The 114051-nt window shown below is 62.5% G+C and carries 107 protein-coding genes, 3 tRNA genes and 3 pseudogenes (1 of these 113 only partly in view); 76 read left to right on the top strand and 37 right to left on the bottom strand.

Features of this window, described 5'->3' with window-relative positions; all coding sequences use genetic code 11:
• The 22 genes and pseudogenes from PWM43_RS07005 to PWM43_RS06900 all read left to right on the top strand — a co-directional run.
• A protein-coding gene (locus PWM43_RS07005) for a DUF736 domain-containing protein (RefSeq protein WP_018308129.1) crosses the window boundary here: on the top strand, positions 1-91 show its 3' portion. Its footprint begins 236 nt before the window's first position; the window shows 91 of its 327 coding nt (coding positions 237-327); its start codon lies off the left edge, out of view; the stop codon is at positions 89-91.
• A gap of 340 nt (positions 92-431) precedes the next feature.
• Positions 432-584: a hypothetical protein gene (locus PWM43_RS07000; protein WP_010518334.1), complete on the top strand. Its 153-nt coding sequence runs from the start codon at positions 432-434 to the stop codon at positions 582-584.
• A 180-nt stretch (positions 585-764) separates the two neighbouring features.
• On the top strand, positions 765-1049 hold the full coding sequence (locus PWM43_RS06995; RefSeq protein WP_018308128.1) for a helix-turn-helix domain-containing protein: 285 nt from the start codon (positions 765-767) through the stop codon (positions 1047-1049).
• A 130-nt stretch (positions 1050-1179) separates the two neighbouring features.
• Entirely contained in the window at positions 1180-1443 is a 264-nt protein-coding gene (locus PWM43_RS06990) for a DNA -binding domain-containing protein (protein WP_010518332.1), read from the top strand.
• 138 nt (positions 1444-1581) lie between these two features.
• Positions 1582-1800: a transcriptional regulator domain-containing protein gene (locus PWM43_RS06985; protein ID WP_010518331.1), complete on the top strand. Its 219-nt coding sequence runs from the start codon at positions 1582-1584 to the stop codon at positions 1798-1800.
• Between the two features lie 19 nt (positions 1801-1819).
• Positions 1820-2368: a DUF2285 domain-containing protein gene (locus PWM43_RS06980; RefSeq protein WP_018308127.1), complete on the top strand. Its 549-nt coding sequence runs from the start codon at positions 1820-1822 to the stop codon at positions 2366-2368.
• Positions 2369-2590: 222 nt separating this feature from the next.
• Positions 2591-2842 carry a helix-turn-helix transcriptional regulator gene (locus PWM43_RS06975; protein WP_010668883.1) on the top strand — a complete coding sequence of 84 codons (252 nt, stop codon included), beginning with the start codon at positions 2591-2593 and terminating at the stop codon, positions 2840-2842.
• Entirely contained in the window at positions 2839-3930 is a 1092-nt protein-coding gene (locus tag PWM43_RS06970) for a replication initiator protein A (protein ID WP_018308126.1), read from the top strand. The genes PWM43_RS06975 and PWM43_RS06970 overlap by 4 nt, the downstream gene beginning before the upstream one ends.
• On the top strand, positions 3927-4565 hold the full coding sequence (gene parA, locus PWM43_RS06965; protein WP_018308125.1) for a ParA family partition ATPase: 639 nt from the start codon (positions 3927-3929) through the stop codon (positions 4563-4565). Before PWM43_RS06970 ends, parA begins: the two co-directional genes overlap by 4 nt.
• Complete coding sequence (locus PWM43_RS06960; protein WP_018308124.1) at positions 4562-5305, top strand: DNA-methyltransferase; 744 nt, start codon at positions 4562-4564, stop codon at positions 5303-5305. The genes parA and PWM43_RS06960 overlap by 4 nt, the downstream gene beginning before the upstream one ends.
• A complete protein-coding gene (locus PWM43_RS06955; RefSeq protein WP_018308123.1) occupies positions 5302-5544 on the top strand; it encodes a ribbon-helix-helix protein in 243 nt (80 codons plus the stop codon). Before PWM43_RS06960 ends, PWM43_RS06955 begins: the two co-directional genes overlap by 4 nt.
• Complete coding sequence (locus tag PWM43_RS06950; protein WP_023979783.1) at positions 5541-6041, top strand: DUF2840 domain-containing protein; 501 nt, start codon at positions 5541-5543, stop codon at positions 6039-6041. Before PWM43_RS06955 ends, PWM43_RS06950 begins: the two co-directional genes overlap by 4 nt.
• On the top strand, positions 6038-6595 hold the full coding sequence (locus PWM43_RS06945) for a S26 family signal peptidase (protein WP_023979784.1): 558 nt from the start codon (positions 6038-6040) through the stop codon (positions 6593-6595). The genes PWM43_RS06950 and PWM43_RS06945 overlap by 4 nt, the downstream gene beginning before the upstream one ends.
• Position 6596: 1 nt before the next feature.
• Entirely contained in the window at positions 6597-6935 is a 339-nt protein-coding gene (locus PWM43_RS06940; RefSeq protein WP_023979785.1) for a DUF736 domain-containing protein, read from the top strand.
• A gap of 4 nt (positions 6936-6939) precedes the next feature.
• Positions 6940-7611 (top strand): lytic transglycosylase domain-containing protein, encoded by a 672-nt coding sequence (locus PWM43_RS06935; protein ID WP_023979786.1) that lies wholly within the window; start codon positions 6940-6942, stop codon positions 7609-7611.
• Positions 7612-7905: 294 nt separating this feature from the next.
• Entirely contained in the window at positions 7906-9645 is a 1740-nt protein-coding gene (locus PWM43_RS06930; RefSeq protein WP_029604265.1) for a relaxase/mobilization nuclease domain-containing protein, read from the top strand.
• A gap of 242 nt (positions 9646-9887) precedes the next feature.
• Positions 9888-10229 (top strand): ArsR/SmtB family transcription factor, encoded by a 342-nt coding sequence (locus tag PWM43_RS06925; RefSeq protein ID WP_018308121.1) that lies wholly within the window; start codon positions 9888-9890, stop codon positions 10227-10229.
• Between the two features lie 8 nt (positions 10230-10237).
• Positions 10238-10528: pseudogene (locus PWM43_RS15495) on the top strand (arsenate reductase ArsC); the annotation flags it as partial.
• 189 nt (positions 10529-10717) lie between these two features.
• Complete coding sequence (gene arsC / locus PWM43_RS06915) at positions 10718-11155, top strand: arsenate reductase (glutaredoxin) (protein WP_029604264.1); 438 nt, start codon at positions 10718-10720, stop codon at positions 11153-11155.
• Positions 11155-12450, top strand: coding sequence for an arsenic transporter (locus PWM43_RS06910; RefSeq protein ID WP_018308119.1), 1296 nt, complete (start codon positions 11155-11157; stop codon positions 12448-12450). The genes arsC and PWM43_RS06910 overlap by 1 nt, the downstream gene beginning before the upstream one ends.
• Positions 12451-12471: 21 nt before the next feature.
• A complete protein-coding gene (gene arsH, locus PWM43_RS06905; protein ID WP_018308118.1) occupies positions 12472-13170 on the top strand; it encodes an arsenical resistance protein ArsH in 699 nt (232 codons plus the stop codon).
• Between the two features lie 8 nt (positions 13171-13178).
• A pseudogene (locus PWM43_RS06900) lies at positions 13179-13876 on the top strand (NAD(P)-binding domain-containing protein).
• Positions 13877-13967: 91 nt separating this feature from the next.
• Here PWM43_RS06900 and PWM43_RS06895 read toward each other — a convergent pair.
• The 6 genes from PWM43_RS06895 to PWM43_RS06870 form a co-directional block, all read right to left on the bottom strand.
• Positions 13968-17087 carry an efflux RND transporter permease subunit gene (locus tag PWM43_RS06895; protein WP_173576636.1) on the bottom strand — a complete coding sequence of 1040 codons (3120 nt, stop codon included), beginning with the start codon at positions 17085-17087 and terminating at the stop codon, positions 13968-13970.
• Positions 17084-18454, bottom strand: a complete 1371-nt coding sequence (locus PWM43_RS06890) for an efflux RND transporter periplasmic adaptor subunit (RefSeq protein WP_231367964.1) — start codon at positions 18452-18454, stop codon at positions 17084-17086. Before PWM43_RS06890 ends, PWM43_RS06895 begins: the two co-directional genes overlap by 4 nt.
• Positions 18455-18456: 2 nt before the next feature.
• Positions 18457-19713 (bottom strand): TolC family protein, encoded by a 1257-nt coding sequence (locus PWM43_RS06885; protein ID WP_173576637.1) that lies wholly within the window; start codon positions 19711-19713, stop codon positions 18457-18459.
• A 1-nt stretch (position 19714) separates the two neighbouring features.
• On the bottom strand, positions 19715-20125 hold the full coding sequence (locus tag PWM43_RS06880; RefSeq protein WP_010667677.1) for a FixH family protein: 411 nt from the start codon (positions 20123-20125) through the stop codon (positions 19715-19717).
• 137 nt (positions 20126-20262) lie between these two features.
• Entirely contained in the window at positions 20263-20649 is a 387-nt protein-coding gene (locus PWM43_RS06875; RefSeq protein WP_173581638.1) for a hypothetical protein, read from the bottom strand.
• Positions 20650-20745: 96 nt separating this feature from the next.
• Entirely contained in the window at positions 20746-21009 is a 264-nt protein-coding gene (locus PWM43_RS06870) for an SHOCT domain-containing protein (RefSeq protein ID WP_242011316.1), read from the bottom strand.
• Positions 21010-21024: 15 nt separating this feature from the next.
• Here PWM43_RS06870 and PWM43_RS06865 point away from each other — a divergent pair, with 15 nt between their 5' ends.
• Positions 21025-21204 (top strand): MerR family DNA-binding protein, encoded by a 180-nt coding sequence (locus PWM43_RS06865; RefSeq protein ID WP_010667674.1) that lies wholly within the window; start codon positions 21025-21027, stop codon positions 21202-21204.
• Here PWM43_RS06865 and PWM43_RS06860 read toward each other — a convergent pair.
• From PWM43_RS06860 to PWM43_RS06850, 3 genes are all read right to left on the bottom strand, one after another.
• A complete protein-coding gene (locus PWM43_RS06860) occupies positions 21198-22247 on the bottom strand; it encodes a DMT family transporter (RefSeq protein WP_010667673.1) in 1050 nt (349 codons plus the stop codon). The two genes, PWM43_RS06865 and PWM43_RS06860, sit on opposite strands and share 7 nt — an antisense overlap.
• A 211-nt stretch (positions 22248-22458) precedes the next feature.
• Positions 22459-22683, bottom strand: coding sequence for a GDCCVxC domain-containing (seleno)protein (locus PWM43_RS06855; RefSeq protein WP_035979039.1), 225 nt, complete (start codon positions 22681-22683; stop codon positions 22459-22461).
• Entirely contained in the window at positions 22680-23105 is a 426-nt protein-coding gene (locus PWM43_RS06850; protein WP_231367962.1) for a hypothetical protein, read from the bottom strand. Before PWM43_RS06850 ends, PWM43_RS06855 begins: the two co-directional genes overlap by 4 nt.
• A 76-nt stretch (positions 23106-23181) precedes the next feature.
• On the opposite strand from PWM43_RS06850, the gene PWM43_RS06845 reads away from it, so the two are divergent.
• Positions 23182-23604: a MerR family transcriptional regulator gene (locus tag PWM43_RS06845; RefSeq protein ID WP_018308113.1), complete on the top strand. Its 423-nt coding sequence runs from the start codon at positions 23182-23184 to the stop codon at positions 23602-23604.
• Between the two features lie 67 nt (positions 23605-23671).
• Here the strand turns inward: PWM43_RS06845 and PWM43_RS06840 are convergent, their stop codons facing one another.
• Both PWM43_RS06840 and PWM43_RS06835 read right to left on the bottom strand, forming a co-directional pair.
• Positions 23672-24028, bottom strand: a complete 357-nt coding sequence (locus tag PWM43_RS06840) for a hypothetical protein (RefSeq protein WP_023979792.1) — start codon at positions 24026-24028, stop codon at positions 23672-23674.
• The gene (locus PWM43_RS06835; protein WP_010667495.1) at positions 24025-24402 is read right to left on the bottom strand and encodes a hypothetical protein; all 378 of its coding nucleotides are present in this window, start codon (positions 24400-24402) and stop codon (positions 24025-24027) included. Before PWM43_RS06835 ends, PWM43_RS06840 begins: the two co-directional genes overlap by 4 nt.
• A 106-nt stretch (positions 24403-24508) precedes the next feature.
• On the opposite strand from PWM43_RS06835, the gene PWM43_RS06830 reads away from it, so the two are divergent.
• Together PWM43_RS06830 and PWM43_RS06825 are read left to right on the top strand one after the other, a co-directional pair.
• The gene (locus tag PWM43_RS06830) at positions 24509-24958 is read left to right on the top strand and encodes a MerR family transcriptional regulator (RefSeq protein ID WP_010667496.1); all 450 of its coding nucleotides are present in this window, start codon (positions 24509-24511) and stop codon (positions 24956-24958) included.
• Between the two features lie 61 nt (positions 24959-25019).
• Entirely contained in the window at positions 25020-25625 is a 606-nt protein-coding gene (locus PWM43_RS06825; RefSeq protein WP_010667497.1) for a cation transporter, read from the top strand.
• 10 nt (positions 25626-25635) lie between these two features.
• Here the strand turns inward: PWM43_RS06825 and PWM43_RS06820 are convergent, their stop codons facing one another.
• The 3 genes from PWM43_RS06820 to PWM43_RS06805 all read right to left on the bottom strand — a co-directional run bounded on the left by PWM43_RS06820 (position 25636) and on the right by PWM43_RS06805 (position 27743).
• Positions 25636-25968, bottom strand: a complete 333-nt coding sequence (locus PWM43_RS06820; RefSeq protein ID WP_010667498.1) for a YnfA family protein — start codon at positions 25966-25968, stop codon at positions 25636-25638.
• Positions 25969-26322: 354 nt separating this feature from the next.
• Positions 26323-27249 carry a cation diffusion facilitator family transporter gene (locus PWM43_RS06810; RefSeq protein WP_018308112.1) on the bottom strand — a complete coding sequence of 309 codons (927 nt, stop codon included), beginning with the start codon at positions 27247-27249 and terminating at the stop codon, positions 26323-26325.
• A 50-nt stretch (positions 27250-27299) separates the two neighbouring features.
• Positions 27300-27743: a MerR family transcriptional regulator gene (locus PWM43_RS06805; RefSeq protein ID WP_023979795.1), complete on the bottom strand. Its 444-nt coding sequence runs from the start codon at positions 27741-27743 to the stop codon at positions 27300-27302.
• Positions 27744-27818: 75 nt separating this feature from the next.
• Between PWM43_RS06805 and PWM43_RS06800 the strand changes: the two genes are divergently transcribed.
• The 16 genes from PWM43_RS06800 (at position 27819) to PWM43_RS06725 (ending at position 48727) form a co-directional block, all read left to right on the top strand.
• Positions 27819-29978 carry a heavy metal translocating P-type ATPase gene (locus PWM43_RS06800; protein WP_010666083.1) on the top strand — a complete coding sequence of 720 codons (2160 nt, stop codon included), beginning with the start codon at positions 27819-27821 and terminating at the stop codon, positions 29976-29978.
• A 78-nt stretch (positions 29979-30056) separates the two neighbouring features.
• The gene (locus PWM43_RS06795) at positions 30057-31271 is read left to right on the top strand and encodes a TolC family protein (RefSeq protein ID WP_023979796.1); all 1215 of its coding nucleotides are present in this window, start codon (positions 30057-30059) and stop codon (positions 31269-31271) included.
• Positions 31268-32431, top strand: a complete 1164-nt coding sequence (locus PWM43_RS06790; RefSeq protein ID WP_031241571.1) for an efflux RND transporter periplasmic adaptor subunit — start codon at positions 31268-31270, stop codon at positions 32429-32431. Before PWM43_RS06795 ends, PWM43_RS06790 begins: the two co-directional genes overlap by 4 nt.
• 2 nt (positions 32432-32433) lie before the next feature.
• Positions 32434-35490 (top strand): efflux RND transporter permease subunit, encoded by a 3057-nt coding sequence (locus PWM43_RS06785; protein ID WP_173576638.1) that lies wholly within the window; start codon positions 32434-32436, stop codon positions 35488-35490.
• Positions 35491-36760: 1270 nt separating this feature from the next.
• Positions 36761-38752, top strand: coding sequence for a conjugal transfer protein TraG (locus PWM43_RS06780; protein WP_010666656.1), 1992 nt, complete (start codon positions 36761-36763; stop codon positions 38750-38752).
• A 7-nt stretch (positions 38753-38759) separates the two neighbouring features.
• Positions 38760-39206, top strand: a complete 447-nt coding sequence (locus tag PWM43_RS06775) for a hypothetical protein (protein WP_026200111.1) — start codon at positions 38760-38762, stop codon at positions 39204-39206.
• 194 nt (positions 39207-39400) lie between these two features.
• Entirely contained in the window at positions 39401-40324 is a 924-nt protein-coding gene (gene trbB / locus PWM43_RS06770) for a P-type conjugative transfer ATPase TrbB (RefSeq protein ID WP_018308109.1), read from the top strand.
• Positions 40325-40326: 2 nt separating this feature from the next.
• Positions 40327-40659 (top strand): TrbC/VirB2 family protein, encoded by a 333-nt coding sequence (locus PWM43_RS06765; protein WP_018308108.1) that lies wholly within the window; start codon positions 40327-40329, stop codon positions 40657-40659.
• Positions 40659-40934: a VirB3 family type IV secretion system protein gene (locus PWM43_RS06760; RefSeq protein ID WP_010667264.1), complete on the top strand. Its 276-nt coding sequence runs from the start codon at positions 40659-40661 to the stop codon at positions 40932-40934. The genes PWM43_RS06765 and PWM43_RS06760 overlap by 1 nt, the downstream gene beginning before the upstream one ends.
• Before the next feature lie 13 nt (positions 40935-40947).
• Positions 40948-43380, top strand: coding sequence for a conjugal transfer protein TrbE (gene trbE / locus PWM43_RS06755; RefSeq protein WP_289841813.1), 2433 nt, complete (start codon positions 40948-40950; stop codon positions 43378-43380).
• Complete coding sequence (gene trbJ, locus PWM43_RS06750) at positions 43377-44147, top strand: P-type conjugative transfer protein TrbJ (RefSeq protein ID WP_010667262.1); 771 nt, start codon at positions 43377-43379, stop codon at positions 44145-44147. Before trbE ends, trbJ begins: the two co-directional genes overlap by 4 nt.
• A 3-nt stretch (positions 44148-44150) precedes the next feature.
• Positions 44151-45590 carry a P-type conjugative transfer protein TrbL gene (gene trbL, locus PWM43_RS06745; protein ID WP_018308107.1) on the top strand — a complete coding sequence of 480 codons (1440 nt, stop codon included), beginning with the start codon at positions 44151-44153 and terminating at the stop codon, positions 45588-45590.
• The gene (gene trbF / locus PWM43_RS06740) at positions 45590-46273 is read left to right on the top strand and encodes a conjugal transfer protein TrbF (protein WP_018308106.1); all 684 of its coding nucleotides are present in this window, start codon (positions 45590-45592) and stop codon (positions 46271-46273) included. The genes trbL and trbF overlap by 1 nt, the downstream gene beginning before the upstream one ends.
• Entirely contained in the window at positions 46270-47271 is a 1002-nt protein-coding gene (trbG, locus tag PWM43_RS06735) for a P-type conjugative transfer protein TrbG (RefSeq protein WP_018308105.1), read from the top strand. The genes trbF and trbG overlap by 4 nt, the downstream gene beginning before the upstream one ends.
• A complete protein-coding gene (locus PWM43_RS06730) occupies positions 47268-48470 on the top strand; it encodes a TrbI/VirB10 family protein (RefSeq protein WP_010667184.1) in 1203 nt (400 codons plus the stop codon). Before trbG ends, PWM43_RS06730 begins: the two co-directional genes overlap by 4 nt.
• Positions 48467-48727: a DUF2274 domain-containing protein gene (locus PWM43_RS06725; protein ID WP_010667185.1), complete on the top strand. Its 261-nt coding sequence runs from the start codon at positions 48467-48469 to the stop codon at positions 48725-48727. The genes PWM43_RS06730 and PWM43_RS06725 overlap by 4 nt, the downstream gene beginning before the upstream one ends.
• On the opposite strand, the gene PWM43_RS06720 is transcribed toward PWM43_RS06725, so the two are convergent.
• Complete coding sequence (locus PWM43_RS06720; RefSeq protein ID WP_010667186.1) at positions 48690-49616, bottom strand: LysR family transcriptional regulator; 927 nt, start codon at positions 49614-49616, stop codon at positions 48690-48692. The genes PWM43_RS06725 and PWM43_RS06720 overlap by 38 nt on opposite strands.
• A 214-nt stretch (positions 49617-49830) precedes the next feature.
• Here PWM43_RS06720 and PWM43_RS06715 point away from each other — a divergent pair, with 214 nt between their 5' ends.
• Positions 49831-50400: a hypothetical protein gene (locus tag PWM43_RS06715; RefSeq protein WP_010667187.1), complete on the top strand. Its 570-nt coding sequence runs from the start codon at positions 49831-49833 to the stop codon at positions 50398-50400.
• A gap of 244 nt (positions 50401-50644) precedes the next feature.
• On the opposite strand, the gene PWM43_RS06710 is transcribed toward PWM43_RS06715, so the two are convergent.
• Complete coding sequence (locus PWM43_RS06710) at positions 50645-52063, bottom strand: site-specific integrase (protein ID WP_023979804.1); 1419 nt, start codon at positions 52061-52063, stop codon at positions 50645-50647.
• Positions 52064-52597: 534 nt separating this feature from the next.
• Positions 52598-52687 (bottom strand) — tRNA-Ser (locus PWM43_RS06705).
• 378 nt (positions 52688-53065) lie between these two features.
• Here PWM43_RS06705 and PWM43_RS06700 point away from each other — a divergent pair.
• From PWM43_RS06700 to PWM43_RS06630, 15 genes are all read left to right on the top strand, one after another.
• Positions 53066-53572 (top strand): Spy/CpxP family protein refolding chaperone, encoded by a 507-nt coding sequence (locus PWM43_RS06700; protein WP_289841812.1) that lies wholly within the window; start codon positions 53066-53068, stop codon positions 53570-53572.
• A gap of 137 nt (positions 53573-53709) precedes the next feature.
• Positions 53710-55119, top strand: coding sequence for a signal recognition particle protein (ffh, locus tag PWM43_RS06695; RefSeq protein ID WP_289841811.1), 1410 nt, complete (start codon positions 53710-53712; stop codon positions 55117-55119).
• A 45-nt stretch (positions 55120-55164) separates the two neighbouring features.
• Complete coding sequence (gene rpsP / locus PWM43_RS06690) at positions 55165-55506, top strand: 30S ribosomal protein S16 (protein ID WP_289841810.1); 342 nt, start codon at positions 55165-55167, stop codon at positions 55504-55506.
• A gap of 29 nt (positions 55507-55535) precedes the next feature.
• On the top strand, positions 55536-56093 hold the full coding sequence (gene rimM, locus PWM43_RS06685; RefSeq protein WP_289841809.1) for a ribosome maturation factor RimM: 558 nt from the start codon (positions 55536-55538) through the stop codon (positions 56091-56093).
• Positions 56090-56803, top strand: a complete 714-nt coding sequence (gene trmD / locus PWM43_RS06680; protein WP_289841808.1) for a tRNA (guanosine(37)-N1)-methyltransferase TrmD — start codon at positions 56090-56092, stop codon at positions 56801-56803. The genes rimM and trmD overlap by 4 nt, the downstream gene beginning before the upstream one ends.
• Positions 56804-56827: 24 nt before the next feature.
• Positions 56828-57202: a 50S ribosomal protein L19 gene (gene rplS, locus PWM43_RS06675; RefSeq protein ID WP_289841807.1), complete on the top strand. Its 375-nt coding sequence runs from the start codon at positions 56828-56830 to the stop codon at positions 57200-57202.
• Positions 57203-57229: 27 nt separating this feature from the next.
• On the top strand, positions 57230-58651 hold the full coding sequence (leuC, locus tag PWM43_RS06670) for a 3-isopropylmalate dehydratase large subunit (protein ID WP_289841806.1): 1422 nt from the start codon (positions 57230-57232) through the stop codon (positions 58649-58651).
• Positions 58651-59283 (top strand): 3-isopropylmalate dehydratase small subunit, encoded by a 633-nt coding sequence (gene leuD, locus PWM43_RS06665; RefSeq protein ID WP_289841805.1) that lies wholly within the window; start codon positions 58651-58653, stop codon positions 59281-59283. Before leuC ends, leuD begins: the two co-directional genes overlap by 1 nt.
• The gene (leuB, locus tag PWM43_RS06660) at positions 59280-60392 is read left to right on the top strand and encodes a 3-isopropylmalate dehydrogenase (protein WP_289841804.1); all 1113 of its coding nucleotides are present in this window, start codon (positions 59280-59282) and stop codon (positions 60390-60392) included. Before leuD ends, leuB begins: the two co-directional genes overlap by 4 nt.
• Positions 60393-60458: 66 nt before the next feature.
• Positions 60459-60542 (top strand) — tRNA-Leu (locus tag PWM43_RS06655).
• 79 nt (positions 60543-60621) lie between these two features.
• On the top strand, positions 60622-61794 hold the full coding sequence (locus PWM43_RS06650) for a phosphoserine transaminase (protein WP_289841803.1): 1173 nt from the start codon (positions 60622-60624) through the stop codon (positions 61792-61794).
• Positions 61791-62933: an ATP phosphoribosyltransferase regulatory subunit gene (locus tag PWM43_RS06645; protein WP_289841802.1), complete on the top strand. Its 1143-nt coding sequence runs from the start codon at positions 61791-61793 to the stop codon at positions 62931-62933. The genes PWM43_RS06650 and PWM43_RS06645 overlap by 4 nt, the downstream gene beginning before the upstream one ends.
• A 12-nt stretch (positions 62934-62945) precedes the next feature.
• Positions 62946-64235, top strand: coding sequence for an adenylosuccinate synthase (locus PWM43_RS06640; protein WP_289841801.1), 1290 nt, complete (start codon positions 62946-62948; stop codon positions 64233-64235).
• A gap of 49 nt (positions 64236-64284) precedes the next feature.
• Positions 64285-66261, top strand: a complete 1977-nt coding sequence (locus PWM43_RS06635; protein WP_289841800.1) for a serine/threonine-protein kinase — start codon at positions 64285-64287, stop codon at positions 66259-66261.
• Entirely contained in the window at positions 66261-66743 is a 483-nt protein-coding gene (locus PWM43_RS06630; protein WP_289841799.1) for a hypothetical protein, read from the top strand. The genes PWM43_RS06635 and PWM43_RS06630 overlap by 1 nt, the downstream gene beginning before the upstream one ends.
• A gap of 41 nt (positions 66744-66784) precedes the next feature.
• On the opposite strand, the gene rpoH is transcribed toward PWM43_RS06630, so the two are convergent.
• Positions 66785-67693: an RNA polymerase sigma factor RpoH gene (gene rpoH / locus PWM43_RS06625; RefSeq protein ID WP_289841798.1), complete on the bottom strand. Its 909-nt coding sequence runs from the start codon at positions 67691-67693 to the stop codon at positions 66785-66787.
• A 252-nt stretch (positions 67694-67945) separates the two neighbouring features.
• Complete coding sequence (locus PWM43_RS06620) at positions 67946-68932, bottom strand: RluA family pseudouridine synthase (RefSeq protein ID WP_289842030.1); 987 nt, start codon at positions 68930-68932, stop codon at positions 67946-67948.
• A 46-nt stretch (positions 68933-68978) separates the two neighbouring features.
• Between PWM43_RS06620 and PWM43_RS06615 the strand changes: the two genes are divergently transcribed.
• Positions 68979-69395: a hypothetical protein gene (locus PWM43_RS06615; protein ID WP_289841797.1), complete on the top strand. Its 417-nt coding sequence runs from the start codon at positions 68979-68981 to the stop codon at positions 69393-69395.
• Here PWM43_RS06615 and PWM43_RS06610 read toward each other — a convergent pair.
• On the bottom strand, positions 69385-69681 hold the full coding sequence (locus tag PWM43_RS06610; protein ID WP_289841796.1) for an ArsR/SmtB family transcription factor: 297 nt from the start codon (positions 69679-69681) through the stop codon (positions 69385-69387). The two genes, PWM43_RS06615 and PWM43_RS06610, sit on opposite strands and share 11 nt — an antisense overlap.
• A 124-nt stretch (positions 69682-69805) precedes the next feature.
• Here PWM43_RS06610 and PWM43_RS06605 point away from each other — a divergent pair, with 124 nt between their 5' ends.
• A complete protein-coding gene (locus PWM43_RS06605; RefSeq protein ID WP_289841795.1) occupies positions 69806-70888 on the top strand; it encodes an alkene reductase in 1083 nt (360 codons plus the stop codon).
• Positions 70889-70956: 68 nt separating this feature from the next.
• Here PWM43_RS06605 and metH read toward each other — a convergent pair whose 3' ends face one another.
• Positions 70957-74463: a methionine synthase gene (metH, locus tag PWM43_RS06600; protein ID WP_289841794.1), complete on the bottom strand. Its 3507-nt coding sequence runs from the start codon at positions 74461-74463 to the stop codon at positions 70957-70959.
• 181 nt (positions 74464-74644) lie between these two features.
• Between metH and PWM43_RS06595 the strand changes: the two genes are divergently transcribed.
• The 7 genes from PWM43_RS06595 (at position 74645) to PWM43_RS06565 (ending at position 86266) form a co-directional block, all read left to right on the top strand.
• On the top strand, positions 74645-75067 hold the full coding sequence (locus PWM43_RS06595) for a hypothetical protein (protein ID WP_289841793.1): 423 nt from the start codon (positions 74645-74647) through the stop codon (positions 75065-75067).
• A gap of 169 nt (positions 75068-75236) precedes the next feature.
• Positions 75237-77459 (top strand): peptidase domain-containing ABC transporter, encoded by a 2223-nt coding sequence (locus PWM43_RS06590; RefSeq protein WP_394356049.1) that lies wholly within the window; start codon positions 75237-75239, stop codon positions 77457-77459.
• Positions 77456-78946 (top strand): HlyD family type I secretion periplasmic adaptor subunit, encoded by a 1491-nt coding sequence (locus PWM43_RS06585; protein WP_289841792.1) that lies wholly within the window; start codon positions 77456-77458, stop codon positions 78944-78946. The genes PWM43_RS06590 and PWM43_RS06585 overlap by 4 nt, the downstream gene beginning before the upstream one ends.
• A gap of 23 nt (positions 78947-78969) precedes the next feature.
• Positions 78970-80739: a tetratricopeptide repeat protein gene (locus PWM43_RS06580; RefSeq protein ID WP_289841791.1), complete on the top strand. Its 1770-nt coding sequence runs from the start codon at positions 78970-78972 to the stop codon at positions 80737-80739.
• Positions 80729-83686, top strand: coding sequence for a glycosyltransferase (locus PWM43_RS06575; RefSeq protein WP_289841790.1), 2958 nt, complete (start codon positions 80729-80731; stop codon positions 83684-83686). Before PWM43_RS06580 ends, PWM43_RS06575 begins: the two co-directional genes overlap by 11 nt.
• A gap of 127 nt (positions 83687-83813) precedes the next feature.
• On the top strand, positions 83814-84869 hold the full coding sequence (locus tag PWM43_RS06570; RefSeq protein WP_289841789.1) for a hypothetical protein: 1056 nt from the start codon (positions 83814-83816) through the stop codon (positions 84867-84869).
• A 176-nt stretch (positions 84870-85045) separates the two neighbouring features.
• A complete protein-coding gene (locus PWM43_RS06565; RefSeq protein WP_289841788.1) occupies positions 85046-86266 on the top strand; it encodes a glycosyltransferase family 4 protein in 1221 nt (406 codons plus the stop codon).
• A 133-nt stretch (positions 86267-86399) separates the two neighbouring features.
• Here PWM43_RS06565 and PWM43_RS06560 read toward each other — a convergent pair whose 3' ends face one another.
• From PWM43_RS06560 to PWM43_RS06540, 5 genes are all read right to left on the bottom strand, one after another.
• On the bottom strand, positions 86400-87872 hold the full coding sequence (locus PWM43_RS06560; RefSeq protein WP_289841787.1) for a carbohydrate porin: 1473 nt from the start codon (positions 87870-87872) through the stop codon (positions 86400-86402).
• Positions 87873-88089: 217 nt separating this feature from the next.
• Positions 88090-88611 (bottom strand): inorganic diphosphatase, encoded by a 522-nt coding sequence (gene ppa / locus PWM43_RS06555; RefSeq protein WP_289841786.1) that lies wholly within the window; start codon positions 88609-88611, stop codon positions 88090-88092.
• Positions 88612-88717: 106 nt separating this feature from the next.
• On the bottom strand, positions 88718-89002 hold the full coding sequence (locus PWM43_RS06550; protein ID WP_289841785.1) for a SelT/SelW/SelH family protein: 285 nt from the start codon (positions 89000-89002) through the stop codon (positions 88718-88720).
• A gap of 119 nt (positions 89003-89121) precedes the next feature.
• Complete coding sequence (locus tag PWM43_RS06545) at positions 89122-89505, bottom strand: alcohol dehydrogenase (RefSeq protein ID WP_289841784.1); 384 nt, start codon at positions 89503-89505, stop codon at positions 89122-89124.
• 170 nt (positions 89506-89675) lie between these two features.
• Positions 89676-91850: an FUSC family protein gene (locus PWM43_RS06540; protein WP_289841783.1), complete on the bottom strand. Its 2175-nt coding sequence runs from the start codon at positions 91848-91850 to the stop codon at positions 89676-89678.
• 172 nt (positions 91851-92022) lie between these two features.
• Between PWM43_RS06540 and PWM43_RS06535 the strand changes: the two genes are divergently transcribed.
• From PWM43_RS06535 to PWM43_RS06525, 3 genes are all read left to right on the top strand, one after another.
• Positions 92023-92096 (top strand) — tRNA-Ile (locus tag PWM43_RS06535).
• Between the two features lie 66 nt (positions 92097-92162).
• Positions 92163-93842: an energy-dependent translational throttle protein EttA gene (gene ettA, locus PWM43_RS06530; RefSeq protein ID WP_289841782.1), complete on the top strand. Its 1680-nt coding sequence runs from the start codon at positions 92163-92165 to the stop codon at positions 93840-93842.
• A 15-nt stretch (positions 93843-93857) separates the two neighbouring features.
• Entirely contained in the window at positions 93858-94364 is a 507-nt protein-coding gene (locus tag PWM43_RS06525) for a GNAT family N-acetyltransferase (RefSeq protein WP_289841781.1), read from the top strand.
• Positions 94365-94412: 48 nt separating this feature from the next.
• On the opposite strand, the gene PWM43_RS06520 is transcribed toward PWM43_RS06525, so the two are convergent.
• The 5 genes from PWM43_RS06520 to PWM43_RS06500 form a co-directional block, all read right to left on the bottom strand.
• A complete protein-coding gene (locus PWM43_RS06520) occupies positions 94413-95042 on the bottom strand; it encodes an MlaC/ttg2D family ABC transporter substrate-binding protein (RefSeq protein ID WP_289841780.1) in 630 nt (209 codons plus the stop codon).
• 11 nt (positions 95043-95053) lie between these two features.
• Positions 95054-95911: an MlaA family lipoprotein gene (locus PWM43_RS06515; RefSeq protein WP_289841779.1), complete on the bottom strand. Its 858-nt coding sequence runs from the start codon at positions 95909-95911 to the stop codon at positions 95054-95056.
• Between the two features lie 356 nt (positions 95912-96267).
• Positions 96268-97095, bottom strand: coding sequence for a TerB family tellurite resistance protein (locus tag PWM43_RS06510; protein WP_289841778.1), 828 nt, complete (start codon positions 97093-97095; stop codon positions 96268-96270).
• Positions 97096-97172: 77 nt separating this feature from the next.
• Positions 97173-97595 (bottom strand): hypothetical protein, encoded by a 423-nt coding sequence (locus PWM43_RS06505; RefSeq protein WP_289841777.1) that lies wholly within the window; start codon positions 97593-97595, stop codon positions 97173-97175.
• A complete protein-coding gene (locus PWM43_RS06500) occupies positions 97592-98833 on the bottom strand; it encodes an MFS transporter (protein WP_289841776.1) in 1242 nt (413 codons plus the stop codon). The genes PWM43_RS06505 and PWM43_RS06500 overlap by 4 nt, the downstream gene beginning before the upstream one ends.
• An 85-nt stretch (positions 98834-98918) precedes the next feature.
• Here PWM43_RS06500 and tsaE point away from each other — a divergent pair, with 85 nt between their 5' ends.
• The 3 genes from tsaE to addA are packed head-to-tail and all read left to right on the top strand — an operon-like array spanning position 98919 to position 105927.
• Complete coding sequence (gene tsaE / locus PWM43_RS06495; protein ID WP_289841775.1) at positions 98919-99404, top strand: tRNA (adenosine(37)-N6)-threonylcarbamoyltransferase complex ATPase subunit type 1 TsaE; 486 nt, start codon at positions 98919-98921, stop codon at positions 99402-99404.
• Complete coding sequence (gene addB / locus PWM43_RS06490; RefSeq protein WP_289841774.1) at positions 99401-102397, top strand: double-strand break repair protein AddB; 2997 nt, start codon at positions 99401-99403, stop codon at positions 102395-102397. Before tsaE ends, addB begins: the two co-directional genes overlap by 4 nt.
• On the top strand, positions 102394-105927 hold the full coding sequence (addA, locus tag PWM43_RS06485; protein ID WP_289841773.1) for a double-strand break repair helicase AddA: 3534 nt from the start codon (positions 102394-102396) through the stop codon (positions 105925-105927). The genes addB and addA overlap by 4 nt, the downstream gene beginning before the upstream one ends.
• Positions 105928-106033: 106 nt before the next feature.
• On the opposite strand, the gene PWM43_RS06480 is transcribed toward addA, so the two are convergent.
• Both PWM43_RS06480 and PWM43_RS06475 read right to left on the bottom strand, forming a co-directional pair.
• Positions 106034-106450 (bottom strand): hypothetical protein, encoded by a 417-nt coding sequence (locus tag PWM43_RS06480; RefSeq protein ID WP_289841772.1) that lies wholly within the window; start codon positions 106448-106450, stop codon positions 106034-106036.
• Positions 106447-107343: a VOC family protein gene (locus tag PWM43_RS06475; RefSeq protein ID WP_289841771.1), complete on the bottom strand. Its 897-nt coding sequence runs from the start codon at positions 107341-107343 to the stop codon at positions 106447-106449. The genes PWM43_RS06480 and PWM43_RS06475 overlap by 4 nt, the downstream gene beginning before the upstream one ends.
• 176 nt (positions 107344-107519) lie before the next feature.
• Between PWM43_RS06475 and trxA the strand changes: the two genes are divergently transcribed.
• Positions 107520-107846, top strand: a complete 327-nt coding sequence (gene trxA / locus PWM43_RS06470) for a thioredoxin TrxA (RefSeq protein ID WP_289841770.1) — start codon at positions 107520-107522, stop codon at positions 107844-107846.
• A 435-nt stretch (positions 107847-108281) separates the two neighbouring features.
• Positions 108282-109061, top strand: coding sequence for an acetoin reductase (locus tag PWM43_RS06465; protein ID WP_289841769.1), 780 nt, complete (start codon positions 108282-108284; stop codon positions 109059-109061).
• Positions 109062-109116: 55 nt separating this feature from the next.
• On the opposite strand, the gene PWM43_RS06460 is transcribed toward PWM43_RS06465, so the two are convergent.
• From PWM43_RS06460 to rlmN, 4 genes are all read right to left on the bottom strand, one after another.
• Positions 109117-109590 (bottom strand): c-type cytochrome, encoded by a 474-nt coding sequence (locus PWM43_RS06460; RefSeq protein ID WP_289841768.1) that lies wholly within the window; start codon positions 109588-109590, stop codon positions 109117-109119.
• Entirely contained in the window at positions 109587-110081 is a 495-nt protein-coding gene (locus PWM43_RS06455; protein WP_289841767.1) for an FKBP-type peptidyl-prolyl cis-trans isomerase, read from the bottom strand. Before PWM43_RS06455 ends, PWM43_RS06460 begins: the two co-directional genes overlap by 4 nt.
• 89 nt (positions 110082-110170) lie before the next feature.
• Entirely contained in the window at positions 110171-111400 is a 1230-nt protein-coding gene (locus PWM43_RS06450) for an argininosuccinate synthase (protein ID WP_289841766.1), read from the bottom strand.
• Between the two features lie 90 nt (positions 111401-111490).
• Complete coding sequence (rlmN, locus tag PWM43_RS06445) at positions 111491-112729, bottom strand: 23S rRNA (adenine(2503)-C(2))-methyltransferase RlmN (RefSeq protein WP_289841765.1); 1239 nt, start codon at positions 112727-112729, stop codon at positions 111491-111493.
• A gap of 807 nt (positions 112730-113536) precedes the next feature.
• Here rlmN and PWM43_RS15420 point away from each other — a divergent pair.
• Positions 113537-113962, top strand: a pseudogene (locus PWM43_RS15420) (hypothetical protein); the annotation flags it as partial.
• Positions 113963-114051 lie beyond the last annotated feature (89 nt).

Below are 114051 nucleotides of genomic sequence, written 5' to 3'. Positions count from 1 at the left end.
CCCGATCTTCGCCAACCTCTTCGATGACGAGGACGGCGAGGGCTACAGCCTGATCTGGTCCCGCCCCAACGGCCGCCGCAACGGCGACTGAGGTGCCAGCGATCCCCCGCCCGGCCGGTCCGGGTGGGGCCTTCGCATGACCGATCGCGAACCGGCGGGTGGGCGCACCAGTCGCGCCGCGCCCAATCTGCCAATGTGTGGGCAAGAAAGGGGAACAGGGCTTCCCTCAGCCTTCCCATTGTACCATGCCCGGCGTGAACCGCCTCAAGGACGCGCGGTCCCCCCAATTTTGCCCGGCGCACCCTACGGGCACACCAGACAAAATCGGCTCCCCCGCGCGCCGCTGGGGCGGTCGCCTGCGGCGATCCTTGACCCGATTCACGCGCGCATGAGGCGACGGCCTGTCTTCGAAAAACGAAAGGAGCAGGACGATGACCACGCTACACGACCAGATCCAGATGCTGCGCGCCGAACTGACCAGCTTTCACCTCAGCCGTCGTGAGCGGGCCAAAATCGAGCGTGAACTGAACCAGGTATGCGCGCAATTCGCAGCAAAATGCCACGACGGGGAGGCCTCCGCGTAAGCGGGGGTCTTTTCGTCTGGTCGCCCGTACCGACGGCGGACCCCACTGACGGTCCTATCAGAAGCAGGACGCCGGTGTTTCCTCACTATCCAACTGAAAGAACGATATTGAATCTCCATTATACGACTATTATAGTCGTATTTCTGGTGTGCATGCCCTGCATGTCGGATGTGATCATGGATGATCACTGGCCGACAGGTAAGGGCGGCACGGGCACTCCTGAACTGGACACAGGAACGGCTCGCTGAAAAAGCCCTCGTAGCATTGACCGCGCTCAAGCGCCTTGAATCCGAGCGTGGCCTTGGTGTCCATGAGGGCACGATCGACCAGGTCCGCCGCGCGCTGGAAGCAGCGGGCATCCTGTTCATCGAGTCCGGGCAAGGGCGTGGTGTCATGTTTCTTCACGAGACTTCCGATCCACAGACGCGACAGGATGCGGGCCGTCGCAGACGCGCGCCGTCCTGATCGGCCTGGCCGCGCAGCCTTCCCACTCGGCCCCGCGTTGTTTTTTGCGTCAGCGCGGAACCGTCGAACGGTCGTCATTCCACGAATTTGTTATCGAACCGATCCAACAGCGCTATCACGAGGGATCGTCATGACCCACCCATCCTTCCAGGATCACCCGCCTCTGACGGCGCGTGTGAACGCCTATGACGAGCAGCATCTCGACCTTTATCTCCGCCTCCTGATCGCCGACGAGGAAGGTGCCGACTGGCGCGAAGTCGTTGCGGTGCTGTTCAAAATCGATCCTGTCTGTGAACCCGTGCGCGCCAGGGCTGTTTACGACAACCATCTTGCACGGGCGCGCTGGATGACCAAAGCCGGCTACCGGCATTTGCTGGAGCCGCGCCTGCAATAGCCGGGCTTCGCCGGCCCACGCGCTGGTCCCCCACGGCACTCTCCCCAATAGAAAATCAGGGTCTATGCGCTCGCGGTTCCGATCCGGCTAATTGAGGCTGCCCCCTTGCCGTATGAGGGGCCAGACAGGGAGGTCACCATGCCGACATCCTTCTGGCGTTCACAGGAAATACGCGACCGTATCAGCACTCTGGACCGTTCCGGTTTCGCCGTCGAGTTCCTGCGCCGCAACGCGACGTACCGTCGCGAGTATGCCCGCCTGCAACGACGCATCGCCCGCCGGGCAACGGACGCCGCCGCAGAGCGCGCGGCGTTCGCCGAACGCTGGGGGTTGGGCTTTTGTCCATGCTCCCGATGAACCCGCCCGCCGCGGCCGCATGGTCTGGAGGCCCGAGGTCTCCCCGGCCACGCTGATTCTCACGCCGGCACCCTCGGGTTTCGCGACGGTGACCCCGATCGAACCCGCCATGCTGGGGAATATCCTGGCCCGTCACGACGATGCGGATGGCGGGTGGCTTACGATCGGCGACGCGGTTGGCGATCTCTTTCTTCGGCTTCTGGACCCTTCGGCCTTGCAACGCCCCGCCGTGCTGCTGCCGCTGGACGCTGCCGGCGAGCTTCGTCTCGATGTGGCGTTGCGCTTTTTCCGGCATCTGCGTGGCAGCCGCGTTGCCCTGCTTCCACGCGCGCTCCAGCTCACGCCGCTCCAGCGTGCGCGGCAGATTCAGCTTCTGATCGCCTTCGACATTCAGGAAATTGGTGGCGGCCCACGTGAGGTCGCCATAGCCGCCGGCCGTTCATGGCAGGCGATTTTACCTTCCATCGAGTGGAAGAACACTGCGGCGCGGCGCTTTGCGGATCGCCTGATTCAGGACGCAGAGAACCGGGTAAACGGCGGTTACCTGGATTTCTTACACGGCAAATAGCATCAGCCGTTTTTCGCTCTCCTGCGCTGTTTCCCTCCATTTTTTCGACGCTGGCCTGCGCCCGGCTGCGCACGGTAACTCTTGCGCGCGTCATGGTCCGCCGAAGGTGGACACTGAGTCTGAAAAATCTTCGTCCACCCCCAACGCCTGCTTTCTTCGCCACCGTCATCCCGATCCGCCGCGACTTCGCCGCGACGCTTCAAAACCGGACGGAGGCATATCATGCTCAACAGACCCACGCCCTCACCGGCGCGCTATCTGCGCACCCATGAGGCTGCGCAAATTCTCGGACTTTCGCCGCGCACACTGGAAAAATATCGCTGCCACGGTACAGGACCGACGTTCCGCAAGCTTGGTGGTCGCGTCGTCTATCTGATCGATGACCTCGACGTATGGGCAGCCGCCGGTGCGTGCAAATCCACCTCCGACCCGAATTATGACGCGGCGCGTGCCGCCGGGCATGACCCACGATGAATGCCGCGCCGGGTATTCCGCGTTCCAGGCGCGCAAGCGAACGCAACAGGCTCGACCCGTTCGTGGTCTCCGGCGGGGATGCCAGCCCGCGCGATCAGCGCGACCTGATGGAGCGACCGTTCTTCTCGCTCGCGAAGACAAAGCGCACGGTGCCGATCTTCTATGAAGCCGGTGACGTCCGTGTCGAAGTCTTCGGCATGCCCGACCATGGCATGGCGACGATCTGGGACGCCGATGTGCTGATCTGGGCCGCCAGCCAGATCGTCGAGGCGGAAAATCTTGGTCTTACGACATCGCGCTTCCTGCGCTTCACGCCCTATCAGCTTCTGAGCAGTATCGGGCGTCAGACGGGAGCGCGGGATTATGGGCTACTCAAGGCGGCACTGACCCGGCTCCAGTCCACCGTGGTCGCCACTACGATCCGCAACGGCCAGAACTGGCGCCGTCAGCAGTTCTCCTGGATCACCGAATGGGAGATCTGTGCCAGCCAGACGGGCCGCGCCGCTGGTGTCGAGATCGTCATTCCCGAATGGTTCTATCGCGGCGTGATCGACCGCTCGCTCGTGCTTGCCATCGACCCGGCCTATTTCCGCCTCACCGGCGGCATCGAACGCTGGCTCTATCGCATCGCCCGCAAGCATGCTGGCCGCCAGCGTGCGGGCTGGACCTTCGAGATCGCCCATCTGCATGCGAAATCCGGCAGCCTGGTGCGTGTCTCGGATTTCGCCATCCAGATCCGGCATATCGCCGCCCGCCAGTCGTTGCCCGGCTATCGCCTGGGCATCGAGCGCGACGGCGCGCGCGAATTGCTCCGCATCCTGCCGGCCGACTTATCCACAATTCCTGTGGATAACCATGTGAATGGTATCGGGATTTCACACGCAACCCTTATCGGGACATCACACGCAGGACTATCGGGACTTCGCACGCACGAATCGCAGCTAAGTCTTTGGCCTGAAACGGCGATTCCGGCCCTTAACTTATCTAACTTAGAATCTAACTCTTATGTTGATGGGGCGGGCCGCCTTGCGGATAACGGCCCTGGTCCCTCCGTTTCCGGCCCAAAAGCACGCGGAGACGGGCCATGATCGTGGCCCTCCTCAACCAGAAGGGCGGCGTCGGCAAGACGACGCTGGCGCTGCATCTCGCGGGCCAATGGGCTCGGGAAGGCCGGCGCGTGACGGTCATCGATGCCGACCCGCAGGGCTCGGCGCTGGACTGGTCGGCGCAGCGCGCACGGGAGGGACTGCCCCGCCTGTTCGGCGTGATCGGCCTGGCGCGCGACACGCTGCATCACGAGGCGCCGGAACTGGCTCAGGGGGTGGATCACGTCGTCATCGACGGTCCGCCTCGGGTGGCGGCGCTGCTGCGCTCCGCCCTGCTGGCGGCCGATCTGGTGCTGATCCCGGTGCAGCCTTCGCCGTTCGACGGCTGGGCCTCGGCCGAAATGCTGCGGCTGCTGGCGGAAGCGCGGCTCTTCCGTCCCGGTCTGCTGGCCCGTTTCGTGCTGAACCGCTGCGCCGCGCGCACGGTGATCGCCCGCGAAACCCGGCTGGCGCTGGTGGGGCATGAGCCGGCGGCGCTGGCAGCGCGGATCGGCCAGCGGGTCGCGTTCGCCGACATGGCGCGCACCGGCCGCTTGGTCTGCGACTTGCGCCCGCAGGGGATTGCCGCCCGCGAAATCGCCGCACTGACAGCCGAGATTGGGGGGCTGGTGTCATGACCCTGCTGACCGGCGACAGCGCGCTCCTGATGCCCTGGCACGGCCCCTACGACATGATCCTGGTCGATCCCCCCTATGGCGATACGTCGCTCGCATGGGACCGGCGCATAGCGGATTGGCCCGGCAAGGCGCTCGCTGCCCTGAAACCCAGCGGCTCGCTCTGGGTTTTCGGCTCCCTGCGGAGTTTCCTTGCATCCAACGCGGCATTTCGGAATGCGGGCTGGAAATATGCCCAGGAACTGGTCTGGGAGAAGCAGAACGGTTCCAGCTTCCATGCCGATCGGTTCCGGCGCGTGCATGAACTGATCGTCCAGTTCTATCGCGACGATACGCCCTGGCGCGCCGTCTACAACGTGGTTCCGACCACGTCCGACGCACGGGCACGCACGGTACGACGGAAACACCGGCCGCCCCACATGGGTCGGATCGATGCCGGTCGTTACGTCAGCGAGGACGGTGGCCCGCGCCTGATGCGCTCCGTGATTCCGGTCCGTAATACGCATGGCCGGGCCATCCACCCGACCGAGAAGCCGGTGGCGTTGCTGGAGATCCTGATCCGCACGAGCTGCCCACCGGGTGGCCTGGTGGGCGACTGGTTCGCCGGCTCGGGGGCTGCTGGCGTCGCCTGTCGGCTCGCCGGTCGGCGCTATGTCGGCTGCGAGATCGATCCTGTCATGGCGCAGAAAGCGCGCGACCGTATCGCGTCCGTGCTGCCGCTCGGCGAGGGAATATCGCCATGACAGAGCGTCGCACGCTACCCGGCTTCGCGTCGCGCCCCGCCGACCCGGAACGCTGGGTCAAGGCGCCGGACAAGCCTGCGGCTGCCAACCACTTCACCGCCCGGCTGACCATCGACGTCACGCCGGCGCTGCGCGCCCGCATCAAGGTCGCGGCGTTCCAGCGCGGCATGACCGTCGCCGACATGCTGCGCGCGCTGCTCGCCCGTGAGTTCCCTGACAATCCCGGAGACGTGCCATGAACGGACGATTTTCTACGCCGCCGCATCGCCGCGCGGCGTCGCTGACCCATGTCGAACTGACCTGGATCGAGAAGCGTATCGAGCACTGGTTGCGCTTCGGCCACCGCGTTGACGAACAGATCCTTGATGGTCGCCGCCGCATTTCCAGTTTCGCGCCGGGCAGCATCTTCGCCTTCGTCCGCTGGGCGTCGAACGATCTGGGAGCCACGGTCTCCCGCGTGGACATCGTGCGGGCGGTGGAAGCAGGAAGTCCATTCCAGACTCTGCCATTTGTGCGTCCCGGTGGCGAAATCCTCCTGCGTGTCGATAGCTGGCCGAGGGTCGAGCGCGTGCTTCGGGCGATCGACGCTGTTGACGCGCTGGGCATCGACCCGGCGGATGCCGCGCCCGATTACTGGCGGCATCTCCACCATCGCATCACTGCCGGACATGAGCCCCGCAGCTACACGCGCGAGCAGCACGCAGCCTGGCTCAAGCGGCGGCAGGTGACGTCATGACCCGGCGTGGCTGGTTCTTCGCCACCTATTTCGCGGTGCTCGGTGTGGGCGTTTCGCTGGCCCTGCATCCTATGCCCCGGCTGATCTGGAACGAAACGGCGAGCGTGCCCGTCGGGCTTTATCGGCTGCACACGGACCCTGCGCCGCATGTCGGCGATCTGGCCGCTGTCCGTCTGCCCGAGCGCGAGGCGATGCTGCTGGCGACGCGCGGCTACCTCCCTCTCGGTGTGCCCCTGCTCAAACCTGTAGCGGCCATCGCAGGGCAGTTCGTGTGCCGTACCGGACAACGCATCACCATCGACGGAAAATTCGCTGGCGACGCGCGATCCGTCGATCATCGTGGTCGCCCGCTGCCCGTCTGGCGGGGTTGCCAACACCTCGATCCCGGCCAGGTCTTCGTCATGAATCCGGCCGAGCCACGCAGTCTCGATGGCCGATATTTTGGCGCGCTGCCCCTCTCCACCGTCATCGGCCGAGCCACTCCGGTCTGGCTTCCATCCGGGAGCGGCCAGGCCGTCGCCTTATCCTCCAATCCATCCGCGAAAGGACACTAAGATGGCACAGATCGGTCTTTTCACCCGCACCAAAACCGGCTTTGCCGGGCGTATTCGCACCCTTACCGTGACGCAGGATCTTATCCTCATTCCGGCCGATTTTTCCGACGCCGAACATGCACCGGATTATCGCATCCATCTCACCGATGCCGACGGTCCGGAGGTCGGCGCAGGCTGGAAACGCACCGGCGAGAGGGCCGGTGAATACGTCGCCGTAGCACTCGACGATCCCGCCTTCACGCAGCCCATCCGGGCCAATCTCTTCCGCACCGCCGACGACCGCGCGGTCTGGGTGCTGAACTGGACGCGCCCGTCAAAGCGCGCCGAAAGAGGAGATTGAGACGATGCGACCCGCGTTCTTCCTCGCTGTCGGCATCACCGCGATCGGCGTATTAGCTGCTGCCGACCAGACACGGGCGGCGTCGGTTTCGACACTCGCCGACACCGATTCTTTTGCTGCCCAAATCGCTGAGGCAGTCCGCCGTTTCGACGTTCCTACCACCTGGATACGGGCGGTGATGCGTGCTGAAAGCGGCGGTGATACCAGTGCGATTTCGTCGAAAGGCGCGCTCGGCCTCATGCAGATCATGCCCGCGACCTGGGCCGACCTGCGTGTCCGCTATGGGCTGGGAAGTGATCCATTCGATGTGCATGACAACATTCTCGCGGGTGCCGCGTATCTGCGCGAGATGCACGATCGCTACGGATCACCGGGGTTTCTCGCAGCCTATAATGCCGGACCGGGACGCTACGAGGACTTCCGCGATCGGCAACGTCCGCTGCCGCCCGAAACCCTCGCCTATGTCGCCGGTCTTCTGCCTCTTCTCGGCCAGAACGGTGACGCAATACCGCTTCCGGCGGCGCGTCCCGATCCCCTGGCCTGGAGACGCGCGCCGATCTTTTTCGCACGCGCGAACGATGCGTCTGCCAACATCACCGCACGCGATCTGTTGCCTATTGCACCGCACTCCGCTGGCCTGTTCGTGACGGTTTCTGACAGGGAGTCGGCACCATGACCATGCCGAATCCGCCTCTCCTTACCGCCCATTCGCAGCCGGTCGCAGGTCAGCGCATAATCGTGGTCCGGCGTGGTCCAGCGTTTCTCATGACGGATCGTAGCAGGGATCAGGGACCGCACTGGGTCTGGGCAAAGGAGAGGCGAGATAAAAGGGCGCACATTGCGCCTCGGTTGGGGTGTTGGTTTTCCAGCGTTTTTTCCTTTCCTACACAATGTTTCTCCCTCTCCGCCAATGTTTGCCGACCCTACTTTTCCTTGTTGCACCTGTCTTTTTCGCACATTGGGGGCGCCAATGGCCCGCGAGAATGATTTCCAGCCCCGTCTGGGCCGCATCCGCTCGCCCCGCGCCCAGCGGCTCAAGCCCTTCGTCGCCCAGGCCCTCGCCTCGGCCCAGCGTGCCGGAGGCGGTGGCTTCCGATCGGGCCGCAGCGGCGGCGGTTCCCGCTCGTCCTTCGGGCGTGGCCGCGTCGCAGCAGCCAGGGCCAATCGTCTGCTGACCAGCCGTGTCCGCCGCGTGACCGTCAAGGCCCGTGTCGTGCGCCACAGCGGGCGCAAGGCGCCGCTCGCCGCCCATCTGCGTTACCTGCGCCGGGAAGGGGTGACGAAGGACGGCGAGAAGGCGCGGCTCTTCGGTCCTGGCATCGACGATGCCGACCCGAAGGCGTTCGCCGAGCGCTGCGAGGATGATCGCCACCATTTCCGTTTCATCATCTCACCCGAGGACGCGCCCGACATGGCCGACCTCAAGGGCTATGCCCGCGAACTGGTCGGGCAGATGGAAAAAGACCTCGGCACGAAGCTGGACTGGGTGGGGGTGGATCACTGGAACACCCAGCATCCCCATGTCCACATCCTCGTGCGGGGCGTAGCCGAGGATGGCAGCGACCTCGTGATCTCCCGCGATTATATCCGGGAGGGCCTGCGCGCCCGTGCCCAGGATCTGGTGACGCAGGAACTCGGGCTACGCAATGACGTCGAAATCCATCGTGCCCTCGAACGCCAGGTCGGCGCCGAGCACTGGACCCAGCTCGACCGGCAACTCGCCCGCGATGCGGGCCGCAACGGCATCATCGACATGGCGCCAGCGCCGGATCGGCAGCCTGATCCGTTCGAGGCCCTGAAGGTCGGGCGCCTGCGCCACCTGGAGGGGCTCGGTCTCGCCCATCAGGTCGGTCAGGGACAATGGATGCTGGATGAATCCGCCGAGGCGACGCTCCGCGAGTTCGGGGAGCGCGGCGACATCATCAAGCGTATCCACCGCTCGCTGACGGAGCGCGGGATCGAGCGGAGCACATCGAGCTACGTCCTGGCGGGTGAAAGCCTCGACGTTCCTGTCGTCGGCAGGCTGGTCGATCGGGGGCTGGACGACGAGCTGAAAGGCACGGCCTACGCCGTCATCGACGGCGTGGATGGCCGCACGCATCATATCCGTTTTCCCGATCTCGACGCGACCGGTGATGGCAGCATGGGGTCGGTCGTGGAGCTTCGCGCCTTCGATGACAGGAAGGGGCAGCGTCGCGTGGCGCTGGCCGTCCGTTCCGACCTGTCGATCGAGGATCAGGTGACGGCGCGCGGGGCTACCTGGCTCGACCGGCAGGCAGTGGCGCGCGACCCTGTTGCATTGGGGCAGGCGGGGTTCGGTGCCGAAGTGCATGAGGCGATGGAGCGGCGGACCGAGCAACTGATTGAGCAGGGTCTTGCCGAACGCCGGACGCAGGGGGTGATCCTGGCGCGCAACCTGATCGGGAAACTCAGGGACCGCGAGCTTCACGAAGTGGGAGAGCGGCTCGCCGCTGAGACGGGCCGGACGTTCAGTCAGTCGGCATCGGGCGAGTATGTCACCGGCACGTATCGGCAACGCATGGCCCTGGCCTCCGGCCGCTATGCGATGATCGATGACGGCCTCCAGTTCCAGCTCGTGCCATGGACGCCGTCGCTGGAGAAGCAGCGGGGCCAGCACGTCTCCGGCGTCGCACGCGACGATGGCGGGATCGACTGGAGCTTCACCCGGAACCGGGGGCTCGGGCTATAGTCGTCGTGGCGATAAGGACAGTTAAATTCCCCTGGATTGAAGATAGACCCGCCGAGGGAAAGGAAGTTGCCGACGCTCGGTTCGTCAGTGGATATAGAGAATGATGAACGACCGACACGGCCAATATGTCGGGAAAGCAGCCAATCGGAAATCGGCAATGACACTGCACAATCCGGCGACAGGAACGGCCCATCGGGCGAAAGGGAATTGACAATATTCTATATATCCACGAGTAAGGATATATGGATACCGAATCGACCCTGTTGGCCCTGAGCGCACTGTCGCAATCCACGCGGTTGGAGATATTCCGCCTGCTGGTGCGCCATGAACCGAACGGGCTGCCGGCCGGAGACGTCGCGCGGCATCTCGATGTCCCGCAGAACACGATCTCGGCCCACCTCGCCACTCTGACCCGTGCCGGCCTGCTGACCTCGCAGCGCCATAGCCGTGTGATTGTCTATCGTGCCTGCCTACCGCGCCTGCGGGAACTGATGCTGTTTCTCGTCAAGGACTGCTGCGGGCAAAGCCCTGAACTTTGTGAGCCACTGGTTGCAGAACTGTCGTCCTGCTGCCCATCCGAGTGAACCCCCCAATGACCGATCGCGTCTTCAATGTGTTGTTTCTGTGTACGGGTAATTCCGCACGTTCGATTTTGGCCGAGAGCATCCTTCGCAAGGATGGTGCTGGCCATTTCAGGGTCTTCTCCGCCGGTAGCCATCCCAAGGGGCAGGTCAATCCTCTCGCCTTGAAAGTGCTGGCGAGCTTCGACTACCCGACCGAGGGACTGCGTTCCAAGCCCTGGGATGAGTTTGCTGTTGCGAACGCTCCCGTTATGGATTTCGTTTTTACCGTCTGCGATGACGCTGCTGGAGAAGTCTGTCCGGTATGGCCGGGGAAACCCATCACGGCCCATTGGGGCATTCCCGATCCGAGTAATGTTTCGGGAACCGATGCCGACCGGGAGCGAGCGTTCGTCTCGGCGTTCAAGGGTCTGAAGAATCGTATTTCCCTGCTTGTCGCATTGCCGCTGGCCAAGCTTGAGACTGCCAGTTTGGTGACGAAATTGCGCGACATTGGCACCGAGCCAACTGGCGTCACAATCTATCATAACCCGAATTGCGGCACATCGCGCAATACGCTTGCCCTGATCCGAAATGCGGGGATCGAGCCAACCATCATCGAATATCTCAAAACACCGCCATCGCGCGCCGAACTGGTCAGTCTGATCACGCGCATGGGGATCTCGGTTCGCGATCTCCTGCGGCGCAAGGGCACGCCCTATGATGAGCTTGGCCTCGATAATCCGGCCCTGAGCGATGACGACCTAATCGACGCCATGATGGCGCATCCAATCCTGATCAACCGGCCCATCGTCGTCACCCCGCTGGGTGCGGCACTCTGCCGTCCGTCCGAGGCAGTTCTGGACATCCTGCCCAACCCGCAGCGAGGCGCTTTCGTCAAAGAAGACGGCGAGAAGATCGTCGATGAATCCGGCAAGCGGATCGTCTGATGCTGGCGCTTCTGATTTTCGTTGTCACGCTCGTTTTTGTCATCTGGCAGCCTCGGGGGCTGGGCATCGGCTGGAGCGCAATGGCAGGTGCCGCCGTGGCCCTGGCGGCTGGTGTGATCCACTGGCACGACATTCCTGTCGTGTGGCACATCGTCTGGGACGCGACCTTCACCTTCATCGCGCTGATCGTCATCTCGCTGTTGCTGGATGAGGCCGGATTCTTCCATTGGGCCGCCCTGCACGTCGTGCGCTGGGGCAAAGGGCGAGGCCGTACGCTGTTCCCGCTGATCGTGGTGCTGGGAGCGGCCATTGCGGCTGTGTTCGCCAATGACGGCGCGGCCCTGCTGCTGACGCCCATCGTCATCGCCATCCTCACGCAGCTTCGCCTCAGTCCTGCTGCGGCGCTGGCCTTTATTATCGCCACTGGCTTCGTCGCGGATACCACCAGCCTGCCGCTCGTCATCTCCAACCTGGTGAACATCGTCAGCGCCAATTTCTTTGGCATTGCGTTCGATCGCTATGCCGCGATCATGGTCCCTGTCGATCTGGTAGCACTTGGTGCAACGCTGGCCGTCTTGTGGCTGTGGTACCGGCGGCAGGTGCCTGCGACCTATCCCGTCGCCGAACTGCCCGCACCTGCCACGGCCATTCGTGACCCCCATGTGTTCCGGGCGGCATTTCCGCTACTGGCCCTCGTACTGGCGGCCTATTTCCTGACCGCGCCGTTTCATATCCCGGTCTGTGTCGTAGCCTGCCTGGCCGCCGGAACCCTGTTGCTCGTCGCCGGGTATGGCCGGGTGATCCCTGTTCGCAAGGTGCTGCGGGGTGCCCCGTGGCAGATCGTGATCTTCTCCCTGGGCATGTATCTGGTGGTCTACGGGCTGCGCAATGCCGGGCTGACTGACTACCTTGCGACCGCACTGGTCTGGCTCGGTCATCAAGGGACGTTCACGGCCACCATCGGCACCGGCTTTCTGGCGGCTGTTCTGTCGTCCATCATGAACAATATGCCGAGTGTGCTGGTCGGGGCGCTGGCGATCCAGCAGGCTCACGACATCACGCCGCTGACACGCGACCTGATGATCTATGCCAACGTCATCGGCTGCGACCTCGGGCCAAAATTCACGCCGATTGGTAGTCTCGCAACACTGCTGTGGCTGCATGTGCTGGCATCCAAGAACCATCGGGTCACATGGGGGCAGTATATGAAAGTTGGACTGGCGATTACGCCGCCCGTCCTGCTGGCAACACTCGCGGCGCTGGCCCTGTGGCTGCCCCTGATCAGCCACCCGTAATACAAGAAAGGACCGATATATATGACCGCTCCTGACCTGCCAGCCCTGCACCCCGAATATCTTGAACGGGTCGATCTCGCGCGGCTCGAACCGCAACCGCGTGTGGACCATCCGCCGCGTATCCTGCTGCTCTACGGCTCTTTGCGTCCCCGATCCTTCAGTCGGTTGCTGGTGCTTGAGGCGGAACGCATCCTGAAGGTGCTGGGGGCCGAGACACGGGTGTTCGACCCGACCGGCCTGCCGATAGCGGATTCCGTGCCTGCCACGCATCCGAAAGTGCAGGAACTGCGGGAACTGTCGATCTGGTCGGAAGGCCAGGTCTGGTGCAGCCCCGAACGGCACGGCAACATAACCGCTGTGTTCAAAAACCAGATCGACTGGTTGCCATTGTCCGAAGGCTCGATCCGTCCGACGCAGGGCCGCACGCTGGCGGTCATGCAGGTCTCAGGCGGATCGCAAAGCTTCAATTCCGTCAATGCCCTGCGGGTTCTGGGCCGATGGATGCGGATGTTCACCATCCCCAACCAGTCCAGCGTGCCAATGGCCTATACGCAGTTCGGTGACGATGACCGCATGAAGCCGTCCCCCCTCTATGACCGGATGGTAGATGTCATGGAGGAACTGATGAAGTTCACATGGCTGCTGCGCGACCGGGCCGACTACCTCGTGGACCGCTATAGCGAACGGAAGACGGAATTCCGTCTCCCGGAAAGCCTGTGAGCCGGGCAATGGGCGAGCAGTTCGATGTCGTGATCGTGGGGGGCGGTCAGGCGGCCCTCGCCGCGTCGTATTTTCTACGACGGACCGGACTGCGTTACGTCATTCTCGATAACGGGACCCAGGCAGGTGGTGCATGGGTGCATGGCTGGGACTCCCTGCATCTGTTCTCGCCCGCGTCCTACAGTTCTCTCCCCGGCTGGCCGATGCCCGACACGCCGGATGGCAGCTACCCCACCCGCGACGAGGTGCTTGACTATCTGCACCGCTACGAAGCGCGCTATGCGCCGCCGATCCACCGCCCCGTAATGGTCGGACGTGTGGAACGCACTGACCAGAAATTCCTGAATGTCAGCACCAGCGTGGGTGATTTCCTAAGCCGCGCGGTCATCGGCGCCACCGGCACATGGTCTGCGCCCTTCATCCCCGATTATCCGGGCCGCGAATTGTTTGCCAGAACGCAAATCCACTCCTCCCATTCCGACCCGCGCTCTCCGCATTTGCGCCGCTCGACGTGATCGAGCCGGACGGGCTGATCCGCGTTAACGGGCAGCAGGCCATCAGGGAGCCACGTCTCTGGCTGCTGGGTTATGGCTCCTGGTGCGGCCCCGCATGCGCCACCCTGCTGGGGGCGGGCCGTGTCGCGAGATCCATGGTCCGGCAACTGGCGGCCTGGCTTGCGTCGCCAACACAGGATGTCCGTTTGTAGAAAACTTGAAGGTCTTCATTCTATGATCAGGATGAGGGCGGAAGACGGCATGGAGATAATGCCCTATTATATGCCGACACGTCTGCCATGTTTACCCACGCGACAGCAGCCATCCCTTCACGAGAGCATAGAGCGCCGGAATAACCAGCAGGGTCAGCACGGTCGACGAGACCATGCCGCCCACCATGGGGGCCGCGATCCGGCGCATGACCTCGGACCCGGTGCCGGCGCTCCACAGGATGGGCACAAGGCCCGCCATGATCGCCGTGACCGTCATCATTTTCGGCCGCACGCGCTCCACCGCGCCGTGCATGATCGCAGCCCTCAAGTCCGCGCGCGTCAGTGCGCGCCCTTCGGCCTGGGCCCTGCCGCTGACGTCTGCCAAGGCATTGTCGAGATAGATCAGCATGATCACGCCCGTCTCGGACGCGACACCCGCGAGGGCGATGAACCCCACCACGACAGCGACACTGACATTGTAGCCCAACCACCAGGTCAGCCAGATCCCACCGACCAGCGCAAACGGCACCGACAGCAGCACGATCAGCGTCTCCGTGATCCGTCCGAAATTGAGATAGAGCAGCACGAAGATCAGAACCAGCGTTGCCGGCACGACCAGCTTCAGCCGCGCCATGGCGTGCTGCATATATTCAAACTGGCCGCTCCACGCGACGCGGTATCCCTGCGGGAGCGTAACCCGCTCGCGCACGGCGCGGGCCGCGTCGTTGACGTAGCCGCCGATATCGCGTCCGTTCAGGTCCACATAGACATAGGCGACAAGCTGGGCATCCTCGGTGCGGATCGAGGGCGGTCCCCCGGTGAGACGGATCACCGCCACCTGCCCCAGCGGGATCATCGCCCCGCCCGGCGTCGGCAGCAGCACCTGTTCGGCGATCGCCTGCGGGTCATCGCGCAGGTCACGCGGGTAGCGGACGCTCACGCCGTAACGCTCGCGCCCTTCCACGGTCGTCGTGACCGTCTGGCCGCCGAGCGCCGTGGCCACCACCTGCATCACATCGTCGACCGACAGGCCATAGCGCGCGATCGCGTTCCGGTCGGGTATAATCTCCAGATAGTGGCCACCCTCCAGGCGCTCGGCAAACGCACTGGTGGTTCCGGGAATGGTGCGCACGACCTGCTCGACCTGTTCCGCAATTCTGGCGAGCTGTCCCAGATCCGGCCCGAACACCTTCACCCCCACCGGGGTACGAATCCCCGTGGCGAGCATGTCGATGCGGGCGCGGATCGGCTGCGTCCACGCGTTGCTCACCCCCGGCAGGTCAAGCGCCCGGTTCATGTCGGCCTTCAGTTGGTCCGGGGTCATGCCGGCCGGCCATTCGCTTTGCGGCTTGAGAGTGATCACCGTCTCGAACATTTCCGTGGGCGCCGGATCGGTGGCCGTCGCCGCGCGCCCGGCCTTGCCGAACACCGACTGGACCTCGGGAAAGCTCTTGATGATGCGGTCCTGACCCTGCAGCAGCTCGACCGCCTTGGTGACCGAGAGACCTGGCGGCGTGACCGGCATGTAGAGCCATGTCCCCTCGTTCAGATCGGGCATGAACTCGCTGCCCAGATGGGCCGCCGGATAGATCGTACCGGCGCCAATCCCGATCGCAAGGAGGACGAGCAGGACCGGTCCCCGCAGCACGACGCGGATTACGGGACGATAGAGCGCGATCAGCACGCGATTGATCGGATTACGCGCTTCGGGAAGGATGCGGCCGCGCACGAAGGCCAGCATCAGGACCGGCACCAGCGTCACCGCGAGCAGCGCGCCGCCCGCCATGGAAAAGGTCTTTGTGTATGCGAGCGGCTTGAACAATCGTCCTTCCTGCCCCTCCAGGGCGAACACCGGCAGGAAGGACACGGTGATGATCAGCAGGCTGAAGAACAGCGACGGCCCGACCTCGTTCGCCGCCGCCAGCAGCGCCGGGCCACGCGCTTCACCGGGCGCCAGCCGCTCCACGTGCTTGTGCGCATTTTCGATCATCACGATCGCCGCATCCACCATCGCCCCGAGCGCGATGGCGATGCCGCCCAGACTCATGATGTTCGACCCGACACCGATCATGTGCATGGCCAGGAAAGCGAACAGGACGCCGACAGGCAGGGTCACGATCGCGACCAGCGCACTGCGGACGTGCAGCAGGAAGACGACGCAGACGAAGGAGACGATGAGACTCTCCTCGATCAGCGTGTGCCGGAGCGTGGCGATGGCACGCAGGATCAGGGCCGAGCGATCATAGACCGGCACAATGGAAACGCCCGGCGGCAGGCTAGGCAGCAGCTCGGCGATCCGCTGCCTGACGCTCCGGATCGTCGTCAAGGCATCCGCTCCGTCGCGCTTGACGACGATGCCGCCGACCGCCTCTCCCACACCGTCCAGTTCCGCGATGCCGCGCCGCTCGTCGGGGCCGAGTTCGACGCGCGCGACGTCTCCCACCGTGACTGGCGTTCCGACGGCGTCGACCTTCAGCACGATCCGCTCCAGATCGCGGACATCGCGCACATAGCCCCGACCGCGCACCATATATTCCGTTTCGGTCAGCTCGATGGTGCGACCGCCGACATCCTGATTGCCCTGCCGCACCGCATCGCCCACGCGCGACAGCGGGATACCGTAGGCCTGGAGCTTCCGGGGATCGACGACGATCTGATATTGCCGTTCGAACCCGCCAATGGCGGCCACCTCGGCGACGCCGGACGCCTTGGTCAATTGAAAGCGGATCACCCAATCCTGCAGGCTGCGCAATTCCGCCAGCGTGCGCTGTTTACCCTGGACGACATATTCGTAGACCCAGCCGACACCGGTTGCATCCGGCCCCAGCGACGGCGTGACACCCGCGGGCAGGCGCTTCTGCGCGAAATTGAGATATTCCAGCACGCGCGAACGCGCCCAGTAGAGATCGGTACCGTCGTCGAAGACGACGTAGACGAACGACGTGCCGAACGTCGAAAAACCGCGCACCACTTTCGAATGCGGCACGGCCAGCAACGCCGTGGTCAAGGGATAGGTGACCTGATCCTCGACGACCTGCGGCGCCTGGCCGGGATAGTCGGTATAGACGATCACCTGCGTGTCCGAGAGATCGGGAATGGCATCGAGCGGCGTGTTCATCACCGCCCAGACACCAGCCCCCACGAGGAACAACGTTGCCAGTATCACCAGCAGCGGGTTACGCGCCGACACCGCAATGATTCTGGCAATCATCGACCGGCACTCCCTGCCCGGGCAGGCTTGCTGTCCGGCACGGTAAAGGCCTGTAGGGCGGCGCGCAGATTACTTTCGGAATCGATCAGAAAGTTGGCGCCGACCACCACGCTTTCCCCCGCCTTCAGGCCATCCAGGATCTGAGCCTCGTCATTGCCACGCGCGCCGACGCGCACCGAACGGGGTGCAAAACGGCCCTCCCCCGTTTCGACCAGCACAACCTGACGGGTGCCGCTGTCGATAACCGACGAGGACGGCACGACCAGCACCGGCCCCGCCATGGACGCAGGGACATCGATCGCGATATCGGCATACATGCCTGCCCGCAGCACACTATCCGCATTCGGCAACACGATCCGGATACGTCCGGTTCGCGTCTCGGTGGAGACGCTCGGATAGAGGAAATCGACGGTTCCGTCGAAGCGACGACCGGGAAAGGCGACAAGGCTGGCGTGCGCCTGCTGACCGACCCGCACCGCGCCCAGATCCTGCTCCTGCACTTCGGCAATCAGCCAGATCGGTGCGGTCGCCGCCGTCCGGTACAGCGGTTGGTCCGGCCCGACGCGCGCGCCCTCCACCGCCATCTTTTCGGTCACGACCCCGTCCGCCGGCGCAACGACCGGGATGTGCCGCACGGCATGCCGGGTGCGTCGCAGCCGCGCGATTTCGGTCTCAGGCGCCCCAAGAGAGCGCAGGCGCTCCAGCGCGGCCGTTGCCATAGCCGGGTCCAAACTGGTGGCAATCAGATATTCCTGCTCGGATGCAACCAGATCCGGCGCGTAGATTTCGGCCATGACCTGGCCACGCCAGACAGGATCGCCTGTGGCAGCGATATCGAGATGCTCGACCCAGCCGCCGACCCTGCTTGTCACCAAGGCGATGCGCCGTTCATCGAACTGGGCAATGCCGGTGGCATGCACGCTGCGGTTCAGCACCGGCTGCACTGCGGCAACGGAAGTCCGCACGCCGAGGATCTGCAAACGACCGGGCGGCACAAAAACCGTTCCCGCATCCCGGATCTCGTTCTCATAGACAGGGAGGTACGCCATCCCCATGGCATCTTTCTTCGGCACCGGCGAAGTGTCGGGCAGCCCCATGGGATTGCGATAAAATAGCACCCGGCCACGATCCGCCGACCGGGCCGAGGGACCGGAGGATCGCGAGGACGCGGCACCAGACCCCTGTGACCCGTCAGCATAGACCGGAACATAATCCCGACCCTCCGACGTCTTCTTCGGATTGGCGGAATAGGCGGGCTTGCCGTCCGGATCCTGGTAATAGAGTGGCGTTCGGTCAGTCGCCGTCGCCGGTCCTGGCGTAGCGGTCGAAAGCGGGAGCAACGCCAGGACCAGGGACAGAAGACGCACCTTCACAGATCACCCCCGATCAGGCGCTCGATGGTGGCCAGTTCCGTCTGTTCGTCGGTCTCGGTCCGGAGAAGCTCCAGCTCGGTGTCGTGCATCTGATGTTCCGCCGCGATCGCTGCCGCGAGATCGCCATGCCCCTGGCTGTAGCTGGCCAGCGTCGTCCGCGAGAGCGCGTCCGCCTGCGGCATACGCTGGCGACGGAGGAGGCTCTCCACATCGCGCGCCGCCTTGAGGCGGGCCAAGGCTTCGGCCAAGGCTGCCTGGATGGTCGCCATCGTTCCGTCGCGACGGCGCTCGGCGGCATCAAGGCGCGCGGTCTGCGCGTCTTCGTCGGCGCGCTTGGCACCGAACTGCACGGGGATGCTCAGCGAGACCATGGCGCTGAACCCCGTCGGGGCATTGGTCTGCACGACCGGGCCGCCGCCGACCGTCACATCGGGATACCAGGCCCGCTCGGCCAGCCGTCTCCGGCTTTCCGCCTCGTCGATTGCCGCGCTGTTCGCATGGACGGCGCCATTCCCGCTGCGCGCCCGGTCGAGCAAGCTCTCCACGCGCGGCAGAACCGCTGGGATCGGACGTAGCCGCATGGGCTCGGCCAATGGGGCGCCCGGGGGGCGGGCCAGCAGCGCATTCAGTTGGGCGGCGGCGGACTCTCGCTCGGCCTCCAGCCGGCTCGCCTCGATGACGGTGTTCGTCTCCTCCTCCTGGGCCTGGATCACGCCCGATTGGGCACCGTCGCCCTGGCCGTAGCGCACCATGGTCGCCTGCCGCATCTTGCGGGCGAGCGTCTGGATCTGCCGGTTGACCACCAGCGCGCGGGTAAAAGCGTAATAGCGCGCGAAGGCAATTTTGATCTGCGCGTCGAGTTCGTCCTGGGCGGCCCGCTCCCGGCCGCGCGCCGCGTCCACCTCGGACAGCGCCGCACGATGACGCAGATCCCGCTTTCCCCCGAGCGGGAAAGTTTGCGAGATCGTGATGAAGTTCATGCTGAACAGGCCGCCGGAGTGATAATTCTGGTAATTCTCCGTCAGCACCGGATCGTCCAGCGCACCGGCCGCTTCCGCCTGGGCCGCAGCGGCGGTCGTATCGAGTCCGGCGGCCCGCACCGCGGGGTTCAGGCGCTCGCCGAGCGCGAGCAGGCTCTCTACGGTGGCACCCGGCGGCCCTTCAGCCGCACGAGCAGCCCCGGATGAAACGATAAGAGCAGCCGCAGCCAGGAGCAGGCGCCCCGCCGCGTCACGGTTCCGCCGGGTTGCCATGCTATTTCTCCAGCGTGACAACAACGGAACCGCGCACCGTCTCGGTTTCACCCTGCACCTTGGCCGCGAGCGTGATCGCCCACGGGCCGGGAGCACCGGCATCGAGGTCGATACGATAGAGCCCATCGCCTGACGCCGGCTCGATGGTCGTGGGCGAGGTCATCGTCGCCATGCCCATGGGGCTCATGTCGGCCTTGCTCTCGAAGATGACGGCGTCCATGACCGGCTTGCCGTCGGGCACATGCACAAGCCGCACGATCATGACAGCCTTGTCACCGCTCAGATGTGCCTGCTTGCCGGCAGCCTCGAAACGATAATCCGTCGCTGCCGCGAATGTCGGTGACACAAAGGCACCGGTCACGACGACGCAGGAGGCGAGCGCCAACGCACCCGCGATCAGATATGTACGCATGATAATGGAATCCTTCCCGCCCCGGAAATCCGGGGATAGAGCGCTGATCGACGTCCGGTTGCGGTCAGGACGCGCGAATACGCGCGCTCCTGAACGCAGGACGTGCGGAAACCAACGCCGTCACGGCGCCGGTGGGATCAGGCGGTTCTGGGAGGGAAGGAAAGCGGCTCGGGCGAGCGGCCGACAGGAACACGTTCGGCAAGGCTATAGGCGATCATGCTGTAGCGGACCGGGCTTCCGATCGCCGCGGCCTGCGTTGGGCGATCAGGCACGCCGAGGCACTGCATGGTTTTCAGGCACTCCGGCGTCATGCCCTTGAACGGTGCGGTCGTTCCGGCGGGATGCATCGAGACCGACCCATCACAGCATGGCATGGCCGCATCCAGGCTCGTGGCCTGCTCGGCATTCTGCGGCGGCATAGCCTGCACGGTGGCCGCGCCCATAAAGGCAAGACCAACGATAACGAATACCAGACGTCGGAGAAAGCACCACCGCATACCGGCCATCATCTCGCAAACAGGCAAAGGGGGCAATCTCTTATGCACGGAGCGGAAGTCATGCCGCGCTCTTGGGCCGGTCGTTTGGGCTGGGACATCCCTCGCCACGCGAGGCCGGGCAACTCACTTGAATGTCCGATCTGCGGAAGGGACTCGGCCGATCCGCGTCCTCCATCCCTCCGCGCACCACAGATACTTGACCAGTGCCGCGATCGCGAGCACGAGCACGATCAGCGTGAGCAGGCCGAACAGGCCCATGCCCCATCCCATGCCCTGCATGCAGTTTGTCATCATGACGGCCTCCCATGAGGCAATGATGCGGCCCGGCATGGCGATCCGCACGAACCATGACGACGTTGGCATTGTCCCGACTGTTTTCAATGCCAAGAAGGGCATTCCCGGATGCGTTCCCCGCACGTCGCGAAGAACGACGTCATCGCCCGCACGCATCTGGCGGAGATCGACGGCAAGATGCGTGACTTGCAGGCCCTGCGTCGGGAACTGGTCGCGATGATCGGGCAATGCCACCATGGCACCGTCGCCGACTGCCGTATCATTGAGGCGTTGGCACCGCGTCAGTGAGCGTGGCCGTGCCGATGATGCAGGTCGGGATAATGCGGATGCCGATGGACCATCGGCATGTGCCGGTGCCGATGCGTGTGCGGTTCGCCCGTCGGATCGCCAGGCCCGTGCGCATGCTGATGGTGTTCGTCATGGCGATGCCGGTGCTCATGTTCCATGGCCTCGTGCGCATGCTCGTGATCGTGGCGCTCCGACAGGTGGAGCCACAACCCGAAACCCATCAGGCCGCCGGCGATCAGCAACCTCAGCGACAAGGGATCGTGGAGCACCACAACCGCCAGCAGCGCGCCGACGAACGGCGCAAGCGAGAAATAGGCCCCCGTGCGCGCGGCACCGAGATGGCGCAGGGCCAGCACGAACAGGACAAGGCTCACCCCGTAACCCATGAACCCCACGGCTCCAGCGGCGCCGAGTCCCCCGACAGTCGGCAGGACACCGCCCCTCCCGAACGCCAGCAGAAGATTGACCGTCCCTGCGACCAGCCCCTTGAGCATTGCGATCTGCATCGGATCGGCCGCAGAAAGTTTGCCGGTCAAGTTGTTGTCGATCCCCCAGCACAGGCAGGCCGCTGCGATGAACAGGGCGCCCTGGTCAAGCATCGCATGCCCCTGCCATGATAATAACGCGGCGCCCGAGAGAATGGCGAAGGCGCCCAGCAGAAGCCGCCGGTCCACGTTCTCGCGGAATACGATCCAGGCAATCCCCATCGTCGCCAGCCCTTCGAGATTGAGCAACAGCGACGCGCTGGCCGCGTCGGTGCGCGCCAGCCCCAGCATCAACAGCAATGGGCCGGCAATCCCACCCGCCAGGATCACCAACGCCAACCAGGGCAAGTCCCCACGCCGCAACGGCGCTTCCGCAACGGGGCGTCCACGCATCCAGCGCAACAGATGCACCGCCGCCAGACCGATCCCGGAACCGAGATAGAGCAGCCCGGCCATCATCCACGGATCGACGGAGCCAAGGAGAAGCTTGGCGAACGGTGTGCTGGCTCCAAACAGGATCGCGGACAATAATGCGAAAAGGATGCCAATGCGGTTCATGGCCCGATCCTACCGCACGGTGGCTCAATCGAGAATGGGCCCCGCTGCAAGCGATGAGCAGACTACCGCCCGCGCTCTACGCTTCGATTTTGATGATAACGTGCCGGTTTTCCAAATGGATACACGATGCATGGACCGCACCGTCAAACGGCGATCGTCACATTACTGGCCAGGACGACACCATTACTTCATCGCCGCTGCCGCCCCAGGTCTATGTCGAACCGTCTCCGCAGCATGCCAGTCGCCCATGTTCCTGAACCGGCGGGCAAGGAACGTCGCCATAGGAGCAGAAGACGCAGCAATCCCCCGGCTTCGGTTTCAAGACGACGCCACAATGCGGGCAATCGTAAAAGAACTGGCAGGCATCGGTCGGCATGGTTTCCAGTGATTGCTGGCCACATGCGGGACAGGTCAGAAGCGAGGCAGGCCGAATCATCTTACAGACAGGCTCCTGAGCAGGACGGGTTCCAGGCGTGGCCACACCAATGCCGCCAGCACGATGAGCGCGGTGGCAAAGGATAGCATCTGGATAACCCCGATGCGTCGCCGGATAGACCCACTTTCCACACCCGCACAACAGACCCTGGCCTGCCGCCGATTGAGCGCCCAGGCGCTGACCAGCGCCGCGACCGCCAGCGCAATCAATGGCACGCGCCATGGCGCAAGTCTCGACAGAACACTGAAAACCCCCGCACCGGCGCCCAGAGAAGCGAAGGCGAGCGGAATGAGGCAGCAGGACGACGCGATCAGCGCACCCACACCGGCGGCCATACCGCCCGCGACACACAGGACTCCACCTCTTTCCATGCCCATGCGGCTACGTGATGTTCGTTGAGGCAGGTCCGCCGTCTCATCCATGATCGTCACTTTCCCATTGCGTCGCGCTTCATGCTACACCCCGTAGTGGCTACGGACTCAAGAGCAGGAGTGACGCATGGTCGCCATCACGATCGGCAAGCTGGCATCGGAAACCGGCGTTCATCTGGAGACGGTGCGCTACTATGAGCGCATCGGCCTCATTCCCGCGCCGCGAAGGGCGCGTAATGGCTATCGCCATTATCGGGCCGAGGATGTCAGGCGCCTGTCATTCGTCCGACGCGCGCGGGATCTTGGTTTCGACATCGAGGAAATCAGAACCCTGCTCGCCTTGGCAGAACCCGGCCTACCCTCCTGCGACGAGGTCAGAACACTCGCCATAGCTCATCTGGGCGACATCCAGAGCAAGATCTCCGACCTGCAACGGCTCGCATCGCTCCTGACAACAAGCATCGAACAATGCCGTGAGTCGGAGGCCCTGACTTGCCCGGTGCTCGATATGCTGGGTGCCTCTGCGATCGGAAGCACGCCCAACCCGTGACGTATCGTTCCGGGAGGCGGTTAAGGTCTTGGCGTGGGTCCAATAATGGCGTCCGATCCGCGGCAGGCTACCCGCGCAAGAACCCAATCGCCACCGGCTCGATCCGTGGCCAGAGCCATGCAAGACACCCCATGATCGTGGCGAACCCCATGATGCCGAGCGTCTGCCAGCCAGGCCTGTGTCCTGTCTGGTACGCCTGATAACCCACCCAGAACCAACCGACAGCAACCGCCAGGATCGCGACCGGCGTCAGCCAGCGATAGGCGTTGGCGAACCAGGCGAGAATACCGCCTACTGACCCGAGGATCGCGGCCGGCAGCGCGAGCGGCACGACGCAGCACACGCCGCAGGCCAGCGCCGCACTGGACGCCGTCATGGCAACCGCGCTGGCCGCCTTGTTTCCCGATGCGCTCGCCTCGCTCATGCGCCGCACTCCGCCGCGCACCCGCAGGTCTTTTTCATCGGCGCGGTTGCTGGCTGACTGCGCGACGCAAACTGCTCAAGCAGCGTTTCCGCAGCCTCACGCGCATACTCCGGGGCAGTAATCGTCAGAGTCAGCGCATCCATACGTTCAGCGATGTCAAACGCGAGGAACGCGCAACAGGTTCGTTCGCCTTCGACCATACGCGCGATATCGTCCCGTGCGGCAGGATCATAATCCAGCACGAGATGAAGACCATCTCGGTGCGCTGACCGAAGCGCCCTGGCGTTGAGACTGGCGATCCACTCCAGCCGCCTCGCCAGATCGCTGTTCTCCAGTGTGCAGGCAAGTGGGGCAGGCTCGTTTGGCTTCGTCACGATACTCTCCTCGATGCCGTTCCGCCCGTTCGCGTGACGGTCTGGCGCTTGTTTACGAGTTCAAGTAACTTGAGGTTCAAGATATTTTTTACGCGAGTTTCCCCCCATGCCCGGATACAAGATCGGCGAGTTGGCCGAGCGCACCCGTACCAATGCCCCCACGATCCGCTATTATGAAGAGATCGGCCTGCTTCCACGTCCGGAACGACAGGAAGGCAATCAGCGGCGTTATGCTGAAGACGATGTTCGACGGCTTACCTTCATTCGGCGCTGCCGGGCGTTTGGCTTTTCGATCGATCAGGTTCGGGCATTGGTCGAATTGGTACAGGACCGTACGCGATCCTGTGCGGAAGCCCGCGACCTCGCGCATACTCACCTGATGGACGTCCGGGCGAAGTTGCGCGAATTGAAGGCGCTCGAGAAAAGCATCGCCGGGTTCGTCGCGACCTGCGACGCACAATGCGCCGGCGGTCCCGGCTCCGAGTGCGTGATTCTTGACGAACTTGCCACCATCGAGCCGGCGGGGAACCGCGCATGCTGCGAAAGTGCGGTCTGATCTTCGCCTATAATCCATCTTCGGATGGGAGAAACCTGATAGAACGAAAGAGATAAAAACGATGAATTCCACACCACCGAACGACATGGCCGGCACCCTGCGACGGGTCATCTCTCTCGTGGGACTTCTGAATCTTGCCTATTTTGGCATCGAATTCACGGTAGCGCTTGCCATCGGCTCGGTCTCCCTGTTCGCGGATAGCGTCGATTTCCTGGAAGACGCCTCCGTCAATTTCCTGATCGTAGCGGCACTCGGCTGGACGGCGCGCAGCCGGGCGCGGGTCGGAATGGCCCTTGCCGCTATCCTGCTGGTTCCGGCGCTCGCGACGCTCTGGACCGCATGGCAAAAATTCAATCTTCCGACACCGCCCCAGCCGCTCGTCCTGTCGGTGACAGGATTGGGGGCGCTTGTGGTAAATTTCTCCTGTGCGCTCATGCTGACCCGCTATCGCTATCATGCAGGCAGTCTGACGCGCGCTGCCTTCCTGTCGGCGCGCAACGACGTGCTGGCCAATATCGCGATCATCGTCGCAGGCCTGGTCACGGCCTTTCTGTGGCACGCCGCATGGCCGGACCTACTTGTCGGGCTCGGTATCGCCGCGATGAACGCCGACGCCGCCCGCGAAGTCTGGCAGGCCGCGCGCAATGAGCACCGCGCGGCAGCATAGCCCCCTCAATTTACGTCCGGGGCGCGAACAGGATCAGGCTGGCCCCGCCGAGGCACACTAGGGCACCAACAATCTCCCACCGGTCCGGGGTGCGCCCCTCGACCAGTCGCATCCACATGAGCGAGGCGGTGATGTAGACGCCGCCATAGGCTGCATAGGCCCGCCCCGCCGTATCCGTATCGATACGGGTCAGCAGAAAGGCGAACAGGACCAGCGACACCATGCCCGGAACGAGAACCAGCGGCGAACGCCCCAGCCGGAGCCAGCTCCAGAAGGCGAAGCATCCGCCGATCTCTGCAAAACCCGCGACGACATAGATGATGAAAGGTAGCACAAACCCCACTGTTACATACTTTCCAGTCAGGATCGTGAAGCAGCCACTCCACGATCACCATATCCCGCCATTTGAATGGCCCCGGGTTTTCGGAGACGTTTTCTATCCGGTTTAAGCGGCCAATGCATGCGATTTCTGTTGTGCATGGAAACGTGCCTCAGCCACTTCTGGCGGGATGTTTCCAATGGATGACAGAAGGCAACGATTATTGATCCAATTGACCCATTTAGAGGTGGCCAGTTCGATGCCGCCACGGGGCAGACACCACAAGGTTTGGCAAACGCGGCTTTGGAGTGGATACGCTGCGGATTACGGAGCGGCTCCGCGCCCGGCGGTTCAGGCCGAGCGAAAGTCCTGCTGCGGCTAAATCAGTTCTTCGCGATTTTTGACGTGTGCGTGTCGGTCCAGAATGATGACGTCGCCATGCTTCGCCTTCTCCTCGGGCTCGATGTGAATGTTGATCACAGCCTGCCCGAGCTGTGTCCTGAGTGCGTGCTCGATGTGGTCGCAGATCTCATGCGCCCTGCCGACGGTCATCCCCGTCGGGACCACGAGATGAAATTCAATGAATGTCGTGTTGCCCGCGACACGCGCCCGCACGTCGTGGGCTTCGATCGCCCCTGATGCATTCCCTGCGATCGTCCGGTCCAGGCGTGAAATCAATTCGGGATCGGAGACTTCATCCATCAGCCCGGCGACGGCTTCCCGCACGACACCATAACCTGCCCAAAGGATATTGACTGCGACCAGGCCGCCGATGGCCGGGTCAAGCCGGAGCCAACCAGTCACCGGGATCAGCGCAAAAGCGATCAGGACCGCAATGGTCGTCCAGACGTCCGTCAGGATGTGCCGGCCGCCCGCGACGAGCGCGGGCGACTTCCACTGCTTGCCATTGCGGATCAGTAGCAGCGCCCAGAACAGGTTTATAACCCCGGCGCTGCCATTCAGGGCCAAGCCCAGAAGCGGCGTGTCCGGTGCTTTCGGGTGCTGCCAGCCGATCCAGGCTTCCTGGAAGATCAGAATTGCCGTTGCGAGCACGAGGCCACCCTCGATGATCGCGCTCAGATATTCCGCTTTCTGGTGGCCATAGGGATGGTTTGCGTCTGCGGGTTGTGCGCTGACCCACAGGGCGATAAGCGCGCCGACGGCGGCCGCTACATTGACGATTGTTTCCAGCGCATCCGAGTAAAGCGCGATGCTGCCCGTCATCCAGTAGGCGGCAAGCTTCAGGGCCAGAACGACCAGACTGACGGCAAGTGTGCCCCATGCGGTCTTTATGGTGCGGTTCATGGGGACTACTCCTGCATGCTGCGACCCGTTTGCGATACTCGATGATTTGTTTACGACGCTTTGCACCCTGCCTCCGTGCCGAGATGTTCTGACGTGCATAAAGAATGATCGCTCAGGACCTGAATGATCCGACAGGTCCCGATTGTGTTGCATGAACACTGATCCAACATGCGTTGCAATTCGCCCTGGAGAGCCGTCAGGCGGGCAATACGGTTCCTGACCTCGATCAATTGGCGTTTTGCTATCTCATATGCGGCCATACAGTTTTGATTGGGATCGTCAGCAAGATCTAGTAATTCACGGATTTCATCTAGTGAAAATCCAAGTTCCCGCGCATGGCGAATAAAACTCAGGCGTTTTTTTGCTTCCTCTCCATAGACACGCTGCCCTCCTTCACTTCGGTCGGGCTCCTCAAGGATGCCGATCTGCTCGTAATAGCGGATGGTCGGCACCTTGACGCCAGTTGACCCGGATAATTTTCCGATACTGAACATAAAAGCCCCCTTGAACCTCTAGCGACTAGAGGAAGTAGATAACGGATTCGCTGCTGGGTGAACAGGAGAATCCGGATGCCGGACAGGCGCGAGTGGGATGTCACGGGCATGGACTGTGCTGCTTGTGTCAGCAAGGTGAAGGGCGCGCTTGGTCAAATCGCAGGCGTCCAGAATGTAGAGATTTCCCTGGTGTCTCAGAAACTGCGACTGACCATGGATGAGAATGCGATTTCCGTGACCAAAGTCGAAGAGATGGTCAGGAGCCTGGGATATGGTATCCGGCGCCTCAATCCTGCCACTGTAGCTGACATTGTATTTGCTCAGGATGCGACGAATGACGCCGGCGCGCCTGATACGCCCTGGTATAAAACCGGAAAGGGACGACTTGTTGTCACGACCGGTATTTTGTTGGTGCTGGCCTGGGGTATCAGCCTGATCGCACCAAACGAGATGAAACCCTGGCCATTTGTCGGGGCCTGCCTGGTAGGGCTTTTTCCGGTTGCCCGCCGCGCCTTAGCCTCGCTCCGGGTTGCTCAGCCGTTTTCCATCGAAGCCCTGATGATGATCGCGGCGATCGGTGCGCTATTTATCGGCGCGGCCCAGGAGGCTGCACTCGTCGTCTTCCTCTTCGCGGTCGGGGAACTCCTTGAGGGCGTTGCCGTCAGTCATGCCCGTGATGGTATCCGCGCGCTCGGAGCGTTGGTACCGAAAATCGCCTTGCGCGAAGACACTGCCGGTATCCGGGAGGTTCCTGCTGTCGAACTCCGACTAGGCGATGTGGTCCTGGTCCGGCCGGGAGACCGCATTCCGGCGGATGGAGAGATTATTTCCGGCGTAAGTGGCATTGATGAAAGTCCGGTCACTGGTGAGAGCGTGCCAGTGTCGCGTGGGCCGACGGATGCCGTCTTCGCCGGCTCGGTCAACACGGAAGCTGCGTTGCGGGTTCGCGTGACCCGCACTGCGGCGGACAACACCATCTCCCGCATCATCCATCTTGTAGAGCAGGCCGAGGAGGCACGCGCACCGACTCAACGGTTCATCGACCGCTTCAGCCGTTGGTACATGCCGACGATCGTCGTGCTTTCGGCGGTCGTCGTATGCCTTCCCCCACTGGCGTTTGCTCAGGCTTGGTCGGTCTGGGTTTATCGCGGGTTGTCCCTTCTGCTGATTGGTTGCCCCTGCGCGCTCGTCATATCGGTTCCCGCAGCCATAGCGTCCGCGCTGGCCCTGGGGGCACATAACGGGCTGCTCATCAAGGGAGGAGCGGTCATCGAGGCCACTGCGCGGGTGAAGACAGTCGCACTCGACAAGACTGGAACCCTCACACTGGGACGGCCTGACGTCACCGACATCATCGTGCTGGACAGCTTGCCCGAAACTCAGGTTCTTGCTGTCGCCGCCGCCGTTGAAGGCGCGTCCAGCCATCCATTGGCCCAGGCTATCCTGCGCCGAGCCCAGAGTAACGGGCCGGGTATCGACATTCCCGTTGCACAGGAGAGCAGGGCAATTCCCGGAAGAGGGGTGACAGGCCGCATTGACGGAATGGATTTCACGATCTCCAGCCCCCTTCAGGCGGTACGCGACGGCGCGTTGTCAGCTACTGACACCGCACGTGCCACCGAACTTGAGGCGGAAGGAAAAACCGTTGCCGTCTTGTATGGTGACAAGGCACTCGCGTTGATTGCCCTCCGTGACGAGCCGCGCGCGGACGCGGCAGAAGCCATGCGCCAGTTACGCAACCTCGGTATTACGCCGGTCATCCTGACGGGCGACAATAGCCGGACAGCCGCCGCGATCGCCTCAATGCTGGGGGCGCATTACAAGGCCGAACTGCTGCCGGAGCAGAAGTTGGCCGAAATACGGGCTCTGGCCGCGCAGGGCGGTGTTATGATGGTCGGAGATGGCATCAACGACGCGCCTGCACTCAAACAGGCAACTGTCGGGGTCGCAATCGGCTCGGGGACCGATGTTGCCCTGGAGGCAGCCGACGCCGCCATCCTGCGGAACAGAGTCTCCGATATTCCAGCGCTGATCCGCCTCGCCCGTTCGACCATGCGAAATGTTCGTCAAAATGTCTCGATCGCTCTTGGGCTGAAAGGAGTGTTCCTGATTGCCACCATCGCGGGGCTGACAGGGCTCTGGATCGCCATTGCGGCCGATACCGGGGCAACCGTTCTCGTCACCCTCAACGCGCTGAGGCTGCTGCGCTCCCGCAGCCTCGATGCAACATCGTAAAATATTATGAGAATTTTCAGTCGAATGTCCGTGTGTTGTGTTCGGTGTCGGTGGAAATCTGTGGCGGCGAGCCTCGCAATGGCTTTGGTGTCGGGTGGCGTGGCCACAGCCGACGATACGACAGCGATTCCCGCCACCTTGCATGATGTCATCGCAGCAGCATGGACGAATGATCCTGCCCAGAATGATCTCGCGACTCAGGAAGCTGGGGCAAAGAAACGCCAGCGTGCCGCGAAATCCTGGTTCGCAGGTGGGCCATCGGTCGATGCTCAATATTATGACGACAGACCCAGCGGCCGTAACTATGCGTACCGCACGACACAGGTGGGTCTCTCCGTTCCTCTCTGGCTGCCAGGACAAGGAACGGCAACTGAGCATGTGGCTGAAGCCGATGCACAGGCCGCTGTAGTACAGAAGGATGTCGCCCATATGGCGGTGGCCATTCGTGCCACGGATGCCATCGGGGCTGTCCTGCTCGCCGAGCGACGGCGATCTGCCATGGATTCCACACTGGCTGCGTTGCGACGCATGGCCAGGGCCGTGCGGGCATCGAGCCATGCAGGAGAAAGCACATCGGCGGAACAGCAGGCGGTGGATGCGCGGATCGCTCTTTCGGAAAGCGATCGCAATGCCATCGACGAGGAAGTCGAGGCCGGCCAGGCCAATCTGGATATTCTGACCGGCCATCCGACGAAAGCCGGTCTGTCGGAAATCGACACGCACTGGCCGCTATTCCTGCGAGCGACCGCGCGGCCATGGAGCGAGGCGAACGACCCGCGCGTGCGTGCGGCTCACCAGAGCGTCACGGTCGCCACGGAACAGGATCATCTTGCCGCTCACAGTTATATGCCCAATCCGGAAATCGGCGTCGGCGTGATCAATCAGGGCCAGTACGGTTCGCCATGGGACACGCAGGTTGGGGTCAGTCTCAGGATGCCGATCCCAAGTGACGTCACATCGGTTCCCGTGAGAACGGCCGCTCAGAGTGCGCTTTCCACCGCCATCCGGCAGGAGATCGCCACCCAGAGGACCGTCAGGGCCGAGATGGCGCGCGTCCAGGCACATCTGAAAAACACATCGGCCTCGATCGTCAGTACGGCTCAGGCCGCGCACGAGATGCTTGCGCGCGCGGACGCCATGGAGCGGTCGTGGCGATCCGGTGAAACATCACTCATAGAGGCGCTTCGTGCCCGCATGGATGCCTATAACGCCCTGCTGACCTTCAGCCAGGCCGAAATCGATCATCGCATTGCGATCGTCAGAACTGTTATCGCCTTGGGGTACATACCATGAGATCGACCTGTATCCTCGTTGTCGCAGCCCTATTCGTGGCTTTACCTCACCTGGCTTTGGCGGAAGAAACAGAGGGGTGGCAGCAGACCGTGACCATGGATGCAGAAGCCCGGCAGGCCGAGGGTCTTGAAACCGTCAAGGTTAAAAAAGGCTCCGTAAGACCCCGAATTCAGGCGATGGCGAGTGTAACGGAGAACATCGCGCGTTCCGTGTCCATACGGCCGGCAGGCGATGGCAAAGTCCGCGCGGTCTACGTCCTGCCCGGCCAGCAAGTCACCGTCGGCCAGACGCTCGTCTCCTATATTGATCACTCATTGCATGTCGTCGATCTCCAGCTTGCCCAGGCGAAAGCTAGTCTGGCCAGCGCCCAGGCCAACCTCGCTGATACTGCACTGGCGTACCGTCGTGGTAAGTCATTGGCCGGGGCCACAGTCTCCGCGGGCGAAGTGTCGCGTCGCCTTGCCGTGATGCACGAGGCGCAGAACGCTGTCCACTTTCAGGACGCTGCGGTCAAAACCCTGACCCATCGTCTTGAGGAAGAATTCACCTCGCCAACGGAACGGATCGTGGACTTCGAAAATTCGGTCCTGATCGCGCCGGTTGATGGCATGGTCGAACAGGTCGGTACGGCTGTCGATAATGATATTTCGCCCACAGACGTCGTAATCAGGATTACGAGTCTGGAAACCGTATGGGTCGTGGCTAACGTCCGCCCCGAAGATGCATCAGACATTTCAATTGGCACTGAGATGACGTTCATGCCCGTGGGAGCCGATCCCGCGCAAGCCGCGATGGCAAAGGTTCAGACCATTGAAGGTACTGCCGATCCCGAAACTGGGCTGGTGAAGGTTGTCGCGACATTTTCGGATCCGCGTCGGAGATTCCGGCCCGGCACCCAGCTCAATGCCTGGCTTCCTGCGCAGGAGCAGGCCAGCGGTCTGATCGTGCCGTCCGCCGCCCCGCAGAATGTCGACGGGCATATGGTGGTGTACCGGCAGACCGGCGCCGATACGTTTCAACCTGTTCCCGTTCGTGTGCTCCTCGAAGGGCCAGAGCAGAGCGTGGTGTCCGGAGATCTCAAGCCTGATGACACTATCGTCGCAAAGGGGAGCTTTACGCTCAAGGCGATGGCGCTTCTGTCCGGTCTCGATGGAGACTGAAAATGCTCTTTGAATTCTTCCAGAAGCAACGCTTTTTTGTTTTCGGTCTGATTTTTGCCCTCCTGATAACCGGACTGGCCTGTGTCGAAGGGCTTCCTGTCGAGCCTGTTCCCGACATTTCACCCCGCCAGGTCATGGTGACGGTTACTGCTCCCGGGCTTGCGACCGAGGAAGTCGAAAAGTTGATTACCTTTCCGGTCGAGACCAGTCTGACTGCTCTTCCGGGTCTCATTGATTTGCGCTCGGTATCAAGGACGGGTGTATCTGCGGTCTATCTACAATTCGACGATGCGACAGACATCGACTTGGACCGCGCACGTGTCGCCGAACGTCTGCCGGCCGCTCGTGAGAGTGTCGCCGTTCCGGGTGTCAGCGTTCAGATGGGGCCGCGGACGACCGGCATGGGCGAGATCATGCAGTTCCAGATCCGCGGACCTGGCTATTCGCTCCTGGACCTCAACCGCATCATGCACTGGACGGTCGCGCCTGAACTGAGACTTCTAGCGGGCGTGGCCGAGGTCAATATCAATGGTGGCGCGGAACAGACCTTTCAGGTCACGCTCGACCCGCTTCGGCTGCGTACCTACGGAGTCACGGTGACAGACGTCTATCAGGCAGTTGACCGTAATAACGCCTCGGCTGGTGGTGGCTGGATTGCCCACCAGGCCGAGCAGCAGGTGATTGTTGGCCGTGCCCTGGTCGGCGACCTGAATGATTTCGGTCTGATCCCGGTCAGAATCGGCCGGAACGGGCATGTCATCCGGGTCCAGGACGTGGGGAGTATCGCACTGGGTCCGCGGACGCGCCTCGGCGCGGCGACCCGGGACGGAAACGGAGAGATCGTCCTGAGCGCGGTAATGATGCAGGACGGAGCAAGCTCGAATGCCGTTCTTGCAAATATCCGCAAAGCACTTCCTGGTATCCAGAAGTTGTTGCCAGCCGGCGTGACGCTTGACCCCTACTATATGCGCTCGACGCTAACGGGAGAAACCATTTCCACCGTCAAGGAAAATCTCCTGATCGGCGCGGCTCTGGTGCTTGTCGTTCTTATCGTGGTTCTGGGTGACTGGCGCGCGTCGCTGGTCATTGCCTCCGCCATCCCCGCCGCGCTGTTGTCAGCCTTCATCGGCATGAGGGTTTTCGGGGTCTCGGCCAACCTGCTGAGCCTCGGCGCAATTGATTTCGGTATGATTGTCGACAGCTCTCTCGTTGTCGTCGAGCACTTCATGACGTTGAGGGAGGCTGAAGGCACAAAGCGTTCCATGCGGGACACAGCTATTGAAGCGGCGAAGTCTGTCGTCAGGCCGGTGACATTTTCGATTTTCGTGATCATTATGGTCTACCTGCCGATCCTCACTCTGGAAGATATCGAGGGCAAGATGTTCCGCCCCATGGCGCAGACCGTCGCCATGGCGTTGCTGGCATCACTGATTTACTGCTTCATTTGCATCCCCGTCCTTGCAGCAGTACTCCTGCGTGATCCGAAGTCTCACCAGGAGACGAGGTTCGTGCAGTTTGTGCGACGCTATTACGAGCCGATGCTGGCCTGGAGCGAAAAGCATAGCAGGACAGTGATCATCGTCACGATCTCTGTGTTCCTCGTTTCGGTTGGCCTGGCCACGCGGTTGGGTGGGGAGTTTATACCGACGCTGGAAGAAGGCTCCCTGACGACAACGGTCACGCGCTGGCCGAGCGCCTCACTGCCTACCGTCATTGATGAAATCGGGAAACAGGAACGAATCATCCGTTCGTTCCCTGAAGTTCAGACGGTGGTAACAAATATTGGCACACCGGCTGTTCCGACAGATCCTATGGGCCCCAACGAGTCAGACAGTTTCATCATTCTGAAGCCCCTCTCGCAGCGGAAGACCGGGCGGACCCAGGATCAGTTGGTTCAGGCGATGGCCGACACCCTCAAGGCGAAGCTCCCCAGTGCCAATTACGAATGGTCACAGCCGATCCAGATGCGAATGGATGAATTGCTCTCAGGTGTTCGCACTCAAATAGCTATCTCCGTTTATGGCGATGACTTGAAGGAACTGGCGAAACTGGCCGATGAAGTGACCTCAGCCGTGGCGGCGGTTCCGGGGGCTGCGGATGTTGCCCCACAGGGCGACGGAACAGTGCCCTTCATGCATATCGACATCAATCGGGATGCCGCAGCCAGACGTGGGGTGGCCGTGTCCGACGCTCTTGCCCAGATCACGGCTATCGGTGGATTGATCGGAAAACCTGTTGTTGTGGGCAACGCGATCATACCAACTCAGATCCGCCTTGATCCGACTTCGACCCTGTCAGTTTCGATGATCGGAAATCTGCCCGTGCGCAGGTTGGACGGACAAGGGTGGGTCTTGCTGTCGGATATTGCGAAACTACAGGTGATAGACGGCCCTTCCCGGATTGATCGGGACCGTATTCATAGGCGCGTCATTGTTCAGGCCAATGTCCGGGGGCGGGACGTCAGTTCCTTTGTCGCAGCGGCGCAAAAAGCGGTTGCGGAGAAGGTCAGACTCCCGTCAGGCTATCGTCTTGAATGGGCCGGACAGTTCGAGAACCTGAAATCGGCAATGCAACGTCTGGGTCTGGTTCTACCCATCGCTCTCTTGTTGATATTTGCGCTCCTGATTGCAGCATTAGGATCATTCAGGGCGGCCTCCCTGGTATTCATCAATCTCCCTATAGCAGCGACGGGAGGAATTTTCGCACTGACCTTGCGTGGGTTGCCGTTTAGTATTGCTGCCAGCATCGGTTTCATTGCGCTGTTTGGTGTGGCCATTCTCAATGGCGTCGTTCTTGTAAGTCAGATCCGCGCGCTTCAGGAAGCCGGCATTGATGCGGCAACGGCGGCATTCGAGGCAGCACGCGCCCGATTCCGGCCTGTCATCGCGACCGCAAGCGTCGCTAGTCTGGGCTTCTTCCCGATGGCGTTTTCGGGAAGCATGGGCGCGGAGGTCGAGCGGCCGCTTGCGACTGTTGTGATTGGAGGTCTTGTGACATCGACCCTGCTCACTTTGCTTGTTCTACCAACCCTTTATGCTAGCCTGTTTCGGAAGCGCTGAATTCAGAGGACATACGAGCCTTTTGTGACTACTTCATTTCACCGTTGCCGCCAACCATGGCGTTTGCATCCCACACTAACCTTCCTGTGCGGTGGATGTCGGTCGGTTAGGATGCGGCCGATCATCAGGAATTTCAAAGTCTGTACACTCGTTCGATTCACGAAGAAGACCTAGAAGTGCATCAGGAACGGGCTCATTGATAATGCTACCAAACCGCGCACGAAAATGCTGTTTTATCCAGAATTTGACGATCTGGTCCTCAGACTCGATGTCCATCTCCGAATACCTTCCATGACCGATCAGTGAATTAAGTCACGGTCCTGCGGCCCCAACGTCATGAGGTGATCCACGATATTTCGTACATTCATCCAGAATTGCGCGCTGTCGCTCTGACCCGCGTCAACACATCGCAAGACATGCGTATGCGCTTTGTTCCGCGCTCCACTCCATCCGAAGGATCGGATCAAGGCGTCTGCCATGTCTGACGCAGAACACTTATCGGAAGTTTCGTCATCGTTTTCTATCGCCAAATCCGCTCTCCGTCTCGCACGACATGACGACGACGGAAGCGAATTGAGGGCGTGACTCCCCGTACCCGCCTGGCGTCGGGCGGGTCGAAAGGTGTTTTGCACTGGGCGTAGCCACCTCCTGCCTATTCCCCTGCTGAGAACAGCCAAAGCTGTTCACCGCAGGACCGTAGGTCCGGGTGTTCTATTCGGCAGGCCACCCGACATAGGAGGCCGCCCAGTTGCAAAAAAGCGTTTCGACACGCTGATTTCAGGATAGCACATGGGATATCCCCATGTCACCCTTACGTAAGCGCGCGTGCGCGCTGCACCTTCGCGATGCATATCCGTCAACTCGGCAAAAAGTTTGGAGATGAAGCGAGTATTGATTAATGAAGTCGTAGCATTCTCTGCTTTGACCAACACTGTATTCAGAAGTTCCTATACTCTGCTATTCTTCTAAAAAGAAATTCCATGTCTCTATATTTCCAATAATTCCTATTCTTTTTAACATATTTTCCATCCGATGCAGGCTGCGCTGCCGATCGTCCATTCCTCATTGTCATTGCCGTCACCGTAATTTTGAAGCTCAGCCCTATCTCCGAATCGCCTGCTACCGGTGTGTCCCAGGATCGGCTGGGCGGACCTTGTCCGCACAGCGCAAGTATTTTTTCGCTCTGGTTTGCCCGGCTGCGAACAACGCTTAAAAGCACTTGAACGCAGGAATCCGCCGTTCCTTCCTCCTCTAAAAGGGAGGGCTCCCGATGTCGGGCACCAAGATTCTTTGGGGGCAGATCATCGTCGTCTTGGCGATCGTCCTGCTGACCATGTGGACTGCGACCGAATGGATCGCTTGGAAGCTGGCCTTCCAGGCTGAACTCGGGCGACCCTGGTTCGTAATCCTGCGGTTCCCATTCTACTTTCCGCCCGCGTTCTTCTGGTGGTGGTATGCGTATGACGCCTATGCGCCGGAGGTCTTCGCACGGGGTGCCTATATCGCCGCGTCGGGCGGCATCCTGGCTGCGGTCACTGCGATCGGGCTATCGGTCTGGCGCGCGCGCGAGGCGAAGCGGATCGAGACATATGGCTCGGCCCGTTGGGCTGACGCCAAGGAGATCGCCCAGGCCGGCCTACTTGACCCCGACGGCGTGGTACTAGGCCGCTATCGTCAAGAGTACCTGCGGCATGACGGGCCAGAGCACGTCCTGACCTTCGCACCAACGCGCAGCGGCAAGGGTGTCGGCATGGTCATCCCCACGCTCCTGACCTGGCCCGGTTCGGCCATCGTCCACGACATCAAGGGTGAGAACTGGGAGCTGACGGCGGGATTCCGCGCCCGTTTCGGACGTGTCGTGTTGTTCGATCCCACCAACGCAGCCTCGTCCGCCTATAATCCTTTGCTGGAGATTCGGCGCGGGGAGTGGGAAGTCCGTGATGCCCAGAACGTCGCCGATATCCTCGTAGACCCGGAAGGCAGCCTGGAGAAGCGCAACCACTGGGAGAAGACTTCGCACTCCCTTCTCGTCGGCGCCATCCTGCATGTCCTCTATGCCGAGCCCGACAAGACTCTGGCCGGTGTCGCCAATTTCCTGTCGGACCCGAAGCGCCCGATCGCCACCACGCTGTCAGCGATGATGCGGACGAAGCATCTTGGCGATGCCGGCCCGCATCCCGTCGTGGCCTCGGCCGCGCGCGAACTGCTGAACAAGTCCCCCAACGAGCGCTCGGGCGTGTTGTCCACAGCCATGTCCTTCCTCGGCCTCTATCGCGACCCGGTGGTCGCGGAGGTGACGCGGCGCTGCGAATGGCGGATCGCCGACATCGTCGGCGCCGATCGCCCGGTGACGCTCTACCTTACCGTGCCACCGTCTGACATCAGCCGCACCAAGCCGCTGATCCGTCTGGTGCTGAACCAGATCGGCCGGAGGCTGACAGAAGATCTTGATGCTGCGGCGCGGCGGCGGCGTGTGCTGCTGATGCTCGACGAATTCCCGGCCCTCGGGCGTCTGGATTTCTTTGAATCGGCGCTGGCCTTCATGGCGGGCTACCGGATCAAGAGCTTCCTGATCGCCCAGTCCCTCAACCAGATCGAGCGGGCCTACGGGCCGAACAATTCGATCCTCGACAACTGCCATGTCCGCGTGAGCTTCGCCACCAACGACGAACGGACGGCCAAACGTGTCTCCGACGCGCTCGGAACCGCCACCGAGATGAAGGCGATGAAGAACTACGCGGGCCACCGTCTTTCGCCTTGGCTGGGCCATCTGATGGTTTCGCGCTCGGAGACGGCACGCCCGCTGCTGACGGCGGGAGAAGTCATGCAGCTCCCGCCAGCGGACGAGATCGTCATGGTCTCCGGGCTGTATCCGATCCGTGCGAAGAAGGCCCGTTACTTCGAGGATGCGCGCTTCCAGGAACGCATTCTGCCACCGCCAAAGCCTACGCCCCCGAAGGACGGGTGCCCGGACGACTGGAGCCGCCGCCCCCTCCCACCCAGGCCGCCGGCACCCGATGCGGCGGCCGAAACGCGGACAGTGGAGGACGAGGAAGAAGACCCGAAGCAGTCCGCCCGGCGCCATCAGCCCGAACTGGACGAAGGCACTGTCGAGAAAAAGGAGCCGATGGAGAACGAGTTCACGCCCGATCCGGTCGATGAATTCGACGACATCGCGCCCCGCAACAACCGGATGAATGATCTCATGCGCGGTGTCGCCCGGCAGGCGTCGCTCGACCGTGGCGATGAGCTTGAGTTGTGAGGCCGCAATGGCAATGCCGAAAAAGAAGGCCCAGATCTCCGTCTATCTCGATCCCGAGGTGATGAAGACTCTGTCCGCCTATGCCGCGCGACGCGCGCAGCCGATGTCGCTGATCGTCGAGGCCGCTGTCGCCTCCTTCCTTTCGCCCGATGGCGAGGAGCGCCGCGAGGCTGCCACATCGAAGCGTCTCGACCGGCAGGACCGGCGCCTCGCGCGGCTGGAGCGTGATATTGGCATCACGGTGGAGACCCTGGCGCTGTTCATCCGCTTTTGGCTGACCACGACCCCGCCACTTCCCGAACCGGCCGCCAAGGCAGCGCGGGCACAAGCCGGAGCGCGCTACGATAATTTCGTCGCGGCCCTCGGCCGCAGGCTGGCTCAGGGACCACGACTCCAGCAGGAAATTCCGGAGGACGTTTCGGACCCCGCCGCACAGGATGATCCGGAGTCGTAATTTTCGCACCCCGCAAGTATTTTTGCCCTCCGTCTCGCTGCGTTTCTACGACGCCTGAATTCTTGTTGAACCGCCCCGTTTCCTGCCTTTCCTAATGATCCCCGTCGCCGTGCGCCCATCGCGCTCGGCTTATACCGGGGAAGATCATGTCGGTTTCCGCCATCAACCAAGGGGCAAGGGTACGGAGCATTTCCATGCTGCGTACGGCGATGGGGCCTGCGATCGCCGGGCACCTTGCCGATGCGGCTGTGGTCGAGCTGATGCTCAACCCCGATGGGCGGCTGTGGGTCGACCGTCTGTCTGAGGGGCTGGCTGATACGGGTGATGTGATTGCACCAGCCGATGCCGAGCGCATCGTCCGCCTGGTCGCACACCATGTCGGGGCGGAGGTGCATGAGGCAGCCCCGCGCGTATCGGCGGAATTGCCGACTGGCGAACGGTTTGAGGGATTGCTGCCGCCCGTTGTGACCGCCCCAAGTTTCGCGATCCGCAAGCCCGCTGTCGCCGTGTTCACCCTCGACGACTATGTCGAGGCCGCGATCATGACAACGGACGAGGCGGCATTCCTGCGCCGCGCTGTCACGGAACGGAGGAACATTCTGGTCGCGGGCGGCACATCGACGGGCAAGACCACGCTGGTCAATGCCCTCCTGGCCGAGGTTGCGAAAACCGGCGATCGCATCGTGCTGATCGAGGACACGCGCGAACTGCAATGCACGGCGCCCAATCTCATCGCCCTGCGCACCCGTGAGGGCGTCATCACCCTGTCGGATCTCGTCCGGTCCGGTCTCCGCCTGCGTCCCGACCGTATCCCCATCGGTGAGGTACGTGGGGCCGAGGCCCTTGATCTGGTCAAGGCATGGGGTACTGGCCATCCGGGCGGTATCGGCACGCTGCACGCCGGATCGGTGCTGGCTGCCCTGTATCGTCTGGAACAACTGATCCAGGAAGCGGTGGTCACGGTGCCACGCGCCATGATCGCGGAAACCATTGACGTGATCGCTGTCCTGTCTGGACGCGGGACGGCCCGTCGCCTGTCCGAACTCGCCACCGTGGACGGGATTGATCCCGGCACTGGTGCCTATCGCATTCATTCAATCGATACCGATGGAGATTAGAAATGAACCTCACGCTGTTCCGTGTGCGTCGGCACGCGCCTGTCCTCTCCACCATGCTGCTGCTGTCCATCGCATGGTGCTCCTCGGCCCTGGCGTCGGGCTCCGACATGCCGTGGGAGGAGCCGCTCAACCAGATTCTGGAATCCGTGCAGGGACCGGTCGCCAAGATCATCTCGGTGATCATCATCACGGTCACGGGTCTGACCCTGGCGTTCGGGGAAACATCGGGTGGGTTCCGCCGCCTGATCCAGATCGTCTTCGGCCTGTCCATCGCTTTCGCCGCCAGCTCGTTCTTCCTGTCGTTCTTCTCGTTCTCCGGCGGAGCACTGATCTGATGGCGGGATATGACGATGACGCGTTGCCGGGGTTCCATGTCCCGGTGCATCGCTCGCTGACCGATCCCATCCTGCTGGGTGGTGCGCCCCGTGCCGTCGCCATCGCCAATGGCACGCTGGCCGCCGCGATCGCGCTGGGCCTGCGGCTCTGGCTGATCGGAGCCGCATTCTGGATCGTGGGCCACGGGCTCGCGGTCTGGGGGGCGAAGCGTGATCCGCTGTTCATCGAGGTCGGGCGGCGACATCTCCGTTACCCCGCCTGGCTGCGGGCGTAGGGAGGGCAGGGCGATGATGTCCCTTGGCGAATATCGCAATCGCGCCGCCCTCCTGTCGGATTTTCTCCCATGGGCCGTGCTCGTGGAGAAAGGCGTCGTCCTGAACAAGGACGGCAGCTTCCAGCGCACGGCGCGCATCCGTGGTCCCGATATGGATAGCGCCACGCCTGCCGAACTGGTCGGTGTCACCGCACGGCTCAACAGTAATCTCCGCCGTCTGGGCTCCGGATGGGCGGTGTTCGTCGAGGCGCAGCGCGTCCCGGCCACACTCTATCCCGAGAGCGATTTCCCGGATGCCGCCTCGCACATGGTCGATCTGGAACGGCGTGAGCAGTTCGAGGATGAGGGCGCGCATTTCGAGAGCCGGTATTTCCTGACCCTGGTCTGGCTGCCACCGGCGGAATCGTCCGACCGGGCTGCCCGGTTCCTGTTCGAGGGCAGGGAGCGCGAAGGGCCGGACCCACACGGCATACTCCATGCGTTCGTGGATCGCTCCGACCGGATGCTGGCGTTGCTGGACGGTTTCATGCCCGAGGCCACCTGGCTCAATGACGGTGAAACGCTGACCTATTTACATTCGACCATTTCGACGCGGAACCAGCGTGTCCGGGTGCCGGAAATCCCGATGCATCTTGACGCGCTGCTGGTCGATCAGCCGCTTTCGGGCGGGTTGGAGCCGAAACTCGGCGATGCCTTCCTGAAAACGCTGACGATCACCGGTTTCCCGTCGCGGACCTTTCCCGGAATCCTGGATGACCTGAACCGGCTGGCGATGCCCTATCGCTGGTCAACCCGTGCCATCCTGCTGGACAAGACGGATGCGACGAAAGTGCTGATAAAAATCCGTCGCCAGTGGTTCGCAAAGCGCAAGAGCATTACGGCGATTGTTCGGGAGGTGATGACCAACGAGGCGTCGGTTCTGGTGGATAACGACGCCGCCAACAAGGCGGCGGATGCGGACCTTGCCTTGCAGTCCCTCGGTGCTGATGACGTCGGGCAGGCCTACATCACCGCCACGGTAACGGTCTGGGATGGTTCCGCTTCCATCGCTACAGAAAAACTCCGTTTGGTCGAAAAGATCATCCAGGGCCGCGACTTCACTTGCATGGCGGAAAGCCTCAACGCCGTGGAGGCATGGCTCGGCTCTCTTCCCGGCCATATCTATGCCAATGTGCGCCAGCCACCCGTCTCGACGTTGAACCTGGCGCATATGATTCCGCTGTCAGCGGTGTGGGCTGGACCGGAGCGCGACACCCACTTCAACGCCCCGCCTCTTTTCTACGGCAGGACGGCGGGCGCTACACCGTTTCGTTTCTCGCTCCATGTCGGCGATGTCGGCCACACGCTGATCGCAGGACCAACAGGGGCGGGCAAATCCGTGCTGCTGGCGCTGATGGCGCTCCAGTTTCGGCGTTATGCGGGATCGCAGATTTTCGCCTTCGATTTCGGCGGGTCCATGCGTGCGGCGACGATGGCGATGGACGGGGACTGGCACGATCTTGGAGGCGGGCTGACGGACGAGGGCGATGGGCATTCCGCCGTCTCCCTTCAGCCGCTGGCAAGGATTGACGATCCCGACGAGCGCAAATGGGCCACGGAATGGCTGGGGCAGATCCTTGTCGGTGAAGGGGTAACGCTGACCCCCGAGGTGAAGTCTCACCTCTGGTCGGCGCTGAACTCCCTGGCGTCGTCGCCCGTTCAGGAGCGGACCCTGTCAGGTATGGTAGCACTTCTCCAGTCCAACGCCCTGAAGCAGGCAATGGCGGCATATTGCCTGGGTGGTCCCTATGGCCGCCTGCTGGATGCGGACACCGAGCGGCTGGGTGACGCCGATGTCGTGGTGTTTGAAACGGAAGGGCTGATCGGGTCCGGGGCGGCATCGTCCGTGTTGTCCTACCTGTTTCATCGGATCGAAGGACGGCTGGATGGCCGTCCGACCCTGCTGGTCATTGATGAGGGCTGGCTGGTTCTGGATGACGGGGACTTTGCTGGCCAGCTTCGGGAGTGGCTGAAAACCCTGCGCAAGAAGAATGCGTCGGTGATTTTCGCCACCCAGTCCCTGTCGGACATCGCCAATTCCCGCATTGCCCCGGCTGTGGTGGAAAGTTGCCCGACGCGGATCTTCCTGCCCAATGAACGGGCCATTGAGCCGCAGATCGCGGCCATCTACCGCGATTTTGGGCTGAACGACCGACAGATCGCCATTATCGCCCGCGCGGCGTCGAAGCGGGAATATTACTGCCAGACCCAGCGGGGAAATCGCCTCTTCGAACTGGGGCTCGGGCCGGTGGCACTCGCCCTGTGCGCCGCCTCCGGCAAGGACGACCACCGGCTGATCGACGCGATGCTGGTGGAACATGGGCGGGCCGGCTTTCTCCCAGCCTGGTTCGAGGCGCGTGGCGTCATGTGGGCGGCCGATCTTCTTCGGGAAGGAGCGATGCCATGACGGAAGAACCTTTCCGTATTCGGGCAAAAGATTTCCGCCCCGGATGTGCCGTGGTCTTCGGCGCTGCTCTGGCTTTTGTCATGCCAGTCGTGTCAGCCCATGCCCAATGGGCGGTCTATGACGGCGCCAACCACGTCCAGAACGTGCTGATCGCGGCCCGCACGCTCCAGCAGATCGACAACCAGATCACGTCACTGGCCAATCAGGCGCAGATGCTGGTCAACCAAGGTCGCAATCTGGCGAGCCTACCACTTTCGACACTGTCGACGCTGCAATCGACGATTTCCCAAACCACAGCGTTGCTCGCGCAGGCGCAGAATATTGCCTACAGCGTCCAGTCCGTCGAGCAGCAGTACCAGCAGGCGTACACGTCCGTGTCCTCTGGCATGTCCGACGGTGCCCTGTTCAGCCAGGCACAGACACGCTGGCAGAATTCTGTGGGTGGGTTCGAGGACGCCCTGAAGCTTCAGGCGCGGGTGGTAGGAAACATCCCGAGCGACAGTTCGGCCATGACGCAACTGGTTTCGGCCAGCCAGACGTCAACCGGGGCGTTGCAGGCCGCGCAGGCCGGCAACCAGCTTATGGCCCTGCAATCCCGGCAACTGTTCGACATCCAGGCGGAACTGGCCGCCAATGGCCGGGCTGCGGACCTCGAACGGGCGCGACAGGCGGCGAACGAGGCAGGGGCGGAAGCCCAATATCAGCATTTTTCGCAGTATGACGCCTATGTTCCCCAGGCCGTCGCCATCCCAAGTTCTGGATATTGAGCAATGGCGAGCGACAATGTCGGCATCATCGACGGTTTCCTGAATACCTTCGAGACTACGATCGACAGCGGTTTCGGTCTGGTGAAGGGAAGTGTGGTGTCGCTGGCCGGCTCGCTCTCGGTGCTGGACATCGTGCTGGCCGGCCTGTTCTGGGCTTGGGCCGCCGATGAGGACATCATCCAGCGTCTGGTGAAGAGGACGCTGTATATCGGCTTCTTTGCCTTCGTCATTGACCATTTCAGCGGCCTGTCGGGGATCGTTTTCAACAGTTTCGCGGCCCTCGGGCTCAAAGCCGGGGGCGGCACGCTGGCGCTTGGGGATTTCATGCATCCCGGCCGACTGGCGGCGACCGGGCTCGATGCCGCGCAGCCGCTGCTGGATGCGGCGAGTAAACTGGCGTTTTCCTTCGGTGCGCTGGCCAGCATCGTGCAGATCCTCGTCCTGCTCCTGTGCTGGTTCATCGTGCTGGCGGCCTTCTTCATCCTCGCGGTGCAGCTCTTCGTGGCGATCGTCGAGTTCAAGCTGACCTCACTCGCGGGCTTCGTGCTGATCCCGTTTGCCCTGTTCAACCGCACGGCGTTCCTCGCCGAGAAGGTACTGGGCAATGTCGTGTCGTCCGGCGTGAAGATCATGGTGCTGGCGGTTATTTCCGCCATAGCTTCCGTGCTCTTCAGGCAGTTCACGACGTCCTACGGTGATAGTGCGCCCACCATCGGCCAGGCGCTGTCCGTCGTGCTGGCGTCACTCTGCATCGTGGGTCTCGCCATTTTCGGCGGCTCGCTCGCCAATGGGCTGATTTCCGGTGCCCCGCAGCTTGGTGCCGGGGCAGCAGCGGGAACCGCGATGGCGGTGGGCGCGATGGGGGCTGCGGCTGTTGCCGCGCCCGCCGCCGTGGCGTCTGGCGGAGCGGCGGCCCTCGGTGCGACGGCAGCGGCAGCGCGCGGAGGGGCTGCCGTCGCAGGTGCCGCCACGACAGCCTACTCCATGGGGGCGGCCGGACAGACTGGTGCGGCGGGCATGGCATCGGCGGCTGGCAATGTCGGTCGCGCCGCTGGGGGTGCTGCGATGAACGCCGTGAAGAGCAAGGTCGGCGCGGCAACATCCTCGTTGAAGGAAAGCTACTCTGCTGGCGGACGCTGGGCCGCCGGTGCGATGGGCGGCGCCGGAGAAGGCGATAGGCCATCGGGTGACGGTGGGTCTTCAGGCCCGTCCGGCGGCGGAGGTGATCCCGGTACCGGGCCTGCCGGTAGCGGTAACCCTGGTGGCGGCCCCTCGGGAGGCGACCCCGATAGCGGCGACGGCTCCGACGGCAAGCCGCCCCGCTGGGCGCGGAACATGAAGCGCCGCAACGCCGCCACCCATGCCGCCGAGGCCGCCCATATCATCCGCTCCGCCGATGGCGGGGGCGGGTCCACGTCCATCGATCTCTCGGAGAAAGAATGATGTTCCGTCGCTCCACAACACGCTACGGGACCACGCCCGAGCCCGTCACCCCATACCAGAAGGCAGCGCAGATCTGGGATGAGCGCATCGGCTCGGCCCGCGTGCAAGCCCGCAACTGGCGTCTCATGGCCTTTGGCTCCCTGTTCCTGTCCGCCGGTCTCGGGGGCGGGCTGGTCTGGCAGTCCGCGCGCGGCACCATCACGCCGTGGGTCGTGCAGGTGGACCGGCTGGGGCAGGCGCAGGTCGTTGCCCCGGCCACGTCCGGCTACATGCCCGCCGATCCGCAGATCGCCTGGTATCTGGCGCAGTTCGTCCATGACGTGCGGTCCCTGTCTTCGGATGCCGTGGTTGTCCGGCAGAACTGGCTGCGCGCCTATGATTTCACCACCACGTCCGGCGCTGTGGCCCTCAATGATTATGCCCGCCTGAATGATCCGTTTTCGCGGATCGGGCACGAGCAGGTCGAGGTGGACATCGCCTCGGTGATCCGGGCCTCTCCCGGAAGTTTCCGGGTGGCCTGGACGGAGCGCCATTACCGTGACGGCGCGTTCACCGGCACCGAACGCTGGACCGCCATCGTCTCGGTTGTTCTGCGCACCCCGCGCGACGCGGATCATCTGCGGAAAAACCCGCTCGGAATCTACGTCTCCGCCATTAACTGGTCGAAGGAGCTTGGCCAATGATCCGTCGTGCTCTTCGTGCTTTGCCGTTGCTGACCCTGCCCCTGGCGGGTTGCGCGCAACAGTACCATCCACCCGTCATACGATATGACGACGCGGCCCAGGCCATGCTCCTGCCTGATCCGCCGAAGCCTGTGCGGGTGGTGGAAGTCCCGCGGCTGCTTCCCCTGCCGGGTCAACTCAAGCCGCTTCCACCCTTGCGGCGTGCCCATGTCGTGCCCGAGGCGGCTGACCCTACCGTGCGCGTGACCCAGGCCAATCTTGCCGCCCGCATCCAGCCGACGCGGGCCGGTTATGTGAATGCGGTGCAGGTCTATCCCTACAGCGCGGGCGCGCTCTATCAGGTCTATGCCGCGCCCGGCGAGATCACCGACATCATGCTCCAGCAGGGCGAGAAGCTGGTCGGTACTGGCCCGGTCGCGGTGGGGGACACCGTGCGCTGGATTGTCGGCGATACCACCAGTGGCGCGGGTACGACCAGAAGGGTGCATATCCTGGTCAAGCCGACGCGACCGGACCTGACCACCAATCTGATCGTCAATACCGACCGGCGGACCTACCTTGCCGAACTGCGGGCGACACCCGCGACCTATATGGCGTCCGTCTCCTGGGACTATCCCGAGGATGAGCTGATTGCCCTGCATCGGCAGGACAGTAACGCCGACGAAGCGGCGCCCGTGGATGCGGGGCTGAATCTCGACGCGCTGAATTTCCGATACGCGATCGAGAGTGTGAAAGGCGGAACACCGCCCTGGCTGCCCAGCCGGGCGTTCGACGATGGCCACAAAGTCTATCTCGCGTTTCCGTCCGGTATCGGGCAGGGCGAACTGCCGCCGCTGTTCGTGCTGGGGGCCGATGGCGGCCCGGAACTGGTGAACTACCGGGTGAGGCAGAACTGGATGATCGTCGATCGCCTGTTTGCGGCGGCCGAATTGCGGCTTGGGGATAAACATTCCGAGCAGCGAGTACGGATCGTCCGCACGGATGGCAGGAAGTCATGAGCGGCGCGGAAGAGCGCCCGGAAGGGAATACGGGAGCCACCACAAGCGGAAGCGGAACAGGACCATCATCCCCGCCGCCCTCTCCCGATTTGCGGCTGCGCGTGCAGCGTCCGCCGGTGGTCCGGCTCTCGCGCCCCGTCATCTGGACGCTGGGTGGTGCGGGGATGCTCGCGATCGGTCTTGCGCTGGGCTACGCGCTGCAAAATGGTACACAGAAGGGGTCGGTCCAGGGGGCACAGGACACCGACACCCGTCCTTCGGCCGACGGGCTGGCCGCTCTCCCCAGTGATTATACCGCCACTCCAAAACTCGGGCCGCCTTTGCCCGGCGATCTCGGCAAGCCGATCCTCGACGCACAGCGGAACGGTCGCGCGGGACCGGTCTCGGGCATGGGAGACCGCCGTGGCGATCAGGAAATCGAGGCGGCCCGCACCAGCAGGCTCTTCGCCCAGATCGAGGCGCGGGACGGCCAGACTGCGCAGACGATTCCGGTCATGGCCACCGCTCCCGGAGCACAGGCATCACCGACCGGCCCCGACCAGCAGACCGGCAATCGCGCCTTCCTGGCGGGTCAGCCGGACCGCATGACCGTCAGCCCGGATCGGATCGTATCTCCCGCCTCGCCTTATATCCTCCAGGCTGGGACCGTCATTGCCGGCGCACTCAATACGAAGATCAGTTCCGATCTGCCCGGACAGATCGTAGGGCATGTCACCCAGAACGTCTATGACAGCCCGACCGGACGGTCCTTGCTTATCCCGCAGGGAAGCACCCTGTTCGGGGCCTATAACAGCGGCATTTCCTTCGGGCAGCAGCGCACCCAGATCATCTGGACCCGGCTGATCTATCCGAACGGCGAAAGCCTCGTCCTGGAAAAGCTGCCCGGCGGCGACGCCATCGGCCAGTCCGGCCTGTCCGACGAGGTGAACAATCATTGGGGCCAGCTCTTCAGGGCGGCGCTCGTCACGACCCTCCTCAGCGTGGGCTCCGAAGCGGGCACGTCATGGAACGAGAACAACCTGATGCAGGCCATCCGCTCCGGCGCGAGCAACGGGTTTTCCATGGTCGGCAACCGGCTGATTGATCGCAGCCTGAATATTCAGCCGACGCTGACAGACCGGCCGGGCCTGCCGTTCATGCTTATCCTGAATCGCGACCTGATCTTGAACCCCTGGCACCCAAAGGAACCGGCTCCATGACGAAGCTGCGCATCACCGAAATTCCCGACGAAAAGCCGGTCCGCGTCACCGTGGACCTGCCTGCGGACCTTCATCGCGATCTCGTCACTTATGCTGCCCTGGTCAGCCAGAACGGCCAGCCCGTCGAGCCTGCCCGTCTCGTGCCGCACATGATCCGTGGCTTTATCACATCCGACCGCGCGTTCCGAAAGCTCCGGCAGGGGCCACGGCGGGCAGCCGTTAAAACGCAGCCGCCTGCTGCTCCAGAAAACGAATGACTGTTCTCGCGGCCGGTGGGCAGCGCTCACGGTGCCAGGCCGCGCCATACGCGAAGTGGGAAAACCCGTCCCCGTCGATGACTTCCACTACAGCGATCCGCTCCCGGATGGCAGCGGGCAGAAAGCCCAGCCAGGCATCCGGCAATAGGGCAATGCCACTTCCATTTGCTGCCAATGCGACGACCCGCAGGCTTCTGACCGCCTCCTGACGTGTCACAGGAACAAATCCCGCCTGCCGCATCTTGCGCATCAGGAGCGCGAGCAGTTCGTCGCCGGTATCATCCTTCCCGATCAGAAAGATTCCGTCGTGCAACTCGGCCCATGACGCGGTTCCGACCTGTGCGATCGGATGTTCGACCGGCATGATCGCAACGACACGATCGCTCCAGAGCGGGATCGTGGCCGCCATGCTGCCGGGCAAGGGCAGCGTCATTATCGCGAGGTCGATCTCTTCCTGTTCCAGGGCCTGGAGCAGTTCTTTTTTCGCATTATCCCGATAAATGAAGGAGATACCGGGTTGCGCACGGCTGTACGACTCCAGTATCGCCGAGATCCGGCCGGGTGGGATGCTGCCCTGGACGCCCACGGAGATGACGCCGGTCTCGCCCCGGCTCCAACGCCGCGTGCGCTCGTACAGTCCGACAGTTCCATCGAGCAGCTTCTCAGCCTCTCGCAGAAAGGCAACTCCCGCCGGGGTCAGTCTGGCACCGCTCGACGTGCGTCGAAAGAGGGAGACGCCAAGTCGCTCTTCCAGTAATCGCAAAGACCGGCTTACGGCAGATTGTTTGCCTCCCAACGCCCGTGCGGCTCCGTGGATACTTCCCTCCCTCGCGATGACACGCACGAACAGCAATTCCCGCAGATCGAGAGGTGGTCGCCGAACCGACATTTTCTGTCTATCCCGATTTTTTGAAGACCTTCGGCATGACGTGCCAAAATCCAGTCATCGTGCTTTCAAGTCTGCAATCATATTTCGTTCACAATATATTATGGAATTACTGTCTGGCTTCGCCATGAAGCCATCGCAGTATCCGCACTACGGTGCGAAATGCTCTTGTGGCATAGTGCGCTAATGTACCACCTCGCCGGAGAGAAATGGAAGCATGATGAACCTATTGGACGAATTCATCCCGCGCTTCGATTTCAGCGAGCGACACAGTGTCGATATCTCCGCCCCGGCCAGTCGCATCATGAACGCGGTGGCTGCATGGCGGAATCAGGACGATCCGCTGGTTCGTGCCGCCATCTGCCTGCGCGAAATGCCCGCCCGGCTGTTAGGCCATGCGCGGCAACGGCATCTGGACCTCACCGACTTCACGGTGCTGGAACGGCGGGGCGATGCCGCCCTGGTCTATGGCCTCATCGGCGCGTTCTGGCGGACGGATTACGGATTGTGCGACATTCCTACGACCGGCGCTTTTCTCATCCCTCGCCAAGATGACGTCTGCAAGCTCGCTCTGGGCTTCTCCATCCAGCGGGGACCACACGGCACCCAGCGGCTGGTGACGGAAACCCGCGTGTTTTGCGTCACGGACCGGGCCAGGCGTCGCTTCGCCCCCTATTGGTATCTGATCCGCCCGGTCAGCGGCCTGATCCGCCGTCGCATGCTCACGGCTATCCGGGAACAGTCGGAGTCTCCGCCCTCTCACCACCCGCGCCCAGCATTGCCATGAAGCTTTATGATTGTCCGACCGCTCCTAATGTCGCGCGTGTATGCGCCTGCGTTCTGTGCCTTTAATCCAGCCTGCACCGTTCCCGTTCTGGAACTGAACGACCTCGCCGCGATCTGCGAGGCGGCCGTTATCTGGAGGAACTTCATCTTGATCCCAGTCTGACAGACGCGAAGAGAATACGGTGCGGCATCATCGGTATGTGGAACTAGTGTACGGAGATTAAAGAGCAAAATAACTCGGAGATTCATAGAGTACTAGAAATGCTGTCAGCTATAATTCCTAGAAGCCTTGCTGTATCTGCATTTTCTTTTGACAACCTTTTAGATAGCTCTCGGATCAAATCTGCATCCAATTCTTTAGGTTTTATCTCCTGCGCGGAATTTGTTTCCCCAATAACATTTCCCTCTAGTGCCATTGCAAGTAATTTTTCTACACGCTTGGCAGCCTCGAGCGAAGTATCGCGTTGGACATGGGCGTAAATGGCGGTCGATTTGAGGTTGGCGTGTCCTAAAAGAGCACCGGTCAGGGCCAATGCTTCGCCGCTTGACGTCGCAGTAGAGCCAAGAGTGTGCCGAAGGGTGTGAGGCGTTACGCCCGGTAGATCGGCAAGTTTGATAACTTCCGACCAGATATTGCGCGTGCCTTGGTAATGTCCTTCCTCGCCTCTCTCCGCCGGAAAAAGATAGCCTTTCTTGCGGTCCTTCAGGAGATTCTCGAGCATTGCTCTCGCCGTGGGGCCGATGGGGCGAATCGATCTCCCAGTCTTGCTATCCTCGAACTCGAAGAGGTTATCCTCTAGATTGACTTCCTCAACCTTGAGCGCCGCAATTTCGTTTCGACGACATCCGGTAAGCGCCCAAAGCCGGGCGATTGCGACCCCTTTAGGATTTGCCCCTCGTGTCTCGACCTTGTTGAACGCGTCGCCTAGTCGGGCTACTTCCTCCAACGTCAAAAAGCGCATGCGACGATTATCCGTCTTTCTGACGGAAGCCCCTTCGACGGGATTTTGGGCGATAAAGCCGTGCCGCCTGCCGAAACTGAATACGGCCGAAAGATCACGAACGACCTTCCGTGCTGCGCCCTCACCGCCCCGAACGATAAGACGTTTGCGCGGCCCAATCTTTATGTCTTTCGCGGTCTTGCCAGTTGTTACGTCGGCCACAAATCGCTCGACATCGCCCGAAGTGATCTCGCTCGCACGACGTCCCCCTAGAAGTGGTTCAACATGGTGACGAAGCCGTGACATGGTGTATTGCTTGGTGAGAGGTTTCATGGGCTTGCCCTTATGAATACCCCTTTGCACGATGCATCCATGCTCCTCGTAGAAGTCGAGTAAGTCCCGAATCGTTTTTTCGCGCCGCTTCTCCTGCACGTCACCCGCTGGGTCTTCGCCGTGTGCGACCGCGCCCAGCAGGCCCCTAGCCTTCCTTCTCGCCTGTTCGACGGTAAGTGCTCCGAATCGTCCAAGCGCCAGGAATCGCCTTGGTGCCGATCGGCCACCGCCCTCAATGCGATAGCGTATGATGAAAGTTTTCGTGCCGCTTTTCTCGATGCGTAGTCCAAAGCCAGCGAGATCGAGATCCCACAAGTCATATCGACTATCTCGGACCTCGGCCTTGTCGACGACGGGCTTGGTCAAACGTACGCTGGACGATCGTTTCATCGCACGCCTCGTATTGAGTTCTCGGGTGGACACCACCATAAAATGGTGTCCACATGGTGTCCACCGTAGAGAGAAACTCTGGCAAATTGGAGCGAACGCCTTACAAAGCGCCGCCAAATAATACTCTGTTATAAAACGATATTATCGTATGGAAGCGAAAGGTAGAGTGTGGGATGGTAGAGTATATGCAACCTTGCCAAGGTTGGGGTCGTGGGTTCGAATCCCATCGCCCGCTCCAGATTTATCAGGAACAATTTGCCGGAAAATCATCCCTTCAAAGGAATGATTATTGGCTGCCGTATGGTTCGACGCTGATCGGGCGACTGGTATCATAGTCTTTCGCTGCGGTAGCGATGTTATGTTTCTTGATCGAAACGGCAAGTGAGGCGCCAAACAGGCATGTTTTGGGCGACGATCAACAGGCCGCCTGAACAGCCCGGTCGCTTCAGCAGATCCCGCCAGCAGTCATTCGAGCATGTTGTCCGAGACCGTCCATCCGATCCGCTTTTCGAACACCTGCGAGCGGAAGGTCTGTGGCGGATGGGGTGGGATTCGAACCCACGGAACGCTTGCACGTTCGCCGGTTTTCAAGACCGGTTCCTTAAACCACTCGGACACCCATCCGTGCTGATGCGGCTTCAGCATCGAGGCTTATGCGGCAAAATATCTCGTAGTGCAACTCTGGCGGAAGCAAAGGTAAGTCATTGTAAATCAAAGGGTGGGCACGATTTTTCATGAGCGGCGCTCATCTTTTCCGTATGGATATCGTCACCTGAGGGTTTGGGGTCGGTCTGAACGGGGCAGGCGGGGGAAAATTATGGTCAAACGGGCCGGGTAAAGGGTGTGGGCGGCTCGCGGTTCTCAAAGTGACTTCAATGCGTTGTCTGAAACAATACTTACAAAACGTATCTCCATCAGGTGAAAATCCCTCTCGCATATCAGGCATTATGCTGTTGTGGCGCTGATTCGCCATCCTGTTTCCTGAACCGGGATCTACGTCTGATGTCTAAAATAACGATATTCGCATCCGTCCTGATGGGCGTCGCTGCCGCGACCGCCTCCGCGGGCGCGATGCCGCCGTCCCATGGTCCGGGACCTCATGGCCCCATGATGGGCTGCATGGGCATGCTGCTTCCCGGCGTCGAACTGACCGACAGCCAGAAAAAGGAGCTGAGAGCGCTCCGCAAAGGCAAGCACGACGACTGGCGCGCCGACAGAGAGAAGATGCGCGGTCTTGATAGTCAGATCGAGGACATCCTGCTTGCGGATGGCAGTGTTGACCGCGCGAGGCTGGCCACGCTCACGGATGAAAAACGGAAGATGACGCAGGCTGCCGAGGAGGCGCGCCTTGACGATGCCATCAGGCTGCATGATCTGCTGACGCCCGATCAGCGTGCGCTGGCCCGCGCGAATCGCGCCAAACTCGACGGGTTGGAGAGTCAGATCCAGACGATCCTGCATGCCCCGAAAAATGACGCGTCCGGACCGGACGATGGCAGGGGCAAGTAGTCGTTGCTTTGGGGGAGGGTGGCGAATAAGGCTTGACTTAGCCGCCGCCGCCCCATACCCCAACGGGAAATTCAGGAACGCCACCTCGCGAAGGCTCGCGCAGTGGCGCGTTTTCTTTTGGAATGGGGCCGAGTTCGTTGTTCGAATCGCTTTCTGGCAAGATGTCCGGCGTTTTCGAGGGGCTTTCCAAGCGTGGAAAGCTCTCGGAGGATGACGTCGCCGAGGCGATGCGCGAAGTCCGTCTGGCGATGCTGGACGCTGACGTGGCGCTCCCCGTCGTTCGTGATTTCGTCAACAAGGTCCGTGAGCGCGCTGTCGGGCATGAAGTGCTGGAGAGCATTTCTCCCGGTCAGGCCGTCGCCAAGATCGTCAATGACGCGCTCATCGACGCGCTCGGTGGTGCCGGAGCGGTTCCGCTCGATCTGAACGCCCCCGCGCCGGTCCCGATCCTGATGGTGGGTTTGCAGGGTTCGGGCAAGACCACGACATCGGGCAAGATCGCTCTGCGCCTCAGTCAGCGGGATCGCCGCAAGGTTCTGCTGGCGTCGCTCGACGTGCAGCGTCCCGCCGCCCAGCTTCAGTTGCAGCAACTGGCCGAGCGCGCGGGCGTCGGTTCGCTGCCGATCGTGTCGGGTGAGGGGCCCGTGCAGATCGCGCGTCGTGCGCTCGATGTCGGGCGTCGCGAAGGTTATGACGTCGTCATCCTTGATACCGCCGGTCGACTGTCGATCGACGAAGCGTTGATGCAGGAAGTCCGCGACGTACGCGAGGCGACCCGTCCTGTGGAAACCCTGCTCGTCGTCGATGCGATGACGGGTCAGGACGCCGTGAACACCGCCCAGCGCTTCAACGAGGCCGTCGGTATCACCGGCGTCGTGATGAGCCGCATGGACGGCGATGCCCGCGGCGGCGCGGCGCTGTCCATGCGCGCCGTGACGGGCGCTCCGATCAAGCTCGTGGGCACGGGTGAGAAGCTCGAAGCGCTTGAGGAGTTTTATCCCGAGCGCGTCGCGGGGCGCATCCTGGGTCTTGGCGACATCGCCGGTCTGGTCGAGAGGGCGTCCGAGACGCTGGACCACGAGGAAGGTGAACGCGTCGCCAAGAAGATGATGGCGGGCAAGTTCGATCTTGACGATTATGCCTCCCAGCTTCGCCAGATCAACAAGATGGGCTCGATTTCCGGCATTATGGGCATGCTTCCCGGCATGGGCAAGATGAAGGATATCCTTGAGAGCAAGGACGCTGACGCCGTCGCCATTTTCCGCAAGCATCAGGCGATCATCTCTTCGATGACGAAGGATGAGCGCAAGACGCCAGCCATCCTCAAGGCGTCGCGCAAAAAGCGTATCGCTGCCGGATCGGGAACGACCGTGCAGGACGTCAACAAGTTGCTCAAGCAGTTCGACGACATGTCCACGATGATGAAGCGCATCAACAAGATGGGCCTCGGTGGCATGAAGAAGATGCTTTCCGGGCTGATGTCGGGCGCTGGTCCCGGCGGCGCGCCCGGCGGCGGTTTCGGCGGCGGGGGCTTCCCGCGCCGCTGACCGTCAGCATTCATTTCACTGGTTTCACTATATCTGGAGTTCACCATGAGCCTGAAGATCCGCCTCGCGCGCGCCGGCGCCAAGAAGCGCCCTTACTACCACATCGTCATTGCCGATAGCCGCAGCCCGCGCGACGGCCGTTTCATCGAGAAGGTCGGCGCCTACAACCCGATGCTCCCGTCCGAGCACGCGGATCGTATCCGCCTGAACGACGAGCGCATCAAGCACTGGCTGTCGGAAGGCGCTCAGGCGACCGATCGCGTCGCCCGCTTCCTCGGTAATGCCGGTCTGGCTCCGAAGCCGACCTGGGCTGAGCAGCCCAAGCAGTCCGCGCCGAAGAAAGCCGCTCAGGAACGTGCGGCGGCCAAGGCCAAGGCCGCGGCCTGATTTCGAAGTCGCGAACCGGTCCCGCCACCATGAGCCTTTCAGCAGCCTCCCGTGACATTCTCGTCGCGACCGTCGGTCGTCCGCACGGCGTGAAGGGGCTTGTCCATCTGCATGCGGCAACCGAAGACCCGGCGACCGTCGAGGATCTCGGTGCGCTTCATGACGTCCAGGGGCGTGCGTGGTCGGTCGAATGGCATGGCGCGGGGATCGCCGCGCTGCGCGACGCGTCGGGTCGGCTTCTGGCGGACCGGGACGCGGCCGCCCGCATGACGAACGTCAAGCTGTTCGTCGAGCGGGACCGGCTGCCCGAGCCCGAGGGTGATGAGTTCTACCATGTGGATCTCGTCGGTCTCGAAGCGCGGGACCGCGACGGCGAGCTTCTCGGTCAGATCCGGGAAGTGCATGACTATGGCGCGGGTGTCAGTCTCGAAGTCGCGGGTGGCCCGCGCGACTTCATCGTTCCGTTCACCCTGGCCTGCGTGCCGGAGGTGAACATCGCGGGCGGTGTCGTGACGGTCGTGCCGCCGGTCGAGATCGAGGTCGAGGGCGACCTGTCGGGTGCCGGGGATGTGGAGGTGCGCGCATGAGCTGGCGCGCCGACATCCTCACGCTCTTTCCCGAGATGTTTCCCGGTCCGCTGGGAATGTCTCTGGCGGGACGGGCCCTGGAGCAGGGCGTCTGGTCGTGCCGGTCGCATGATCTGCGCGCGCATGGTCTCGGTCGGCATCGCGCGGTCGATGACACGCCGTTTGGCGGGGGCGCTGGAATGGTGATGCGGCCTGACGTCGTGGCCGCCGCGCTTGAGGCGGTTTCCGCCGAAGGCCGACCGGTCATCTATCCGACGCCGCGTGGCAAGCGTTTCACGCAGCAGGATGCGCGGCGTTTCGCGGGTGGTCCCGGCGTGGTGGTGTTGTGCGGTCGTTTCGAAGGAATCGACGAGCGGGCGCTGGTTCGCTGCGAGGTCGAGCAGCTTTCGATGGGGGATTTCGTCCTGTCGGGCGGTGAGATCCCGGCCATGACACTGCTGGACGCCTGTGTGCGCCTTCTTCCGGGCGTCATGGGGTCTGAGCAGAGTGATGCGGAAGAGAGCTTCGGCAACGGGCTTCTGGAATACCCGCATTATACGCGGCCGGCTTCGTGGGAAGGCATGGATGTGCCGGAGGTTCTGCTGTCCGGCCACCATGCGGCCATCGCGGCATGGCGTCATGAACAGTCCGTCGAGTTTACGAAAACCCGACGTCCCGACCTGTGGGCGGCCTACGGGGCCGCTCAGAACGGGACGGAGCGGGTGCATTGAAGTTTCTGTTTTGGGAGTCACATCATGAACATTGTCCAGCAGTATGAGGCGCGCGAAATCGAGCGTCTGAGCGCTCTTCGCGCCGTTCCGGAGTTCCAGGCCGGTGATACCGTCCGCGTCGGCGTGCGCGTCATCGAAGGCACGCGCCAGCGCGTTCAGGCCTATGAGGGCGTTGTCATCGCACGCTCCAACAAGGGTCTGAACAGCAACTTCACGGTTCGCAAGATCTCGAACGGTGAAGGCGTCGAGCGTATTTTCCCGCTTTATGCGCCGAGCATCGCGGAAATCGAAGTCGTGCGTCGCGGGAAGGTCCGTCGCGCGAAGCTGTACTATCTGCGTGGTCGCCGTGGTAAGTCCGCGCGTATCGCCGAGCGTCCCCGCGACGTGGTCGCGTCGTAAGACCGGGCCGAAAGAAGGAGAGGGTGCATGGCGGCGCGTACGCTGTTCGACAAGATATGGGACGACCATGTCGTTGAGCGTCTCGAAGACGAGACCTGCATCCTCTATATCGACCGGCATCTTCTTCATGAAGTGACCAGTCCGCAGGCTTTCGAAGGCCTGCGGATGACCGGGCGCCGTCTGCGGCATCCGGAGGCGACGGTTGCGGTCGTCGATCATAACGTGCCGACGACCGACCGCAGCCAGCCGATCGAGGAGCCGCAAAGCCGACTTCAGGTCGAGACGCTGGAGCGCAATGTCAGGGAATTCGGTGTCCCTTATTTTCCGCTTCAGTCTCCCCAGCAGGGCATCGTGCATGTCGTCGGACCCGAGCAGGGCATTTCCCTGCCGGGCATGACGATCGTGTGCGGCGACAGCCACACCTCCACCCACGGCGCCATGGGATCTCTGGCGTTCGGCATCGGCACGTCCGAAGTCGAGCACGTCATGGCGACGCAGACGCTCCTGCAGAAGCCCGCGAAGAACATGCGTGTGACCGTCGAGGGGCAGGTCGGCCCCGGCGTCACCGCCAAGGACATCATGCTGGCCATCATCGGCAGGATCGGGACCGCGGGCGGGACCGGACATGTCATCGAATTCGCGGGGTCCGCCATTCGCGCGCTCGATATGGCCGGACGCATGACGATCTGCAACATGTCGATCGAAGCGGGCGCGCGGGCAGGGCTGGTGGCGCCGGACGATACGACGTTCGACTATGTGCGCGGCCGTCCTTTCGCCCCGAAGGATGACGCGTTCGAACTGGCCTGCGCGTATTGGCGCACCCTGACGACGGACGCGGATGCGGTTTTCGATACCGAAGTCTTCCTTCGCGCCGAGGATATCGTGCCGAATGTCACCTGGGGGACCAGCCCCGAAGACGTCCTGCCGATCGATGGCGTCATCCCCGATCCCGAGTCCTGTGATGATCCGGCGCAGGCCGCAGCGTGGCGCCGCATGCTGGACTATATGGGTCTGAAGGTCGGCGAGAAGATCGCGGGTACGAAGGTCGATGTGGTCTTCATCGGTTCCTGCACGAACAGCCGTATCGAGGATCTGCGTTCCGCCGCCGATATCGCGCGTGGCCGCAAGGTCGCCGAGGGTGTGCGCGCCCTGATCGTCCCGGGTTCGGGGCTGGTCAAGGCGCAGGCCGAAGCCGAGGGGCTGGACCGGGTGTTTCTCGATGCCGGTTTCGAATGGCGGGAAGCGGGGTGCTCGATGTGTCTGGGCATGAACCCGGACAGGCTGACGGCGGGACAACGCTGCGCCTCCACCTCGAACCGTAATTTCGAGGGGCGACAGGGGCCGGGTGGCCGGACGCATCTCTGCTCGCCCGCCATGGCCGCGGCCGCGGCCGTCACCGGCTGTCTGACGGATGTGCGCGTATTTTCCGGTGTTGCGGAGGCTCTGTGATGCAAAAATTCACGACGCTCACGGCCGTTGCCGCGCCGATGCCCAACGAGAACATCGATACCGACCAGATCATTCCGGCGCGATTTCTCAAGACCATCCAGCGCACCGGACTTGGCAAATTCGCCTTCGCCGCCCAGCGCTATGACGCCGACGGTCAGGAACGGCCCGATTTCGTTCTGAACCGCGAGCCTTATCGACACGCCGAAATTCTCGTGACCTATGATAATTTCGGCTGCGGCTCGTCCCGCGAGCATGCGCCATGGGCGCTTCTCGATTTTGGCGTGCGCTGCGTCATCGCGCCCAGCTTCGCCGATATTTTCTATAACAACTGTTTCAAGAACGGCATTCTGCCGATCCAGCTTCCGCGTGAAATCTGCGACGCGCTGATGTCGGACGCGACGATGGGCGCGAATGCCCGTCTTACGGTCGATCTCGAGCGTCAGGTCGTCGTGCGTCCTGACGGCGAGGAAATTCCGTTTGTCGTGGACCCTTTCCGTCGTCACATGTTGATCGAGGGGCTGGACGATATCGCCCTCACCCTCCGCCATGAGGGGGATATCTCCGCCTATGAGAGCGAGCGGGCAAAGGAAAAGCCCTGGATGCCGAAGATCGTGCTGGGAAGCGGCTCATGAGCGACGTGAAAAAACTCCTTGTCCTGCCGGGTGACGGCATCGGCCCCGAGGTCATGCGTGAAGTCGCGAAAGTCGTGCAGTGGATGCAGACGCATCGCGGATTGAAGCTCGATATCGCGGAAGAACTGGTTGGCGGAGCCTCTCTTGCGCGTCATGGCGTGCCGATCCGTGATGAGGTCGTGGCTCTCGCGCGTGAGGCCGATGCGGTGCTGTTCGGCTCGGTCGGGGACCCGGCCTGGTCGCATGTGGGTTTCGACAAGCGTCCCGAGGTGGCCATCCTGCGGCTGCGTCAGGATCTGGAGCTTTTCGCCAATCTGCGTCCCGCGATCGTTTTCGATGCGCTGGTGGATGCGAGTACGCTGAAGGCCGAGGTGGTCCGCGGTCTCGATCTCATGATCGTCCGCGAAACCGTCGGCGGCGTGTATTTCGGCGAGCCTCGTGGCATCGAGACGCTGGCGGATGGTACGAAACGCGGCGTGAACACCGAAGTCTATACGACGCCGGAAATCGAACGCGTGGCGCGCGTGGCTTTCGATCTCGCGCGTGTGCGCGGCAATCGCGTATGCTCCGTCGAGAAATGCAACGTGATGGAAAGCGGCCTTCTCTGGAAGGAAGTCGTCACCGATCTGCACAAGCGCGAATATGCCGATGTCGAACTCTCACACATGCTCGCCGATAACTGCGCCATGCAGCTTGTGCGCAATCCGCGCCAGTTTGACGTCATCGTGACGGGCAATCTGTTCGGAGATATACTCTCGGATCTGGCGTCGATGTTGACGGGTTCGCTGGGGATGCTGCCCTCGGCCACGCTCGGTGGCGAGCGGGCGGATGGCCGAAGGCATGCGCTTTACGAGCCGATTCATGGCTCGGCGCCTGATATCGCGGGCAAGGGCATCGCCAATCCGATTGCCCAGATCCTCTCCTTCGCGATGCTGCTGCGCTATTCCTTCAAGCGTGAGGACGACGCCGCCATGATCGAGAAGGCCGTCTCGTCCGTGCTCGAGAGCGGGCTGCGCACGGTCGATATCATGTCGGACGGCAAGGCGCAGGTCAGCACGAGCGTGATGGGTGACGCCATCGTCAATGAATTGGCAAAAAGCGCGGTTTGAACCCGCCCGCGCCGCAGGATGGCGCTTTGCTTTTCGGATGGATTGCCTATAAGGGCACCTGTCCGGGCGAGAGTGACGGAACGGTAGACGTAGTCGGCTCAAAATCGACCGCCGCAAGGCATGGGGGTTCGAATCCCCCCTCTCGCACCAACCTTTATCGCAGGTCGCCCCTTGAAGCGGGCTTCCGGTTCCGCAGCGTATCGTGCTGCGTTTCAGCGCGGATCGAGCGATGTCAGAACAATCTTCCACCAAGCCCACCGTTCGTCCCGCCAGGCCGTTTTTCTCATCAGGGCCGTGCGCCAAAAGGCCGGGCTGGTCATTGGACGTTCTGAACGGGGCCCTGCTGGGACGGTCTCATCGCGCGCCCGAAGGCCGCGCACGCCTGAAAGAGGTCATCACCCGCTCCCGCGATCTTCTGGGGCTGCCGGAAGGGTGGCGTCTGGGAATCGTGCCCGGATCGGATACGGGTGCGGTGGAAATGATCCTCTGGGCTCTGGCCGGGCAACGCGGCGTGGATGTGCTGGCTTTCGAGAGTTTTTCGGGCGAATGGGCACGGGACCTCCGGGAGATCCTGCGGATCGACGATCTGCGCGTTCTGGAGGCGCCTTATGGGGCGTTGCCGGATCTGGAAGCGGTCGACTGGTCCCGCGATGTCGTGCTGACCTGGAACGGCACGACGTCCGGCGTGCGGATGCCGGGGCCGGATGTCGTGCCGGCCGAGCATGACGGGCTCGTGATCTGCGATGCGACCTCGGCGGCGTTCGCGATGGATCTGCCCTGGGATCGTCTCGATATCGTGACGTGGTCCTGGCAGAAGGTTCTTGGCGGCGAGGCGGCGCACGGGATGGTCGCCATCAGTCCGCGCGCCGCCGCGCGCCTGGCGGCGCCGTCGATCCGTCCGTTGCCGAAGATTTTTCGCCTGTCGAACCGCAAGGGCCTGATCGAGGCCATTTTCGAGGGCGATACCATCAATACGCCGTCCATGCTCTGCGTCGAAGATGCGCTGGACGGGTTGCGCTGGGCCGACGCGATCGGCGGACTTCCCGCGCTCCAGGCGCGCACTGCCGCCAATCTGGGCGTGGTCGAAGCCTGGGTGGCGAAACGGGACTGGGTGACGTTTCTCGCGTCGTCGCCGGAAACGCGCTCGTCGACATCCATCTGCCTGAAGATCGTGGCGCCGTGGTTTGCGTGCCTTGGCGCGGACGACCAGACGAAAGCCGCGAAGGATATCGCGGCGCTCGTGGCGCAGGAACGTGCGGGGTTCGATCTGGCGTCCTATCGCGACGCGCCGCCGGGGCTTCGGATCTGGGGCGGGGCGACGGTGGAGGCCGATGATATCGCGGCTTTGCTGCCCTGGCTCGACTGGGCGCATGCGGAAGTCAGAAAGACATATGCGTCATGAGTCCTTTCGAAGACCCCAATGTGGGGTTGCTGCCATCCGGTTTTATCGACCTGCTTCAGCATGAGGCGGAAGCCGAGGCGCGTGGCATCGAGACGGTCATGGAAGTCTTTGGTGCCCATGGCTATGAACGGGTTCGACCCCCGCTGTGTGAATTCGAGGCCTCTCTTCTGCTGGGCTCGGGCGAGGCGCTGACTGAACAGACCTTCCGGCTGATGGACCCGGATTCGCGTCGGATGATGGCCCTTCGGCCCGACATGACCACGCAGATCGCGCGCATCGCGGCGACCCGACTGGCGGACAGGCCCCGCCCTCTGCGGCTCTCCTACACCGGCACATGCGTCGTGCTCGGGACGCCCGGGCGCGAAGGGGAGCGTCAGATCACGCAGGCGGGAATCGAGCTGATCGGCGTCGATTCGGCGCTTGCGGATGCCGAGGTCGTTCTCATCGCAGCGGAAGCTCTGTCGCGGCTTGAGATCGCGCATGTATCTTTCGATCTCTCATGCCCGGCCCTGGCTCAGGCCGTGATCGACGCCGCAGGTCTTCCGTCTGCGGGGCGGGCGCAGCTGGCTCATGCCGTCGATCGCAAGGATGCGGCTGCGGTGGCGGCGCTCGGGGGGCACATGGCGCCGGTTCTGACGGCGCTGCTGGACGCGGCGGGACCGGCGGCAACGGCTCTCAGGGCGCTCGGGACGATCGATCTGCCTTCAGAGGCCCGCAGGCATGCAGAGCGTCTCACCGCTGTCGCGCATGCGATCGCCGATGCCGCGCCGGACCTGCGCGTGACGGTCGATCCGGTCGAATTCCGGGGCTGGCAATATCATACCGGCGTCTGCATGACCGTGTTCGCGCGGGGCGTGCGTGAGGAACTGGGCCGGGGCGGGCGCTATCTTGCTCACGCCAGTGAGCCCGCCTGCGGATTGACGCTACGTCCGGAAGCGCTTCTGCGCGCGGCCAGGCCGATTGCGCTTCGCAAGCGGGTTTATGTCCCGCATGGTCTTTCGGCGGCTCGCGCGCAGGCTTTGCGCGCGGAGGGCTTCGCGACGGTCGCAGGGTTTGCGCCTGTGGCCGATCCCGCATCGGAGGCGCGTCGTCTCGACTGCCTTTACGTTGCTTCCCATAACGATCTGACCCGTCTCTAAGAGGAAACGAGAATGTCGAATGTGACCGTCATCGGCACCCAGTGGGGTGATGAAGGCAAAGGCAAGATCGTGGACTGGCTGGCCAGTCGCGCGGATATCGTCGTGCGCTTCCAGGGTGGCCACAACGCCGGTCACACGCTAGTTGTCGGCGATCAGGTCTATAAGCTCTCGCTGCTGCCTTCGGGTCTTGTCCGGGGCAAGACGGGCGTGATCGGCAACGGTGTCGTGGTCGATCCGACCGCGCTCCTTTCAGAAATCGAACGGGTCTCCGCGCAGGGGCTCACGGTGACGCCAAAGACGCTGTGGGTAGCCGAGAACGTGCCGCTGATTCTGCCCGTTCATGTCGCGACCGACCGCGCGCGCGAAGCGGCGCGTGGCACGCGCAAAATCGGCACGACCGGGCGCGGTATCGGCCCGGCTTATGAAGACAAGGTCGCGCGGCGTGCGATCCGTCTGTGCGATCTGGCCGAACCCGAGACGCTCGACTGGAAGCTCGACGAGCTGCTGCTTCATCACAACACGCTGCTGGCCGGGCTGGGCGCAAAGACGTTCACGAAAGATGAGGTGCGCGCCTATCTCGACGATATCGCGCCCAAAGTCCTGCCGTTCGCCTGTTCGGTCTGGGAGAGGCTCGATGAAGCGCGTCGCGGCGGACGCCGCATCCTGTTCGAGGGCGCGCAGGCGGTGATGCTCGACGTCGATCATGGCACCTATCCGTTCGTGACGAGTTCGAACACGGTCGCGGCGGTCGCTGCGAGCGGCAGCGGCATGGGACCGGGTTCGATCGGTTTCGTGCTCGGGATCGCCAAGGCTTACGCGACACGCGTGGGCGAGGGGCCGTTTCCGTCTGAACTCAATGATGCGGTCGGGCAGCGTCTCGGAGAGCGTGGCCATGAGTTCGGGACCGTCACGGGCCGCGCGCGCCGATGTGGCTGGTTTGATGCCGTCCTGGCGCGTCAGGCCGTCAAGGTGGGCGGGGTCAATGGTGTCGCGCTGACCAAACTCGATGTTCTTGACGGATTTGAAGAGGTCAGGATCTGCGTCGGGTATGAACTCGATGGTCGCCGGATTTCGTCCTATCCGGCCGCGCCGGGTGCGCAGGCCCGCGTCAAGGCTGTCTTCGAGACCATGCCGGGCTGGCAGGAAACGACGCGGGGCGCACGCAGCTGGGGCGAATTGCCGGCACAGGCCATCAAGTATGTCCGTCGTATCGAGGAACTCATCGAGGCTCCCGTGACGCTGCTTTCGACCAGCCCCGAGCGTGACGATACGATCCTCATGCGCGACCCCTTCGAGGATTAAGGGAGCCTTAACCGGGCAAAGGACATGATGCTTCCGAAGAGGAGAATTCATGTCCGGTACCGACAATCTGTCCGGTCAACATAACGACGCGTCCGCGGAGTTACGCATCAATGGTCGTTTTCAGGTTCTGCGGGAAACATCTTTGCCGCCGATTGGCGGGGCCGCGGCGTTTGTCGCGACGGACCCGCTGGCTCCCGGCATGGGATACGCGGCCCTAGCGCCTGACGATGTCAGCGCTCGTCTGGAGCAATATGAGGCTTTCCGCCACCCCGCACTGATGCCGGTTCTGGCGCATGACCGCCTTGAGGGCGCCCCCTGGATCCTGACTCTTCGTCCGTCGGGGCCGTCTCTGGCGAGCCTGTCCGGCCCGTGGCGGGAAAGTCAGATCGTCAATTCCGTCATCCGGCCTGTCGCCTCCATTCTGATGCAGGCACAGCAGCTTGGCCTGACATTACGAAATCTCCGCCCCGATAATCTTTATCCCGGCGTCATCGCTCAGGAAGTGCTGGTCGGGCCACTCGGGATTACACCGCCCGCCTTTCTTCAGCCTCTCGTGTTCGAATCACTCTCATCGGCGGTCTGCTCCCCGGCGGCGCGAGGCTATGGCTCGATCGTCGATGACGTGTTTTCGCTCGGCGTCGTCATTCTCACCCTGTGTCTGGGCAAAGCGCCTCTGGAGGGCCTCTCCGATGAGGATATCCTTCGGCGACGTTTCGAACTCGGCACGCCACAGGCCTATCTGCGGGACCAACCCGTCCCGGCGGGTCTCGTCTCACTTCTGCAAGCGATGCTGTCCGACGATCCCAGCCAGAGACCGGCGCCTGTTGATCTGGTCAACATGGAGACCAGCAAGCTCTTTTCCGTGCGGCGCGAGAAATTTACCAGACAGGCGCTTCCGGTCGGGCCTTATATGGTTCGATCGAGGCGCGCCCTGGCATGGGCTGCAACGCGGCGCCCAGAGGAGTTCGTCGATCTTCTGCGCTGCCGACAGGTCGATGCCTGGCTCAAGAAGGATCTTCATGAGTCGGCGTTGAGCGAGGATATCGCAGCGGCTGGCATCGAACTTGTTCGCACCGGGGGCGTGGATACGGATGGGGGGGCATTGCGCCGCATCGTGCATACGCTCGATGCGGATGCCCCGCTCTATGGCGGGGGGCAATGGTTCTGGCCTGAAGCATTGCCGACCATGCTGGCTCTCGAGGCAGCGGGAAGAAATCCCGCTGCCTCGAAAGGAAGCTGCATGGCGATTGCCACGCAGGTTCTCGCTTCAGAGACGGATTATGTGTCATGGGCAGGGCTTCTTGGCAGCCAGTTGAGACAGTTGGGGCAGGAGGCGCGGCGGACGGGCCAGAAGGGCGCGGCCCGTATTCGCCGACTGATTTATGACGGCAATATCTGGCAACGTTGTCTGTCTCCATTATGTCTGAGTCGTCGACTGGTCGTTGCCTCCGAGGCTCTGAAAGCTTTGGACGCCAGCATGGCCGGACGTGATGTTCCGGCGGCAACCGCAGTCCGTTCCGGGCTTATTGACGAGCAGATGCGAGCATTTCTCGAGAGTCACGCTGTGCGCATGGGATTTCATCCGCGAAGCGCCCTCACTACGGGAGAAATGCCGTTGTGGCTGCAAGACTTTGCTCTTCTGGCCTGGTTACAGCATCGATCCGCGGATTCTCCGCCGCTGCCGGGTCTCGCGGCTGTAACGTTTCCGCTGCTGAACGGAGAATTGAAAATATGGCAAGCCCGTTCGGAGCGCGAACGGCGTGCGACCGAGCTGCGTAAAGCATCTGAAGGCGGCATACTCCATGAAATGCTGGATCTCGTGGTGAACACGATTGCTCTGCGCCAGGACCGTATCGCCGGGCAGACGGCGCAGCATGAATTCGAGGCCATCGAGAGCCAGCTTCTTCATCAGAAAACATTTATGCCGAATGTGGATGCCGATACGCGGCGTCTGGCGGCCTTCGTGACCATGAGCAGTGGCATTGGCCTGAGTATCGTCAGCTGCGTTTATGAGATGTTGCACTAATGGCTGATAAAGCTCTGGCCGGGCGTTTTCGCGGACGCGGCAATCCGTTGCAGTGGTGGCACGGCGTCGTGTTGGGACTGGTCGTGGCATGGTTGCCGGGACCAGCAACGGTGGTCTTCATTTATTGGCTGCCGCTGCTCCTGCTCTACGTTCTTGAACCGAAGAACGAGGGCTATCGGGCGACAGCTGCGCTTTTCTTCGTCATTGCTGCCATGACTCATCCCGTGCGGCGGATATGGGATGCCTCAGGTGACTGGGACACATGCACCGATGTCCTTCTGGACCCGCGCAATCTGATCATGGATTGGGGCGCGGTCGCCCTGGCGTGGCTCGTCTCCGAACTCACGGTCATCGGTCTGCGTTTATACAGGGCTCAGGCGCAGGCCGCCGCCATCCGCAGGTTGCAGGACAGAGCGCGTGTACTGAAGGAGGAGTGGGGTTTCGAACCGATCGCACCGCTGCCAGAGGAGAAGACATCCTGACGCGGGAAATCTTCTCCAGGTCGCCGCGGCTCCGGAAGCGATCAGGCTTCGTCCTTCGCGGCATGGCCTTTCTGACGATTCCGCCGATCTTCGACCTGCGCGGACATGGCCTTCTGTAGCTTCTCGAAAGCGCGTGCTTCAATCTGCCGCACACGCTCGCGCGAAATACCGTACTGATGTGAGAGCTCCTCAAGAGTCGAAGGCTCTTCTTTCAGGCGTCGCTCGGTCAGAATATGGCGTTCGCGCTCATTCAGGCCGCTCATGGCCTGAGAAAGCAGCGCCTGTCGGCCGCTGAACTCCTCGTGCTCTCCGAGCACCTGTTCCTGGTTCTCGTTGTCGTCAACGAGCCAGTCCTGCCATTCGCCTTCGCCATCGACGCGCAGCGGCGCGTTGAGACTATGATCGGGGGCAGTCAGGCGGCGGTTCATCGACACCACGTCCTGCTCGGGCACGCCGAGTTCGGTCGCGATCTTGTTGACCTGCTCCGGCTTGAGATCTCCGTCGTCGATGGCCTGCATCTGTCCTTTCAGGCGACGCAGGTTGAAGAACAGCTTCTTCTGTGCCGCCGTCGTGCCCATTTTGACGAGAGACCAACTGTGCAGAATGTATTCCTGCATGGCGGCCCGGATCCACCACATGGCGTATGTAGCCAGACGGAAGCCCCGATCCGGATCGAACCGGCGCACGGCCTGCATCATGCCGATATTGCCCTCGCTGATGAGTTCAGCGACGGGCAGCCCATAGCCGCGATAACCCATGGCGATTTTGGCGACGAGACGCAGATGGGATGTGACGAGTTTATGCGCGGCCTGCGTGTCGTGCTCGCGCTGCCAGCGCTCCGCGAGATCGCGCTCTTCGTCCTGGGTCAGAAGAGGATATTTTCTGATTTCCTGAAGATAACGCGTCAGGTTGCTCTCAGGGGTCATGGAAATGACGGCAGATGAGACCATGGCTCAGTGCTCCTTTTGCCCGGATATGCTGAAAAGAATGTGGCTCTGGGTGTCAGAAAGCAGAGAGCGCCAAACTGTTCCGCCGATCCGTGCATGACGCGGGGAAGGGACTTCACGTCCCCGCCATCGGTCCTCCTGTGAGCAACCTCAGGCGAGACGTCCATTCCGGCGGAGCGTCACTTCGTCGGACAGCATGAACACAAGCACGAGAGGGCCATCATGTCAACGCAAAGGGGACTTGGTTACTCCCCTTTAATCCGCCCTCAGGACCGCGAGGAGATCCTGCATGTCTTTCGGCATGGGGGTCTCGAAAAGCATCGTTTCGCCGGTGCGGGGATGCGTAAAGCCAAGACGTGCGGCATGAAGCGCCTGACGGGGAAAATCCAGGGCCGCGACGCGTGCGTCCGATGGCAGTTTGCGTGCGAAAGAGGGGATGCGCCGCAGGTAAACGGGATCGCCTATGAGAGGGTGGCCCGCATGGGAGAGATGCACCCGGATCTGATGGGTGCGGCCGGTGGCGAGTTTGCATTGTACCTGGGAGACGGCGTCGTGAAACACGTCCAGCCTGCGTACATGCGTCAGTGCCGCTTTTCCCGAAGGGCCCGCGACGACAGCCATGCGTTTGCGGTCGCGCCTGTCGCGTCCGATGGCGCCGTCAAACGACGAGTCGCCCGTAAGCAGCCCCCATGCCAGGGCGAGATAGGACCGGTCCATGGTTCGCGCGGCAAACGCTTCCGACAACGCCTGATGGGCAAGGGGTGTTTTAGCGACGACCATGACGCCCGACGTGTCCTTGTCGAGGCGGTGGACGATGCCGGGACGTTTTTCGCCGCCGATTCCCTCAAGATCCTCCCCGCAATGGCCGAGAAGCGCATTGACGAGCGTGCCCGTCTCGTTGCCGGGAGCCGGATGCACGACGAGTCCGGCTGGTTTGTCGATCACGATGAGATCGCGGTCTTCAAACAGGATCGGCAGGGCATGATGTTCGGCCTGGGGCCGCGCGGGGGCGGCCGTGGGAACGTGCAGCCTGAGGATTTCCCCCTCACGAACCGCATGGGCCGGTTCGTGGAGCGGCGCGCCGTTGGACGTCAGGCGGCCATCCTCGATCAGCGCCTTGATGCGTGAACGTGACAGCCCATCGCACATCATGGCCAGAACACGGTCGACGCGTTGGCCCGCATAAGACGCGTCTATGTTCAGCGTCACATGCTCGGGCGGCGCGGAAGGGGTGGAATCCATCATCCGCGTGCTGTAGCGCAGGGCGCAGACAAGGGGAACGATCCACATGACATCCAGAGAGCCCGTCAGCCCATCAGACAGGTCCGAGACCGCCTTCGCGCTGGGGAGCGGATCACGCGTGCTGCTCGGCATCGTCGTGGTGATGGGCGTCATGATCGTGGCGGGAGTCGCGGGCCTGGTCGGCGTGATCGTCCATCGAGCGGCGCATCCGCATGCGGGGGGCGTCGATGGCATGGCCCAGGGCCGCATCGAGGATGCCGGTCGTGGTCGGGGAGTCGAGACATCCCTGCCCGTTCCGGCAGGGAGTCGGATCATATCCTATCGAATGGCTCAGAACGGAACCGTGATCGTGCATGTCAGAGGCACGGACACGGATCGTCTGGTCATCTGGAATCCGCTCACCGGGCTTGTGATCGGAAGCCTCGATCTCGCGCCTCCGGTACCGAACAGGATCAGCCCTTGAGGATCGCGTCCAGAAGTCCGGGAAAGCGGGCGTCGAGATCGGCCCGCCGCAGGGAGTTGATATGTTGCACGCCCTGTGCCTCCGTATGGACCAGCCCGGCTTCCCGAAGCACGTGAAAGTGGTGGGACATGCTCGATTTCGGGCGATCTCCCAGAAGGGCTGCACAATTCGCGCAGGGCACGCCGGCAAGATGCCGCACCACCTCAAGACGGATCGGGTCGGCGAGAGCGCGCAGAACCGGCATCAGTTCGATCGACGATGCATCCGGATGGTCGTAGGCTGGCATGGTGGCATGATACTCCAGAAACGATGGGATAACGGGCCCCTCTTGCAGGCTCGTTCAAACAGGTAGATAGTTCGATAAAATACGAACGAACATTTTTCGTTCGGCTATAGCAGAGGGTAGCACGATGCCAAGCCTGTTTGATCCCATTCGAATCGGTGCCATTGAGGCTCCGAACCGCATTTTCATGGCGCCCCTGACGCGGGCCCGCGCGACACGCGATCACGTTCCGACGCCGATCATGGTCGAATATTACACGCAACGGGCGAGCGCCGGTCTGATTATCAGCGAAGCCACGGGGATCAGCCAGGAAGGGCTGGGCTGGCCCTATGCGCCGGGCCTGTGGAACAGGGAGCAGGTCGAGGCCTGGAAACCCGTGACGAAAGCGGTCCACGAGCATGGAGGGCGGATCGTCGCGCAGCTCTGGCACATGGGGCGCATGGTGCATTCCAGCGTGACCGGTCTTCAGCCCGTCGCACCTTCGGCGATCGCGGCGCCGGGATATTCTCACACTTATGAAGGCAAGGTGCCTTATGAGACGCCCCGCCCGCTGGTCGAGAACGATTTTCCACGGATTCTGGACGATTACGAGAGGGCGGCCCAACACGCGATGGAGGCGGGCTTTGACGGTATTCAGCTCCATGCGGCCAATGGCTACCTGATCGACGAATTTCTTCGTGACGGGCCCAATCATCGGACGGATGGCTATGGCGGCAGCCCTGAGAACCGGATGCGTTTTCTCACGGAAGTCGTCGATCGCCTGACGGCAACGATCGGCGCGGATCGAACGGCCGTCCGCCTTTCGCCCAATGGCGATTCGCAGGGAAGCATCGACAGCGATCCCGCGAGCGTCTTCGTTCCCGCGGCGCGTTATCTCGACAGCAAGGGGATCGCCTTTCTCGAACTGCGCGAACTGGGACCGAACGATACGTTCGGCAGTACGGACCAGCCCAAGCTCTCTCCCGAGATCCGCAAGGTTTTCCATGGCCCGCTGGTTCTCAACCAGGAATATACGCGTGGCGCGGCGATCGAGGCTGTCGCGGACGGGCACGCCGATGCGATCGCATTCGGCCGCAAATTCATCTCCAATCCCGATCTCGTCGAGCGTCTGCGGCGCGATCTTCCGCTCGCGCCGGATGTCATGAAAACCTGGTATTCGCGCGGTGCCGAAGGATACACCGACTATCCGTCAGCGTCGGCCGCCGACTGAGGTCATGCCGGATCCGGGCCGCTCTCACGAGCGAGGGCGAGCCCGGCGCCGGACGATGTTCCCGGGGTTCAGATTGTGAAATACTTGGCGCGCGGGTTGAGAATGACCAGCGCCGAGGTCGATTGCTCCGGATGGAGTTGATAGCCGTCGCTCAACGAGACGCCGATGCGCTCCGAATCCAGCAGGCGCAGGATGGGCTCCTGATCTTCGAGGCGGGGGCAGGCGGGGTAGCCGAACGAGAAGCGTGAGCCTCGATATCCCTGCGAGAGCATTTTTTCCATGTCGCGGTCGTCCTCGCCCGCGAAGCCGAGTTCGGCGCGGATGCGTTTATGCGTATATTCCGCCATCGCTTCGGCCATTTCGACCGACAGGCCGTGCAGGTAGAGATAGTCCTGATAGCGGTTGTTCTCGAACCACTCGCGCGCGAGGTCCGAGGCCCGCTGGCCGACGGTGACGATCTGCAGGCCGATGACGTCGCGATGCGCGTCGTCAACGTCGCGCACGAAATCGGCGATGCATTCGCCGTCATCCTTCGGCTGGCGCGGGAGCGTGAAACGGACAGCCTCCGTGACACCGTCCTCTTCGAAGATGATCAGGTCATTGCCCTCCCCGGCGGCTTTCCAGTAGCCGTAGAGGGCCTGTGGCTTGAGCACGTCGAGTTCCGCCGTCAGCGCCAGCATCCGCTTGAGGACCGGGCGAAGTTCCTGCTTGGCGTAGAGCATGAAATCGTCGAGAGAGCGGCCCTGTTTCCGGAAGCCCCACTGGAACTGATACAGCGACCGTTCATTAAGGAAAGGCAGGATCGCGTTCGGCGAAGCCTCGACGAGGCGAGGGCCCCAGAAAGGCGGCTCGATGAGGGGCTGCGTGCCAGCGATTTTCGCGCGACGCGCCCGGGCGGCGGAGGGATCCGCAGGCGTAAAGCCGCGACTTTCGGCGGCGTCGGGTGCGCGCTCGGATTTCCGGCGGCTTTTGCCCGCGCGTTTGGCCTGAATGGCCGCGAGATAGTCGTCAAATGTCTGGCTCGCCACCTTGTCCATGAGCGCCAGCCCGTCGAAGGCGTCGCGCGCGTAAGCGACTTTGCCGGGCGTACCCTGGCCATAGCTCAGGGCGCATTCTTCCTCGACATAATTGCGCGTGAGGGCCGCGCCGCCGAGAATGACGGGAATGTCCAGTCCCTGCCGCGCCATCTCATCGAGGTTCTCGCGCATGATGACGGTCGATTTGACCAGCAGGCCGGACATGCCGATGGCGTGGGCCGAATGCTCCTTCGCTGCCGACAGCATGTCGGCCAAGGGAACCTTGATCCCGAGATTGATGACTTTATAGCCGTTATTGGTCAGGATGATGTCCACGAGGTTCTTGCCGATGTCATGCACGTCCCCCTTGACCGTTGCGAGCACCATGACGGCGCGGGACTGGCCTTCCACACGCTCCATATGGGGTTCGAGATAGGCCACCGCCGTCTTCATGGTCTCCGCGGATTGCAGAACGAACGGCAGTTGCATCTTGCCCGAGCCGAACAGTTCGCCCACCACCTTCATGCCGTCGAGCAGGACGTTGTTGATGATGTCGAGCGGCGGCATTTCGAGCATCGCCGCGTCCAGATCCGCTTCCAGTCCCTTGCGGTCGCCATCCACGATGCGGTCCTTGAGCCGCTCGGCGGGTGTGTCGGCGACCTTCTTTTTCACGGCGTCCGCGGCCTTGCGACCGGCGAAGAGTTCGAGGAAGCGCTGGAGGGGGTCATAACCCGCGTCGCGCCGATCGTAGATGAGGTCTTCGGCGACCCTGACTTCCTCTTCAGCGATCAGATGCAGGGGGCGGATCTTGCTGACATGCACGATCGCGCCCGTCATCCCGGCTTTCACGGCGTGATCGAGGAAGACCGAGTTGAGCACGGCGCGCGCCGCGGGATTGAGGCCGAACGAAATGTTGGACAGGCCGAGGATGATCTGGATGTCGGGGAAGCGTTCGCGGATCAGCCGGATGCCTTCGATGGTCCATTGACCCAGCTTTCGGTCGTCTTCCATGCCGGTCGCGATGGTGAAGGTCAGCGGATCGATCATCAGATCGGATTGCGGCAGGCCGTGTTTGTCGCAGGCGAAGGCCACGAGACGCTCCGCGATCCGGAGCTTGTCCTCGGGCGTCTTCGCCATGCCGACCTCGTCGATCGTCAGGGCGATGACCGCGGCGCCGAACCTGCGTGCCAGGATCATGCGATCCTCGGCATGGCCTTCACCATCCTCGAAATTGATCGAGTTGATGATCGGCTTGCCGCCATGCAGCTTCAGCGCGCTCTCGATGACGTTGGTCTCGGTGGAATCGATGACCAGCGGCGCGTTGACCGAGGACGTGAAGCGGGTGACGACCTCGCCCATTTCCGCTATCTCGTCGCGCCCCACGAAGGCCGTGCAGATGTCGAGCGCATTGGAGCCTTCGCCAGCCTGTTCGCGCCCGACGGCGACGCAGCCGTCCCAGTCGCCCGCCTCCTGAAGATCGCGCCACTTCTTCGAGCCGTTGGCGTTGCAGCGCTCGCCGATGGAGAAATAGCTGTTTTCCTGCCGCAGCGTGGTCTGGCTGTAGAGGCTGGCTACGGACGGTACCCAGTGAAACCGCCGCGCGACCGGGGACGGACGCAGACCGGAGCCCGCGCGTCGCCGCAGCATCTGGTCCATGGCGCCGATATGGGGAATGGATGTGCCGCAGCAGCCGCCGATCAGGTTGAGGCCGTCTTCCTCGACATAGCGCTCCATCCAGGTCGCCATGTCCGCGCCGCTGAGAGGGTAGCGCGTCTGGCCGTCGACGAGTTCCGGCAGTCCCGCGTTCGGTTGAAGCGAGATCATGCCGGGCCAGTTCTCCGAGAGCCACTTCACATGCTCGCCCATCTCCTGCGGGCCGGTCGCGCAGTTCATGCCGATCAGCGGCACGTCGAGCGCATGCACGACCGTCGCGGCGGCGGCGATATCGGGGCCGACAAGGAGCGTGCCGGTGGTTTCGACGGTGACCTGGACGAAAATCGGCGCGTCGGAGCCGAGTTCGAGGCGCGCCTTCTTGGCCGCGTTGACGGCGGCCTTGATCTGAAGTGTGTCCTGGCAGGTTTCGATCAGGAACGCGTCCACGCCCCCATCCACGAGGCCCCGGCACTGCTCGGTGATCCCGGCCTCCAGCGTGTCGTAGTCGATATTGGCGAGTGAGGGCAGTTTTGTACCCGGTCCGATCGACCCCACGACCCAGCGGTGTCGTCCATCGGCAAATGTTTCGGCGGCTTCGCGCGCGAGTTCCGCCGAACGACGATTGATCTCGCGCGCGCGATCCTGGAGATCGAATTCGGCGAGCGTGACCGTAGAGCCGCCGAACGTGTTGGTCTCGACCATGTCCGCGCCAGCCTCGAAGTAGCCGCGATGAATTTCACGGACGAGTTCGGGACGGGATAAAGTCAGAACCTCGGTGCAGTTCTCCTGCCCCCAATAGTCGCGCTCCACGTCCAGATCGAGCATCTGCACGCGCGATCCCATGCCTCCGTCGCAGAGCAGGACGTGGTCGCGCAGGGCGTCGAGGAGATGGGGGCGCGTGGTCATCGGGCGTGTTTGTTCCTGCGGATATTCGGGAAAATGCGAGGACGTGGCATTTCTGCCCGCCCGGAGGAGGTGGACTCTGGGTAACTGGCGTTCTGGGCTGGCGCTTCTTCCAGATCGGCCATACCATGTCCAGCATGACATGGAACGTCCATCGTAGCCGGGAAGCGGGCTACCTGTCCAAATGGCGAGAGCCGGTTTGAAGGACGGTCGTCTTCCGCTGTGGCTCTGCTCATCGACGACGGGCTGGGCCGTTGCGCGGCGCGGTCATGCGGCGCTTGTCGCGTTGCGCCCCGTTCGCTCGGAAGATGGCTGGCTGGTGACGCGGCAGATGCAGTCGTCCCCGCTGGTCCCGCGAGGGCATGGGCTCTCATGTGCGTGCTGTACGTCACGCGATGAGGTGGCGCAGGCACTTGGGCTGCTGTTTCAGGACAAGGTGAGGCATCGGTGCGGCGATTTTGCCGAAGTGGCACTGCTGGAAGCGCCATCGCGGCTGCCCGCACGGGCGGCCTCACTGAATGCGAACCGCCTCATTGCGGCGCGTTATCGAGTCTGTTTCGATGCCGCCATGCACGAAAGTGGTCTTTCCCGGCGTGTCGCGCGATGACGTGCCGTCATCGCCAGTCTGCTGCGAAGCCGTCACATTGAAGTCTTTACGACCGCAAGGATAAACGGCACATGTCAGGGAACCGCGAACCTGTTTTATTGTAACGTAATCCAAGGGGGCGGCGCGTCTTCTGCTTTTTGTCCCTGCTGATTATTTGTGAGGTTTCCCTGTGGATCAAAATGAGCACGTGACGGGGAGCGCGGATTCTGCCGAGCCTGCCTATATCCGTCTCCGCGCCGCCATGGCTGCCGCCCGATACCACGGGATCGAACTGGATATCCATGATTTCGCGGCCGAGCCTGGCGAGGCTTCTCCGTCGCCCGCATCTCTCGCGCGCTGGCTGAACGATCAGGGGGCCGTCGCCAAAGGCATGCGGATCCGCTGGCGTTACCTCGTGAAAATGAACAACTCCCCGCCCATCGTTCTGATGTTCCGGGATGGGTCCGCGGCTCTCATGGTGCGCGCCGACGCCGGTCGCGGGATCGTCTGGCTGCGGGATCCGCTCTCGGATGAAGGCGAGGCGCCAGTCGCGGTGGATGAACTCCGCCTCTCGCAGGTCTGGACCGGCGATATCCTGCTTGTGAAGGCGCGTCGCGGCGAATCAGAGGCGGATGCGCCCTTCAACCTTGCCTGGTTTGCCCGGATCGTGCTGCGTGAAAAACAGTCACTGCGCGATATCCTGATTGCGTCCATGGTTCTCAGCATCCTGACGATCGTACCAGCCCTGATCGTCATGCAGGTCGTCAACCGGGTCGTGGCCTATCGTTCGATGTCTACGCTCGTCTCGATGATCGGCCTCGTGGTCATTCTGTCCTTCTATGAAATTCTGCTGACATATGCGCGCCGTGAACTGATGCTGGTGATGTCCACGCGGATCGATACGCGCATGTCTCTGCACACTTTCGCGCGTCTGCTGGCGCTTCCCCTTGAATTTTATGAGCGTGAGCAGACGGGACGTGTTCTTGGCCGTTATATGGCCATCTACAAGGTGCGCGACTTTCTGACGGGTCGTCTCATGACGACCGCCCTCGACATGTTCACGCTTCTGGTCATCCTGCCGCTGCTTTTCTACATGAGTGCCACACTGGCATGGATGACCCTGGCCAGCGCAGGTCTGATCGGTCTTATCGTCGTTCTGTTCCTGCCGCCCATGGCGAAAGTGATCGGACGGACGATCGAGGCGGAAATGGCTCGCGGATCGGTTCTCTACGAGACCGTCGCCGGGATCAGAACGGTCAAGACGCTGGCCCTGGAGCCGACACGGAAAGAGCGCTGGGACGAGGTCACGGCCGATGTCGTGCGATGGAAACTCGCTTCCGGACGCATGGGCAACTGGCCGGCGACGCTCGTCATGCCCATGGATATGTTCATCAACCGGGGCATTATCCTCGTGGGAGCTTATCTGGCGCTGGAAAGTCCCGGAGGCATGGCGGCTGGCGGCCTCATGGCGTTCATGATGCTGGGTGGACGTGTCGCGGCCCCGCTGGTCAACCTTGCGAAGCTCCTCGAGGATATCAACGAAGTTTCGGCCTCGCTCGGCGAGGCGGGCGCCGTGCTGAACCAGCCGACGGAAACGAAGGCCCTCACGACAGGAATGCGCCCCGTGATCAAAGGTGCGCTGTCCTTTCAGGCCGTGAATTTCACCTATCCTGGCGGGGCCGTCCGAGCGCTCGATGACGTCACTTTCGATGTGCCGGCGGGAACGATGCTGGGGCTCGTGGGGCGTTCCGGATCTGGAAAATCGACTGTCACGCGTCTGCTTCAGGGCGTAAGCCGTGGTTATTCCGGCTATCTGCGGCTGGATGGTGTCGAGTTGCGTGAAATCAACCTGACCCACCTCCGTCGGAATTTTGGTGTGGTGCTCCAGGATAACTTCCTTTTCCGCGGGACGATCCGCGATAACATCACGGCCGGGCGTCCGGGGCTGACGATTGATGACGTCGTTCGCGCGGCGCGGCTTGCGGGTGCCGAAGAATTCGTCGAGCGCATGCCCGCAGGCTACGATACCTGGATCGAGGAAGGTTCCACCAATATCTCCGGTGGGCAGCGGCAGCGGCTGGCGATCGCCCGTGCCGTGATCTGTGATCCGAAACTGATGATCCTCGATGAGGCGACATCGGCGCTCGATCCCGAAAGCGAGGCTCTCGTCAATGCCAATCTGCAACGGATCGGCAAAGGACGTACGATGGTCATCGTTTCGCATCGTCTCTCGTCTCTCGTCGACTGCGATCAGATTTGTGTCATGGATCGCGGACGGGTCGTCGACATTGCGCCTCATGCTGTGCTGCTTGAGCGCTGCGACATCTACAGAACACTCTGGATGCAGCAGAACCGGCATCAGAATGCCGGAACAGACCCCGGCCCGACATCGATGCTGGCGGAAGGAGAATGACGATGACCGATGGCAATCTCATTCCGGTTGATGACGCTTCGAACGATGGTGCCACGAAGTCAGAAGGAAAGAACCTTCGCCGCCGCGCCCCGGACCCGTTTTCGCAGGACGGGATGCCGCTGGCCCTGCTGGAATTTCATTCGCCCAGCGCGGCGCTCATCAATCTGCCTCCCACACCCGCCGCGAAGAACATTATCTGGATCGTAGCCGCGCTTTTCGGGGCGGGTCTCATCGCGTCGGCCATTTTCCCGTTGAACCGGGTGGTTTCAGCGCCCGGGCGTATGGTGTCCACGGAGCCAACCCTGGTCGTGCAACCTCTGGAGACGGCGATCGTCCGCTCCATCGACGTGAGGGCGGGGCAGTTCGTACAGAAGGGTCAGGTTCTCGCCCATCTGGATCCGACGCTCACCAAAGCCGATCTGACCAACATGAAATTGCAGCGTGATTCCTATCAGGCTGAGGTCGATCGTCTGCGTGCCGAGGCTGACGGCAAGGAGTATCAGCCCGACGTCGGTAATCCGGCTTCTGTTGATCAAGCCGCCGCTTTTCAAAAGCGGAAGCAGGAATATACGGCCAAAGTCGCCCAATATGACGGTCAGATCGCAGCGCTCCAAAGCCATATGGAGGGCGCGCTGGCCAACGCGGCCATGTATCGCAATCGCGCTCGTATTTCCGGCGAAGTTTTGACCATGCGGCAGAATTTGCAGCATCAGCAGGTGGGAAGTCGGCTTTCCACGCTGAGCGCGCAGGCCGATCTGGCGGAATCCGAGCGGTCCCAGATTTCCTCACAGGAGGAAGCAGCCTCCTATCGCTCCCAGCTGAGCGGCGCCCGTGGAGAAAAGGACAATTACATTCAGGGATGGAAAGGCCAGATTTACGCGGATCTGAGTCTCGCCGAGCACCACCTGAACGAGGCCGTCAGTGATTACGACAAAGCACGTCTGCGCGGCAGCCTGGTTCTGCTGAAGGCGCCGCAAGACGCTGTCGTGTTGACCATCTCGCGATACTCCATCGGTTCGGTCGTAACGACGGGCCAGCAGATCATGACCCTCGTGCCGACCGGGTACGGCCTTGAAACGGAAGCGATGCTTCGGGGAGAGGATGTCGGCTTCGTGCAGACGGGCGACAGCGTCATCCTCAAATTTTCGACTTTCCCTTACGACCAGTACGGCGGGGCCGAGGGAACCGTGACCTCGATCAGCGCGGATGCGTTCGGGAATGATGGCACCGTCGACGGGCAGCCGGGCTCGTCCTCGCAGGGCGCAACCAGGCAGACCCCGGATGGCGCTGAACTGAACGGCTCCTACCGGATCCGTATCCGGGTGGACCGCTACACGCTTCGCGGGGTTCCGAATTTTTTCCATCCCATTCCCGGTATGCCTGTCACGGCCGATGTCGCCGTCGGCAAGCGCACCTTGATGCGGTATTTTCTCAATCGTCTCGTACCGGCCGCAACCAACGGCTTCCGCGAGCCGTCTGGAGACTGAATGGTCCGAAAGGGCAGCATCAGGTGTCATTGAAACTCCGACTGGGCGCCCTCTTTTCTCGAGATGCGCGCCTCGCTCTCGGGATTTCGCTTCTCGACGTGGAAGCGGATCCGACCGAAGGTATGCGCATTCTCAGCCGGCTTGCGGCGGAGGGTGTGACGGAAGCCCAGTTCCGTGTCGGGCGCGCGTATCTTGAAGGCTTGGGGGTGCCCGCGAGCTTGGTCGAGGGAGCGCGCTGGACCCGGGCGGCGGCACTCAGCGGCCATGTGCGTGCCCGCTATACGCTTGGACTTCTTTACACGCTTGGGTTGCCCGAGGATTATGGGCGTGGAGAAGACGTTCTGCGCCGTGGTGGGGCAAAGGTCGAGAAAAGTCCTGACTTTCACCAAGCCGCTCAATGGGCTCACAGTGCGGCCGAGGCCGGCGACCCGGACGCACAGGCTCTTCTCGGCTACATCCTGACCAACGGGCCTCCCGACCTCGTCGATCTGCCCGTGGCCAATGAATGGTACGCTCGTGCGGCGGAAGCCGGTTCTGCTCAGGGATATCTCGGTCTGGGCCTCAGCGTCCTGCGCGATGCGCGGTCCGCGGACGACCTGCGGCGTGCTTCCGGCTATCTGAAAGAAGCCGCCGAAGGTGGCCTGGGGACCGCGCTGTACATGCTGGGGTCCATGTATGAGCGGGGCGATGGCGTCGAACGTCAAGTGGCCACGGCGGTGGATTATTATCGTGCCGCGGCCGAGAAGCACGTGCCGGGCGCGCAGACGCGGCTTGGGTATCTCCTGCTGAACGGTCTGGGAATCAGGCGCGACCCTTCGACGGCCGAAACCTGGCTGCGCCGCGCCGCGCTGGCCGGTCAGGCGGAAGCCGCGGCGCTGCTGGGCGATATCTATGCGCGCGGCGCGGACATGCCGCCGAACTATCTTGAGGCCGCCAAATGGTATCGCGTGGCCGCCGATCAGAAACACGGTCCGTCGGCACGCGCTTTGGGCCTTCTGTATCTGACGGGGGCGGGCGTCCATCGTGACCCGGATGAGGCGGCCGCATGGTTCAGGCGTTCGGCGGAATATGGAGACCGGACGGCTGACGCCGATCTCGGCAATCTCGCGCTCGCGGGTGTGGGCGTGGAGAGCGATAAAGAGGCTCTCAAGGACCGTTTCGAACGCGCCGCGCTCAATGGCGACCTCGTGGCGGCGTTCAATCTCGGTGTGTGTCTGGCCGAAGGGGTGGGAACACCGCGTGACGAACGCGAAGCCGCCCGCTGGCTTCAGAGTGCGGCGGATGGTGTTGTGAATGCGCAATACTGGCTTGGTCGCATGATGATCAATGGCCGGGGTTTCGAGCCCGATCCTGTCCAGGGACGGGAATGGCTGGAGAAGGCGGCCAAAGCGGGCATGACGGAAGCCCAGACGTATCTGGCTGAATTGCTGCTCGCCGGGACACTTCCCGGCGGCAAAGATCACGTCCGCGCCCTGGAACTTTACCGGACCGCCGCCATGCACGGCAATGTGGGCGCCATGTTTTCCGTGGGCGCCATGTATGGAGGCGGCCACGATGTGCCCGAAGACCGCGTGGAAGCACGGAAATGGTTTCGCAAGGCGGCCGAACATGGCGAGGGGTTCGGCCAGTTGATGCTTGGTCGCTATCTCGTGCGCGGCCTCGGGGGCGCGAAGGATATCGACGAAGGTCGCCAGTGGCTGGAGCGCGCCAGAAGCCAGAATGTGACGGACGCCGCCGTCGAACTCGCCCGTCTCGGCCAGAAGCGAGAGGGGCTCGCCGTCAGTGAACGCTGAGCGTTCCAAAAGCGAAAAGCCTCGTCCGGTTTTTGCCGGTTACGGGCATGAAGTTACCGAACGGGATCGGCTGGAGTGGCAGAAATGGATGGATGCGCGCGCGCAGGACGCTTTTGCGCGCGGGCAGGCCGCCATCTCGTCGGGACGGACGAGGGATGCGGCGTTCTGGCTCGATCGCGCGGCACGCATGGCGCGGCACAATCCAAACGTTCTTTTCTCTCTCGCGCTCGCACAGCTCGGGCTGGAACGCTGGGCGGATCTGCTGGCAACGGCAGATCAGCTCCTGGCCCGATTCCGCTTTCGCGAAGCTCTCTGTTTGCGCGTGGTCGCATTAATCCGTCTAAGGCGTTTTATCGAAGCCGACGCGACACTCGGTGAGGCCCTCTCCGGTTTCGCCCCGACGGCGGAAATGGCGGCCCTGGCCACGGAAATAGCCTCCATGCTCGATCATGCGGGATGGTGTGGCGCCAGCAATACCGGCGAGGTGCGGGGCGGCGCTCAGGCGCCGGTTCGATGGCGGCTCGACGGACGGGGCCGGTGGAGCACCGTTCCGTGCTTCCCGTTTACGCTTCCGGACCGATGGATACGGGCCGAAAGACTGGAGGTCCGGCTCGGCAATACACCCTTGCTGGGTAGTCCCATCGATCTGACGATGCTTCGCCGTAGCGAGGGGTTCATTCGGCCGGTTGGCAATGCCTGGGTGGGGCAGCTCTGGCACCCCGCTGAGCCCGAATTCCTGCCTCGCCTCCGCATCCTCGGCTCTGATGGAGGCAGAGATCTGCTGCTGTCGACATTCGCCAGCGAGGTCGATAACGACGTGCCCGTCGCGCGGCCAAGACAGATCGTCCTGAAAGAAGAAGATCTTCCAAGGGGAATCGTACGTGTTCTCGATACGTATGGAAGGGAGCTGTCCGGCAGTCCTCTGGAGCCGCTGACGCTTCAACTCCTCAATGGCGCACCGGCCCATGGGCTTCCGCCGGACTGGCGTCCGCGCCCTGTCACGTCGCCGTCGAAGGTTTCCCCGGATATCCGTCGGCGATCGCCAGGTTGCCTCGTGGTCATTCCCGTGTATCGGGATTTCCAGAGTCTTCGCCTCTGTCTTGAGAGCGTTCTGCGAACGACCGGTCAGGACACGGAGATTCTGGTCGTGGATGACGCAAGTCCCGAGCCGATCGTGGTGGACTATCTGGACCGGCTGGCTCTCGCGGGAAATATCACGCTTTGTCGGCATGAACGCAACGCTGGTTTCCCGAGTGCCGCCAATAGCGGGCTTCGCCGCGCGGATGGTCGCGATGTCGTGTTGCTCAACAGCGACACCATCGTGGCCCCGGGCTGGCTGGAGCGATTGCAGGCCGCTCTGGATCGGGCGCCCGATGTGGGTACGGCGACCCCGTTTTCAAATGATGCGAGTATTCTGTCCTATCCGTCCGCAAGCGAAAAAAACCCGATCCCGAATCTGAAGGAGACCGAGCAACTCGACCGTTTCTGCGCCGCGCAGCCCGAAGGCGAGATGATCGATTTGCCGACCGCGAACGGTTTTTGCATGGCTATTCGAGGCGATTGCCTGGCTCAGACGGGATTGTTGCGCGAGGATCTGTTCGCGCAGGGTTATGGAGAAGAAAACGAATTCTGCCTGCGCGCGGCTTCATGCGGTTGGCGACATATCGCTGCCCCTCGCGTTTTTGTGACGCATTCGGGATCGTCTTCGTTTGGTTCGGCGCGGAAGGCTCTCATGAGCCGGAATCTGGAAATCCTGAATGCCCTTTATCCCGGCTATGATGAACTGGTTCGGGATTTCATCGTAAGGGATCCGCTGTTTCCTTTCCGACGGGCGCTGGATATTGCGCGTCTCGATACGAAGCGCGGTGCGAAAAACACGCGTGTCATGATCCTGCATGACAGTGGCGGGGGCGTGGCGCGTGTGGTGTCCGAACGTTGCGCGGCGTTTGAAAAGGATGGGCAGTTCGTCCTCTCGCTGAGACCGCACCAGCATGGCGTTCGGGTGAGCGTCGCGGGCGGCGTATTTACAAATCTTGTTTTCCGACTGCCGGACGAATGGGCGATCTTTCTCGCGATCCTGCGAAGGATGCGTGTGCTTGCGATCGAATGGCACCATCTCGTCGGACATGCGCCGCAAATGCGGCGTCTGCACGCGGAGCTGGGCGTGCCCTACGACATATTCGTTCATGATTATGTCTGGTTCTGCGAACGCGTTTCTCTTCTCAACGGCGAGCGCCGCTATTGCGGAGAGCCCGCGATCGAAGGGTGCGAGCGCTGCGTTGCCGAAAATGGAAGTTATCTCGGGGAAGACATCGCGCCGTCGGCGCTTGTCCTGCGTTCGAAATATGAACTGCGGAACGCCGGTATCGTGCGTGTTCCCTCTCACGATACCGGTCGTAGGCTCGCCAGGCATTTTCCCGATATTGCTGCCGTCGTCACGCCCTTGGAAGATGATCGGCGATGGGACGATTCGGGTCGTTCGATCCGCATGAGGGAGGGCCGAACAAACTGGCTCGGATCGCGCGGCGGGCGGCGCAGGATCGGCTTTGTCGGGGGTATCGGCGCGGAAAAAGGCTATGACGTGGTGCGAGGCCTCGCGGAGGACGCCGCGGCGCGTGATCTTCCGCTGGATTATGTTTTGATCGGTCATACGCCTGACGATGAGGCCCTGTTCCGTACCGGACGGGTTCTGGTCACCGGAGAATATCGTGAAGACGAGGTCGAACGCCTGATTCATGAGGCGGATCTCGATTTCGGATTCATACCTTCCATTACACCGGAGACATGGTGTTTTACTCTTGGGGTGATCTGGCGCGCCGGACTTCCTGCCGTCGTTTTCGATCTTGGGGCGCAGGCCGAGCGCGTTCGACAAACCGGGTTTGGCTGGACAGTGCCGCTGGGTCTTCCCATCGAGACGTTGAGCCATGTCCTGCTGCGGTTACAATGATGAGTTGGCGGGTTTACCGACCCTCGGGAATCGCTAAGATAAAGCGCGTAAGCCGGGTTCTTTGGCGGTCTCTTTTGGAAGAGACAGAGGAATATTCTGATGTTTGGAAATAACGGGAGCCCTATTGATGTCGCAGCCTGAGACAACGCCAGCGCCGCATCGTGTTGTCGACCTTAAGGCCGAAGCACATCTGATGACGCTCAACCCCGGTCTTTTTTGCGTATTTTATGCTCCGGGGCAGCCCATCGGCGCCACGGGCGGATTTCCCGGGGCTCGCATCTCGCGACCGCCTCATGTTCCCGCGACGGCTGTTACGATCTCGACCATGAATCCGGATGGCTGGCTCGGTGCGACCGATGGTGCCGCCCTCATCCGTGTTCTCGGTAAATCCGCCGATGTGATGGTGACGCTTTACGCCCTGCCAGGAGCACAGACGGAGACACCGCGTCTGCAGGTGGTGCAGCTTGGTGGGCAGACGGCTCCCGCGGCCGCCGCGCAGCCGGCGGCGACCGGAAGCACGGCCATCGACAGTGCCACGCCGAAGATGCCGAAAAATGGCAAGGCGGAAATTGCCGCTCATGTCCAGCGTCGCGGAGATGTCGGCACCAAAATCGGTGAGTGGATGGGTGTGCCTGGCAGCCAGGCCTGGATTGAAGGATTTGGTATCGCGCCTGTCTCTCTGATCGATATGTCCGACATCGAATATCAGGCTGTTCTCGGGAAAGGCTGGCTTTCACCTTGGGTGGAAGGCGGCCAGTATTGCGGAAGTCGTGGAATGGCTCTCCCTATTCTCGGGCTGCGTGTTCGCTTGAAAGGCAGTGCGGCGGACAAGTTTGATATTCACCTGAGCGCGACCTTCACGGATGGTGCGCGCGTCGGTCCGGTTGGGGGAGACATCGCGTTGGAGGCCGACAGTCTGGCGCCGCTCGAAGCTTTCCTTCTTGAGATCACCCCGAAGGGTACCGGTCCCAAGGTTGCGACGGGTGTGGATCATACGAAAACAAAAGACGGTAAAAAGCCTCTGGAAGCTGCGAGAGACGCGAGTGAAATCGCAACGATGACGGCCGCGAAGACTCCCTCTCGCAAGACTGCGGTGTCAAAGGAGAAGGCTGTGCCCGCAACGCCGAAAAGCACGCCCGCGAAAACGGCTTCGACTCCCAAGCGGTCTCCCAAGGTCAAATGAAGTTCTTGTCTGCCACGTCTTCCAGCTGGACGTGGTAGACAAATAATCGATCATACGGCTCACAATCGCTGGCGTGACTATTCCGGTCTGATCCTGTTCTGGTGGAATAGGGAAGTTAGAAATGCGCCGCTAAGTGGGATGGAATTTTACAGTATATCTCTACAGGCGCTGAAACTGTGCGATTTCTTTTCGTTCACCAGAATTTTCCCGGCCAGTTTTTGCATATCCTGCGGCATTTGCACGCTCAGGGCGGTCATGAAATCGTCTTTATTTCGGAAGCCAATAACGGTGCGCTCGACGGCGTGAGGCGCGCGGTGTATCGGCCGGAGCGACGCCCGAGCGAGGAGACGCACCCTTCTCTCCGCGAGTTCGAAGGCGCGATACTTCGCGCCGAAGCTGTCGCACGGACAGCAGAAACTTTGAAAAACGGGCTTGGATATACGCCTGACATCATTATCGGGCATCACGGATGGGGCGAGTTGCTCAACATCGTGGATGTTTACCCGGGCACGCCGGTTCTTGGATATTTCGAGTTCTTCTATCACCCTGATCGCTTTGACGTGGGTTTCGATCCCGAATTCCCAGTGCCTCCTGCCATGCCGGCGCGAGTACGTTTGAAAAACGCCGTGAATTTGCAGGCCCTCAATCTGAATGGTTTTGGGCAGACTCCAACGCGGTTCCAGCTTGGAACCTATCCCGAATGGGCCCGCCCGAAGATCGCGTTGCTTGAAGAGGGCGTCAATCTTACCGAGTGCAGCCCGGATGCCCAGTCTGCGCGACGGGTGCTGGACGTGAACGGCGTCAGAATTGGTCCCCGGGACAAGCTGATCACCTATGTTTCGCGTGGACTCGAACCCTATCGCGGCTTTCACACGTTCATGCGTGCTCTCCCGCGTATTCTCGACGCCCGACCGGACGCGCAGGTCATTCTGGTCGGCGGCGACAAGGTCAGTTACGGCGCTCCACCGTCAGGAGGCTGTTGGCGAGAGGTCATGCTGAAGGAACTCGAGGGAAGACTGGATCTGTCCCGCGTTCATTTCGTCGGTAAGATCCAGTATGATATCTATCGTGCGATGCTCCGACGCTCGGACGCACATGTCTATTTGACCTACCCTTTCGTAGCGTCCTGGTCCCTGCGAGAAGCGATGGCCACGGGCTGCGCGATCGTCGGGAGCCGGACGGAGCCGGTCGAGGAGTTCATCGACGACCGCGAAACTGGTCTTCTGGTCCCATTTCTCTCTCCCGATGGCATCGCGGATGGGGTGTTGGAAATGCTGGAGGACAGAAACCTGGCCCGTCGTCTGCGTCGCAATGCCCGCAGGAAGGCAGAAGCGACTTTGGGCCTCGACGACTATCTCGCCAATTACGACGCGCTCATCGAGCGGATCGTGGGATAGAGCTTTTTCGCCTGTCGCATCTTTGAAATGAAAAAGCGGGCGATACGGTGGAGCCGCTGCTCCTTCGTATCGCCCGCCCGTTTCTGATCGCGTTGTCCGCCCTGCTCCGCGGAGCAGGGTCAGAACATGTTTTTTAGAACAGTTCGATGTGTGCCTTGAAGCCGAGCATGGCGGCGTCCTTGAGGCCACGCTGCGCGCCGGGACGAATGAAGTACTGGAAGTCAGGCTGGAACGTCATGCCACGCCAGACGTGAATCTGATACATGCCTTCGAAGATCATCCCGCTCGTCTGGGGGAAGAACGAGCCGCCGAGCAGGGTCGTCATGCCCAGGGCACGCTGAAGTTCCTGAGTTCTGGCCACTTTGTTGGAGACCTGCACGTAGCTGAAGTTCGCACCGAACGCGTCCAGAGCGCGGGAGTGCCAGAAGCCACGATCCAGCAGGCCCAGGCTGTACTGGCGCTCGCGGGTCTGGGTGACGGGGCTGTTGTTGTAGTAGACGGCGATGGCTGTCAGGCCGGCATCGGGACCATTTCCCTCATGGCGCCAGAGCATCTGGTCGGCGAGAGCCCATGCGGACCATGAATTATGATGCATTTTCGGGGCGAGCCCGCTGAGCGCCCAGGGAGCGTCGTCCACGTCGTAATACTGGTCCTTGTGGTCGGCCGTATCCACCGCACCACCGAGCTTGTAGTGACCCGGCAGCTTGTGTTTGCCGAAGATCGGCTCCCAACCCACTTCGACCGGTGCCGTCTGACCGTCGAGATCCGCACCATTGAGCTTGAAGCCTGTGCGCATCTGCTGAACGCCGTAGATGCCCTTGCGGTTGAAGTAGACGCCGGTCTGAATATAGACCTGATCGACCGGCCGCACGCGGATGCGGAACGCCCAGCTTGCATCAGGATAAGAGGAATGGGTTGTATTGTCGGACGATGCTTTCGGGTTTCCGCAGAAAGCATTGTTCATGAAGTTGCAGTATAGAGGATTCGCGGAGAAGTCCGTCAGCAGCGGAATAAGCCCGGCTGCCATATCGACGTGACCGCCCAGCAATGTTTCTTCGCCGAATGCGTAAACGAGATGGACGACGACGTTTCCGCCCGCGCCATAAATTTCCTGGCTCGGATTGAGGTTGTCACCGAACATGCGGCTGGCGGGCGTGCCGAAACGACCGACCATGACGGTGTGGGTCGAGAAACCTGTCAGACCGGCCAGTCTTTCCCAGTCGATGTCCGTTTCAAGACCATACTGACCCGCAAAGCTTGAGCCCTGCTTGAGACCGAGATTTTTCGTGGGTGATGTGATGGCCCCGGCAAACTCGTCGACGTTATCGAGCAGAATGGCGATGCCGTGGTTGCGCAGCCACGTGTTTGCCCCGAGTGGATCGGGCCAGATCGCTTCCGGGTGCGGCAACGCGGGAACAGTGGTCCCATCGTCGAATGCGATGCGGCTTAGGGCGTTGGAGACACGCAACGAAGGTGAAAGACCCGTTCCGTTCGGAGCGCCGCCAGCCGTGGCCGTCTGGGCATTCGCGTAAGAGGAACAGGCGAGCGTCGTCAGGGCAACAAGCACGGCCCCGAGCGACATGTGCGTAAGGCAGGCACGTAACATTGGTTTCATCCGTCAGTCGGCCAGGAATGGACCGAGTACCTCGACGGGACGCCGGAGCGGGCGTTCCTCCTAACCGAGGCATGGCTGGCAAATTACCCTATGTTTAAGTTCGCGCCTAGATCTATGTGTGAAATTAATATCACCTGGGAGTGATATGTATCATAAATATCGCACTGGTCGCGGATATGGGGTGCAGGAGCGTCCCGCACCCCGCGAATCACTTCGCGGCAGCCAGAGCCGCGCGGATTGCTTCTTTGGCCTCGTCAGGTCCGGCCCAGCCCGAAACCTTGACCCATTTGTTGGGCTCAAGGTCCTTGTAACGCGTGAAGAAATGCTCGATCGCTTTCAGTGTGATTTCCGGAAGATCGGCATAGGTCCGGACTTTGGAGAATTCGGGATGCACCTTGTCGTGCGGAACGCAGAGGATCTTCTCGTCTTCGCCGCTTTCGTCTTCCATGCGGAGCATACCGATGGGGCGCGCACGAATCACGGCTCCCGGCACGACGGCGTGGGGAGCCAGAACCAGCGCATCGGCCGGATCGCCATCGGCGGCGAGCGTCGACGGAATGAAGCCGTAAGCCGCCGGATAAGCCATGGGCGTGAACAGGAAACGATCGACGAAAAGAGCGCCGCTCTCCTTGTCGACTTCGTATTTGACCTGCGAGCCGGCCGGAATTTCGATCACGACGTTAATATCGTTCGGTGCGTCCTTGCCGGGCGAGATCTTGGAGATATCCATGAAAGCCATCCTGTTCAACGTGATTGACAGGACAGTTTTAGTTGGCGCGCGTCACTCTGCACAGGGCATAAGGACACGAAAGCGTGTCTGTTACGTGACGCATGGCTCAGTCGCGGTCCACATGCCCGAGATCCCGATCCGGCTCGATCACGTCCCGGACGCGGCGCTTGAGTTCCTTGGGCCCCGGAAAACCGCCGTCACGCTTGCGTTCCCAGAGAACCTCTCCATCAAGCGTGATTTCGAATCGGCCACCCGACGCCGGTCGGAGTGTCACGCCTTCGAGCGCTTCCCCGAAAGTCGAAAGAAGTTCCTGCGCCATCCACGCCGCGCGCAGCAGCCAGTTGCACTGCGTGCAGTAGACGATCACGATGTCGGAGCGTTTCTGTGACATTCCTGTTTCATATCACATTTGGTGCCGCGCGCCTCAAGCATCTTTGAGACAGTCACAACATAAAAAAGGCGGCTCCGAAATGAGCCGCCTTTCCAAAAAATCATAATTTCGGACGAAGCTCAGAGGAGAGGCTGCGCGGCTTTGACGGCGCTCTGGCACACGGCCTTGCGCCCATCGACGGGAAGTGACTTCACATCGAAACGGTCGGAAGCATGGTTGATGAAACCAGCCGTTCCGATGGCGTAGTCCATGCTGCCACCGGTCTGGTTCACGGAGTGATACTTCGCGATCAGACCGTCGAGAGGCGGATTGCCTTCGTCATAGGAGAGGTATTCGACCTCGACGCAGTAATTCAGCAGTCCGGCAATGTTGTCGGGCGTGGCACCGGTCAGGCTGGAGGAGGCGGATCCCGAGTCAGCGGGCGCAGGCGCTGCGCTGGCCATTCCTCCCGCGAGACCGAGCCCGAGGGCCAGAGCAGCTGCGGGAGCGATACGACGGAGCATGTTGTTGTCCTTTTTCATGACCTTACCTGGACCGGGTGGCCTGGCGACGCATAGTGCTCCGCCACGGTCTGTCCAAACGTCAGGCAATTATTGTCGCATTCAGTGCCAAAAAAAACAGGGTGCGACATTACATTTCCGTGTACATTTTCTCGTGATCTGCGGGGCGCTTCTTAAGTGGACGGATCGTAATACGGATTGCGTGCGTCGAAGAACACGCGATGTGTGTCAAGTTCCACGGAAATCACATCCAGACTCGCGAGCGCCGCAATCAGAACGAAGCGTCGGCGCGGGTCGCCTTCGACGGATTCCGACTTGCGCAAAATGGCGATGCAAAGCTGGGTCGCGCGCAATGTCCGCCCATAATGACCACCATATCGTCCGCTGAAATGCGCCATGCGCCGCATCATCACGGCCAGGGCCCGATGGGCTGAGGGCTGAAGGGCCTGCGAATACAGGATCGTGCGCAGTCGCAGGAGGTTGAGCTGGACACGCATGGCCGCCAGAATCCCGTTGAGATAGGCGCTGACAACGGGCGCGGGAGTCGATGCCTGGTTGTTCATCAGGCGTACGAAACGGTCGATATTGCGCGCGACGATGTCGTCGATCGTCGCCGGAGTCCGGCTTGAAGCCAGTCGTCGCAATTCGCTCAGGATGTTGCCGCGCATGGTCCAGCGTTCATGGGCGGGATCGTAGGGCAGGAATACCCGAAACATCCAGGCCGCGTAGCAGAGGCCGAGAAGCAGGGGGAGGGATGTGTTGAAATAGGTGATTTCGTCCGTCCGGGCCTGGTTATCCGGTCCGACGATGATCGGCAGGAAGAGATTGTAGGAAACGGCGGCCAGCGCCAGCGGCGGATAGGCGAAGGCCAGTCCTCCCAGCAGGGTCGCGATCCCGAACCAGAACGCCATCACCTCATAGGTCGTCGGCTCGGCGAGCAGAAACAGATTCAGCACGCCTCCGGCAAAGACGGCGCAAAAGGCGCCCTTGAGGAAGGACTGGGTTGCGAGCGCGGGGCGTTCCAGGGTGGAAAACAGGCTGCATACGATGGCCACGAACATCACGAAGGTGAGGCCGCTGGACCATGACGTCGTGACCCAGATCAGGCCAGCTCCAAGAACGGTCATGGAGGCGCGCAGGCTGTTTGCTAGGGCCTGATGCCAGTCGCGATAGGTGCGGATGGGATCGCGGAAAGTGTCGTGCCTGGGCGGGTTGCGACTGGCTTCGAACTGTTGCAACGCCACACGCAGGGCGTCGATGAGTTCGACCAGCGCCTGCTGGAGCATTCCATGTCGCAGAGTGACTTCCTGCGCCGCCGAATCGTCGTTCGACGTCGTGAACGCCTCCACGACGACGCGTCGGCAATGGCGGCGCAGTTCCCGTAGCTCGGCCAGCGGCTCCTTCATTCCGGCGGCATCGTCAAGGCGGGAGGAGAGGGAATCGAGGAACTGGCGGATCGCCTGGGCCTCTGCGTGGAAGGCGTCGTTCTGGGCCATGGGCAGGCGCATCAACGTTGCCAGATCGAGACCCCGGGCGAGCAGGATGGCGATGTCTCCGAGCGCCGCGCGAGCATGGTCGCCCGCGTGATCGCGGTGCCCAAGCTCGACTTCGGCGAATTCGACCTGATCGCCGAGGGCGGTGACGTTCGCGAAAAGCGAGCGCGCATTGTCCATCGCGTTCGGTTTGCCCGCCAGGAGATTGGAAATCGACTGCAAGGCCGGTTCGAGGGACTGGCGGAAATTGTTCGACAGTTGCCGTCGCGTCCGGCTGGCCAGTCCGAGCTGGAACAGAGCCGAGACGGACGCTTCGATCACGATGCCCAGAACGATATAGGTGGCGCGGGCGGCGGCCGTATCGAAGATGTGGCTGGGATCGGTGATGCCATCGAGTGAAATGATGGCGTATGTGAACCCGGTCGCGCGCATGCCGTGGATACGGTAATTCGTCATGGTGGCCGGGCCGGGCAGGAATGTGCCGATCATGCAGAACGAACCGATGCCCAGCGCCAGAAGCACGATGAACATGAGCGGCTGCTGAGGGCAGCTCGCCACGAGTGCTATGGCGCAGATGACGCCCAGCACCATGCCGAACAGATGCCAGCGGGCTTTGGCGAGGCTGCGCCCGCGCGTGCCCTGGGCCACCATCCAGACCGTCAGGGCCGCCCATTGAGGGCTGCCGAGTTCCATCTTGAGCGCGATGCCGAGCGCCAGAAGCGAGGAGAACGTGGTGCGCAGCGCATAGCCAGCCATGACGGGATCGGGCGCATAGAGCCAGCGGAGCTTCTGCCAGTATGGTGCCAGGGCATCCAGAAGGACGTTGCGGCGCGGTGTTCCCTGGGCGTGGCTCATCACGTCTCCCGCCCCCGAAAGCGATTCTGTTCCGCGTGTCGATGCGGATGCCGACAGGGCGGGGCTAGGCGCCGCCGGCACGAAATTGCGCCAACCTAGTCGCGCCCGGTATGATTTGTCATGTTACGCTCTTGCAAAACGTGGCGAGGTAGGCGATTCCGTCCAGACCTGCGCGCCTGTAGCTCAATTGGTTAGAGCAGGCCGCTCATAACGGCTTGGTTGCGGGTTCGAGTCCTGCCGGGCGCAGGTTCCGGGTTTTTCCACCCAGAACACCCCTCTTTTGTCACCCCCAGTCGAGTCAGGAGTCTGTTCATGGCGCCATATCAATACGTCTATGTCATGAAAGACCTGACCAAGGCCTATCCGGGCGGCCGGGAAGTGTTCAAGGGCATCACCCTGTCCTTTCTTCCCGGGGTGAAGATCGGCGTGCTGGGCGTCAACGGCGCCGGTAAGTCCACGCTGCTCAAGATCATGGCGGGAATTGACAAGGAGTATGGCGGTGAAGCCTGGGCGGCTGAAGGCGTCAAGGTCGGCTATCTCGAACAGGAACCCAAACTCGACGATTCGCTGAGCGTTGGAGAAAATGTGGCGCTGGGTTTCGGCGCGCTGAAACATGCCGTGGACCGCTTCAACGAAATCTCCATGAAATTCGCCGAGCCGATGTCGGACGACGAAATGACGGCGCTCCTCGCCGAACAGGCCGAGTTGCAGGAGACGATCGACGCGGGCGACGGGTGGGAACTCGACCGCAAGCTCGAAATCGCGCTTGAGGCTCTCCGCTGCCCGCCTGCGGATTCGCCCGTTGGCAGCCTCTCGGGAGGTGAGCGTCGCCGCGTCGCGCTGTGCCGCCTCCTGCTGGAGAAGCCTGATATTCTGCTGCTGGACGAACCGACCAACCATCTCGACGCCGAGAGCGTCGCGTGGCTCGAGCGCACGTTGCGCGATTACGAGGGCACCGTGATGGTCATTACCCATGACCGTTACTTCCTCGACAACGTCACGAACTGGATTCTCGAAATCGAGCGCGGGCGGGGCTATCCGTTCCAGGGCAACTACTCCTCCTGGCTCGACCAGAAGCGCAAGCGTCTATCCCAGGAAGAAAAGGAAGAAAGCTCGCGCCAGCGTGCGCTTGCCGCCGAGCAGGAGTGGATCGCCTCCTCGCCCAAGGCCCGGCAGGCCAAGAGCAAGGCGCGTATCACGAAATATGAAGAGATGCTGGCGGCCAGCGCCGATCGTGTCTCGGGCGCGGCCGAGATCGTCATTACGCCGGGTCCGCGTCTCGGTGGTACCGTCATCGAGGCCGAAAACCTGTCCAAGGGTTTCAATGGCCGTCTCCTGATCAATGATCTCAGCTTCAAGCTGCCGCCCGGCGGGATCGTGGGTGTGATCGGGCCGAACGGCGCGGGTAAATCCACGCTGTTCAGGATGATCACCGATCAGGAAACCCCCGATGCGGGCACGCTCGTCGTCGGCGAGACGGTCAAGCTCGGTTATGTGGATCAGTCCCGCGACAGTCTCGACGACAACAACACGGTCTGGGAAGAAATCTCGGGCGGGACGGACGTGATCTATCTCGGCAAGCGCGCCGTACCGTCACGCGCTTATGTCGGCGCCTTCAATTTCAAAGGGTCGGACCAGCAGAAGCGCGTGGGCATCCTGTCGGGCGGTGAGCGTAACCGCGTTCACCTCGCGAAGATGCTCAAGAAAGACAGCAACGTCATCCTGCTCGACGAACCGACCAACGATCTCGATGTCGATACGCTGCGCGCGCTGGAAGAGGCGTTGGCCGAATATGCCGGTTGCGCCGTGATCATCTCGCATGATCGCTGGTTCCTGGATCGTCTGGCGACGCATATTCTCGCTTTCGAAGGCGATTCCCATGTGGAATGGTTCGAAGGCAACTTCCAGGATTACGAGGAAGACAAGCGTCGTCGTCTCGGACCCGACTCGACCGAACCGAGCCGTATCAAATACCGCCCTCTGGCTCGCTGATCGCAAGCCGGACTGGTGGGGCCAGGTCGTCAGATCCGGACCCCGCGTCTGGTTCTGGACGCGGTCAGTTGGCGGGACATGGACGACATGGCCCGCCTCAAAGGGAATGCCGCATCTTTTGGTCGCATGCTCGGCGGCGTTCGCTCCAGGGTGCAGAGCGAAGCCGACATGGCCGAAGACGTCGCCTTCTGGGCGAGAACCGGCCTGGGCATCTTCGCCATTCGGGAAAAGGGCATCTTCGTCGGCATGACCGGTGTTCATGAACGTCCGGATGGGCGTGGCCTCGGGCTGCGTTTTGCGCTGAGACCTGAAGCAGCCGGACGGGGCATCGCCCGCGAAGCGGCGGGCGCCGCCCTGCGCTTCGTTCTGGATCGTGGCGTATCTCGCGTGATGGCCGTCGCGCGGGAGGACAATCTTGCCTCCCGGATCGTGCTGGGAAGCATCGGTATGCATCAGAGCGACACGTTCGAGCGTGATGGCTACACGATGCTTGTCTACGAAATCAGCCTGCCCGGCGGATGAATGTAAAAAGCGATGCGGGCATCAAATGCCCGCATCGATGACACTTGCTTAGTGGTGATTGGCGAGCTGACGCTCCAGCGCGCTGTTCAGGGTATCCACATCCCCGCCATGACGGGAAAGATATGATGCGTAGTCCTGACGCTGGGTGAGGCGCAGGCTTGCGCCTTCGCCCACCATGTCGACCACTTTCGGGCCACCATGATTGGCGATCAGGAGCTGCATGTCCGCTTCGGGCTGTCCCGGACGATCGATCTTCGCGCTCACCAGTTCGCCGCCCTCCGGGGCGGGGCTGCTCGTCGTGACGGCGAAGGTCACGCCGCGATAATCACCGATCCTGTCGGTAACGGCATTGACCAGGACATGGTCGAACAGCTCGACGTAATGCTTCTGCTGGGCGGGCGTCGCGGTCCGCCAATAGCGACCAAGGCAGAATTTGGCGATCTCGGGGATGTCGACATTCTGCTGGAGAAGCGGAAGGACCTTCTGCTTCTTTTCGTCGAGCGACGCATTGCTGTTGATGATCGCGACGAGCTCGCCACCGAACGTCTTGACGAAAGTCGTCGCGTCGCTGGCGCGAGCGGGAGCGGCGAGGCCGAAGGTTCCCAGCACGACCGCTGTCAGGGCGGCCGCCGTACCGGTCAGGTGACGGCGGGTCAGGGAAAACGCGGAGGTCTTCATCAGGGGAATCCTCAGTTGTACCAGTCGGGTACGGTATGACGGTTATCATTCCGGAAGGCTTCGACTTGGCTCGCATGCTGCTGCTGCCATGCGCTCCGGATGAAGGAATAGGGGTCGAGTGAGTCGCGTTCCACGTTGTCGATCGCATCCGTGGCATTGGCGAAGCCATCAAGCCGTCCTGCGATGTTGTACGCCCAGTTGAACGTCAGAAGTCCGTAACCGCGCGGCACGTAATTGATCGGCGAAAGCCCTATGCTGATCGCCCCGTTGGCTGCGGCATCGCGCAACGTGTTCGGCCCCATTCCAGGGACAAAGAGGTAAGGCCCGCTGGGTACACCCCACATGGCCAGCACCATGCCCGGGTCCGCGTCGCGCTCGGGATAGCCGATTTTCGTGGCGACGTCGATGAAGCCGCCCAGACCGGCGGTCATGTTGACCACGAAGCGCACGAAGGAATCGCCGGCGCGGCGCGGCTTGCCCGCGCCGACGTCGGAGAAGAACGCCACCGGTTCGTTCCATGTCTGATTCAGATTATCGATCGAATCGCGCGCGAATTTCGGCACGGCCCAGGCCCAGCCCTTGGCCACCGGACGAAGCGCGTTGTGATACGCCCACATCTGGAGATCGAACATCTTGCGGTTCAGCGGCTCATAAGGATCGTTGGCTTCCTTGTATTCAGCCAGCGCTTCGGGATCCTTCGGCGGCGGGTTTTTCAGGCTGGCGCAGGCGGAAAGCCCGAGCATGGCCAGAACCCCCGCGCCCACGCGTGCGAGTTTTTTCTTCCGCGTCGACGCAGAAGCTTTCCGATCCGCCCGATCCTGACGCGGTTCCGCGTGTGGAAAAAGAAGTCCGTCCAACCCTGCGTGCATCGTTGTCCCCAAATCGCGCCGGTCATGCGGTCATTTCCTGCCGAGGAAACCCGCATCCGGTGCGACGTCATCGCATGCGAGAACCTCGCGCACGCTTATTCAAACTAAGTGTATCGACGCTTTCATAAGCCCGAAGGCGGAAAACGACGTTCGTTGTTCTTTCTCTACCATGTCATCGCGCGAGCGCCAGACCTGACGAGCGGGCTGCCCCGTCTGGAAGTAACGATATTGCGCCTCTTCCCGATTGCCCGAAAGTATCTCGGGCCCATGACAAGGGTGGTTTTTCCGAACACCTGTGGCATGAAATCAACACCTCGTGCGCCTTCATGAACGACGGACCCGTGCCCTCCACAGGCTCAGATCCGGCGATCCCGCTTGAGCCGGTCCCAGGCCGCGTTGATCCGGGCGATACGATCCTGGGCCTGCGTCATTTCGGCTGGCCCGAGATTTTTCCGGCTCAACACATCGGGGTGATACTCCCGCACGAGCATGCGCCAGCGAACATGGATCTCCTCGTCCGTTGCGTCGCGGGATATTCCCAGTGTTTCGTAAGCGTCCGCTTCACTGGTATCAGGTCGGCTCTGCCCGCTTTCCGCGCGATCCCACGCGCCGGGAGGAAGACCGAAATGGCGGTGAACCCGCTTGAGGAACTGCGCTTCGCGGGGGTCGAGGGGTGCCTCGGGAGCAAGATCCGACCGGGCTATGATGAACAGCGCCCGCAAAAGCTCTTCGAGCGGCGCCCGATCGTTTTCGAACGCCCGCCCCATTTCGCGCGCATACATTTCGTAGTCGTCCGTGCGGTCACGCGCGCGGTCGAAGAGCATGCCGACTTCACGTCCGTTTTCAGCGGGGAAACGAAAGCACTGCTTGAAAGCATCGATTTCATGCCGGTTCACCGGACCGTCGATCTTGGCCATCTTGGCCGACAGGGCGACCAGTCCGATGGCATAGAGCTGCTCGGTTCTGCCCATCGCCGCCGAAAATTTGGCGGTCGCCATGAAGGCGGCGCCCGTAGGGTCCGGTTTGCCCCGGGTGCGCCAGTGATCGTTCCAGCCGCCGGCCGGGGTTTCGAGCAGGGTGCCGCTATCGGCCGCGTGGCCGAGTGCGGCGCCCATCAATGCGCCGAAAGGGCCGCCGACGGCAAAGCCTGCGACGCCGCCGAACAATTTGCCCCAGATCGCCATGAAACCTGCCTAGCACTCCGGGACCGCCCTCGCAAACTTGTGTGATGGAACCCGGAAAAGGTCGGTCGAGCGTCGGATCAGTCGAGCATCAGAGAGAGCGTGAACGGGGCGGGGGCCGATTGTGCCGTCTGGGCGCGGAGGAGAAAGACGCGGATCTCGTATGTGCCGGACGCGTCGGTGAGGCCGTCATATTCCGGGCCGGACGCTCCGGAATGACTGTCATAGATCGGCACGCCATCGGGACCGAGAAGCTGAAAAACGGGGCGGGTATCGGAGGACAGCAGACGTAGATGCAGTTCCCGCCCGCTTTTCAGGTCAAATCGGTAGCGTCGGATTTCCTGCGGGGAAACCCGGCCATCTTCATGCACTTCTCCCGACCCTGCGGGAACCGTCAGCTTCATCGCCGGTGCCGGCAGGGGCGGCGCGGCGAGGGCGGAGGGAACGCCTGCGCATAGCGCGCAAGTGATCAGGCCACCCATGAAGTGAAACAATATTCTCATGAAAAGACCTCTCCTTCAGGGGTGGCCCGCTGGGCGTGAAAGGCGCGCGTCGGCAGTATCAGGATGGCCGCGACCCCGCAGACGAGGATGACGACCGTCAGGAAAAAAACGGCATCGAAATTGCCGCTGGCCTGCAACACATATCCGGCGACGACCGGAGCGGCGATACCGGCGCCGTTGCTGAATGTGAACGACAATCCGGTGGTCGAAGCCACGAGTTCGGTTTCCACGATGAGATCGGACAGCAGCGCCATGTTCGCGCCGATCCCGGCCATGAGAAACGCCAGCGCCACGGCGACGACCGGGATCACGGTCAGCTTGCCGGAACAGAAAGGCAGCAGGCCCATGCTGCCTGAAAGCAGGAAATAGGAACCCACCACGACCCGGCGCGCGCCATGCCGCAGGTCGCGGCCGCGCATGAACGTCTCTCCCACTCGTCCGAGGATCAGGCCCAGCGCGGCGGAGAGGAGATAGCAGACCGCCGTCCACATCCCGGCTTCCACCATGCCAAGCCCAAGGAGCGTCTTGAGGATCAGCGGCAGCCACGACATCAGGAGGAAATTCGCGAAATTGGCGCAGCATTGCCCGATGACAATGCCCCAGAACGCGCGGGCGCCGAAAATGCGCGACAGGGAAAGAACCCGGCGCGTCGTGCCGCCCGGAGCGGTCTCGCTTTTCGGATACAGCCGCCACCACGCCGCGGCCCAGACCATTCCGACCGCCCCGAGAATGACGAAGGCGCTGCGCCAGCCGTAATGGGCGATGAGCCACACGCCAGCCGCCGATCCCGCGGCCAGACCGATCGGAAGACCGCAGATCAGGGCGGTCAGCATGACGCCGCGTTCGGAATCCGGCGCCCAGGCGCGGGCCACCTTGTTGCCCATGGGAAAGGTTGGCGCTTCACCGGCGCCGAGCATGACGCGCGTGACGATGAAGGCGGGCAGGGAGGTCGCAAGACCGCCGAGCATCATGGCGAGCGACCAGAACGAGACGGCGAGCGCCCCGATCCTTCGCGCCCCGAACCGGTCGAGGAGCATCGCTCCGGGCAGGTTGAGAATGAAATAGGACCACAGGAAGCTCGACAGGACCCAGCCGATGCCTCGTGGCGTCAGATGGAAGATCCCGGCGATCACGGGCATGCCCGCGGACAGCGCGGCGCGGTCCGCGTAGCAGATCACGCTCATGAGTACGGTCAGAACATAGATGACGTAGCGATAGGGCTGGGCGGCGGCGCGCAAGTCGGTCCGATCCTGATGAAAGAAGCAAGGGCCTGCGCATCATGACGGCAGCGCCGGCCAAGGACCAGCCTTGCGGGAGGCGTTCATGCGGATCTTGCGTCGCCGCGAGCCACGTCCCACACTCGCTCCCATGAGCGCACGCGAAGTCCTGCTGGCCAGCCAGAGCCAGACCGAAGATCTGGCCCGCAGGATCGCGGGCATGGCGGGACCGGGAGACGCGATCGCCCTGAGCGGAGATCTCGGGGCTGGAAAAAGCGTGTTTGCGCGGGCTTTCCTGCGCGCGCTGGCGGAAGATCCCACTCTGGAAGTCCCCAGCCCGACATTCTCGCTCGTGCAGATTTACGACACTCCCAGAGGCGAGGTCGCGCATTTTGACCTCTGGCGGCTCGATGGACCCGAGAGTCTGCACGAACTCGGATGGGATGCGCTGCACAATGGCATCATGCTCGTCGAGTGGCCCGAGCGGGCGGGCGACGAAATGCCGCCGGACGCCCTGCGTCTGACGCTGGGCGAGGGGCCGCATGACGACGCCCGTATCGCGCGCATCGAAGGCTGGGACGAGCGGCTGTGAAACTCGCCACGGTCGCGCCCGGTCGGCCCTTCCTCGATGGCATTGCCCAGCGCTGGGTGGAAACATGGGGCCTGGGCCGAGACGCGGGCGGCGCGGGTCTGATCCTCGTTCCGGGCCGACGGGCCGCGCGCGCCCTCATGGAGGCTTTCCTGCGCTGTCTCGATGGCGAAGCCGCGCTGCTGCCGCGCATCGTGCCGATCGGAGACATCGAAGACGAGGTCGCGGCCTTCGCCGATCACGCGGCCCTGGATCTCGTCCCCGCTGTCGATCCGGTGCTGCGTCTTTCCGTTCTGGCGATGCTGGTGCTGAAGGCTGACGGCGCGTTCAGCACCGCGCCGACCGTCGATCAGGCCTGGCCGCTCGCGCGCGCCCTGGCGGAGTTGATGGACGATGCGGAACGCGCGGGCGTCGATCTGGCCGTCGCGCTGCCCGATGCCGCCGACGAGCGTTTCGCCGAACACTGGAGCCAGACGCTCACCTTCCTGAAGATCGTGACAGAGGCGTGGCCCCTTTGGCTGGCCGGTCAGGGCCTGTCCAATCCGGTCGCCCGCGCCGTGAAAGTTTTGAAGATCCAGGCCCGCCTCTGGCAGGAAAGACCACCGGAAGAGCCGGTATGGGCCGTCGGGTTCACCGATGATCTTGGCGGGGTCGGCGAGCTTCTCAAGGCGGTCGCCAGCGTGCCTTCCGGTCAGGTCGTGCTCCCGGGCGTCGATCTGTCTCTTTCCGAGGCCCTGTGGGACGTGCTTCCGGACAGCCATCCCCAGGCCGCCCCCCGCCGTCTGCTCCACGCGATGGGCGCGACGCGCGGCGACCTCGTGGTGTGGGAGACGCAGGCGCGGCGGGCCGTTCCCGCGTCGCGGATCGAACTGGCGTCGCTCGCCATGCTCCCAGCCGAAGGTCTGGCGGCCTGGGGGCAGCGGCACGAACCCATTGCACTCGACGGATTGTGGCGCATCGAGGCGACGGATCAGCAGCAGGAAGCCGCCGCGATCGCCATGATTCTGCGTGACGGCATCCGCGAAAGCGGTCGCGACGTCGCGCTCGTCACGCCGGATCGAGGCCTTGCCCGGCGCGTCGCCACCGAATTGCTGCGTTTCGGCGTTGTCGCGGATGACAGCGCGGGCGAAGCGCTCTCACTGACGCCTCCGGCCGTGTTTCTGCGTCTGCTGGCGGAGGCCGCCTCGACCGGACTGTCGCCCGTCGCGCTGCTGGCGCTGCTCAAACATCCTCTGACCGCGCTGGGGATGACGCCGGGCAACTGCCGCGCCAGCGCCCGGCGTCTCGAACGCGCCGTTCTGCGCGGACCCGCGCCGCAACCCGGAATCGAGGGGCTTCGCGCCGCGCTGGGTACGCGACATCGCAGCGTGGACCGCCCCGGTTCCGAGACGGCGGACCGTCCGGACCAGCCCGAGGAACTCGAAACATTCCTGACCCGGCTGTCCGAGGCTCTGGCGCCGCTGGCGGAATGCGGGCGCGCAACTTTGCCGGAACTCCTGACGGCGCTCGTGCGGGCGGCGGAAAATCTCGCATGCGTGACCGAGTCCGACGGGACGGAGCATGACGGGGCGGACCGTCTCTGGAGCGGCGCGGAGGGTCACGCGCTCTCGCGCCTCGTCGGCGGACTGATCGCCCATACGGGGCTTCTGCCGGATCAGGATATCACCCAGCTTCCGGGATTCCTGCTTTCGGCTTTCGCGGGCGAGATGGTGTTCGGCCAGCGCGTGCTGCAAGGGCGTGATGGCGAGGCGGTACACAGGCGCGTCTCGATTCTCGGCGTGCTGGAAGCGCGGCTGGTTTCTGTCGATCTGCTCGTGCTCGGGGGGCTGAACGAGGGGATCTGGCCGCCAGCCAGCGATCCGGGGCCATGGATGAGCCGTCCGATGCGGCGTCGGATCGGCTTGCCCTCTCCAGAGCGTCAGATCGGCGTCGCGGCGCATGATTTCGTGACGGCCATGCTCTGTGCGCCGGATGTCGTGCTCTCGAACCCCGCGCGCCGGGAGGGAGCACCCGCCGTGCCCGCGCGCTGGCTCGTGCGATTGCAGGCTTTGCTGGGCGGGCAGGGACAGAAGATCGCGCCGCATCCCGCCATGTTCTGGCAGGGCCAGCTCGATCAGCCCGGCGGACCGCCCAGTCCGGTACAGCCCCCCGCGCCGCGTCCGCCGGTCCGGCTCCGCCCGCGCCGCATGGCCGTGACGGAGATCGAAACATGGCTGCGCGATCCTTATGCCATCTATGCGCGCCATGTTCTGGGTCTTTCCGCCCTGCCAGCCCTGGAGGAATCCGCCGACCGGTCCGATATCGGCATGATCGTCCATGACGGACTGGATCGCTGGCTCAGGCGCGGCGTGCTGGACAGCGCGCATCTCCAATCCGATTTCGAAGGGGCGATGAGCGAACGCAAGCTGCGCGTCGCGCTCGAGGCATGGTGGCGTCCGCGTCTTCAGCGCATTGCCGAGTGGGTGAGCGAGCAGGAAAGCCGTCGCGCCCGGCCTGTGCATCTCGCGACCGAGGCGCGCGGAAAGCTGGTCGTCACGGCGGAGGCGGGCGCGTTTTCCCTGATCGCACGCGCGGACCGGATCGAAATCGACGCCGAGGGCATGGCCACGATCATCGACTACAAGACCGGGACGCTGCCCGCCCTGAAAGACGTGCTGAGCGGGTGGAGCGCGCAGCTCGTGCTGGAGGCGGCCATGCTGGGTCAGGGCGCCTTCGCGCCCGTGCCCGCCGCCCGCGCGGTCGCATTGTTATACTGGCGTCTGACCGGGGACCGGGATCGCGGCGAGGAGCGCGCTGTCGGCGGCGAGGGGGAGGCGCTGGCTGAACTGGTGGACGAGGCGCTCGTGAAGCTGCGCCGCCGGATCGATATCTTCGATCGGCCCGAGACGCCCTATCTTTCCCATCCCCACCCCGATCATGAGCCGCGCTTCACGGATTACGCCCTGCTCGCCAGGGTGCCCGAATGGAGCGTGGCGCGCGGAGAGGCCGACGAATGAGCGAAAGCGCGATCATCCAGGCCGGACGCACGCAGAACGAGGCGTCCGATCCGCTGGTTTCGGCCTTCGTGTCGGCCTCCGCCGGGAGCGGCAAGACGAAGCTCCTGATCGACCGGCTGCTGCGCCTTATGCTGCCCGTCTGGGGCGTCGATCCCGAAACCGGCGCGCGCGTGCTGCTGCCGGGCAGCGATCCGTCCCGCATCCAGTGCCTCACCTTCACCAAGGCGGCGGCGGCGGAAATGTCGAACCGTCTGCAAACCCGGCTTGGCCAGTGGGTCTCGCTGGCGGATGCGGCGCTCGACGCGGAACTGCGCGGTCTGGATGTGCCCGCCACGGCCCAGACGCGTCATGCGGCGCGATCGCTGTTCGTGCGCGTGCTGGATCTGCCGGGCGGGATGAAAATCGGCACGATCCATGCCTTCTGCCAGTCTCTCCTGCGGCGTTTCCCGCTGGAAGCCTCGGTCAACCCGCATTTCACCCTTCTCGAGGAAACGGACGCCACGCTGGCTTTGAGCGTGGCGATCGAGCAGACGCTGGGCGAAGCCCTGGTGGAACCACGGTTGTCCGCAAGTCTGGATCTCCTCGCAGGGCAGGTGGGGCTCGACGAGTATCTTCTGCGTGTCCGGGCGCTCAGCGGCAGGGTCGAGCGGCTTGGCCCTCTTTTCAGGCGATGGGAGACGCAGCCCGGGCAGGTGCGCGCGCTTTACGCGGAGCTGCTGGGGGCCGGGAGCGAAGATGTTGCCGCCCTTGAGCATCAATGGGTCCGGCCACCCGACGAGCCTGTGCTGGTCGAGAAGCTGCGGAGCGCGCTGGCGCAGGGTTCCGACACCATGCAGGCCCATGTCGGCGCCATGCTGTCATGGCTGGCGCAAACCCCGGATACGCGTTCTGCCGATGCCTGGCGCGCGCGCCTCCTGACGGATAAGGGGACGCCGCGAACCGCGCGCGCTTTCGTGCGGGCCGCCGCCGACAAGCTTGATCCGGGCATCATGCAGACCATAACGGATGAAGCACGGCGCATCATCGATCTGGAGGCCGCGATCGCCACGCGTCGTCTTCTGGACCTCAATCTGGCGCTGTTCGCCCTCGCCACGCCGACACTCGCCCGCTATGCGCGCGACAAGGCGGCGCGAGGCCTCGTCGATTATGACGATCTGATCGCCTCGACCCGCGATCTTCTCCGAGACCCTGGCGCGGCCTGGGTGCTCTATAAACTCGATGGCGGGATCGACCATCTGCTGCTTGACGAGGTTCAGGATACCTCGCGCGCGCAATGGGAAATCGCGGGTGCCCTGACGAGCGAGTTCTTCGCGGGAGAAGGCGCTCATGACGAGAACGGACGTCCGCGCACCGTTTTCGCCGTCGGGGATTTCAAGCAGTCGATCTATGCGTTTCAGGGCGCGGACCCGGAGGGATTCCATCACTGGCGGACGCGATTTGCCGCGATGGTGCGCGAGTCCGGTCAGTTCTGGCGCGATCCGGGTCTGAACGTGTCCTTTCGTTCCGTGCCCCCCGTTCTGGAACTGGTGGACGCGGTTTTCGCGCAGGACAAGGCGGCGCATGGATTGCGCGCCGCTGGAACGCAGGAGGTTTTGCCGCGTCATGTTTCGGCGCGCGCGGGAGAGGGCGGACGCGTCGAACTCTGGCCCCTCGCGCCGCGTGGCGAAAAGGAAGAAACCGCCGATCCATGGCAGGCCGCCCCATGGCCTGCCACCGGAGGGCGGGCGGCGCGAAGCTCAGCGCCCCAGAGGCTCGCGGAAGAACTCGCCCGCTGGATCGCCGCCCAGATCGGCAAGGCGCCGCAGCCCGGGCAGCCGCCCTTGCGGGCGGGCGATGTGCTCATCCTCGTGCCCAGGCGCTCGCCTTTTCTCCGCGCGCTCATTCGTGGGCTGAAAGGACATGGCGTCGAAGTCGCGACGCTGGTGCGCGTCGGCCTGACGGACCAGCTGGCCGTGCAGGACCTGATGGCGCTGTGTGAGGTCCTGCTGCTGCCGCAGGACGATCTGATGCTGGCCTGCGTGCTGACCTCGCCGCTGGGTGGCCTCACGGATGACAGCCTCATGGCTCTGGCCATGGAACGCGGCGAACAGCCCCTGTGGTCCGTCCTGAGGGATCGCCACGCCGAGCAGCCGGAGTGGCGGGGCGCATGGGCCATGCTGGCCGCGCTTCAGCGGCGCATCGATTTCGCCACCCCCTACCAGATCATTGCCGATGCGCTGGGGCGTCATGGTGGTCGGGCGCGGCTGCTGCGCAGACTGGGCGCGGAAGCCGCCGAGCCGATGGACGACCTGCTGGCGGCCGCTCTGCGTTACGAAGCGCTTCATCCGCCGTCGATGCAGGGCTTCCTGCACTGGCTGAAAGCCAGCGACGCCAGCGTAAAACGTGAGCCGGAAGCCAGCGCGGACGCCGTGCGGATCATGACCGTGCATGGCGCAAAGGGATTGCAGTCGAGGCTGGTGATCCTCCCCGATACGACCAGCCCGCCACGGCATGACGCGCGTCTCCTCTGGGCGGAAAAGGACGGCGTGGCATGGCCGGTGTGGTCGCCGGGGAAAAATCTCGGCTGCGCTCTGACCGAACGTCTGGCGGATGCGGAGAAGGAAGCCGAACGCGCCGAGCGGAACCGCCTGTTATACGTCGCGCTGACCAGGGCCAGCGACTGGCTGGTCGTCTGCGGTTGGGAGAGCGGACGCGCGCTGTCGGACTCCAGCTGGTATGCGTTGTGTCGAAGCGGCTTCACGGCGTTGAGTGTCTCGCCCGAGGCTTTCGGAGGACCATGGGACGGGGATGCCTTCCGGATCGAGGCCTCCGTTTCCGCTCCTTCCGCTCCGGCCCGTCGCCATGAGGTCGCCTCGGCTTCGCCGCTGCCCGGGATGTTCGGACAGGCGCCCGACTGGCAGGCGATCGCGCCGGAACAGGAAGCGCCTCTCACCCGGCCTCTCGCGCCGAGCCGTCCGGATGGGGTGGCGTTCGGCAGCATACCGCCCGCCCGCTCTCCGCTGGTGGCGCTGGCGGGGCCGCGTGAAACGGCGTTGCGTCGCGGGACGCTGGTTCATCGGCTGCTGCAATTCCTGCCCGACTACCCTTCCTCCGCCCGGAGGGAACTGGCGCGTGAGTGGCTTTCACGCCCGGCCCACGGACTGAGCGCCCCGGATGCGGCACGTCTTTCCGATCAGGTGATGGCCATCATGGAGGCGCCCGCATTACGACCGCTCTTCGCTGAAGGCAGCCGGGCCGAACAGGCCATAACGGGTATTGTCGGCGGTCAGGTCGTCGTCGGGCAGGTGGATCGCCTGTGTGTCGCGGAACGGACGGTTTATATCGCGGATTACAAGACGAACCAGAATCCGCCTCGCGACGGCAAGGCCGTGCCGGTCACCTATCGTCGTCAGATGGCGGCCTACGCGGCCGTCATGCGGCAGATTTATCCGAATCACGCGATCCGATGTGCTCTTGTCTGGACGGAAGGCCCTCTGGTGACCCCGCTGCCGGAGGACGATCTTATCTCGGAGGCATCAGAGGGCGCCTGAAATCCCCCGAGGTGGAGGAGCATCCTTCGTGCCGGAAACCAGTCCCCGCAGGGTCAGTTCCCGGTGAAGCCGCTCCGCCATTCAGACCGGCCGGCGGAGCGGGAGATCAGTGATGGCCGTGTCCGCCGTCGGGATGGCCGCCTCCCGGCCCTCCGCCGCCTGGTCTCCCGCCTCCGGGACCGCCGCCCGGTCCACCGCCATGTCCGCCCCCTCCGGGACCGCCCCAGGAACCTCCGCCGGGACGGCCATTTCCGCCGCCCGGGCGGCCGTGCCAGTCGCCGGGACGTCTACCCCAATCACCACCGGGCCGTCCGCGCCAGCGCGGGCCGACCGCATAGCCGGGACCCCAGCCACCGCCCCAGCCGGGACCCCAGCCGCCGTTCCCGTAAGACCCGTAATAACCGCCGCCACCGCCATAGTAGCCGTCACCATAATAGCCGTCCGCGCACCCGACCAGACTGCCGCCAAGGAGGAGAATGATCGTGGCGGTGCCCGCGAAGCGCATGATTTTCCGAGCTTTCACTTCGCTTCTCCCTGTGGCAGATCGGTGGGCAGTTCCATGATGCCGAACACGGCGCCCGCGGGATCGGCGATGATCGCGATCATCACGCCGTCACGATCCGGATGGGCCGGCACGACGATGTGTCCCCCCAGCTTGACGGCGTCCTCCGCCGTCGCTCCGACGCTGAGCACGCGGACGAAACGCACCCATCGCGCGGGCGCATCCGCGGGAAAGCGCGGGGGAAGGACGTTGAACGTCGCGCGCGCCACCTCGCCGGAACTGGCGAGAAAATGGTGCTCATCGAGCGTTTCGATGCGATAGCCGAAAAGACTGCCGTAGAATTTCGCCGCACCTTCCGGGTCGGAAGACAGAAGCGCGCTCCAGACCCATGAACCCACGACCGCGTCTCCGTCCGCCGGATCTCCCGCCGTGGCCGTCAGGACTCCGAACGTCGCGCCGCGAGGATCGACCACGATGGCTTCACGTCCCAGTGCCGGAAGATTCCGGCCATCGAGATGGACGCGCGCGCCGAGCATCGCGCTCTGCGCGGTCGTCGTGTCGGCGTCCTTCGACGACAGAAACGGGAACCAGAATGGCGGCTGATCCGGGTTTGAGAGCGTGTGTTCGACAAGAAGCGCGACGACTTCGCGGCCGTTATAGGCGACGGCGCGTGGCCGTTCGGGTGTGCCGAGCCTGTGGATGCTCCATCCGAACAGTCCCGAATAGAAGCGCGTGGAGGCTTCGAGATTGGGCGTCACCAGCTGCGAAAGGACGAACTTCCCCGGCAGATGCCGGTGAGTGGCCGGTGAGGTCAGCGGCGGTGCGGGCGAGGCGATCGCTTTACCCGCTGGCAGCGCTCCGAAAAATGTCGCTGCGGCGGCTGACAGAAGGAACCATCGAAAACTGCGTGGCACGGCTGAGCCTCCTGCGTGGTTTCTTGAAAAGAGTCATGCGACTTCAGGACGCGGGACCTGCGCATGTCATGAGCGCATCGGCGCGCGGTCTTGAACCATCCTTCGGAACTGGCGATATGAGTATAGAGCCGGTGGACAGTTTCCACCCGATCTATTTTCATGAATTGGAGTCACTCATGAGCGCGAACACGGTTGCTGTTACCGACAAGAGCTTTGAAAACGACGTTCTCAAGGCCGAAGGTCCGGTGCTTGTTGATTTCTGGGCAGAATGGTGCGGCCCCTGCAAGATGATCGCTCCGGCGCTCGAGGATATCGGCTCCGAGTTCAAGGGACGCGTCACCGTCGCCAAGGTCAATATCGACGAGAATCCCGAAGTGCCGACACGCTATGCCGTGCGCGGCATTCCGACCCTGATCGTTTTCAAGGACGGCAAGCCCGTCGCGCAGAAGACGGGTGCGTTGCCCAAGAGCCAGCTTCGCGCCTGGGTCGAATCCTCGATCTGAAGGCTTCCTCTTCCCCGGTTCTTGCCGGGGAAGAGGAGATCTCCGCTCAGTCGCAGCGCGGCGGGAAATTGCGTGCATGGAGCGTGACCTGCACGCATCAAACACAACGGTCATAGGATCGGGTCTCTTCGCCCGGAGCCCGGTGACAGCGTTTCGCATGGTCCTCGACGTATCGTCACACCGCCTTTTCTGCCGGAAATGTGTCGGGTAGGGACGTTTCGGATCCCGCATCAGGAGGCACACCCGCGACCACAAGGAATTGTGTGATAGTTACCATATTGCGACAACAATATGATAAAAATCTCACAGATATGAGATGCGATTTCTTCTCCGTTTCGTGTGATAGGCTCGGGTTGCGTCGCCCAGCGTAGTGGAGAGTCGTGTCGATTCACGACAGAAACGAATGGTGCGACGCTCACGAATTGGAGAAGAATAATGGCGTCGCAGACAAAAGTCGCATTGGTGACCGGGAGTGGTCAGGGTATTGGTCGGGCCATTGCGTTGCGGCTGGCGGAAGCCGGGTTCGACATCGCCGTAGTGGATGTGAACGAAGCCAAGATCAACTCGGTCGTCGAGGAAATCACGGCAATGGGTCGCCGGGCGACCACATTCAAGGCCGATGTCAGCAAGCGCGACGATGTTTACGCCGCGGTCGATCACGCTGCGGAAACGCTCGGCGGCTTTGACGTCATCGTCAACAATGCGGGCATTGCGCTGATCGGGCCGATCGCGGAGATCACGCCCGAAGAAGTCGATCGCATCTTCAAGATCAATATCGAAGGCGTCCTGTGGGGCATTCAGGCCGCGGGTGCGAAATTCAAGGCGCTCAAGCAGAAGGGCAAGATCATCAACGCCTGCTCGATCGCCGGTCACGACGGTTTCGCCATGCTCGGCGCCTATTCGGCCACGAAATTCGCCGTGCGCGGCCTGACGCAGGCCGCCGCCAAGGAATATGCCAGCGAAGGCGTGACGGTGAATGCTTATTGTCCCGGTATCGTGGGCACGGATATGTGGGTGACCATCGACAAGCGTTTCTCGGAAGTGACGGGTGCCGCGGTCGGTGAAACCTACAAGAAGTTTGTCGACGGAATCGCGCTCGGACGTGCGGAGACGCCCGAAGATGTCGCCGCGCTGGTAGCGTTCCTGTCCAGCCCGGATTCCGATTACATCACGGGTCAGTCCATCATCACCGATGGCGGCCTGGTTTACCGTTGAGAAGAGACGAGGCCCTTTCAAAGGGCCTTGATCGTTTGCAGGACAGGATTTTTGATCAGGGGATCGGGTGGAGCTTGTCCAGTTCCACACGTTCCTTGTGTGAGCTTTCCGGATCGCCCTTATCGCGGCGGGCCGTCGCGATGTCTTCCGGCGTGATGACCGGCAGAGGTGACGTTTTCCCGCGCGAGATCAGCCAGTTCAGGATCAGGCTGATCTGTTCGTCCGTCAGGCGGCGGAAACTAGGCATCCCGAAATCATAGTCTTCTCCCTTGGCCTTGATCGGCCCGGCGAGACCGTTGAGAAGCACATTCGCAAGATAGCGCTTCCCTTCCGGCGTGCTGGCAATGACGTCCAGACGTCCCGCGAGTGGCGGGATTTCGCCGGGAAGGCCGTCGCCGCCATGATGGCAGATACCGCAATTCGGCCCGTACAGCTTCCGCCCGGGCGTTTCCCTGCCGCAACCGGAGAGAAAAACGCCCGCCACGATAACGTTCAGCAGGGCTGCTGTCCTGGGACGCGAGGCGATCACTCTTCCTGACCGCCGACGCCAAGCAGACGGATCTTGAAGATCAGCGGGCTGTTCGGCGGAATGATGCCCATGGAACGCTTTCCATATCCCAGCTCGGCCGGAACGTAGAGCATCCAGGTATCACCGACATGCATCATCGGCAGACCCTCCATCCAGCCTTTCACAAGACCGTCGAGGGGCATCTGCATATACGCGCCGTTCCCATGCTCTTCGGAACTGTCAAAAATCGAGCCGTCCGGCAGGCGGCCTTCATAGATGATCATCATCATCTGCCCCTTATGGGGCGAAGCGCCGTCCTTGGGGCCGGATTGCAGAACCTTGTAGGCCAGACCGTCAGGAAGCGACTGGACGCCGGGCTGCGTGCGAACCTTCGCCATATATTCGGCGGAAGTCAGTTCTTTTTCCGGCTTTTCGCCACCGGCACAGGCCGAGAGGACGAGGAGGGAAGCGCAGAGCGACAGGCCGGTGAGGCGGGAGATGAAACGTGACATGGAACTCCGTCCGATCTTGAGGTGGGCAGAGGGCGACCGGTTGACTTCCCAGGCGGAAAAGCAACCGGTCGCGCGACGGGGGACGGGCCTCAGAGGGCTCCGCCGCGCCGTCCGACCTGCGCGCCAAGACGCAGGCGCAAAGCGTTGAGTTTAATGAAACCCTGGGCGTCCTGCTGGTTGTAGGCGCCCTCATCATCCTCGAAGGTAACGACGCGGGTATCGTAGAGGCTGTTCGGGCTTTCGCGCCCGACGCAGATGACGTTGCCCTTGTAGAGCTTGAGGCGCACGCGACCCGTGACCGATGCCTGGCTGGTGTCGATGAGCGCCTGCAACATGCGGCGCTCGGGCGAGAACCAGAAGCCGTTATAGATCACTTCGGCATAGCGCGGCATCAGGCTGTCCTTGAGGTGCATCGCCTCGCGATCCAGCGTGATGGACTCGATGGCGCGATGCGCCTGCAACAGGATCGTGCCGCCGGGCGTCTCGTAGACGCCGCGCGACTTCATGCCGACAAAACGGTTTTCGACGAGATCGAGGCGACCGATACCATTGTCGCGGCCCAGTTCGTTGAGCCGCGTCAGGATCGTGGCCGGAGAGAGGGTCACGCCATTGATCGCGACCGCATCGCCATGGGCGAAGTCGATCGTGATTTCGGTCGCCTTGTCCGGAGCGGCTTCGGGGGAAATCGTACGCTGGAAAACGATTTCATCCGGCCCGATAGCCGGATCTTCGAGCAGCTTGCCTTCGGACGACGAGTGCAGAAGATTGGCGTCGACCGAGAAGGGCGCCTCGCCGCGCTTGTCCTTCGTTACGGGGATCTGGTTCTCTTCGGCGAAAGCCAGCAGTTTCGTGCGCGACGTCAGATCCCATTCACGCCAGGGCGCGATCACCTTCACATCGGGCTTCAGGGCGTAATAGGCCAGTTCGAAACGGACCTGATCGTTGCCCTTGCCCGTCGCGCCATGAGCGACGGCGTCAGCGCCGACGGCCTCGGCGATCTCGATCTGACGCTGGGCGATCAGGGGACGCGCGATCGACGTGCCGAGAAGATACTGTCCCTCATAGAGGGTGTTGGCGCGGAACATCGGAAAGACGAAGTCCTTGACGAACGTCTCGCGCAGATCCTCGACGAAGATCTCCTTGACGCCGAACATTTCCGCTTTCCTGCGGGCGGGTTCGAGTTCTTCACCCTGTCCGAGATCGGCGGTGAAGGTCACGACCTCACAGCCATACGTGGTCTGGAGCCAGCGCAGAATGACGGAGGTATCAAGCCCGCCCGAGTAGGCGAGAACAACTTTTTTGACGTCTCGGGCGGTCATCCGGCCGAATTCCTCTTCAAATCGATAAACATGCCGGAGGCGCGTTTCCAGCATCCCGTCTCTAGCATCCCGCCGCTTACGCGAACAGGGTCAGGCCGGAGATGTCGGGAACACGTCTTCCGTCTGGTCGCGGCGACGCAGGCGCTCGCTCGCCGTTTTGAGCTGTCCGCAGGCGGCGAGGATATCCCGACCGCGCGGCGTGCGGATCGGCGACGCGAAGCCGGCGTCCATGATGATCGCCGCGAATTTGGCCAGCTGTTCTCTGGTGGACGGGCGGAAATCCGAGCCGGGCCACGGATTGAACGGAATCAGGTTCACCTTGGCGGGGATGCCCCGGATGAGGCGGACAAGCTCGTGGGCTTCGGCCTCGCTGTCGTTCACGCCACGCAGCATGATGTATTCAAACGTGATGCGTCGCGCGTTGGAGGCCGCAGGATAGCGGCGGCATGCCTCCAGCACGGCTTCGATCGGATATTTCCGGTTCAGCGGCACGATCTCGTCACGCAGATCGTCGCGAACGGCGTGCAGCGAGACGGCCAGATTGATGCCGAGTTCCTCGCCGCAACGGTCCATCATGGGAACCACGCCGGAGGTCGAAAGCGTGATGCGGCGGCGTGAAAGGCCGATGCCTTCGCCGTCCATGATGATCTTCATGGCCTTGGCGATGTTGTCGTAATTATAGAGCGGCTCGCCCATGCCCATCAGCACGATGGTCGAGAGGAGGCGCGGCGTGTCGCCTTTGGGGCTGGGCCACTCATCATAGGAATCGCGTGCGGCCATGAACTGGCCGACGATTTCCGCCGAGCCGAGGTTGCGCACCAGCTTCTGTGTCCCGGTATGGCAGAAGGTGCAGGACAGCGTGCAGCCGACCTGGGACGAAAGGCAGACGGCGCCGCGGTCTTCACGGCGATCCGGAATATAAACGGTCTCGGCCTCCTGACCGTCGCGAAAGCGAAAGAGCCATTTCCGCGTATCGTCCGTCGAAGTCTGTTCGGTCGAGACCGACGGGCGTCCGATCACGAAGCGTTCCGCGAGTTTTTCCTGCAGAGGCCTCGCGATGCTGCTCATGCGCGAAAATTCGGTCACACCCTGATGATAAAGCCAGTGCCATACCTGTTTAGCCCGGAACGCTTTTTCGCCGATGGCTTCGAGTTCCGCCGTCAATTCCTCGCGTGACAGGCCCACGAGATCGCGGCGACCGTCCTCCAACTGTGCGGAAGGCGGTGCGAAAAGGGCGGATTTGGCGCGGATCCGCTCGCGTTCTTCCGCGTTCAGATCGGAAGAGTGATGATTTCGGATGGAAGCGGGAGAGAGCGCGGAAACGTTCATGGCGGCCGGAGCCTTAGCACAGGGCCGGACCTCAAACGCAAGATAAATGATCCGTTTCGCACGGTCTCGATTTTAAATCGGTTTTTAAAATCAGTTTGCTTGCTCCATCACGCACAAAGCTGTGATAACCAACTGACATCCTTTGAAACAGTTGGGTTTTTAATTGCGGGAAGCGAGGTCTGGCGAGTGCGGCAGCGTGTGACGGGGACGAAGCGGGCATCCAGGCGTGAGACATGGCTGCTTTCGGCTGCGATCCTCGTCGGTTTTACCCAATGGATCGGTAACGGGTGGGTCGGTAACGGGTGGATCGGGGTCGCCCGCGCGGAAGACGATGCCGCTGTCGTCGCCCGCATGGAAAAGGAACTTCTACGTCTCCAGTCGGCGCAGGAGCACATTCACGAAGAGCAGAAGGCTATTGACCGCGACATGTCCGTGATCCGTGGCGAGATTTCACGCCGCATCGGTCATCGGATCCCTGCCTCGGCACGAGCCCCGGATAGTCAGCCGGAAGCGCAGGTCGCACGTGAAAATGCCTCGTCCCCGTCGTCGGGCAACGAACTTCCGCATGGAAACGGGCGCACGCGCCGGGCGGCTGCGAAGACGCCGCACACGGAACTGGCCAGCACCGCTCCGCTCATGCCGACGGTCGGGGCCGCAGTTCCCGCAGCCATGACTCCGACGGCCGCAGTTCCGACGCCCGCAGTTCCGACGAACGTCACGCCTTCGCAACCGGTCGGGCTTGCCGACGAAATCCGTCCGGCCGCCAATGGCGGTGTCATTGACACCGGACCGGCAGCCCAGATGGCCGTCGTGGCTCATCGTGTGGAAGATACGATCGCGCGTCTGGCGTCCAACAATGTCGGTCCCCATCCGCGAGAAACCGCGGGCGCCCAGGCCACGGGAGCACTGGGCGATCATGGCGTCTTCAGTGTCGGTCCCGTCACTTTCATTCTCGGAGGCTTCATCGACAGCGCCTCGGTCTATGAAAACCGCCACGTTGCCTCGGGAACGTTCAATTACTGGCAGGACATGCCTTTCAGGAACGATCCCCGCTACCATACCAAAAATTTCGAGGGCAGCGCGCGATACAGTCGGCTGTCTTTCATGGCGCGTGGGAACATCGATCCGGAAACCACGATTTCCGGCATGTTCGAGTCGGATTTTGGCGCGGGCGCCGCGACGACGGACGCTTATGAGAGCAACTCTTATGCTTTCCGTCTGCGTCAGGCTTATACTAAATTGTTTTGGATGTGACTCATGGGGGTGCCCATAGGCGTTAAATTGTGATTCACAGGATACCATCGTTGAAGGAAGGTATCTCT

Source organism: Brytella acorum (assembly GCF_029309905.1).
Taxonomy (GTDB): domain Bacteria; phylum Pseudomonadota; class Alphaproteobacteria; order Acetobacterales; family Acetobacteraceae; genus Brytella; species Brytella acorum.
This window is presented reverse-complemented; position numbering and strand designations above follow the sequence as displayed.

What these genes read in the sequence shown, in the direction of transcription:
- ppa (WP_289841786.1), bottom strand. Translation starts at nt 88,611, where the DNA reads ATGGATATCTCCAAGATCTCGCCCGGCAAGGACGCACCGAACGATATT.
- arsH (WP_018308118.1), top strand. Translation starts at nt 12,472, where the DNA reads ATGACCGCTCCTGACCTGCCAGCCCTGCACCCCGAATATCTTGAACGG.
- PWM43_RS06720 (WP_010667186.1), bottom strand. Translation starts at nt 49,616, where the DNA reads ATGTCGGTTCGGCGACCACCTCTCGATCTGCGGGAATTGCTGTTCGTG.
- rpsP (WP_289841810.1), top strand. Translation starts at nt 55,165, where the DNA reads ATGAGCCTGAAGATCCGCCTCGCGCGCGCCGGCGCCAAGAAGCGCCCT.
- PWM43_RS06845 (WP_018308113.1), top strand. Translation starts at nt 23,182, where the DNA reads ATGGTCGCCATCACGATCGGCAAGCTGGCATCGGAAACCGGCGTTCAT.
- PWM43_RS06785 (WP_173576638.1), top strand. Translation starts at nt 32,434, where the DNA reads ATGCTCTTTGAATTCTTCCAGAAGCAACGCTTTTTTGTTTTCGGTCTG.
- PWM43_RS06805 (WP_023979795.1), bottom strand. Translation starts at nt 27,743, where the DNA reads ATGTTCAGTATCGGAAAATTATCCGGGTCAACTGGCGTCAAGGTGCCG.
- PWM43_RS06895 (WP_173576636.1), bottom strand. Translation starts at nt 17,087, where the DNA reads ATGATTGCCAGAATCATTGCGGTGTCGGCGCGTAACCCGCTGCTGGTG.
- PWM43_RS06710 (WP_023979804.1), bottom strand. Translation starts at nt 52,063, where the DNA reads ATGAAACGATCGTCCAGCGTACGTTTGACCAAGCCCGTCGTCGACAAG.
- PWM43_RS06760 (WP_010667264.1), top strand. Translation starts at nt 40,659, where the DNA reads ATGGCGGGATATGACGATGACGCGTTGCCGGGGTTCCATGTCCCGGTG.
- trbL (WP_018308107.1), top strand. Translation starts at nt 44,151, where the DNA reads ATGGCGAGCGACAATGTCGGCATCATCGACGGTTTCCTGAATACCTTC.
- PWM43_RS06995 (WP_018308128.1), top strand. Translation starts at nt 765, where the DNA reads ATGATCACTGGCCGACAGGTAAGGGCGGCACGGGCACTCCTGAACTGG.
- PWM43_RS06955 (WP_018308123.1), top strand. Translation starts at nt 5,302, where the DNA reads ATGACAGAGCGTCGCACGCTACCCGGCTTCGCGTCGCGCCCCGCCGAC.
- PWM43_RS06990 (WP_010518332.1), top strand. Translation starts at nt 1,180, where the DNA reads ATGACCCACCCATCCTTCCAGGATCACCCGCCTCTGACGGCGCGTGTG.
- PWM43_RS06910 (WP_018308119.1), top strand. Translation starts at nt 11,155, where the DNA reads ATGCTGGCGCTTCTGATTTTCGTTGTCACGCTCGTTTTTGTCATCTGG.
- trmD (WP_289841808.1), top strand. Translation starts at nt 56,090, where the DNA reads ATGAGCTGGCGCGCCGACATCCTCACGCTCTTTCCCGAGATGTTTCCC.
- PWM43_RS06880 (WP_010667677.1), bottom strand. Translation starts at nt 20,125, where the DNA reads ATGCGTACATATCTGATCGCGGGTGCGTTGGCGCTCGCCTCCTGCGTC.
- trbB (WP_018308109.1), top strand. Translation starts at nt 39,401, where the DNA reads ATGCTGCGTACGGCGATGGGGCCTGCGATCGCCGGGCACCTTGCCGAT.
- PWM43_RS06935 (WP_023979786.1), top strand. Translation starts at nt 6,940, where the DNA reads ATGCGACCCGCGTTCTTCCTCGCTGTCGGCATCACCGCGATCGGCGTA.
- PWM43_RS06595 (WP_289841793.1), top strand. Translation starts at nt 74,645, where the DNA reads ATGGCGAGAGCCGGTTTGAAGGACGGTCGTCTTCCGCTGTGGCTCTGC.
- PWM43_RS06610 (WP_289841796.1), bottom strand. Translation starts at nt 69,681, where the DNA reads ATGCCAGCCTACGACCATCCGGATGCATCGTCGATCGAACTGATGCCG.
- trbE (WP_289841813.1), top strand. Translation starts at nt 40,948, where the DNA reads ATGATGTCCCTTGGCGAATATCGCAATCGCGCCGCCCTCCTGTCGGAT.
- trbJ (WP_010667262.1), top strand. Translation starts at nt 43,377, where the DNA reads ATGACGGAAGAACCTTTCCGTATTCGGGCAAAAGATTTCCGCCCCGGA.
- PWM43_RS06795 (WP_023979796.1), top strand. Translation starts at nt 30,057, where the DNA reads ATGGCTTTGGTGTCGGGTGGCGTGGCCACAGCCGACGATACGACAGCG.
- PWM43_RS06605 (WP_289841795.1), top strand. Translation starts at nt 69,806, where the DNA reads ATGCCAAGCCTGTTTGATCCCATTCGAATCGGTGCCATTGAGGCTCCG.
- PWM43_RS06725 (WP_010667185.1), top strand. Translation starts at nt 48,467, where the DNA reads ATGACGAAGCTGCGCATCACCGAAATTCCCGACGAAAAGCCGGTCCGC.
- PWM43_RS06615 (WP_289841797.1), top strand. Translation starts at nt 68,979, where the DNA reads ATGACATCCAGAGAGCCCGTCAGCCCATCAGACAGGTCCGAGACCGCC.
- PWM43_RS06985 (WP_010518331.1), top strand. Translation starts at nt 1,582, where the DNA reads ATGCCGACATCCTTCTGGCGTTCACAGGAAATACGCGACCGTATCAGC.
- PWM43_RS06940 (WP_023979785.1), top strand. Translation starts at nt 6,597, where the DNA reads ATGGCACAGATCGGTCTTTTCACCCGCACCAAAACCGGCTTTGCCGGG.
- PWM43_RS06980 (WP_018308127.1), top strand. Translation starts at nt 1,820, where the DNA reads ATGGTCTGGAGGCCCGAGGTCTCCCCGGCCACGCTGATTCTCACGCCG.
- rimM (WP_289841809.1), top strand. Translation starts at nt 55,536, where the DNA reads ATGAGCCTTTCAGCAGCCTCCCGTGACATTCTCGTCGCGACCGTCGGT.
- parA (WP_018308125.1), top strand. Translation starts at nt 3,927, where the DNA reads ATGATCGTGGCCCTCCTCAACCAGAAGGGCGGCGTCGGCAAGACGACG.
- PWM43_RS06510 (WP_289841778.1), bottom strand. Translation starts at nt 97,095, where the DNA reads ATGGCGATCTGGGGCAAATTGTTCGGCGGCGTCGCAGGCTTTGCCGTC.
- PWM43_RS06960 (WP_018308124.1), top strand. Translation starts at nt 4,562, where the DNA reads ATGACCCTGCTGACCGGCGACAGCGCGCTCCTGATGCCCTGGCACGGC.
- rplS (WP_289841807.1), top strand. Translation starts at nt 56,828, where the DNA reads ATGAACATTGTCCAGCAGTATGAGGCGCGCGAAATCGAGCGTCTGAGC.
- PWM43_RS06950 (WP_023979783.1), top strand. Translation starts at nt 5,541, where the DNA reads ATGAACGGACGATTTTCTACGCCGCCGCATCGCCGCGCGGCGTCGCTG.
- PWM43_RS06515 (WP_289841779.1), bottom strand. Translation starts at nt 95,911, where the DNA reads ATGCACGCAGGGTTGGACGGACTTCTTTTTCCACACGCGGAACCGCGT.
- PWM43_RS06585 (WP_289841792.1), top strand. Translation starts at nt 77,456, where the DNA reads ATGACGATGACCGATGGCAATCTCATTCCGGTTGATGACGCTTCGAAC.
- PWM43_RS06945 (WP_023979784.1), top strand. Translation starts at nt 6,038, where the DNA reads ATGACCCGGCGTGGCTGGTTCTTCGCCACCTATTTCGCGGTGCTCGGT.
- PWM43_RS06885 (WP_173576637.1), bottom strand. Translation starts at nt 19,713, where the DNA reads ATGGCAACCCGGCGGAACCGTGACGCGGCGGGGCGCCTGCTCCTGGCT.
- trbG (WP_018308105.1), top strand. Translation starts at nt 46,270, where the DNA reads ATGATCCGTCGTGCTCTTCGTGCTTTGCCGTTGCTGACCCTGCCCCTG.
- PWM43_RS06860 (WP_010667673.1), bottom strand. Translation starts at nt 22,247, where the DNA reads ATGAACCGCATTGGCATCCTTTTCGCATTATTGTCCGCGATCCTGTTT.
- PWM43_RS06700 (WP_289841812.1), top strand. Translation starts at nt 53,066, where the DNA reads ATGTCTAAAATAACGATATTCGCATCCGTCCTGATGGGCGTCGCTGCC.
- PWM43_RS06465 (WP_289841769.1), top strand. Translation starts at nt 108,282, where the DNA reads ATGGCGTCGCAGACAAAAGTCGCATTGGTGACCGGGAGTGGTCAGGGT.
- PWM43_RS06570 (WP_289841789.1), top strand. Translation starts at nt 83,814, where the DNA reads ATGTCGCAGCCTGAGACAACGCCAGCGCCGCATCGTGTTGTCGACCTT.
- ettA (WP_289841782.1), top strand. Translation starts at nt 92,163, where the DNA reads ATGGCGCCATATCAATACGTCTATGTCATGAAAGACCTGACCAAGGCC.
- PWM43_RS06715 (WP_010667187.1), top strand. Translation starts at nt 49,831, where the DNA reads ATGATGAACCTATTGGACGAATTCATCCCGCGCTTCGATTTCAGCGAG.
- PWM43_RS06850 (WP_231367962.1), bottom strand. Translation starts at nt 23,105, where the DNA reads ATGGATGAGACGGCGGACCTGCCTCAACGAACATCACGTAGCCGCATG.
- addA (WP_289841773.1), top strand. Translation starts at nt 102,394, where the DNA reads ATGAGCGAAAGCGCGATCATCCAGGCCGGACGCACGCAGAACGAGGCG.
- PWM43_RS07000 (WP_010518334.1), top strand. Translation starts at nt 432, where the DNA reads ATGACCACGCTACACGACCAGATCCAGATGCTGCGCGCCGAACTGACC.
- PWM43_RS06800 (WP_010666083.1), top strand. Translation starts at nt 27,819, where the DNA reads ATGCCGGACAGGCGCGAGTGGGATGTCACGGGCATGGACTGTGCTGCT.
- leuD (WP_289841805.1), top strand. Translation starts at nt 58,651, where the DNA reads ATGCAAAAATTCACGACGCTCACGGCCGTTGCCGCGCCGATGCCCAAC.
- PWM43_RS06455 (WP_289841767.1), bottom strand. Translation starts at nt 110,081, where the DNA reads ATGTCACGTTTCATCTCCCGCCTCACCGGCCTGTCGCTCTGCGCTTCC.
- rpoH (WP_289841798.1), bottom strand. Translation starts at nt 67,693, where the DNA reads ATGGTCTCATCTGCCGTCATTTCCATGACCCCTGAGAGCAACCTGACG.
- PWM43_RS06930 (WP_029604265.1), top strand. Translation starts at nt 7,906, where the DNA reads ATGGCCCGCGAGAATGATTTCCAGCCCCGTCTGGGCCGCATCCGCTCG.
- PWM43_RS06450 (WP_289841766.1), bottom strand. Translation starts at nt 111,400, where the DNA reads ATGACCGCCCGAGACGTCAAAAAAGTTGTTCTCGCCTACTCGGGCGGG.
- PWM43_RS06630 (WP_289841799.1), top strand. Translation starts at nt 66,261, where the DNA reads ATGGCTGATAAAGCTCTGGCCGGGCGTTTTCGCGGACGCGGCAATCCG.
- PWM43_RS06925 (WP_018308121.1), top strand. Translation starts at nt 9,888, where the DNA reads ATGGATACCGAATCGACCCTGTTGGCCCTGAGCGCACTGTCGCAATCC.
- trxA (WP_289841770.1), top strand. Translation starts at nt 107,520, where the DNA reads ATGAGCGCGAACACGGTTGCTGTTACCGACAAGAGCTTTGAAAACGAC.
- leuC (WP_289841806.1), top strand. Translation starts at nt 57,230, where the DNA reads ATGGCGGCGCGTACGCTGTTCGACAAGATATGGGACGACCATGTCGTT.
- PWM43_RS06545 (WP_289841784.1), bottom strand. Translation starts at nt 89,505, where the DNA reads ATGCTCCGTCGTATCGCTCCCGCAGCTGCTCTGGCCCTCGGGCTCGGT.
- PWM43_RS06975 (WP_010668883.1), top strand. Translation starts at nt 2,591, where the DNA reads ATGCTCAACAGACCCACGCCCTCACCGGCGCGCTATCTGCGCACCCAT.
- PWM43_RS06505 (WP_289841777.1), bottom strand. Translation starts at nt 97,595, where the DNA reads ATGAGAATATTGTTTCACTTCATGGGTGGCCTGATCACTTGCGCGCTA.
- trbF (WP_018308106.1), top strand. Translation starts at nt 45,590, where the DNA reads ATGTTCCGTCGCTCCACAACACGCTACGGGACCACGCCCGAGCCCGTC.
- PWM43_RS06970 (WP_018308126.1), top strand. Translation starts at nt 2,839, where the DNA reads ATGAATGCCGCGCCGGGTATTCCGCGTTCCAGGCGCGCAAGCGAACGC.
- leuB (WP_289841804.1), top strand. Translation starts at nt 59,280, where the DNA reads ATGAGCGACGTGAAAAAACTCCTTGTCCTGCCGGGTGACGGCATCGGC.
- metH (WP_289841794.1), bottom strand. Translation starts at nt 74,463, where the DNA reads ATGACCACGCGCCCCCATCTCCTCGACGCCCTGCGCGACCACGTCCTG.
- PWM43_RS06635 (WP_289841800.1), top strand. Translation starts at nt 64,285, where the DNA reads ATGTCCGGTACCGACAATCTGTCCGGTCAACATAACGACGCGTCCGCG.
- PWM43_RS06765 (WP_018308108.1), top strand. Translation starts at nt 40,327, where the DNA reads ATGAACCTCACGCTGTTCCGTGTGCGTCGGCACGCGCCTGTCCTCTCC.
- PWM43_RS06865 (WP_010667674.1), top strand. Translation starts at nt 21,025, where the DNA reads ATGCGTTCCCCGCACGTCGCGAAGAACGACGTCATCGCCCGCACGCAT.
- tsaE (WP_289841775.1), top strand. Translation starts at nt 98,919, where the DNA reads ATGCGGATCTTGCGTCGCCGCGAGCCACGTCCCACACTCGCTCCCATG.
- PWM43_RS06830 (WP_010667496.1), top strand. Translation starts at nt 24,509, where the DNA reads ATGCCCGGATACAAGATCGGCGAGTTGGCCGAGCGCACCCGTACCAAT.
- PWM43_RS06840 (WP_023979792.1), bottom strand. Translation starts at nt 24,028, where the DNA reads ATGAGCGAGGCGAGCGCATCGGGAAACAAGGCGGCCAGCGCGGTTGCC.
- PWM43_RS06775 (WP_026200111.1), top strand. Translation starts at nt 38,760, where the DNA reads ATGGCAATGCCGAAAAAGAAGGCCCAGATCTCCGTCTATCTCGATCCC.
- PWM43_RS06520 (WP_289841780.1), bottom strand. Translation starts at nt 95,042, where the DNA reads ATGAAGACCTCCGCGTTTTCCCTGACCCGCCGTCACCTGACCGGTACG.
- PWM43_RS06780 (WP_010666656.1), top strand. Translation starts at nt 36,761, where the DNA reads ATGTCGGGCACCAAGATTCTTTGGGGGCAGATCATCGTCGTCTTGGCG.
- PWM43_RS06730 (WP_010667184.1), top strand. Translation starts at nt 47,268, where the DNA reads ATGAGCGGCGCGGAAGAGCGCCCGGAAGGGAATACGGGAGCCACCACA.
- PWM43_RS06540 (WP_289841783.1), bottom strand. Translation starts at nt 91,850, where the DNA reads ATGAGCCACGCCCAGGGAACACCGCGCCGCAACGTCCTTCTGGATGCC.
- PWM43_RS06620 (WP_289842030.1), bottom strand. Translation starts at nt 68,932, where the DNA reads ATGGATTCCACCCCTTCCGCGCCGCCCGAGCATGTGACGCTGAACATA.
- PWM43_RS06550 (WP_289841785.1), bottom strand. Translation starts at nt 89,002, where the DNA reads ATGTCACAGAAACGCTCCGACATCGTGATCGTCTACTGCACGCAGTGC.
- PWM43_RS06645 (WP_289841802.1), top strand. Translation starts at nt 61,791, where the DNA reads ATGAGTCCTTTCGAAGACCCCAATGTGGGGTTGCTGCCATCCGGTTTT.
- PWM43_RS06825 (WP_010667497.1), top strand. Translation starts at nt 25,020, where the DNA reads ATGAATTCCACACCACCGAACGACATGGCCGGCACCCTGCGACGGGTC.
- PWM43_RS06560 (WP_289841787.1), bottom strand. Translation starts at nt 87,872, where the DNA reads ATGTTACGTGCCTGCCTTACGCACATGTCGCTCGGGGCCGTGCTTGTT.
- PWM43_RS06855 (WP_035979039.1), bottom strand. Translation starts at nt 22,683, where the DNA reads ATGATTCGGCCTGCCTCGCTTCTGACCTGTCCCGCATGTGGCCAGCAA.
- PWM43_RS06810 (WP_018308112.1), bottom strand. Translation starts at nt 27,249, where the DNA reads ATGAACCGCACCATAAAGACCGCATGGGGCACACTTGCCGTCAGTCTG.
- PWM43_RS06640 (WP_289841801.1), top strand. Translation starts at nt 62,946, where the DNA reads ATGTCGAATGTGACCGTCATCGGCACCCAGTGGGGTGATGAAGGCAAA.
- PWM43_RS06790 (WP_031241571.1), top strand. Translation starts at nt 31,268, where the DNA reads ATGAGATCGACCTGTATCCTCGTTGTCGCAGCCCTATTCGTGGCTTTA.
- PWM43_RS06650 (WP_289841803.1), top strand. Translation starts at nt 60,622, where the DNA reads ATGTCAGAACAATCTTCCACCAAGCCCACCGTTCGTCCCGCCAGGCCG.
- rlmN (WP_289841765.1), bottom strand. Translation starts at nt 112,729, where the DNA reads ATGAACGTTTCCGCGCTCTCTCCCGCTTCCATCCGAAATCATCACTCT.